This window comes from Amycolatopsis ultiminotia, assembly GCF_039536925.1.
Classification (GTDB): Bacteria; Actinomycetota; Actinomycetes; order Mycobacteriales; family Pseudonocardiaceae; genus Amycolatopsis; species Amycolatopsis ultiminotia.
Map to the genome: position 1 here is coordinate 341,907 of NZ_BAAAZN010000004.1, position 112,143 is coordinate 454,049.

Below are 112,143 nucleotides of genomic sequence, written 5' to 3' on the forward strand. Positions count from 1 at the left end.
ACCCCGCGCTGGCTCGGCGGATCGCCGACGCCGCCGACCGCGTGCTGGCGACCGAACTGGAGCCGCCCGTGCGTGCCCGGCTGCTGGCGACGGTCGCGTTGGAGCTGCGCAGCGCCGGTGGCCCGCGCGCCCGTGCCGCCGCCGTCGAAGCCGAGCAGCTGGCCCGGTCGGTGGACGATCCGGCGTTGCTCGCGTTGGCGTTGAACGCGTTGTGGACGCAGTCGTGCACCCGCGCCGGGCTGGCCCCCGCACGCGCGCGGATCGGTACCGAACTGGTCGCACTGGCCGGCCGGCACCGGCTGGTGACTTTCGAGGTGCTCGGCCACCTGATTCTGGTGCAGGCGCACTCGGCGCTGGCGGATTTCACCGCGGCCGAGGCGCATGCGTCCGCGGCCGACCGCCTCGGCGAGGAGTACGACATTCCGCTGGTCGCGGTGTTCACCGAGTGGTACCGCGCGGTGCGCCTCGCGGTGACCGGCCCGCTCGCCGCGGCAGCGGCCGCCTACCGGGCGGCTGCGGCCCGGCTGACGGGCACCGGAATGTCCGGATTGGACCGTGGAATCCTGCCACTGGCACAGCACTGCCTGTATCTGCAACACGGCCGGGTGTCTACTGTGGATGTTTCGGGTTGGCGCACCGAACAACCGGATCTGCTGCTGGAACTGCGTGCCTGCCTGGCTGTGCCGGGCGCCCGCACGACTGCCGAACGACGCCGTCTCTACGCCACGCTCACCCCGGCGGCCGCCGAACTGGCCGGCGCGGGCTCCGGTCTCGTCACACTGGGACCGGTCGCGCACTACCTCGGCGACCTGGCGGCAGCGCTGGATCTTCCGGCCGCCGCGCACTACCGCCAAGCCGCCGAAGTCGCCCGCCGGGCCGGAGCTCCGCACTGGGTGGCTGCGGCGGAGGAAGCCGCCCGGAACTCCGCCGCGTGACCCCCGGGCCGTTCGCGGACGTGGTTACAGGTAGGGCTTGGTGAGCATTTCGAATGCGTGCCCGGCGGGATCCTTGAAGTAGACCCCGCGTCCGCCGTGCCCGGTGTTCGTCTCGCCGGGGCGGGTCATCTGCGGGTCGGCCCAGTGCTCGATGCCGTCCGCGCGGAGCCGGGCGCAGGCACGGTCGAACAGCCCGTCGTCGACCAGGAACGCGTAGTGCTGCATCTGGATTTCCACCGGCGGTTCGGCGAACTGCACCAACACGCCGTCGGAAAGCTGGACGTTGGTGAACGGTCCCCAGGACGGTGCTTCCGGCAGTTCGAAGAGGGTGCGGAAGAACCGGGCCGATTCGGCGCGGTTCTTGGCGGCGATGATGGTGTGGTTGAACGTGACGGTCATCCGGCTGTGCTCGCTTTCGTTTCGGGATACGTGGCTGACGGTGCGGAACTCATCCGCTGCCGGGGAGGGCCACGCGCCCACGATGCGATCAGCTCGGCACCGGGTCGCCTTCCCGTGCATGGCTGCCAGCCGTCCCGGTGATCACGGCGGGAGCGTATGCCTCGCGTACGCCAGCCCGCAACGCAGTAAGCACCGGAAACGGCGCGGTCGGTTTCCGCCGGTCACCCGGCCGCGAACCGGTCCGAAGCTCGACCGCCGCAGCTGCTCCGCCGGCACCGACTCCGCCAGCATCCGGCAGCAGGTCGGCAGGTTCTCCGGGAATTCGACCGGCTTTCCCCGCGAACGGTGCACGTGCCAGCTGCGCAGAGCCAGGTCCGAGACCGGGAAGGCGAGCGCGCGGTGCAACAGGTCCAGCGCCCTCGGTGGCCGTCGTGGCGAGCTGCGCAGTCGCGGGGTCCATGGCCCGCGTCGTCGCTTCGGTGCTCGGCTGTCGCCGGTGATCCGCTCGCCCGTGGCGTGCGGAAACGCTGCGGTACTCGGGCTAAGCCGGGTGTCCCGCGCCGGCGTAGTCGTCGCCGGGGGTGTGGAAGGTGTGGATCTGGATGGCCTGTCCCTCGGTCGGTGCGTTGATCATCAGGCCGTTGCCTAGGTAAAGCCCCACGTGGTGGATGCGGGTGCCGGGGTTGCCGTAGAACACCAGATCGCCCAGCTGCGGTTCCTTGCCCGGTGGTACCGCGGGCATCGAGCGGAACTGGCTGTCCGCGGTACGGGGCAGGGCGACTCCCGCGCTGTCGTAAGAAGCCTTGGTGAGGCCGGAGCAGTCGAAGCCCGCGGCCCCGGCGTCCGGGCCGTTGCCGCCCCACACGTAGGGCAGCCCCAGCTGTCCCAATGCGAACCGGGTGGCGTGGACTGCCGGGGTGCCGGACTTGGCCGGGTCCAGCGACAACGTGGCGTACAGCTGCGCGTAGCCCAGGACCTGCTGCCGGAACAGCTCGAGACCGTTGCCGCTGTGGTAGCCGGCCATCGCCTTCCACCAGCCGTTGCCCGCGGTGAGGTCGACGTCGCCGGCGCACAGTGCGCGGCCGGCGGCGACCGCGGCCGACGCCGGGTCGGTCAGCGCGGGCTTGGCGATGCCGGTGATCTTCGAGCCGTACTTCTTCCACTGCGCCGTGCTGAGCCCCATCAGCGTGCCGTCGCGGCGGCCGTGGTCCGCGCCGGCCTCGCCGACCCCGGCCAGCGTGACCCAGGACAGGTGACAACCGGGGTCCTCGGTCCGCAACGCCAGTTCGCCGTTCGCGTAGCCGATCAACGCCGGTGCGGGAATGTCGAGTGGCCCGGCGAGCGAGTCCGCCCACTGCTGCAACGGCGACACCCCGCCACCGCCGGAGGCGCCCTGCGCCGGTTCCCGTGCGCGCAGCGGGGCGCTCGCCTCGAGGACGGACGGCCCCTTCGCCACCGGTTCGTCGGCGGCGGCCGCGGCCGGTGCCGGAGTGGCCGGCTCGCCCCGGTCGGCAACGATCCAGCCTGCGGTGACCAACCCGGCCACCAGCGGCAGCGCCACCAGGCCACGGTGCAGTGCGCCGCGGGCCCAGGAGGGCTTGGGCTGGGCAGTGGGGACGGCATCCGGCGGGGTCACGCCGTCCAATCTAGAAGAGCGCACCTGTGCTCAACGAGCGAGACGCTTGCACGTTAGGGGGACTCTCATATTGTGGGCGGATGGCTGAACTGGACGCGGCACGGCTGCGCGATGGGCTCACCGGCCGATACGCCAGGGTGGACGTGGTCGAAACGACCGGCTCCACCAATGCGGACCTGCGGGAAGCCGTCGAAAACGGTGCCGGGGACCGGACCGTGCTGCTCGCCGAGCAGCAGACCGCCGGGGTGGGCCGCCGGGCCAGGACGTGGAGCTCGCCGAAGGGCGCCGGGCTGTATCTGAGCGTTGTCCTTCGCCCGTCCGGCGTGGCGTTCTCCGCGCTCGGCTCGCTGTCGGTGGTCGCCGGGCTCGCGGTGCACGCGGTCGCTGTCGAAGCAGGTGTGGACGCGGTACTGAAGTGGCCCAACGACATGCTCGCCGGGCCGGAACGGGCGAAATGCGCCGGTATCCTCGCCGAGGCGGTCGGCGGGGACGCCGCCGCGGTGGTGCTCGGCATCGGGCTCAACGTGCTGCCGCTCGGTACGGACGTGCCCGCCGGACCGGGCGGACTGCCCGCGACGTCACTGGCCGAACAGGGTGCGACGACGACCGATCGCACCGAGCTCGCGCTCGCCCTGCTCACCCGCTTCGACGAGCTGGAACGGCGCTGGCGCCGGGTGTCCGGCGACCTCACCGCGGCCGGTCTGCTCGACGACTACCGGGCACACTGCGCAACGCTCGGACAGCAGGTGCGAGTGCAGCTGCCCGACGGGACCGCGCTCACCGGCCGGGCCGCCGATCTCGACGCGGCAGGTCAGCTGCAGGTCGACGGGCCGGACGGGCGCAGGCACACCGTGTTCGCAGGCGACGTGGTGCACGTGCGCCCGGCGTGAGACCCGAACCGGTGTCCGCGGGCTCACCCGGTCCGCTCGCCGGTACGGTGGATCCACCAGCACCGGCACACACCAGGGGAGCATCCGCCGTGGCCTATCCGGATGATTTGCTCAGCCAGAACGAGCACGTGGTGGTGCACAGCCACCCGCACTTCAAGATGCTGATCTTCCCGTTCGTCGGGTTCCTGATCACGGTCGCCGCGGCGATCTGGCTGCTCCTCGTGGCCGGCGACGCGCCGGGGCCGTGGAACAACGTGGCGATGATCGCCATCGGGGTGGTGGCGATCGTGCTCGTGGTGTGGCTGTTCCTCGCACCGCTGGTCCGCTGGCGCACCACGCACTTCATCGTGACCACCGACCGGCTGATCGCCCGCGAAGGAGTGCTGAAGCGCACCGGGATCGACATCCCGCTGTCACGGATCAACAGTGTGCAGTTCGAGCACGGCCTGCTGGACCGGGTCTTCGGCTGCGGCACGCTGATCATCGAGTCCGCCTCCGACGAGCCGCTGCGCTTCGACGACATCCCGCACGTGGAGCGCGTGCACACGGTGATCTACCGAGAGGTCAACGACAACCCGTACGACGACTACGGAACCGAGCCCGGCGAGGACTACCGCCCCGGGCCGACCGAGCCACTGCAGCCGCAGCGGCGTGCCCCGCGCGGAAGGCGGCGCTGACATGGGTGCCAGGGAAAACGGACTGCCCGAGCGGGTGCCGGTGGACGGACTGCCGCCGCGCGTCACGATCTGGGAGGTCGGACCGCGCGACGGACTGCAGAACGAGAGTTCGGTCGTGCCGGTGGAGGTCAAACTCGAATTCCTCGACCGGCTCGCCGGTGCCGGGCTGAGCACGCTGGAGGCGACCAGTTTCGTGCACCCGAAGTGGGTGCCGCAGCTGGCCGACGCCGAACAGCTGCTCGCCGGGCTCGACCGGCGGGAAGGCGTGCGGTACCCGGTGCTCGTGCCGAACGCGCGCGGACTCGACCGGGCGCTCGCCGCCGGGGTCGGGCACATCGCGATCTTCGCCAGCGCAACCGAGACCTTCGCACAGCGCAATCTCAATTCGACGCTCGACGACCAGTTCGCCATGTTCGAGCCGGTGGTCACCAGGGCAAGGGCGGAGGGCCTGGAGGTGCGCGGCTACCTGTCGATGTGCTTCGGTGACCCCTGGGAAGGCGTGGTGCCCGCCGAACAGGTGGTGCGCGCAGGCAAGCGGCTGCTCGACTTCGGCTGTTCGCAGCTCTCGCTCGGTGACACCATCGGCGTGGCGACCACCGGGCAGGTGACGCGGCTGATCGAGACGTTCGTGCAGTCCGATGTGGACGTCTCCGCACTGGCCGTGCACTTCCACGACACCTACGGCCAGGCGCTGGCCAACACCGAGGCGGCACTGCGCGCCGGGGTATCCACTGTGGACTCCTCGGCCGGCGGGCTCGGTGGCTGCCCGTACGCCGAATCGGCCACCGGCAACCTGGCGACCGAGGACCTCGTGTGGCTGCTGGAAGGGCTCGGTGTGGAGCACGGCGTCGATCTCGGCGCGCTGGTCGAGACCAGCGTGTGGATGGCAGGGCAGCTGGGCAGGCCGTCCCCCTCGCGGGTCGTGAACGCACTGGCCGGGTAGGTGCCCGAGTTCGTCCCGCTCGAGGCGGGCACCTGGCCGCTGTTCGAACGGCTCTTCGGTCCCGGCGGCGTGCAGGGCGGCTGCTGGTGCGCCTTCTTCCGGCTCACCGGACCGGAGTTCAGGGCAGCCGGAAGCACCGGCCGCAAGGACCACCTGCGAGCCGCGGCGGAAGCCGGGAAACCGTTGGGGCTGCTGGCACTCGTCGACGGGCAGCCGATGGGCTGGGTGGCCGTCTCGCCCCGCCCGGACAACCCGCGGCTCGCGCGGTCCCGGCTGCTCGCCTCGGACGCGCCGGGTGTGGTGTGGGCGATCACCTGCTTCTACGTCGACCGCCGGGGACGGCGCCGTGGGCTGGCCGGGGAGCTGCTGCGAGCCGCGGTCGGGTACGCCACCGAACACGGTGCCGAGGTGGTCGAGGGTTACCCCGTGGTCAACGGGAACCGGCCACCCGCGGACCTGTACCACGGCACTGTCGCCATGTTCACCGACGCGGGTTTCACCATGGTGGAGCAGCGCGGGCCGGCCCGCGCGTTGGTACGGCGCGAGTTGGTGTCCGCCCGATAAAGTGGGATCTCCCGCCGGGCCGGAACCGCGCGGCGGGATGGACGTCTTACCGGAGCCGGCGCGATCGAGAAGAGGGTGCCCGTGTCCGATCAGCTCGAACCGGCCGACACCGACGTGGCCACCGGGCCCGTGCGGGTGCCCGCGCAGTACGGCGGGCTCCTCGAACGCGGCTTCGACGACGTGCCGACGCCGCCGTCGGGTACCGGCGTGCTGCGCAGCCCGGCCCGCGGGCACCGGCCGCCGGTGGGCGCACCGCGAACCGATCGGGAGAGCGTGCTGGCGCTGTTCCTGGTTCACATGTTCCCGCTGGGGCACCTGCCGGTGGCCGCGGATCGCCCCGAACGCCAGCTGCCACCGCCGGCGAAGCCCGGTGCCGGAGGCGTGCGCTGTCCGCCATCCGACCACCCGGAGTCCGCGCTGCTCGAGGACACCGCGGTGCTCGGCTACGTCGAGCAGGGATTCCGTCGTTCGCCCACGCCGCCGGCAGATCCGGAGCCGCCGGAGGCGATCGTCGAGGACTACCGGCCACCCGAAGGCGCGGAGTGGGAGCAGCGGTTCGTCGCGGGTGCCGAATACGTGTGGCCGTCCGCGCAGCAGTTCCCGGAAGGCGGGACCGGCGAGCCGGAAGCGGTGGTGCTGGGCGAAGGCACGCTGCTCGACCGCTTCGGTGGCGAGCACGGCCGGGTCTTCGCCCCGGACGGCACGCCGTTCGCGCAGCGGTCGCTGCCCCCTGCCGCGCTGCGGTCCGGCTACCGGCGCTACCGCGTGCTGAAACCGGTGCCGATGTGGCGCTCGAACGTCGCGGAGTGGTTCGGTCAGCCGGGCGGCGGCCTGCGCTACCGGGCCGTGCTGGCCGCGGACGAACTGGTCACCCTCGGATTCCTGGCCGACATCACGCAGGAGGCGCGATGAACACGCAGTCGATTCAGCGGTGGCTGGACGTGATCGGCGTGCCCGGGGAGGTCGTCTCGGTCGGTGCCGAGGCGGACAACACCTGGTGCCTGATGCCGGCCACGGACGGCGCGGGCTGGGAGGTGTTCTGGCGGGAGCAGGGCAACCGCTACGACTGGGCCGCGTTCACCTCCGAACAGGTCGCCTGCCACTACCTGTTCGGCAGGTTGACCTGGTCGCAGGTGGCCCGTGGTGCGGTGGGCGTACTGCCCGGGACTCACTGACGCCGCAGTACCGCCAGCGCCTCGTCGTGCACGAGGCCGTTGGTCGACAGTGCCGAACCGCCTTGGTAGGTCGGCGCCCCGGACAGGTCGGTGAACCGCCCGCCCGCCTCGGTCACGATGACCTGGGCGGCGGCGACGTCCCACGGGTTCACCACGCACTCCGCGGCCACGTCCAGTGCGCCCTCGGCGACCAGGCAGTGGTGCCAGAAGTCGCCGAACGCGCGGGTTTCCCAGCACGCCTCGGTGAGCGCCAGATACTTCTCGCGCGAGTGGTACTCGGGCCAGGTGTTCAAGTCCGTCGTGGACAGATACGCATCCGACAGCGCGGAGACCCGGGACACCGACAGCTTCCGTTCGCCGGAGCCGTCTCGCAGGTACGCGCCGCCGCCGTGCGCGGCCCACCAGCGCCTGCCCAGCAGCGGCGCGCTGACCAGGCCGACCACCGGGGTGCCGTCCTCGACGAGCGCGATCAGCGTGGCCCACACCGGCACCCCGCGCAGGAAGTTCTTCGTCCCGTCGATCGGGTCGAGCACCCAGGCCCGGCCGCGGGCGTGCACGGTGCCGCCGCGTTCCTCGCCGAGTACCGCGTCGTCCGGCCGCTCGGCGGCGAGGATCGCGCGGATCGCGTCCTCCACCGCGGTGTCCGCGTCGGTCACCGGCGTGCGGTCCGGCTTCGCCGAGACCGCGAGGTCGAGCGCGCGGAACCGGGCGGTGGTGAGGGCGTCGGCGGCGTCAGCCAGCCGGGTGGCGAGAGTCAGGTCATCGTCGTAGCCGGGCACGGTCACGATGGTTTCACGCCGGTTCACCGTAAGGTTGGCCAGGTGAGCATGGTCCTACTTGCCGAAGACGATCCGGCCATCGCCGAGCCGCTGTCGCGCGCACTGCACCGCGAGGGGTACGAGATCGAGGTCGTCACCGACGGTCCGGCGGTACTGGCCGCGACCGGGGAGCACCGGGTCGACCTGCTCGTGCTCGATCTCGGGCTGCCCGGTATGGACGGGCTCGAGGTGTGCCGCAGGCTGCGTGCGAGCGGCACCGAACTGCCGGTGCTGATGCTGACCGCCCGCACCGACGAGGTGGACTTCGTGGTCGGTCTCGACGCAGGGGCCGACGACTACGTGGCCAAGCCGTTCCGGCTGGCCGAACTGCTCGCCCGCATCCGCGCGCTGCTGCGCCGCCGGGTGCCGGAGGTGCTGGAGGCAGGCGGCGTCCGGATGGACCTCGGTGCCCGGCTGGTCACCGTCGAGCAGCAGGAGGTGCAACTGGCGAACAAGGAGTTCGAGCTGCTGCGCGTGCTGATGAGCCGGGCCGGGCAGGTGGTCAGCAGGGACGAGATCCTCTCCGAGGTCTGGAACGACCTGGAGTCGAAGACATCCAAGACGCTCGACATGCACATGTCGTGGCTGCGTCGCAAGCTTTCGGTCGCCGCGGACGAGGCGGGCGGCGCACGGGTGGGAAAGCCGGCGCATTCCGACGCCGAGCGGCGCATCGCGACCGTGCGTGGCGTCGGCTTCCGGTTCAACGTCGAGTAGCCGCCGATGAGCATGCGCCGCCGGATCCTGCTGGCGATTCTGCTCGCCGTGCTGGTCACGGCGGCTGTGCTGGGCATCCCGCTCGGCGTCACGGCGTGGCGGCTGGTGGAGAACCTGAACCGGGAGAGCCTGGCCGAGCGCGCGCGCAACATCGCCGCGACGGTCGACACCCAGGTCGCGAACGGCCAGGAAGTGGACATCGACCAGTTCCGCGTCGGGGTTCCCCGCGGTGGGCTGCTCACCATCCGGGGCGACGGGATGGCCGAAAAGCACCTCGGCCTGAACCCCGGCCCGGAACCGGTCGTCGAATCGGCGCCGACGGCAAGGCGTGGCACGGTGGTGCTGGCCATCCCGAGTGGTCCGGTCCGCACCAGGCAGACGCAGGTGACGTTGCTGGTGGTGCTGCTGGTGGTGCTGTCGGTCGGTACCGGCACGGTGGTCGCCACGGTCACCGCCCGGCGGCTGGCCAAACCACTGCGGCACGTCGCGGATCGCGCGTCCCGGCTGGGCGGCGGCGACTTCCGGCCGGACCCGAGCCGGTACCGGGTGGCCGAGCTGGACATGGTCGCCGAGGCGCTGGACACGTCCGGTTCCGCGCTGGCCCAGCTGGTGCAGCGGGAACGGCAGCTCGTGGGGGACGTCTCGCACCAGCTGCGCAGCAGGCTCACCGCATTACAGCTGCGGCTGGAGCCGTTGACCCTGCACGGCGACCCGGACGTGGCCGAGGAGTCCCGCGCGGCACAGGAACAGGCGGACCGGCTCGCGCAGGCGCTCGAGGAGCTGCTGGCGGCCGCCCGCGCCGCGCGCGAGGTCGACGCCGAGCCGGTGGACCTGCCGAGCACGCTGCCCGCGGTCTCCGAGGAGTGGCGGCAGCTGCTGCGTGCCGAGGGCCGGAACCTGCGGATGAAGATCGCGGACGGCCTGATGGTCCGCGCGACCCCGGCGCGGCTGCGTGAGGTGATCGGGGTGCTGCTGGACAACGCACTGCGGCACGGCGCGGGCACGGTCACCCTGGCCGCGCGCCGCGGCGAGGCGGAGGGGAGCGTGGTGATCGAGATCGCGGACACCGGCTCCGGCGTGCCGGACGAGATCGCCCCGCACATCTTCGAACGCGGCTTCTCCGGTGGCGGCTCCACCGGCGTGGGACTGGCGCTGGCCCGTGCACTGGTCGAGGCGGACGGCGGGCGGCTGGAGCTGTCGAACAAGCGGCCGGCGATCTTCAGCCTGTTCCTGAAGGTGCCGCGGCCGGACGACGTGGGCGAGGTGCGCTGGCCGGCGCAGCCGGTGCCGCGCTGAGCGTCAGCGGGGCAGCCGGGTGACCTGCTCGCGGCGGCGTTCGCCCAGCTCGTCCGGGAACACCCACTTCTTGAAGGCCCAGAAGCGGAAGAACATGGCCAGCAGCATGCCGATGATCGAGCCGCTGGCGAAGTCCGAGATCTCCTGCACGAACCGCGATACGTGCGGTACCTCCAGGTGCAGCGCGTAGCGCGAGAGGTACAGCGGGATCAGGTTCACCACCACCGCGACTCCGCTGACGACGAAGAACAGGGCGGCCTCGTGGGTCCGCTCGCGGCCGCCGCGGGTGCGGAACGACCACTCCCGGTTCAGCACGTACGACACGATCGCGGCGACGATGATCGCGATCGCCTTGGCGGTGGTCGGCTTCGACTCCAGGACGCTCAGCTTCAGCAGGTACCAGACACCGTTGTCGACCACGAAGGTCGTGCCACCGACGATCGCGAACTTCAGCAGCTCCCGGTGTTTGATGAGCACCGCGCGCAACGGCTCGGGCGTGCGGGCGAGCACGGATTCGACCACGGTCACCCGTCCAGTCTAGAGAACCCGAGGCCACTCCCGGTCTCAGGCGGCCTTGCTGCCGGGTTCGCCCGGATCGGCAGGCGGCTCGACGGCCCGCAGCCGGGCACCCTCGGTGGGGAACACCCACCGCTTGAACGCCCACCAGCGAAACAGCGTGCCGAGCAGGGTGCCCAGCACCATCCCGCTCACGAAATCGGCCACCTCCTGTCCGACCAGGCTCACGTACGGCACCTGCAGGTCGAGCACGTAGCGCGAGATCCACTGCGGCAGCGCGTTGAGTCCCAGCGCGACGCCGCTGATCAGGAAGAACAGGGCGGCCTCATGGGAGCGTTCGTGGCCGCCGCGGGTGCGGAACGCCCATTCGCGGTTGGCGACGTAGGAGAAGATCGTGGCGACCAGCACGCCGACGATCAACGCGGTGACCGGGTTCGCGCGCAGCACGGTGAACTTCAGCCCGTAGGTGATCGCCGTGGTGATGGCGAAACTGCTCCCGCCGACCACAGCGAATCGAAGCAGCTCACGGTGCCTGTTCAGGAATTCGCGCACCGCTCGGACGCTACTCCGTGAACCAGCCGAAGAACCCTCGGGGCTCGAGCGACGACGGCCGCTCGCCGGGTATGCCGGACTTGCCGGTACCGGGATTCGGCGGTGCGCTCGTGGTGGTCGCAGACGGGGTGCCCGGCGTGCTGTCCGGTGCATCCGTCGGCAGCGACGACGACGTGTCCGGGCTGCTCGGCCGGGGATGGTGCCGCGTCGGTGTGGACGTGGCCGTGCCCGGATCCGACGACGGGGACGACGTGCCGGTCGACGTCGGGCCGGTGGGGTAGGGCACCTCGCAGATGCCCATCCAGCAGCCGAACCGCACCTGCTCGCTCTTGGTCGCGCTGCCGAGCTTCGCGGTCACCGTCACCGGTGCGTCGTGTGCCGGACGGCCCTTGACCCGCACCCAGAGGTTGGCCTGCTGTGCGGGGGCGAGTGCCTTGTGCGTGGTGCAGGTGGCGCCGGCACCGCCGGGCGTGCATTCGAACCCGCTGAGGCTCCACGACTGGTACAGCGCGTGGTCGAAGGTCACCGTGACCGGCTTCGTGCTCTCGCCGGTGTTGCGCACCCGCACGTAGATGAGCGGGTTGCGGGTCCACGGGAACGACGAGAGCCGGTCCGCATCGGCCTGCAGCAGCAGCTCGTCGGCCGGGGTCTGCACCCGGACCGGAACGTTGACCTGCACCTCGACCGAGACGCCCGCGGAAACCGAACCGGTCACCGTGCCTGCCTGCGCGTCTTCGGCGGCTTGCAACCGGAAGGTGAGCACCGCGGACTGGCCGGGTTGCAGGCCGGAACCGGTCTTGCAGGTCACCGTGCCGGTGCCGCCGGGGCAACTGACGGCGACCGGACCCGACTGCGTCGCGGCTTCGGTGGAGAACGCACGGGCCGCGCCACCGCCACCACCCGCAGGCACCGCGGAGACGCCGGGCGGCAGGTTCAGCGAAGCCTGCACCGGCTCGGACACACTGCCGCCGTCGTTGCGCACGGTGATCGGCAGGTTCACCGGCTCGCCGCCGGGCTTCAGCTCGACCCCGCTCGGCGGCGAGGTGGCGGACAGCTTCGGCGGTGCCGACGACGGCGGGGCCGCCGGTGGCTGAGCGGGAGGGGCGGCCGGTGGTGCCGCGGGCGGAGCCACCGGAGGCGCCGGCGGTTGCGCGGGCGGCGGGGCCGGTGGTGCCGCGGGCGGTGGCGCCGGCTTCGGTTTGGGGGCCGGCGCCGGCGCCGCGGGAGGCGGTGCCTGCTGCGCGGTGGGAATGGTCTGCTGTCCGCCGCTGGACGCCAGCGCAACGGCGACCGCGGCCACCATTGCGGCACCGGAAGCGGCCACGCCGGCGAACTGCCTCGGCCCGGTCGCGGCGGCTGCCGCGCCCGCCTTCGCGCCACCTGCCGCAGCGGCACCGGCACCGGCGGCCGCGGCTCCCGCGGTGGCCGCGCTCGCCTTGGCCGCACCGATCGTGGCCAGGTACCCGAGTGCGGCGCCACCGAGGACGATCGGGGCGATGATCGCGCGCAGGCTGCCGTTGACGTCGGCCAGTTCGGCGGCCAGCGCGCGGCATCCGTCACATTCGTCGAGGTGGTACTCCACCTGGGCGCGTTCGCGTTTGGACAGTCCGTCCCTCGTCCACGCACCGAGCCGGTCCGCGGTCGCCCGGCACCGCTCGGCGCCGGTTTCCTGCAGGTGGACCTGCAGGTACGCCTGCCGCAATCCCTCACGGGCGCGGTAGGCGAGCGCGGAAACGCCGTTGGCGGTCAGCCCGAGCAGTGGCGCGACCTCCGCCGGGCTCTGCTGTTCGATCTCGGTGTGCCAGAGCACCGCCTGCCAGCGTTCCGGCAACCGCGCAAACGCTTTCGCGGCCATGGTCCGCTCGAGACCGGCCACCGCGGTGTCGGAGAACTGCACGGTGAGCGCCTCGCCCGCGGTCCCGCCGACGTCGCTCATGTCCTCGTTGAGGTCGACCCGGCGATCGCGGCGGGTCTTGTCGTATGCGGTGTGCCGCAGGGCGGTGAGCAGGTACGCGCGGAAGGCGGTGTCCGGTCCCTTTCCGCCGCGCAGGGTGTCCAGCACCTTGGAAAACGCTTCGGACACCAGGTCGTCGGCCTCGGAGCTGGACCGTGCCAGCTGCCGGGCGAGGTTGTGCGCGGCGCTGCTGTGCCGCTCGTAGAGCGGGCCGTAGGATGCGATCTTCCCCGCGCGCACCTCAGCGATCAGCTCGGCGTCGCTCTTACCGGAGAGATCGGCGGGAACGGTGGACACAGGGCTCCTTCGGCTGCGGACGCGACCGCCTTCCGGCCGCGTGCACTCAGTACAACGCGTAACAAGTGTGACGGATGCGTTGAGACGCGTCACGCCGTGGTCGACCGGTTGACACCGTCGGCGCAACAAGTTCACCCGCGTTCGGAGGTGGAGCGTGAAAAAGATCGGGGAACGTGCGTCACGCGGGCAGATCCGTCACGTCCCCTCACCGGATGGGGACAAGATCGACGGGACCGGAAGGGGCTGGGGGTTCGGTGGACGTACCGGCGACCGGGGCTTGGTCCGGTTCCGCGGACGAGCAGGCGCACGCCCGCTTCGACCGGAACCGGCACCTGCGGGCATTGCGGGCCCGCTGGCGCACCGCCAGTCTGGCGGCAGGCTGGCGCTTTCCGAGTGACTGGGCACTGCCCGAGGTCGACGCCGTGTGCGCGGCCGTCGTGCGGCACGGTTCGGAAGACGCGGAGACGGCGCTGGCCGGTCTGGGCCGGGCGCGTGCCGCTTCCGGGGCGGGGTTGTCCGAGACGCTGTCGGACCTGGCCGCCCTGCACGCGGTACTCGCCGAACCGGACGCGGTGGACGGATTCGTGTCCCCGGACGTGGACGCCACCCCGGCCCGGTTGCTGCGGGTGACCGCACTGGCGTGGGCCGACGTCGCCACGGACCAGCTCGTGCACACCGAGGTCACCGATCCGCTCACCGGACTGCCCTCGGCCGCCTACCTGCGTACCCGGCTCGGCGAGGTCTACCGCGGCGAACTCGGCGACGCGCACGTGCTGCTGACCGTCTCGGTGGATCTGGCATCGGTGTCCGGCTGGCCCCGGCTGACCGCGATGATCCTGGTCGCCGACGCCGTCCGCGCGGTTTTCGACACCGGCGAGAGCTTCGCGACGCTGGGCCCGTCGATGGTCGTGGTACTGGCCAGACGAGACGAACGGCTGGCGTCGCGCGGTGTTGCCCTGCGCCGATCGCTCAACGAACGGCTTTCGGTGGACGCCCAGCTACGCGACGTCGCCCGGCCCCTGGTGTCGGCCGTCCGGCTGCCCGCGACCCACGACCACGCCTGTGCCCTGCTCTCGGACCTCGCCCGCAGTTAGCGCAGAACGGCGACGGTTGTCGTGGCGCGGGAATCCGGGCGGTGCTTGGGCACTGGCCCGGCAGGGTGCGCCGGCGGCGCGCTCGGTCACCCTTCCGGACCTGCGCCGGGACGGCCATGATTTCCTGGTTGGGTGACCAGGACCGTCTCCTCCGCCGGGCACGGCGAAGCTTCCGCGGCCGCCGCCGGGCAGCCGCGCCTGGCCCTGCGCCGCTCACTCGCCCGGCTTTCCGTGCGCCCGCGGTCGATCCTGATCCTCTCGCTGGTCCCGCTGATCGCGATCGGATTCGGCATCTGGGCCTGGGCGCACAACTGGAACCTCGGTGTCGACAGCGCGGTCTACCGCGCCGGTGCGCTCACCCTGCTGCACGGCGACAACCTCTACGACGCCAACACGCTGGCCCCCGAACCGGGCTGGGCGCTGCTGCCCTTCACCTACCCGCCGACCGCGGCGCTGCTGTTCGTGCCGCTCGCCGTCGTGCCGACGCAGGTGGCGTGGGGCTTCCTCACCGCGGTGTCACTGGGTGCGCTCGCGCTGTCGGTGCGGATCGCGATCGGCGCACTGCCCCGGCCGGACGCGGACGGTCCGCGCTGGTGGGCCTCGCCCGCCCGTTCGACGATCCTGTTCTTCCTGGTCTTCCTCGCTCTCGAACCGGTGTGGCGGACGATCTTCCTCGGCCAGATCAACCTGATCCTGATGGCCATGGTCCTGCTGGACATGCTCGTCATCGGCGCGCGCGGCAGCCGGTGGGGCGGGGTGCTGGTCGGCGTCGCAGCGGCGATCAAGCTGACCCCGATCGTGTTCCTCGGGCACCTGTTCATCACCGGACGGCGCAAGGACGCGATCCGCGGGCTGGTGACGTTCGTCGGTATGCAGGCGCTGATGTTCCTGGTCAACCCACACGACGCGTGGCGGTACTGGACCTCGACGCTGCCCGACACCGGTCGCATCGGCCCGGTGCACTGGGCAGGCAACCAGTCGCTGAACGCGCTGATGAACCGCGCCACCGACCTCGCGCCGTGGGCGTCGAAGGCGGCGATGGGCATCGGGGTGCTGCTGTTGATCCCGGCGCTGTGGCTGGTACTGCGCTTCCACCGGCGCGGGCAGGCACTGGCGGCACTGCTGGTCACGGCGTTCTGGATCCTGCTGATCTCGCCGATTTCCTGGACGCACCACTGGGTGTGGGTGGCGCCGCTGGTCGTGCTGCTGGTGTCGCGGCTGCCGAAAACCACCCCGGCCACGGCGTGGAAACGCTGGCTCGGCACCTTCCTCGTGGCGTTCGTGTTCGTCAGCTGCGTACTGCTGATCCTGCCCAACGGGCGCAATGTGGAGCTGCACTGGAAGGTGTGGCAGAACGTGCTCGGGGACGCCTACATCCTGATGCCGGTAGTGCTCGCCGCCGCGCTGATCCTGCGGTGGTGGCTGCAGCGACGGGCCCGCGCGCTCCGGGAGGCCGCGGACGATGCGGGCGGGCCGTCGACGCTCGTGAAGTAGCCGTGCCTCAGCCCGGCGCGCCGCCGTACCAGTTCCCGAGACTGGTACGGACGTGGCCGAAGAGCAGGTCGGCCTGGTCGAAGTCGGCAGGCAGGGCCGCTCGCGCGGCGGTGAGCACCTCGTCGAATCGCAGCGGCCGCTCGACCGTCCTCGCGAGCGGATGCCGTTCGCGCAGCTGCTTCATCAGCTCGGCCAGGTAGAGCACGGCCGCGTTGGCGTCGCTGCGCCAGAGCCAGGCCAGCAGGTCACCGAAGCCGTCCGGCATCCGCACCGGTCGTTCGGCGGTGAGCAGCCCGGTGGCCACCCCGGGAAGGCTGGCCTCCCGGAGCGCGAGAAAGACGGGACGAGGCAGTGCGACTGGGTCCATCCCGCCATCCTGCCCGGGGCCGACCCGCAGAGCGGGCAGCCGCCGGGCGGGTGTCGCGGGCCCGAGGTGCAGGTCGCCGCTGGTCCGGGCACTGCGGCCCAGTAACCTGGACGGCGTTATGGACAAACGTACTGGTCTCCCTGTCGTGGGCATGGTCGGTGGTGGGCAGCTCGCGCGCATGACGCACCAGGCGGCGATCTCGCTCGGGCAGTCGCTCAAGGTGCTCGCCGCCGACGAGGCGGAGGCGGCGCCGCTCGTCGCGAGTGACGTCGTGCTCGGGCACCACACCGACCTCGACGCGCTGATGGACTTCGCGCGGCAGGTCGACGTGGTCACCTTCGACCACGAGCACGTGCCCGGCGAGCACCTGCTCAGCCTCGTCACCGAGGGCTTCGTGGTGCGGCCGGCGCCGACCGCGCTCGGGTTCGCGCAGAACAAGCTCGTGATGCGGGAGATGATGGCCGGCCTCGGGGTGCCGGGGCCCGCGTTCGCCGAAGTGTCCACAGTGGACGACGTGGTGGCGTTCGGCGACGAGCACGGCTGGCCGGTCGTGCTCAAGGCCTCGCGCGGCGGGTACGACGGGCGCGGCGTCTGGATGCTCGACACCGCGCGCCACGCCCGCGAGACCGTTCCGGAGCTGCTGGCCGCCGGCACCGAGCTGCTGGTCGAGGAGAAGGTGACGATGCGGCGCGAGCTGTCCGCGCTCGTCGCACGTTCGCCGTTCGGTCAGGGGGCTGCCTATCCGGTGGTCGAAACCGTGCAGTCCGGCGGCATCAACACCGAGGTACTCGCGCCGGCGCCGGGGCTGTCCGAAGCCCTCGTGCACGAGGCGCAGGATCTGGCGTTGCGGATCGCGTCGACGCTCGACGTCACCGGGCTGCTGGCGGTCGAGCTGTTCGAGACCGGCACCGGCCTGCTCGTCAACGAGCTGGCCATGCGCCCGCACAACTCCGGGCACTGGACCATGGACGGCTCCCGGACATCGCAGTTCGAACAGCACCTGCGTGGCGTGCTCGACTACCCGCTCGGCCGCACCGACCTGGTCGCCCCCGCGTGCGTGATGGCGAACGTGCTCGGTGCCGACGTCACCCCGCAGATGGGCCCGGACGAGCGCATCCACCATCTGTTCGCCCGGTTCCCCGAGGTGAAGGTCCACCTCTACGGCAAACAGGAACGCCCCGGCCGCAAGCTCGGGCACGTGAACTTCACCGGCGAGCGGATGGACGACCTGCGCAACCGCGCGCTGCTGTCCGCGCACTGGCTGTCGCACGCGGTCTGGCTCGACGGCCACGAGATCCACTGAAGGGAACACACATGGCGCCGCAGGTGGGCGTGATCATGGGCAGCGATTCCGACTGGCCGGTGCTGGAGGCGGCGGGCCAGGCGCTGGCCGAGTTCGGCGTGGAGTACGAGGTCGGCGTCTACTCGGCACATCGCACGCCGCAGCGGATGCTCGACTACGCGAAGGACGCGGCCGAACGCGGGCTGCGCGTGATCATCGCCGGCGCGGGCGGTGCCGCGCACCTGCCCGGCATGGTCGCCTCGGCCACCGTGTTGCCGGTGATCGGGGTGCCGGTGCCGCTCAAGTACCTCGACGGCCTCGACTCGCTGTTGTCGATTGTCCAGATGCCGGCCGGAATCCCGGTGGCCACGGTGTCCGTCGGCGGCGCCCGCAACGCCGGGCTGCTCGCCGTCCGCATCCTGGCCGCGGCCGAGCAGGACCTGCAGGCGAAGGTGGCCCGGTTCCAGGCCGATCTCGAACAGCTGGTGCTCGACAAGGACGCGAAACTGCGGGAGAAGGCGGGCAAGTAGCCGCCGGTCTCACGCCGCGGGCAGGCCGACCCGGATCCGCAACCCACCTTCGTTGCGCGGCTCTGCGATGACCGAACCGTCGTGTGCCTCGGAAATCGCCCGCACGACCGACAGCCCGAGCCCGTTGCCCGGCGGTGGATCCGCACGGTCGAGGCATGAGCGGCGGAACGGTTCGAACAGCTGATCCACCTCGGTGTCGCCGATCCGCGGTCCGCCGTTGGCGATTTCCAGCGAACTGACTGCTTCCGAAGCGTCGGTGTGCACGGCAACCCAGCCTTGTGGTTCGTTGTGCACAAAAGCGTTTTCGACGAGGTTGCGCACCAGCTGTTCGAGCAGCACCGCGTCACCGCGGACTTTCGCGGTGGCCAGCTGTGTCCGCAGCTTGATCCGGTCGCCGGACTGCTCCCGTAGCACGTCCTCGACGAGCCGGGCCAGGTCGACGACGTCGTTGCGGCACACGGTTTCCGCGTTCTGCGCCAGTGCGAGCAGTCCGGCCAGCACCCGTTCCTGCCGGTCGAGGCCGGCCAGGAGTTCGGTGCCGAGCGCGACCGTCCCCGGTGCGGCGGACGGCCGGGCGATGGCGACCTCGGTGATCACGCGCTGCGACGCGACCGGGGTTTTCAGCTCGTGTGCCGCGTTCGCGATGAACCGGCGCTGGCCTGCGAACGATCGTTCCAGTCTGGTCAGCATGTGGTCGAAGGCGTCGGCGAGTTCCTTGATCTCGTCACCGGGCCCGTCCATCCGGATGCGGGTGTTCAGCTCCTCGTCGGCCGCTCGTCGCGCGGCCGCGGTGATGGACCGGACCGGCCGCAGCGCGCGCCGCGCGGTGAACCAGCCGAGCACGGCGGCCGTCGCCATCACGACGAGCAACGCGATGATCCCGGTCCGCAGCAGCGAGGAGTACGTGACCACCCCGATGCTGGCGATTTCCCGCGGCGGCGGGACCGTGCGGACGGGTGCACCCGGCGGGCCGGGCAGTGCGGTCACCGCGTCCGACAGGGTCACCGGCTGCACGAGCAGCAGGATCAGGCCTAGCATGCCCGCCCCTGCGACGGCCGCGAGCAGCAGATACGCCAGCGTCAGCCGGGCGCGCAGCGACCGGCGCTTCACGGGATCCGGTATCCCACACCGGACACCGTCTCGATCGCGGCCGGTGTGCCGAGTTTGCGCCGCAGGGAGGACATGGTGACTCGCACCGTGTTGCTGAACGGATTCACGTTTTCGTCCCATGCGGTTTCCAGCAGATGTTCCGCGGAAACGACGGTACCGTCGGCGCGCAGCAGTTCTTCCAGTACGGTGAATTCCTTTTTGGTCAGCGTGACCGGGCGATCGCTACGGACGACCAGGTGCCGTGCCGGGTCCAGTGCGATGCCCGCCCGTTCGAGCACCGGCGGTACCGCGGGCCTGCTGCGCCGTCCGAGCGAGCGCACCCTGGCGAGGAGTTCGGAGAAGGCGAACGGCTTCGGCAGGTAGTCGTCCGCGCCGAGTTCGAGGCCGGCGACCCGGTCCACGACCCCGGACGCCGCGGTCAGCAACAGGATCCGGGTGGCCGGTTGTGCGGAGACCAGCGTCCGGCAGACCTCGTCGCCGTGCACTTGCGGCAGCCCGCGGTCGAGCACCACGACGTCGTAGGCGGTGTAGCCGCACCGCTCGAGCGCGACGGCACCGTCGTAGACGACGTCGACGGCGAGCCCGTTGTCCCGCAGCCCCTCGCCGATCGCGTTCGCCATCGGCTTTTCGTCCTCGGCCACCAGTACGCGCATCTTTCCTCGATAGCACGGGCGGCATACCCCAGCAAGGAAAACGGGTAATCGCGGGCAGCACATCGGAACGGTACCGCCCTAAGGGAAAGGTAAAACGGTCGTTGATCCTGGCCAGACGGCATGGCGCGCATGCTGGGCCGCATTCCGGAGGACGTTCGGAATGCAGCTACCCCTGGGAGATACCGGATGAAGAAAACTCGGATGGTCCGCAGTATCGTGCTGGCCGGTTTTGTGGCGGCCGGGATTGCCGCGGCCGCGCCGGCCGCGCTCGCCGCGGAGGATGCCCCGGCCCTGCCCACGCCGTCGTGCACCGGGACCGCGCCTGAGCACGGCACCATCCCGACGCTCCCCACCCGGCCCGGCAAGGGCGTACCCGCGGACGCACCGACCGCACCGGTGCAGCCAGGCGTGCCCTCGGACGGCCCGAGCGTGCCGGTGCAGCCGGGCGTCCCGGCGGATGCCCCTGGTGTACCGGGAGTGCCGGGCGGGACCTGTGTGCCGACCAATGCGCCGGGTGTCGCTCCGGTTCCGTCCGGTGCGTCGGCCGGGCAGCCGTTCGGTGCCACCGTTCGCCGTTGACCGGGTGCCGCCGGGTGGCCTTCCGGCTGCCCGGCGGCGCTGCCTCAGGTGAGTTCCGGCAGCTGCTTGCGCAACTCCCGTTTCAGTACCTTCCCTGCCGCCGAGACCGGGATCTCGTCCACGAAATGCAGCTCCCGCAAGCGTTTGTACGGCAGGACCTGGTCGTTCACCGTGGCGATGAGCTGCTCGGCCGGTACGGTCACGCCGGGACGCCGCACCACGAACGCCACCGGCAGTTCGCCGACCTCGGCACTCGGCCTGCCGACCACGGCCGCGCCGAGCACCTCGGGCAATCCGGTCAGCAGCTCCTCCAGCTCCCGGGGGAACACGTTGTACCCCTTGTACAGCAACATGTCCTTCTTGCGATCCACAATGGACAAGTAGCCGTCGTCGTCGAGCACCCCGATGTCGCCGGTGTGCAGCCAGCCGTGCACCAGTGCGGCGGCGTTCTCCTCCGGGCGGTTCCGGTAGCCACGCATCAGCTGCGGCCCGCGCAGGCACACCTCGCCTTCCTGCCCCGGCGGCAGGGGCTCCTCGCTGCCTTCGGCGACGAGTTTCACCTCGGTGTCGAACAGCGGCAGGCCGACCGAGCCCACCTTGCGGACGCCGGACCGGTACGGCGGTGCGATCACCGCACCCATGGTCATCTCGGTGAGCCCGTAGCCCTCGACGATCACCACGTCCGGAAACCGCTCCTGCAATGCGCGGATCATCTCGTGGCTCATCGGCGCCGCACCCGAACCGATGCTCTGCACCGACGAGAGGTCGGCGGTGTGGAACGACGGTGTGGCCAGCAGCGCCGCGAACAACGCGGGCGCGCCGCCGAGGGAGGTCACGCGCAGGCGCTCGGCGTCCGCGACGTAGGCCACCGGGTCGAACCGCGAATGCAGCACGACGGTGCTCCCGCCCAGCAACGGGGCGTTCAGCCCGGCGATCACGCCCATCGCGTGGAACCACGGCGTCAGGTTGATCGCCACGCCGGTGCCGTGCCGCGACGGCCATTCCGCCACGCTGCCGATCTGGTCCACCATGACGTCGCCGTTGCGGTCTAGCGCCGGTACCGAACCGGTTTGCCAGCAGCTGTTCTGCACGGTGTTGGCCACGACGTTGTAGTGCGTGAGCTCCACCCCCTTCGAACGGCCGGTCGTGCCGCCGGTGTAGGAGAGGTGGGCGAGATCGCGGTGCACGTCGAGCTCGACGTCCGGCCGGGTCGAGGGCCGGCCGTCGGAGAACTCGCCGAATTCGACGCTGTCGTCGCCGAGGTCGCCTTCCGGGGAGACGACGATCCGCAGCCGCGCCGGGATCCGGTCGGCGATCGCCGCGATGGTGCCCGCGACCGGGCCGTAGGTGACCACGGCGGTGGCCGCGCAGTCGGTGAGCTGGAAGGCGGCCTCGTCCGGCGGGAGCAGCGGATTGGTCGGGCTGAAGGTGGCCCCGGCCAGCAGGATGCCGTGGTAGGCGACCGGGTAGGCAAGGCAGTTGGGCAGGTGCACGGCAACCACATCGCCCCTGCCGATACCGCGGGCGCGCAGTGCGTTCGCGAACCGGCAGGCGGCGGCGTACGTTTCGGCGAAGGTGAGGCTCTCGTCGCCGAGCGCGAATGCGGTGCGGTCGCGGTAGCGGGTGGCGGCGCCGGCGAGGATGGACCCCACCGGAACTTCGGGATAGTCGAGTGAACTGGGCAATCCGGGCGGCGGCGTCGACGCGGTGATGGCCATCACCCGACCTTACGAACGGTGCGGGCAACGACACAAGCACGACCGCGGACGTCTGCGGTGAACGAGCGCTAACATCGATGGAACTCTCCACCATCGCTGCAGAAGAGGTGACCGAACGTGGCCGAGGGCCTGTACCAGCTGGCCGAGGAGCACGAGGAACTGCGGGCCGCGGTCCGGGCTCTCGCCGAGAAGGAGATCGCGCCGTACGCGGCGGAGGTCGACGAGCAGGAGCGGTACCCGGTCGAGGCGTACCAGGCGCTGGTCAAGTCCGGGTTCAACGCGGTGCACATCGGCGAGGAATACGACGGTCAGGGTGCCGACGCGGTCAGCGCCTGCATCGTGATCGAGGAGGTCGCGCGGGTCGACGCGTCGGCTTCGCTCATCCCGGCGGTGAACAAGCTGGGCACGCAGCCGATCATCCTGTCCGCGTCGGAGGACCTGAAGAAGCAGGTGCTGCCCTCGATCGCTGCCGGGGATGCTGCGGCGTCGTACGCGCTGTCAGAGCGCGAGGCCGGTTCGGACACCGCATCGATGCGTGCCCGCGCCCGCCTCGACGGCGATCACTGGGTGCTCAACGGCACCAAGTGCTGGATCACCAACGCGGGTGAGTCGTCGTGGTACACGGTGATGGCGGTGACCGACCCGAACGCGGAGAAGAAGGCCAACGGCATCTCGGCGTTCGTCGTGCACAAGGACGATCCGGGTTTCTCGGTGGGCCCGAAGGAACGCAAACTGGGCATCAAGGGCTCGCCGACGCGCGAGATCTACTTCGAGGACTGCACCATCCCCGCCGACCGGATCATCGGCGAACCGGGCACCGGCCTGAAGACCGCGCTGCGCACGCTGGACCACACCCGCCCGACGATCGGGGCGCAGGCGCTGGGTATCGCGCAGGGGGCACTGGACGCGGCCGTGGCCTACGTGAAGGACCGCAAGCAGTTCGGGCAGTCGATCGGCCAGTTCCAGGGCGTCCAGTTCATGCTGGCCGACATGGGCACCCAGATCGAGGCAGCCCGGCACCTGGTCTACGCCTCCGCGGCCGCCTCCGAACGAGGCGACAAGCGAGCAGGCTTCATGGCGTCGGCCGCGAAGACGTACGCCTCGGACGTGGCGATGTCAGTGACCACAGACGCGGTACAACTCTTCGGCGGCGCCGGTTACACCCGCGACTTCCCAGTGGAACGCATGATGCGCGACGCGAAGATCACGCAGATCTACGAGGGCACGAACCAGATCCAGAAACTCGTGATGGCAAGGGCACTGCTCAAGGGCTGACCTTTCGCGGTCGGGCCGCGGCCCGTGCAGCAGCTACTGCACGGGCGCGACGAAGGCTTCCACTGCGCGCCCGTCCCACCACTGCAGCTGCCCGGTTTGCGGCTTCAGGGGCTCGAGCTCGGGCCTGGACGATCGCGGGCTGCTTGCACCGCGGGAAGCGCCGACACCCGGTGTCCGGCGCGCTCAGTCTGCGGTGGAGAGCAGTAGCCGGATCACCTGGATTGCCTCGTCCAGTTGTGGTGGGCCGCCGAGGAGCTGGGAGTACATGAACGAGTCGGCGATCCGGATGACTGCCTGGGCGATCGCGGCGGTCGGGGCGGTGAAGTGCAGTCCGTTCGTTTCCAGTAGTTCGGTGAACAACCGGGTGGCGCCGGCCTCCACCGGGCCGGGGGCCATCACCACGCGGACGAACAACACCGGGTCACGCGCCACCAGGCTGCGCAGTGGTTCGGCCTCGACCACGGTGCGCATGAACCGTTCGACCACCGCGAGCACGTTCGCCATACCCGGTTCCGCAGGCTCGGCCGTCAAGGCGCGGTAACCGCGTTCGGCGCTTGCGGCCAACACCAAGCCCAGCAGTTGCTCGTGGTTGCCGACCCGCCGGTACAGCGTCGCGCGGCTGAGCCCGAGCGACGCGGCCAGCGCCGACATGTCGATCGGCTCGCCGTGCAGGTAGGCGGCGGTCGCGGCGCGTACGACGGTGTCGGTGCTGACAGGGCCGGTCATCCGGGCGATTCTGGCCGAAGCCGGCTTGCCAAACCACCGGGGGTCGTGAGACAAATCTCCCAGCTGTCTCAGCGCGGAGGTTCAGGCATGGCAATGGTGACGACGGCCGGTGGGCAGCGGGTGCATTACGTGGACCACGGTGGCGACGGGCCTGCTGTCCTGCTGCTGCACAGCTTCCTGATGGACACCGAGATGTGGGCCCCGCAGGTCGCCGCTTTCGGGGACGCCTACCGGCTGATCGCCATCGACGAACGCGGTCACGGCACGACCCTGGCGGACGCGCCGTTCGACTTCTGGGACGTGGCACGGGACGCGCTCGCCGTGCTCGATCATCTCGACCTCGCCGAGGCGGCGGTGGTCGGCACCAGCCAAGGCGGGTTCATCGCGTTGCGGATGGCCTTGCTCGCACCGGAGCGGATCACCTCGCTCGCGGTGATGGGCACCTCGGGCGAAGCGGAGGACGAGCAGGTCGCCGCCGCGTATCGGCAGCTGGCGCAGGTGTGGGACACGCAGGGGCCGGACACGGTGCTTGGCGGCGTCGCGAAGATCTGCCTCGGCGACGCGGACGCCTCGGATTGGACGCCGAAGTGGCGGCAGATAGCCGGTGCACGGCTGCAGTGGATCATGAACGCCCTCGTCGACCGGGACGGCGTCCTCGATCGCCTCGGTGACATCGCCGCACCCGCCCTCGTCCTGCACGGCACGGCGGATCTGGCCTACCGCGTCGCCAAAGCCGAGGCGCTCGCCGCGGCGCTGCCCAAGGCCGAACCGCTGGTGACCATCGAGGGTGGCGCGCATTTCCTCAGTCTCACCGAAGCCGACGCGGTGAACCCGCACCTGCGGCGTTTCCTCGACGCGCACGCGGACGGAAAATAACCGTTTCCTCTCCGGGGTTGCCGCGTTAAGTGGTCATCAGGTTCACAGAGAGGTGAAACGGATGGGCATGCGCGCGTTCGGGCGGCGGATGGTGGTGGCGGTGGCGGCCGCCGTGGTCTTGAGTGCCACGACCCTGAGTACCGCGTCGGCGGCGGAGAAGGAGCCGACCGGCCCGCTCCAGCCGAACATCGTCGCGGCGGCGATCTACTCGGTGGGGCAGCCGACGATCGCACCGCCGGGGGCCAACGACTGGAACTGCAAGCCTTCCGAGGAACACCCCGATCCGGTGCTGCTGTCCAACGGCACCACGGCCAACGCCTACGAGAACTGGGCGAACCTGTCGCAGCTGCTCGCCGACGAGGGGTACTGCGTGTTCGCAGGCAACTTCGGTGGCTCGCCGGGCAGCTTCCTGCAGACTGTCGGCCCGGTCGCCGGTACCGCGGGACAGCTGGCCACCTTCGGCGACAAGGTCCTGCAGGCCACCGGTGCGTCGAAGCTCGACGTGGTCGGCCACTCACAGGGCGGGATGAACCCGCGGTACTGGATCAAGAACCTCGGCGGTGCGTCGAAGATCGGCAAGCTGATCGGGCTCTCCCCGTCGAACTACGGCACCAACCTGTTCGGGCTGCTGAGCGCGATCCAGGCCATCCCGCCTGCGCGCGACCTGGTCGGCGCCGCATGCGCGTCCTGCAACGAGCAGTCCGTCGGCTCCGACTTCCTCACCGAGCTCAACGCAGGTGGAGACACCGTGCCCGGCGTGGACTACACGGTGATCCAGACGAAGTACGACGACGTGGTCACCCCCTACACCAACGCCTATCTCAAGCCGGCCTCGAACGTGAAGAACATCCTGCTGCAGGACGTGTGCGCGCAGGACTTCACCGATCACCTCGGCATCCCGTACGACCCGATCGCCGAGCAGGAGGTGCTCAACGCACTCGACCCGGAGCACGCGGTCACCCCGAAGTGCGTGTTCGTGCCCCCGGTGGTCGGCTGAACCGCTAGCACAGAGCGCGGAATCGCAGGGACGAAATGCGCCGTGCAGGGTGGTTTTCGGGTGGGGCGAGGTAAGAACGCGAACATTTTTCGGCCCGGAAGGCCATTCCGGTTGTGCAATCGAAGTGCGGATGTCACAGTCGTCGGCATGTTCTGGCCAGTTCCCGATACCTGGACGCCGCGTGACGACGCTGAGCTCGTCGCGGGCTGGCGGCTGTGGCTCGAACTGAGTGATCGCGTGTGGCCGACCGCGGCCTGGAACGGCACGCCTGCGGACGCCGTCCAGCCGTTGCGGGATCTGCTGGATGCGTGCGAGGACATCGAGACCGGCTGCCGGGCCGCCGGTGAGCCCTCGGACGAGTTCGGGCACCTGATCCAGCCGCTGGTGCTGTCCGCGAGCGCGGTGATCGGCCTGTGGTGGGACGATCACGCTCCGCTGGACCCCGACCGCGCCCGGGTGCTGCACGAGGACTTGCAGCGGTTCGCCACGCTCGCCGAACGGGTGCTCACCGTGCTGTCGGTGCACGGCGGCTGGGCGGAATTCGACGCGGTCCGCCGCCGTCCGGCCTGACGCTGCCGGAAGCCGAGTACGAAAGTTCCCGCGCCCTGGTGCCGGTTCGAGCGTGGGCCTTTTCCGCGGCCGGTTCCGCCTGCGGTTCTCCGGTGTCTGTCGGTTTCCTGTCGATCACTCGCCGAAGCCGCCGGCGTGCTGTCCGGTGCCCTACCGTCGAACAGGTCAGTTGAGATTTCACCTATCAGGAGCTCTGACCGTTATGTTCGCTCGAGTCAAGGACGTCGCGCTGCTGCTCGGCCGGATCGGTGTGGCAGTCGTGTTCTTCGCCCACGGTCTGCAGAAGTGGGACAGCGGGGTCGGGGCCACCGCGGGGATGTTCGACAAGATCGGTATCCCGCTGCCGACCGTCGCCGCGATTTTCGTGATCGTGCTCGAAGTGATCGGCTCGATCGCTTTCGTCGCCGGTTTCCTGCTGCCGCTGATCGCGCTGGCCTACGCGGTCGACATGGCGGGTGCGTTGATCAGCGTGCACGCAGCCAACGGCCTCACCGGCGACGGTGGCTACGAACTCGTGCTGGTGCTCGGCCTCACCGCGCTGGCACTCGGCTTCAACGGGGGCAGGCTCTCCCTGGACCACGTGCTGTTCTGGCGGCGCCGGGAGGCGCGGCCGGAATCCGCGCGAGAGCTGGAAACGGCCTGACCACGATGCCCGTCACGGGAGGTCGGCGGTGGTCCGCTCGGCCTCCCGGCGGGCAGCCAGCTTTGCCGGATCCGCGTTGGTCACCTGCACCAGGTGCGCGCCCGCGGCGAGCGGCACGAGCAGGCCGTCCAGCACCCCGCCGGGCACCGTCCAGTCCACCGTGGACAGTACGCGATCGGCGGCGGTGAGTCCGAGTTTTCCTGCCTGCTCCCGTGCTTGCGCCAACACTTCGTCCACAGTGGAGGATTCGAGTGCGGGGGTGTCGGCTGCGATCGGCTGCAGTGGGGTGAACTGGTCCCCGGCGAGCCGTGCTTCGCTCAGGTAGTCCAGCGCACCGCCGGACGGGGGACCGGCCAGGCCGCGGCCCATCGGATCGAGCGAGACGATCGCGACAGCCGGGGCCGCCACCTGCTCCTGCGGGCCGGTGAACACCACCCGCGCGTCGTCCGGTTCCGCGACCACGTGCGCCCCGCACCACCAGGCGCCGAGCAGCACCCCGGCGGTTTGCCAGTGCGCGGGCAGCCGCACCGCCACGCGGTCACCCGGCTCCACGTCGAACTCGTCCACCAGCCAGTTCGCCGTCTTCGCGGCCCAGTTCACGGTGGTCGCCACGGACAGCTCGACCCGGCTGCCGACCTTGTCGTCGTAGTGGGTGACCAGCGGTTTCGCCGGGGAGTTCAGAAGCGGGCGCAGCAGCTGCTCGGTCAGGCTCATGCGCCTCAGGCTAGCCGTGCGCTCAGTCGACGCACGGCACGCCCGGCACCCCGGACTCCGATTGCGCCGCCGGTGCCCCGGCTGCCGCCCCGCCGCCGGACGCCGGGGGTGCGGCCAGCCCCGCGACGAACTTCCGCACCGCCGCCGGGTCGATCTCCACGATGCTCTGGCCGTCCTGGCTGTGCCCGTTCGCGGTGATCACCGGGATCGTGGTGAAGTCGAGGTCGCCGGAGGCAACGCCCTTGATCTGCTGTGCGAAATCGAGCACGTCCAGGCCGTCGTCGAGCACGACCGACCGGTGCATGGCGTCCATCAGGTTGTTCAGGGTGCCCGAATCGGACAGCGTGCCCGCGGAGAGCACCTGGTGCAGCGCCGAGGAGAGGAACGCCTGCTGACGCACGATCCGGTCCAGGTCGCCGTGCGGGAGGTTCTTGCGCTGACGCACGAACGACAGCGCCTCGCCACCGGAAACGGTCTGCGTGCCGCGGGCGAAGTCCGCGCCGGAATCCTTGTCCACGGTCGCGTGGTTCAGGCACACCTGCACGCCCCCGAGTGCCTCGGTGAGCAGATAGAAGCCGAGGAGGTTGACCTCCGCATAGTGGTCGACGCGGACCTGGGTGAGGTCCTGGACGGTCTGCACGAGCACCCGCCGTCCGGCGCTGTCGGAATCACGGGACAGCTTCGCCTGGTCGCGTTCGCCCTGCGCGCGTTCGGCCCGTTCCTCGCGCACCTTCTCCACGCCGTACGCCGAGTTGATCTTCGCCTGCCCGCGCCCCGGAACGTCGACCCAGGTGTCGCGGGGGATCGAGATCCCGGACGGTTTGCCGCCGTTCTTCGGAAATCGCAGCAGGATGATCGTGTCGGTGTTGACCCCGGCTTTCTCTTCGGTGCGCAGTGCTTTCAGCACGCTCAGCGGCAGCGGATTGCCCTGTGCGTCGGTCCGCGCGTCACTGCCGACGAGCAGGATGTCGGTGGCCCCGTCGTCCGCGGGCGGCGCCGGCGGCTCCCCGGCCCGTGGGACGAGCACGTCGGTGGTGGGGACGTCGCGCTGGAGCCGATCCTTGGTGACGTAGGCGTATCCGGTCGCGCCGAGGGCCAGCACGGACACCAGCCCGACCGCGATCCGCCGAGTCACCCGTCCGGCCCGCCCCGGCCGTGGCCCGCGGGCTTGCGGCGGCGGGGGAGGAGCCGGCTTGGACGGCTGCGGAAGCTGGACCCGCGGATAAGGCGAGGGCTTCCACCCGGCCGCAGTGGTGGCCGCGGTGGTTGTGGCCGCGGTGGTTGTGGCGCCGGTGGTGGTTTCCGCGCCGGTGGTTTCAGTGCCGTTGGTGGTTTCGGGACCGGTGGTTGTGCCGGTCCCCGCAGCGGCAGGCTCGGCCGGGTCGCGGTCGTCGGCCGGGTCTGCCGGGTCTCCGGTACCGGCTGGGCCGGTGGTGTTCTTGGTATCGGCTGTGCCCGCTGTGTCCGCTGTGCCCGCTGTGCCCGCTGTGCCCGCGGAGCCGGCGTCGGCTGCTCCGTCGGCCGGGCTGGTGGCGCGGTCGGTCTCGTCCGGTGCGGCGTGGCGTGGGCCGCGGGGTTGTTCGACACTCGGCGTGGAATCGTTCGGTTCGTCCGGGCCCAGGCTGCCGGAGGCGGGGGCGTCCGGGGTTTCCGGGCGCCCCTCAGCCGGGCCGGGCTCGTCCGGCCGGTCCGGTTTGTCCTGGTCTTCGTCCACCCCGTGTACCTCCCCGTTGCCAGCCCGCGGCAAGCCGCCTGCCGCCGTGCTGGGACATCCGACTCTAGTTGACGCAGGGCACTTCGCCCGCCGTGATGGGCGGCGTGGCGGGAGTGCCGGGGGCCGAGGAGGAGGAGGACGGCGTGGTGTGTGGTGCGGATGTGGCGGGCGTGCTGGTGGGCTGTCCCTGGCCGGAGAGGCCGCCGCGGGCGTCCTTGCCCAGCAGCACCCGCACGTGGCCGGATGCCACGTCGGCGTCCGGTTCGGCCTGCGGATCGCCGCCGAGGGCCTGCCGGACCAGCTCCACCGCGGCGTCGTCGGACGGGTGGTAGCGCAGCACGGTGCTGGAGCGAGTCGACAGCTCGGTGTCGTCGGTGAGGTGGAAGCCCTTGCCCTGCAACAGACTCCGGGTGGTCGTCGCGGCGTCCGTGCCGGAGCCGTCGAACAGTTCGACGGTCACCGCGTCGGCGCCGGGCAGGGTGGCACTCGCCGGGGGCGGGGCGCCGTCCGAGGTCAGCCGTCCGACCTCGGCCTGCACCTGCGACTGGTCGACCCGCAGCACGTCCGCGCCGCCGATCACCGCGTTGCCCTCGGTCGGGATGGTGTGGAACTCGACGTTGCCGACGGTCAGGCCGCGCATCTGATCGGCGAACTCGGCCAGGTCCCAGCCCGAGGACAGCACCACGGACTTCTTCACCGAGTCGATCAGCCGCGCGAGCGTGACCGGATTCGCCAGCACTTCGGGGGAGAGCACCTTGTTCGCCAGCCCGGACAGGAACGCCTGCTGTCGCGCGATCCGGTCCAGATCACCGTTCGGCAGCCCGTACCGCTGCCGGACGAAGGCCAGCGCCTGCACGCCCTGCACGGTCTGCTGCCCACCGGCAAGGTGCACCCCGGACTTCTTTTCCTGCACCGGCGCCTTCAGGCACACCTGCACGCCGCCGATGGCCTTGGTGACCTCGTAGAAGCTGGCCAGGTTCACCTCGGCGTACCGGTCGATCATGCCCGGTTTGCCGAGGAACTTCTCCAGTGTGGCGACGAGGTTCTTGCGCCCGGCGAGCTTGGCCTGCTCGTCGACGTCCTTGAGGTCGGTGTTGCCTGCGGCCTGCAGGGTCTTCGACGTGTCGTTGTAGGCGTACACGTACGCGCTGTTGAGCTTGTGCTTGCCGAACCCGCCGGTGATTTCCACGTACGTGTCGCGCGGGAAGGAGATGGCGGTCGCGTGCTTCCCGTTCTGCGGGATGTGCACGAGGATCATCGTGTCGGTCTGCCGTTCGCCGTCCGCGACGCCGGCGTGCAGCATGTCCAGCACCTCGCGCGGCAGTGGGTTGCCCTGCGCGTCGGTCCGGCTGTCCTGGCCGACCAGCAGGATGTCCACCGCACCGTCGAGCGGCTTCGCTCGCTGCTGCTGTCCGCCGAAGACCTCGGTGGTGGTGAAGCCCGCCTGCGGATCGCCGATGAACTGCCAGGCGTACCAGGTCAGGCCGAGGACGATGACCGACAGGATGGAGAGCGCGACCTTGCCGCTGCGGCGTACCACGACGAGCGCGCCGCGACCGCGGTGCGCCGGAAGCGGCGCGCCAGGCCACTCGGCCACGTGTTCCTCCCCCAGACGCGCCCCCGCGCACCTGTGTGCCTACCGGAGACTCTACCGACCCTCCGGTGCAGCACCCGTAGTCTGGTGGCCGGATTGCCCGGTCGGGCACGAGACGGTGGCAGGAAGGGTGGAAACGGATGCGGGTCCTGGTCACGGGCGGTGCCGGCTTCATCGGATCGCACTACGTCCGGCAGGTGCTTTCGGGTGCCTACCCGGCACTTGGTGACGCCGAGGTCGTGGTGCTCGACAAGCTCACCTACGCGGGCAACGAGGCCAACCTCGCACCGGTTGCGGACAGCCCGCGGTTGCGGTTCGTACGTGGGGACATCTGCGACGCCACGCTGGTGTCCGAGCTGATCGCGGGCATCGACCTGGTGGTGCACTTCGCCGCCGAGTCCCATGTGGATCGTTCGATCCTCGGTTCGGCCGATTTCGTGCTCACCAACGTGCTCGGCACGCAGACGCTGCTGCAGGCCGCGCTGGAGGCCGAGGTCGGCAAGTTCGTGCACGTGTCCACCGACGAGGTCTACGGGTCCATTGCGGACGGTTCGTGGTCGGAGGACCACGTACTGGAGCCGAATTCGCCGTACTCTGCGTCGAAGGCGTCGTCCGATCTGATTGCCCGGTCCTATTCGCGCACGCACGGGTTGCCGGTGTGCCTCACCCGGTGCTCGAACAACTACGGGCCGTACCAGTTCCCGGAGAAGGTGATCCCGCTTTTCGTCACCAACCTGCTCGACGGGCAGAAGGTGCCGCTCTACGGGGACGGTCTCAACGTGCGCGACTGGCTGCACGTCGACGACCACTGCCACGGCATCCAGCTGGTCGCGGACGGCGGAAGGCCGGGCGAGATCTACAACATCGGCGGCGGTACCGAGCTGACCAACCGGGAGCTGACCGGCCGCCTGCTGGACGCGGCCGGGGTCGGCTGGGAGATGGTCGAACCGGTCGCCGACCGCAAGGGCCACGACCGGCGGTACTCCGTCGACATCACCAAGATCAGCACGGAGCTGGGTTACGCTCCGCGGGTGTCCTTCGAGGACGGTCTGGCGGGTACCGTGCGCTGGTACGCGGACAACCGGGCGTGGTGGGAGCCGTTGAAGGGCCGCGCCGCGCTCGGCACGTCCTGACCGACCTCGCAGCAACAGCTTGGCAGCAACAAGGAGGTGCGCCGGTGCGGCTGGCCCTGCTCGTGCCCGGCGGTTCCGGCCAGCTCGGCCGTGACCTGGTGGATTCCGTCTCGTCCGGGACGGAGGTGGTCGCGCCGTCGTCGGCGGAGCTGGATCTGACCGCGACCGGCGACGTGGTGGCGGCGGTCGGCTCGCTGGCCGCCCGCGCGGCCGAGGCCGGGGCGTTCCCGGTGGTGCTGAACGCAGCGGCGTACACCGCGGTCGACGCCGCGGAGACCGACGAGGCACGGGCGTTCGCGGTGAACGTGGACGGGCCACGGGTGCTGGCCGCCGCGTGCTCGTCGCACCGGGTGCCGCTGATCCAGGTGTCCACCGACTACGTGTTCCCCGGCGACGCGAGCCGGCCGTATGAAGTGGACGACGAACTGGGCCCGCGCAGCGCCTACGGCCGGACGAAAGCGGCCGGCGAGGACGCGGTACTCGGCTCCGGTGCGTCGTCCTGGGTGGTCCGGACCAGCTGGGTGTACGGCCGGACCGGGAGCAACTTCGTGAAGACCATGGTGCGGCTGGAATCCGAACGCGAGAAGTTGTCCGTTGTGGACGATCAGATCGGTTCGCCGACGTGGTCGGCCGATCTGGCCGCCGGACTGCTCGAACTGGCCACGACGATCGCACAGGACCGCGCACCCGCCGCGAAAGTGCTGCACTGCACCGGCGCGGGCGAGGTTTCGTGGTTCGGATTCGCCCGCGCGATCTTCGAGGAGCTCGGCGCCGACCCGGAGCGCATCGGCCCGTGCACGACCGAGGAGTACCCCCGTCCGGCCCCCCGGCCGGCCTACTCGGTGCTGTCGAACGCATCGTGGAGCGCCGCCGGCCTGACCCCGCTGCGCGGCTGGCGAGAGGCACTGCATCAGTACTTCGCGGGCTAGGTGTGCTGTTCGGGCTCGTCGGTGATGTGGTGGCACGGCTGTGATGATGTTGAGGTGGTGGGGGCCTCGGGTTTCGGTGTGGATCACCACAATCTGCACCGAACCGGGTGGTCCTCACACACGACTGCCGCACCCCCCGGACGGATCCAAGGCCGCCACCGCAGCGGCTCGGGCAATCGGAACAAGTCGGGTTCCGCGCCATCCTTCGAGAGTGTCCACATCCGGCCAACCGACCGGCTACCGCTGTACCGCCTGCCGGTAAGCCGAGACCGTCCGCAATGCGCAGTTGCGCCAGGTGAATCCGGCCGCGTGGGCGCGGCGGGCGGTGGAGGTGGCGGTCGCGTGCGGGTCGATCACCGCGGTGCGCAGGGCGGTGGCCAGGCCGTCCACGTCGTCGTAGGGGACCAGCGTCGCGCAGTCTCCTGCGACCTCGCGCAGTGCCGGGATGTCCGTGCAGACCACCGGGACGTCCGAGGCCATTGCCTCCAGTACCGGCAGGCCGAAGCCCTCGTCACGGGAGGGCAGGACCAGTGCCGCCGCGCCCGCAACCACCGTGCGGAGGTCCACATCGGACAGATAGCCGGTCTGGCCGGAGCGGGGCAGCCGGGGGAACGGGCCGGGGCCCGCGAACACCAGCGGTGGCAGGTCCGGGGCCGCGGCGTGGGCTTTGGCCAGCCAGTCGAGGCCCTTGCGTGGGCCGGCCGCGCCCGCGAACAGCAGGTACTTTTCCGGCAGCCGCAATTTCGCGCGTACGCCGTCCTCCGGCGGGCGGGCGGTGAACCAGGCCGGGTTCACCCCCAGCGGCGTGACCATGATCCGTTCCCGGTCCACGTCCAGCTTCTCCGCGACCGCGTCGGCGACCGCGGCGGTGGGCGTGCAGATCACGCTCGCCCGGCGGGCGCCCCGGCGCACCAGTGCGGGCAGCGTCCGGTCGGACGGGTTGAGCTCCTCCGGGGCGTCGAGGAAAGCGAGGTCGTGGATGGTCAGCACGCCCGCGGCCCGGATTCGCCCCGGCAGCACGAAATTCGTGCCGTGCACGACGTCGGTGGGGCCGGCGAACAGCTCCACCGGCGGCAATTCCGAGCGCAGCCAGGTTCCGCGCAGCAGCCGGGCGGACACCGGCATTCCGCGGGCCTGCACTCCGTGCGGTAACACCTTGCGCAGCTTTCGCCAGCCACGCAACGTGAACGCGACCGCCCGAAGGTCCACTTCGGACATCGAGGTGAGTTCTTCGCTCAGTGCAGCGGTGTACCGGCCGATACCCGTGCGGGAGCCGAGCAGCGGTGTGCCGTCCAGCAGAACCCGCAACGGACGATCAGCCACGGCGCAACCGTCCCCGTGCGAGCTTCACGACCCGTCCGGTGGCCCGCTTCGCCAGCTCTCCCGGACCACCTGCGGCAAGGTATTCCCGCACCAGCGCCAGATCCCGGCGGACCAGCTCGGCGCCGCGCACCGGGGCCGACGTGGTGAGGTCGCCGGTTCCCGGCAGCCGGTCCGCCGCCGGGCGCGGATCGCGGCAGAACTCCACCAGCGGCTTCAGCGCCTCCGGCCAGGCGAAGCGCTGCGCGACCGTCTGGATCCGTTCGACGCAGCCTGCCGCGAACTCCTCGTCGTACAGCGTCTTCTCCAGCGCGGCAGCCAGCGCCTCGGCATCCTCGGCCGGCACCACGACACCGAGCTTCTCCGCGCGCACCAGATCGGCGAACGAGTCACCGTCGGTGGTCACGATCGGCAGGCCTGCCCACAGGTAGTCGAGCACCCTGGTGCGGAACGCGAAGGTGGTCTCCACGTGCTCGTAGTGCGTGGTCACGCCGCAATCGGAGTCGAGCAGCCAGTTCTGCCGGTCCGAGTAGGGCACCCACTGTTCGTTGAAGAACACGTGCTTGTCGGTGAGGCCGAGCGAATCGGCGAGCCGCACCGTGCGCGCGCCGATGTCCATCTCGGCGACCTCGGGATTCGGGTGCTTCATGCCGAGGAACACCAGCCGTGCGTCGTCCCGGCGCTGGCGCAGCAGGTCGAACGCGCGGATCAGGGTGAGCGGGTCGAACCAGCTGTACACCCCGCCCGCCCACAGCACCACGTGGTCGGTTTCGCCGAGCCCGAGCGCGGAACGCAGGCCGGGTCCGGTCCGCACGGGCGCCTGCGGCGACAACCCGAACGGCACCACCGCAAGCAGCGACTGCGTGGTCGGGTCCGCGTCGTAGAGCCGCGGCGAAAGCCTGCCGAGTGCGGCGAGGTGGCCGAGCCAGAAGTGCCGCTGCCGTTCCGAGGCGCAAAGGAAGAAGTCGGCGCGTTCCAGCTGCGCGTCGAGCACCCTGGTGACCCCCTCGAGGTCGAGCGTGCGCCGGTCGTCGGGTGCGTCCTTGCCCTGTTCCAGCAGCTCCAGGTGCATCGGGTCGTACACGTCGGCGACCACGATCTTGTTCTCGTGCTGCTTCTTCAGCGACGGTGCCAGCTCGAGCACGTGCCCCTGCAGGATCACCACGTCCGCCCATTCGATCGGGCCGTCGAGGTCGCGGTGCTTGCCGGAGCTGATCCGGAATGCGGCGGGCGGCGGCGCGACCAGCGGGTTGGTGGTCATCAGGTGCACTTCGTGCTCGGCGGCGAGCGTCGAGGCGATGTTCCACGCCCGGATCGCCGGACCGGCCATCCGCTCGGTGATCGAATCGCCGGTCAGCACGAGGATCTTGCGCCGCCTGCCGAACACCGCCTCGATGCCGAACGCCTCGACCAGGATCTCGTGCCCCCGCAGGTATCCCGGCAGCGGGTAGGCCGGTTCGAGCGCCTTGCGCAGCAACGGCAGCAGATCGGCATCGGTGCGCACCCGCGCGGCCTGTTCGGCGGCCCGCGACCCGGCCAGCGAGGGCAGCATCTCCACGAACCGGTCCACGGCCAGCACCCCGGCGAGCGTGCTGCGCGGGACCGCGACCGCGGACGTGTCGACCGGGCCGACCCCCTTCGCCAGATCCAGCTGGTCGGGGTCGATGTCGCCGCGGGCGGTGGCGCGGCGCACGGCCAGCGCGAGTGCGGCGGGCAACGCGCGGGCCAGCGACTCGTCGGAGAGGTTCTTGTACAGCGCGGCCAGCGCGTTGCGTTCGAGGAGGAACGTCTCACGGCCGGTGTCCGGCGCGTCGACGGCGGCCATGGTGGCGTGGTGGCGGTGGTAGGTGAGCGATTCCGGGACGTACCGCACGCGCCAGCCGCGCAGGTTCAACCGCCAGCCGAGGTCCACGTCCTCGTAGAACATGAAGAACCGCTCGTCGAAGCCGCCCAGCTCGGCGAACACCGAGGCACGCACGAACATCGCCGAGCCGGTGCCGAAGAGCACGTCCTTGGCCATCCCGTGCTCGGCCTCGGGCACGTCCGCGAGCGGGCTGCCTGCGTGCCGCTTGTACCCCATGCCGAACCAGGTGAGCCCGGCGTCGACGAAGTCGGTACCGGTGCCGTCCCAGTCGAGCACCTTGCTCGCCACCGCGGCCACGGTGGGCTGCGCGCGCAGTTCGGCGACCGCCGCGGAGACCCACCCGGGCGCCGGACGGGCGTCGTTGTTGAGGAAGCCGAGGACGGTGCCGTTCGCGTGCTGCGCACCGAGGTTGCAGCCGCCGGCGAAACCGGTGTTGACCGGCGACTCGACCAGCGTGATGTCCGGCGCCGCAGCCCGGATGCGCGCCACGTCGTCCCCGCCGGAGGCGTTGTCGACGCAGATCAGCTCGACGTTCTCGTAGTCGAGATCGGCAGTGAGCGCCCGCAGGCAGGTGATGGTGTCGTCGGCGCCGCGGTAGTTCACCACGATCACCGAGACGAGCGGTTGCGGGTCCCCCACTGCCAAGACGAGCTCCCTGTCCATCGGATTTCCGCCCAGCTTAAAGGCCGGCCCACGCCTCCCAGATCGCGCCTCGGCCCAGTGCCGCGATCCGGCTCACGCGACGGCGTTCGCGCAGCGTGCCGGGCAGCCGGACGACAAGTTCGCCCAGCACTCGCCAGCGCAGCGCGGGCGCGAAGTTCGCCGCGGCCGGCCGGTGGCGGCGCAGCGGCAGCAGCACGGTCAGCGCGGCGAACTTCACCAGCTCGCGGACGGCTACCGCGGACGGCGCGCAGCGCAGCAGCATGAGCAGCCGGTTGCGCTCGTTCCAGCGGTGAAACAGCGGGGAGCCCGGCCGGGTGCTGGCGCCGTGCAGATGCCGCACCCGGGCTTCGGCGGACACCACGTGCCAGCCCGCGAGCCGCAGCCGCCACGCCGTGTCGGTGTCCTCGTAGTAGCAGAAGAAACCCGCCGGGACGCCGCCGACCGCGCGCACGGCGTCGGTGCGCAGCAACGCCGCGCCACCGCAGAAGCCGAACACCTCGTCGCTGGGCTCGGTGAGGTCGGCACCGTGTCCGTCGGCGGTCAGCCGGACGCCGGTGGACTGTGTGCCGCCGTCGGCCAGCTCCAGCCGCGAGGTCACGGCGGCGGCGAGCGGCTGGCTGTCCAGTGCGTCTTCCAGTTCGGCGAGCCAGCCGGGTTCCGGTTCCGCGTCGTCGTTGAGCCAGGCGATGCGGGGAGTGCCAACCTGTTCGAGTGCCCTGGCCATCGCGCCGGCGTACCCGGTGTTGCGCCGCAGCCGCAGCACCTGCGGCCTGCTCGGGTGCGCGGCCAGCAGCGCGCCGGTGCCGTCGTCCGACGCGTTGTCCACCACGAGCGTCCGATGTGGACGGGTCTGTGCGGCGAGAGCGTCGAGGCAGGCCGTGACGTGACCTGCCCCACGCCAGGTCACCACGACGACGGTGGTGCCGGATTCCGCGCTGGTCACCTGGAGGACAATAGCGTCGTGCCCGAACTGGTCGTACTCGCCGAGCAGCTGCTTGCTCCCGTTCCGGGTGGCACCGGTCGGTACACGGCGCAACTGTTGTCCGCGCTGGCGGCCACCGCGCCACCGGGCTGGACGGTCTCCAGCGTCGTCGCGCGGCATGCGGACGTCTCCGCCGCGCGGGTGGAGGGCGTCGAAGGACCGCGCACGCTGCCGTTGCCACCGCGGGCGGCGATCGCGATGTGGCAGTTCGGCGTGCCTTGGTGGCCGGGCGGTGACGCGGTGCACGCTCCGACGCCGTTCGCGCCACCGCGGCCGCCTGCGGGGCGGACACTCACCGTGACCGTGCACGACACCGTGCCGTGGACGCATCCGGAGACGCTGACCGCACGCGGCGTGAGCTGGCACCGGTCGATGATCGCGCGGGCCGCCCGCCGTGCGTCCGGGCTGATCGTGCCGACCCGCGCGGTGGCCGACGAACTGGCCGTGCTGGTGGACGTGACGGTGCCGGTGCGAGTGGTGCCGCACGGCGTGACCGTGCCCGAGGGCTCGGCGGAGCTGGACCTGCCGCCACGGTACGTGCTGGCAGTCGGCACGATCGAACCACGCAAGGGCATGGACGTGCTGGTGGACGCCGTGGCGCGACTGGACGGTTCGGCTGGGTCGGATGGTGTGGCCGGGGCAGGCGGCTCGGCTGGGTCGGGCGGTTCGGCTGGGCTGGGTGGTGTGGCTGGGTCGGGCGGTTCGGCTGGGTCGACCGGGGCGGATGGTTCGGCTGGGTCGGGTGGTTCGGCTGAGCCGGGTGGTGTGACGAGGCCGGGTCTGGACGGGGTGGCGCTGGTGATCGCAGGCCAGTCCGGCTGGGGCGCGATCGACCCGAAGCGGCTGGCCGCCGACCGCGGCCTGCGTGACGTGCGGGTGCTGGGCAAGGTCACCGACGCCGAACTGGCCACCGCGATACGCGGCGCGAGCGTGCTGGCCGTACCGAGCCTCGCAGAGGGTTTCGGCCTGCCGCTGCTGGAGGCGATGGCGATGGGAATTCCCGTGGTGCACACCGACGTCCCGGCACTGACCGAGGTCGCCGCCGGCGCCGGAATCGTCGTACCGAGGGGCGACGTCGCAGCACTGGCCAACGCACTACGCGAGGTCCTGACCACCCCGTCCCGAGCCGCGGAACTGTCCCGCCTAGGCAGGGAACGCGCCCGAACCTTCACCTGGCGAGCCGCAGCGGAAGCAGTGTGGGCAGCCCACCGACGCCCCTCCTGACAAACCGAGCGACCCGGTTGAGGAAGCAGTTCGGTTGGCCTGAACGGCCCGGCCACCCGAGCGGTTCGGCCACCTGAACGGCCCGGCCACCTGAACGGCCCGGCCGCCTGAATGGCCCGGCCGCCTGAATGGCCCGGCCACCCGAGCGGTTCGGCCAGCTGAGCGGCCCGGCCAGCTGAGCGGCCCGGCCAGCTGAGCGGCCCGGCCACCCGAGCGGCCCGGCCGCCTGAATGGCCCGGCCACCCGAGCGGCCCGGCCACCCGAGCGGCCCGGCCACTCGAGCGGCCAAGCCACTCGAACGGTTCGAGTGGCCCGATCGGCCCGAGTGTTTCGAATGGCCCGTCGGCCCGATCGGCTCCGTCGGCCCGAAGGGCTCGAGCAGCCCCGACCGGCCCGGTCAGCGCGGTCGGCCCGAGTGTCTCGAACGGCCCCATAAGCCCGATCGACCCGAATGTCCCGAACGGCCCGGTCGCCTCGGCGGGACCGGGCCAGTGATGACTGCGGTGCGTGCGAGCGGCCCGCTGGCAGCGATTTCTGGCGGGGTGAATTCTTGTACGCGGAGCGTGCGGCCCGCTCGTGCCGGCCAGCCGCGGTTCGAGTGGCCCGCTCGTGCCAGCAGTGGCGGGTCGAGTGGCCCGCTCGGACCGAACTGCAGGTTGGCCTGAATTGCTCCAACGGCCCGGTCGCCCCGATTGCCCCGGTTGCCCGGTGGGATCGGGTCAGAGGCGGCTACGTGCGTACGAGCGGCCCGGTCGCAGCGATTCGTGGCGGGTGAAAGTCCCGCTCGTGCCGGAATGGCGGGGCAAGTGGGCCGGTCGTAGCTGCAGTGTGAGCGGGCCGACGATCACAGTCCTGGCGGGACAACCGGCCCTTTGGCAACCGTTGTGGCGGGACAATCGGCCCGTTCGTAACTGTTTGTGGTGGGGCGAGTGGCCCGGTGGCGACGGTCGTGGTGGGGCGAGCGGCTCGGTGGCGACCGTTGTGGTGGGGCGAGCGGTCCGGTGGCGACCGTTGTGGTGGGGCGAGTGGCCCGGTGGCGACCGTTGTGGTGGGGCGAGTGGCCCGGTGGCGACCGTTGTGGTGGGGCGAGTGGCCCGGTGGCGACCGTTGTGGCGGGGCGAGCGGTCCGGTGGCGACGGTCGTGGTGGGGCGAGCGGTCCGTTGGTGGCGGTGGGGTGAGCGGGCCGGTTGTGGCGGCAGTCGAGGCGGTCCGGAGGTCGCGGGACGACCGGGCCGGTCGTCCCGCTGCGGTGGGGGAGTGATGGGGGCTGTCGTGGTGGGTTGGTTCCGGTGGGGTGGCTGGATCGGGTGGTGGTTGCGGGTGGGTGGTTGCGGTGTGTGCGTGAGCGGGCCGGTGGTGCGGGGGCGGGCGACGGCTGTGCGGGGATGAATGGGGCGGCGGGGTGGGGTGTTCGGGCAGGTGGTGGCGTCTTGGTGGGCGTTGTGCGGGGGTGGCGCCGGTCAGTTTGTCGGTTCCCCACCTGTGCGTTGCGTGATCGCCGTACGCTGCACTCGTGACCGGTGATCCCCGTGTGCTGATCGACGCGACTGCGGTGCCGGCGGACCGGGGTGGCGTCGGCCGTTACGTGGACTCGCTGGTCGGGGCGCTCGACCAGGACGGAGCTCGGCTCACCGTGGTGTGCCAGCCGCGGGATCTGCTGCTGTACAACCAGCTTGCGCCCGGTTCGCGGGTGGTGCCCGCCTCACCCGCGACCTCGACCCGCACCGCGCGGCTGACCTGGGAACAGGCGACCCTGCCGCGGCTCGTACGGCGGCTCGCCGCGGACGTCGTGCACTCGCCGCACTACACGATGCCGCTGGCCAGCAGCGCCGCTTCGGTGGTCACGTTGCACGACGCGACGTTCTTCACCGACGCCGTGCTGCATTCCTCGGTCAAGGCCCGGTTCTTCCGCGCCTGGACGGCGACCGCGCTGCGGCGGGCGACGCTGTGCGTGGTGCCGAGCCACGCGACGGCCGCCGAGCTGGCCCGGGTCAGCCCGGTCCGCCGGGCGGAGTTGGACATCATCTACCACGGCGTGGACTCCGACCGGTTCCACCCGCCCTCGCCAGGGGAGATCGCCGCCGCGCGGGCGGCCGTCGGGTTGGGGCGGACGCCGTACATCGCGTTCCTCGGCGCGCTCGAGCCACGCAAGAACGTGCCCGCGCTGATCCGCGGGTACGCCCGCGCGGTCGCCGGGCAGCGGGACGCGCCCGCGCTGGTACTGGCAGGCCAGCCCGGCTGGGACACCCAGGTGGAACGGGCGCTGGACGCGGTACCGCACCGGCTGCGCGTGATCCGCGCCGGTTACCTCCCGTTCGACACGCTCGCCGGGTTCCTGGGCGGGGCGGAACTGGTCGCGTACCCGAGCCTCGGCGAGGGTTTCGGACTGCCGGTCCTGGAGGCGATGGCGTGCGGTGCGGCAGTGCTGACCACCCGTCGGCTGTCGCTGCCCGAAGTGGGCGGTGACGCGGTCGCCTACTGCGGGGTCGGCGCCGGCGACGTGGCCGCGGCGCTCACCGAGCTGCTGGCCGATTCGACCCGTCGGGCGCTGCTGGCTTCGGCTGCTCAGCAGCGGGCGAAGGACTTTTCCTGGTCCACCACGGCGGAGCGGCATCGAGAGGCGTACGGGAAGGCGTGGCACCGGCATCTGCGGGCGCGCTGAGTTCCGCACGCCGGGGCCTGCGCAGCACCAGAAACGTCACCACGACCAAGGCGACCGCGATCGCGTAAGCGGTCACGAGCAGGCCGACGCGACCGGCGAAGTTCCCGCCCAGCGGCGGCAGGATCAGCGCGAACAACGCGGAGAGCGCGATCAGCCCGTTCCGCGCCCGCCCGGCGGGCAGCGTCGCGGCGAGCGGGAGCACCGCCCACAGCAGGTACCACGGCTGCACCGCCGGCCCGAACACGACGAGCAGACCCAGCATCAGCCCGAGCGCCCGCACCTCGTCGACGCGACCGGTCCACTGCCTGCGCAGCACCAGCACGATTCCGGCCGCGCTCAGCAGGTAGCCGATGATCTTGCCGACGCCGATCATCGCCTGGGTCAGATGCGCACCGAACAGCGAGCCGATTCCCCCGATCAGGAAGCCGAACCAGTTCGTCGGCGCCATCCAGCTGTTCACCTCTCCGGAGGTGCCCAGCGCCGACACCCAGCCGAAGCCGAGCCCGCTCAGCACCGAGACGAGGACGGACACCACCGCGAACAACGCGACCATTCCGGTACCGGCGAGCAGGAAGTCGCCGAGCCTGCCACCACGACGGCGGGCGAGTGCGGTGCCGACCGCGGCCAGTGCGACCAGCGCGGGCAGCTTCAGCTCGGCGCCGAGTGCGATCAGCACACTGCCGAGGACGAACGGCCACCACCGGATCCGCTCGCCCAGCGCGTCGAACGCGACGGCGGTGCCCGCGAGCATGAGGCCAAGCATCAGCGAATCGTTGTGCGCGCCTGCCACGAGATGCCAGAGCACCAACGGGTTCAGCACCCCGAGCCACAGCGCGATACGCGGCGAAGCCCCGGCACGCACGGCCAGCCGCGGAACCGCCCAGGCGATCAACAGCAGGCCGAGGACCTCGACCAGCCGGTGCAGCGCCACCCCGGCCACCGGGTTTTCCGCCGACGCCTGTGCGATCACCCGTTCCACCACGCCGAACAACGGGCCGTACGGCGACGGGGTGTTCTGCCAGTAACCGCTGACCCGCCCCACGACCGCGGAGGCTGCGCCGAGCCCGTCCACCGGCCCGACGACGTTCGGGTCCAGTCCTCGTGCGGCAAGTTCCCCTTGCGCCAGGTAACTGAAGACGTCCCCGCTGAACAGCGGCGGCACGATCAGCAGCGGCACACCCCACAGCACGGCCGTCCACCTCAGCCACGCCGTGCCCGGCAGTGCCCGCCCGACCGCGAGCAGCGCCCAGCACAGCACCAGCAGCCCGACGCCCCCGACGCCGGCGGCGAGCGCAGGCACGGCCGCCCCCGGTGCCGACGGTCCGGCCAGCACCGCCACGGTCAGCAGGACGACGCCGGCGAACCCGGTCCAGCGAAGCGCATTCGGTGCCGGAAGGCCGAACCGTCCTTTTCGGTCGGACGAGCGCCGCGAAAACCATTGCCGCATCGTCGAAGGCTAAGGGGCTGAACAGGGGCTTCGCGCACCGGATCGGACATCGTGGCCATTCGGGCGAGGTCGGCGGTAAGAACGGTCATTCGGCCGAGGCCCGAGCCAACGGCAGCGAGTGCGCACCGGCTGATCACCCTTGGTGACCGTTGCGAGCGGCCGTGGTCGCGGTCGGTGAGCGGGGGACAATGGCCCGGTGACTGAGCAGCGCGCGTACGGCGACCGGATCGGGATCGTGACGGTGACCTACTTCGCCGGGGACACGCTGGGGAAGTTCCTCGACACCCTGGAGAAGGCCACCGAACGGGAAGTGCACGTCGTGGTCGCGGACAACGCCTCCACCGACGGTGCGCCGGAGAAGGCCGCGGAGCGCGAGAACGTCACGCTGGTCAGCCTCGGCGAGAACGCCGGTTACGGCACCGCGGCCAACCGCGGCGTCGCGGCGCTCGACGACAGCTACGGCTGGGTCGTGGTGGTCAACCCCGACCTCGAATGGGAGCCCGGCGCGCTCGACGCGCTGCTGGAGGTCGCCGGACGGTGGCCGCGCGGGGCAGCGTTCGGGCCGCTCATCCACGACCTCGACGGCACGGTCTACCCGTCCGCGCGGCTGCTGCCCTCGTTCGGGCGCGGGATCGGGCACGCGGTGTTCGGAAAGGTGTGGCCGGGCAATCCGTGGACCCGCGAGTACCGCCAGGACGCCGCCACTCCTGCCGAACGCACGTCCGGCTGGCTTTCCGGCTCCTGCCAGCTGTTCCGGCGCGAGGCGTTCGATTCCGTCGGCGGCTTCGACCCTCGCTACTTCATGTACTTCGAGGACGTCGACCTCGGTGACCGGCTGGCCAAGGCAGGCTGGCTGAACGTTTACGCGCCCTCCGCCGGCGTGATGCACATCGGCGGGCACTCCACCGCGCAGGCCTCGGCGAAGATGCTGCGTGCGCACCACGCGAGCGCCTACCGCTACCTCGCCGACCGGCACCAGGGGCTGCGCTGGAAGCCGGTACTGGCCGCGGTGAAGCTGGGACTTGCCTTGCGCGTCAAGCTCGAGACGCGCAAGGGCTGACTTCCGCGGGCGCAGGATTCCGGCCCATCCGCTACAACAGCTGATCCTGGGAGCGTGGCGTCGTGGCCGGGCGAAGCCACCGGGGCAGCGAAGAGCCGCTGGCGCGCGCCAGCTGTTGCCGCCTTCCAGTAACCGCACGTAGTTTGCGGTTTCCCCCAGTCGCGTGGTTGGCGAGCCGGTGCACCGTCCACTCCGGGCACGGAGTGCCGGCCAAGCCACTGCTCGGATCGCAGCCGCCGTTCGAACTCGCCGCCGGAACGGCGGTGTCGATCAATGCCGCCGTCGAAGGACCTCGGCATGCCCTTCAGCGTGCCCGCGCCCGGTACTCGCGGATTCCGGACGGCGTGCAGCGCGAGCGGTCAGCGGACTCGGCGCTGTGGGGGCCGGCTGTTACAGCCCGTCGAGCCGGCGGGCCAGGTTGGATTGCCCGCTGTTCTGCTGAACCGTGGGCACCAGCCCGGTCATCTCCTCCTCGGCGGGCTCCTTGAGCGGGCTCGCCACCGGCTGCGCCTTCGGCCGCGGCACCAGCGGGGTGGCCGCGGCCTGCGGGCCGGGCACCTCCAGCGGCGTGGTCGGCGTGGGGCGGGCGAGCGGATGCTCCTCCGGCTGGGTCGGCGCGTGGCTCTCCAGCGGGTGGTCGTCGTTCTCCTCGATCAACGACGCAGGCAGCTGCGTGGTCGTGTCGGGGTCCTGCCCGTCCAGCTCGGAGACCACGGATCTGGCGATCTGCTGGGTGTTGGAGGCGTCCATCGGCGACGTCATGTTGTCCGGCGTCACCACGAAGGCGCCGCGCGAACGAGCACGTGCGAGCAGCGCGTCCGCGCGATCGCGGGGGTCCATTCCCCTCGGCCTCCCGACTGGCCCGGGGCCCCTCTGGGAAAGGCCCGCCTGTTTCCTGCCTAGGGTAGGCCCTCCCAGCCCGCGCCGCCCACGTTTCCCGCAGGCCTGTCGTCCAGCGGTGCGTGATACAAAGGAGAATTCTGTGACGTCCGAGATCGAGGTCGACGCCGTCGTGCTGGTCGGGGGGCGGGGTACGCGGCTGCGCCCGCTCACGCTGTCGGCGCCGAAGCCGATGCTGCCGACGGCGGGGACCCCTTATCTGAGCCACCTGTTCTCCCGCATCCGCGCGGCCGGGATCAGGCACGTCGTGCTCGGCACCTCCTACCGTGCGGAGGTGTTCGAGGAGTACTTCGGCGACGGATCCGCGCACGGGCTGGAGCTGGAATACGTCGTGGAAGAGGAACCGCTGGACACCGGCGGGGCCATCCGCAACGTCCACGACCGGCTGCGCGCGGAGCACGCCATCGTGTTCAACGGCGACATCCTCTCCGGCGCCGATCTGCGTGCGCAGATCAGCGTGCACGTCGAGTCCGGTGCGGACGTCACGCTGCACCTGCAGCGGGTGCCCGACCCCAGCCGCTTCGGTTCGGTGCCGACCGACCGGGACGGACGCGTCACCGCGTTCCTGGAGAAGACGCCGGACCCGCCGACCGACCAGATCAACGCCGGCTGCTACGTCTTCCGCCGCTCGGTCGTGGAGACCATCCCGGCCGGACGGCGGGTGTCGGTGGAACGCGAGACCTTCCCCGGCCTCCTCGCCGACGGTGCGCACCTGCATGGTTTTGTCGACTCTTCGTACTGGCTCGACGTCGGCACGCCGGAGGCGTTCGTGCGGGGCAGTGCCGACCTGGTGCGCGGTATCGCGCCCACCGCGGCGCTGGCCGGTCCGGTAGGCGATTCCCTGGTGCTGGACGGCGCTTCGGTCGATGCCGCGGCGATGCTGTCGGAGGGCACGACGGTGGGTGCGAACGCGGTGGTCGAAGCAGGGGCGACGGTCGCGGGATCGGTCGTGTTCGACGATGCAGTGGTCGGGGCTGGCTCCGTTGTGGAACGTTCGGTGCTGGGCCGCGGCGCACGGGTCGGGGCAGGCGCGGTGCTGCGTGGTGTGGTGCTCGGTGACGACGCGAACGTGGGCGCCGGCTGTGAGCTGCTGGACGGTGCCCGGGTCTGGCCAGGGGTGACCCTGCCGGACGGCGGGATCCGGTTCTCGAGCGACGCATGATGCAGTGGTGTCCGCCGTTCCCGCTGGACCTGGCCGCGGTGCTGGGTCCGCTCAGCCGTGGCCGGGGTTCGCTGAACTTCCGTGCGCACCGCGGCGTGTGGTGGCTGGCGGCCAACACCCCCGGCGGGCCGGGCACGCTGGCATTGCTGCGCCGTGCTGACGGAGTGGTCGAGGCCGAGGCATGGGGTGACGGCGCGGAGTTCCTGCTCGACGGTGTGCCCGCGCTGCTCGGCGCGGACGACGACGACACCGGGTTCGTCGCGCACCACGACGTGGTCGCCAGTGCCCGGCACGATTCACCCGGCCTGCGGCTGAGCTCGACCGGGCGGGTGTGGGACGCGCTGTTGCTGGCCGTACTGGAACAGAAGGTGACGGGCAAGGAAGCGATCCGGTCGTGGGCGCAGCTGTGCCGGTGGTTCGGCACGCCCGCACCCGGTCCCGGCCCGGACTTCCTGCGGGTACCGCCGGATCCGATCGCGGTACGGTCCATTGTGGACTGGAACTGGCACCGGATCGGGGTGGATCTCAAGCGGCGGGAGGCACTGGTGGCGGCGGCCAGAGTGGCCCCGCGGCTGGAAGAGGCGGCCCGGATCGGTGGCCGCGAGGGGCGCGCGCTGCTGCGCACCGTACGCGGTGTCGGCGTGTGGACCGCGGCGGAAGTGGCCCAGCGCGCATGGGGCGATCCGGACGCGGTCAGCTTCGGCGACTACAACATCCCGTCGATGGTCGGCCACAACCTGCTCGGCCACCGGATCGACGACGAGCAGATGGCGGAGCTGCTCGCACCGTACGCACCGCATCGCCAGCGCGTCGTGCGCTACCTGGAGACCGCCGGCTCCCGTGCGCCACGCTTCGGACCACGCATCGAACTGCGCGACTACCGCGCGATGTGAACTACCGCTGCGGCGGATAAGGCTGCTGCGGCGGGAAATAACGTCACCGGTAGCAGAATGCCGTTCAACAGTCCCCTGTCAGCAGCCAGGGGCTTACTGCACCTGCCGCAGCGCCGCCTCCGCGATGGACAGTCCCTCGTCTGCCGACAGGCCCAGCTGTCGTATTGCCGAGGCGTACGTGGCGGCCGCTGTGCGGGCTTTCGTGCGGACTTCGTCGCCTGCTGCTCCGACGAAGGTGCCGGCTCGGCCGCGGGTTTCCAGCAGTCCGGCTTCTTCCAGTTCGCGGTATGCGCGGGCCACCGTGTTGGGCGCGATGCCCAGATCGGCGGCCATGGCGCGCACTGTGGGCAGCTTCGCGCCGACTGCCAGCGTGCCGTCGTTGATCTGCGTGGCCAGCGAGGACCGCACTTGCTCGTACGGCGGGACCGGCGACGTGCTGTCGTAACTGACGCTCACCGGCTCACCTTAACGACGAAACCGCCACCTGCAGCAGTTCGGTCAGGTCCTCGGTCCCCTCGGGCAGCGCGTCGAGCGGCCACCAGCGCAGGTCGTCGGACTCGTCGCTACGCACGGGTTGTGCACCTGGCGGCGCCTGCACCACGTACCGCACGTCGAAGTGCCGCGTCGGCACGCCCAGTGAACACGTGACCGGGTGGACGTCCAGGTGCACCGGCGTCTCGCTGATGGTCAGCCCGGTCATGCCGGACTCCTCGGTCGCCTCCCGCAGTGCGGCATCGACCAGCGACCCGTCCGACGGCTCACAGTGCCCGCCCAGCTGGAGCCACCGGCCCACTCGCGGGTGCAGGGTCAGCAGCACCTGCGCACCGGTCGAGTCCAGCAGCACGGCGGACGCGGTGAGGTGCCCGGCCTCGCAGGCGCGTTGACAGGTGTCCGAACGAGACGCGAGGAAGCCGAGGAACGCTTGCCGCAACGCCTCTTGCGAAGGCGTCGAAGGCGTCCACTCCGAGAGCGTGGAGACGGCTGAGGCATGCAGCGTCACAGCTCGACCAGTCCTTCGCCGGGCGAGAGCGGTCCGCGTGCAGGCGGCGGGCCGCCTGCCGGATGCCCGATGGCGACGGACCCCAGCGGTTCCCACCGTTCGTCCAGGCCCAGCGTGGACCGCACGAGATCGGCGGCGAAGATGGTGGACCCGATCCAGCACGAGCCGAGGTCTTCCGCGGCCAGCGCGACCAGCAGGCCCTGCACCGCGGCACCCGCGGCGACGGTGAACATGGTGTGCTCGTGGCCGTTGCGCCGCTCGTCGCGGTAGGTGTGTGCGCCTTCCGGCACCAGGAACGGGATCACCAGCTCCGGCGCGCGGTACAGGATGTCCCCGCGGGACAGCCGTTTCGCGATCTGCTCGGAGGTGAACTCGTCGCCGCTCAGGTCGGCCTGCCACGCCTCGCGCATCGCGTCGAGCAGCTTGCGGCGCAACCCGTGGTCACGCAGCCAGAGGAAACGCACCGGATGCGTGTGGTGTGGCGCGGGTGCAGTGAGCGCCGAGGCGACCGCGCGACGCAGTGCTTCCGGGTCCACCGGCTGGTCGCTGAACTGCCGCACCGAACGCCGGTGCGGTACGGCCTCGCGGCGGCCCTGCGCGACGGACTCGTTGGTACCCAGCCGGAACAGGTCTTCGTCGGCAGGCCGGATCAGGTCACGCGCGGTGGAGCCGTCGTCGGTGAGCGTGAGCCCGCGCACCACGGCCACCGGCAGCCCGCCGAGCTTGCCCTTCACCAGGTCCGCGGCGGCGGCCAGTTCGTCGGCCACCGCGATCTCGGTGACCGCGAGTTCGTTGCCCTGCACGTCGATCTGCCCGGCGTACCCGTGCAGCACGCGCAGACCGGACGCACCGATCGCGGCGTCGGTCTGGCCGACCCGCCAGGCCCGGCCCATGGTGTCCGTGACGACCACCGCGACCTCGACCCCCAGCCGTTCCCGCAGGCCACGCCGCAGTGCCAGCGCCGAAGCGTCCGGATCGGCGGGCAGCAACGCCACCTCGTCGCCCTGCACGTTCGACGCGTCGATACCTGCTGCGGCCTGCACGATGCCCAGCCGGTTCTCGGTGATCAGCGTGCGCGCGACCCTGGCCACCACCCGCACCGATTCCTGCTCGACCAGCTCGCGCCTCGCGGCGTCGCGGGCCTCGGGATCGCTGGGCACGCGCACGAGCCGTCCCTCGGCCTTCGACAGGATCTTGCTCGTCACCACGAGCACGTCGCCCGAACGCAGCCACGGCGCGGCGGCCGCGATCGCGCCGGTCAGATCGGCGCCGGGGCGGAACTCCGGCAACCCGGTGACCGGCAGGATCTCGACCTTCGCCGACGCGTGGTCGGCGCGGCCGGGCCGGATGGGATCAGTCAACGGAAACTCCCGCCACCTCGAATGCTTCGCGGACCATCGCCGCGGTCGCGTCCACATCGGACATCAGCAGTGGCACCGCGCGCACCTGCACCCCCGGCACCGTCACGTCGTGGTCCTCCGGCGCCACGAGCCAGCCGTCCAGCACACCCCCGTCGGAGCGGGCGCCGTAGTGCCTTCCCACTGCCTCTGCCGACGTCTCCACCCCGATCGCGGTGAGGCAGGCGTCGGCCATGCCGCGCAACGCTTTCCCGCCGATGATCGGCGAGATCCCGACCACCTTCGCGGTCGACTTCCGCAACGCTTCGCGTACTCCGGGCACGCCGAGTGTGGTGCCCACCGAGACCACCGGGTTCGACGGCGCGAACAGCACCAGGTCGGCCTCGGCCAGCGCCTCCAGCACGCCGGGGCCGGGCTTGGCCTCGTCCGCCCCGACCGAGACGATCGAATGCGCGGGCCGGTCCGCCTGGTAGCGCACCCACCACTCCTGGAAGTGGATCGCCTTGTGCTGTTCCGGCTGGTCCGGATCGTCGATCACCACGTGCGTCTCGACCCGGTCGTCGGTCATCGGCAGCAGCCGCACGCCCGGCTGCCAACGGTCGCAGAGTGCTTCGGTGACCGCCGAGAGCGGATAGCCCGCGCGCAGCATCCGGGACCGGATCAGGTGCGTCGCGATGTCCTTGTCGCCGAGCCCGAACCAGGTCGGCTCGGCACCGTAGGCGGCGAGCTCGTCCTTGACCACCCAGGTCTCGCCCGCGTGGCCCCAGCCGCGTACGGAGTCGATGCCGCCGCCGAGGGTGTACATGCAGGTGTCGAGGTCGGGGCAGATGCGCAGGCCGTGCATCCACACGTCGTCGCCGGTGTTGACCAGCGCGGTGACCTCGTGCGGGGAATCCCCGGCGCCGATCGCGGGCAGTCCGAGTGCGGTCTTGACGCCGAGCAGGAAGCGGGCGCCGCCCACCCCGCCGACCAGTACGACGATCTTCACGACTGCGGATCCTCGCACGTCCGCGGTCCCGGGCCCCAGTACCGGTACCTGTGGTGCTCCGTACAGCCGAGTGCGGAATACAGCGCGAGCGCTCCGGTGTTGTCCAGGGCCACCTGCAGCACCCACTGCTGCGCGCCGTTCGCGCGGCCCCATGCGGCGAGTGCGTACAGCACGCTGGTCGCCAGGCCACGGCGCCGGAACTCCGGCCGCACGGCGAGCCGGGCGACGTGCAGCCAGCCGTCCACGACCGCCCCGCGCACGGCACCCGCGGTGACGCCGTCCGCGGTCACCACCCCGTAGCCGACCTTCCCGGTGGCCATCACGTGCCGTTCGGCGACGCTCGGTTCCGGCTTGCCCACGGTCAGCTCCCACCACTGCGGGGTGGGCTCGTCGAGGACGTCGGCCTCCGGCGCCGGACGTGACGGCAGCGGTCCGGTCAGCACGCTCACCCGGTGTCCCGCGGCGTGCTCGACCTGCTCGCGCCAGCCCGCGGCCGCCACCGCGCGTTCCTGCTCGCTGCCTTCCACGACCTGGACCGCAGGAGGGATCGCGCGGGCGTGGGCGAAGTCACATACGGCGGCGAGCGCCGTCGGCGCGTCCCGCCCGGCATCGCCGACCGCGAGTGCGCTGTTCGCACGGCCGGTGAAGCCCTCCGCCCAGCGCAGCCGCCACTGTCCGAGCGGCTCCTCGACGACCGGGGGCCATGCCCTTGAACAGACCACTTCGAGCTTTTCCACGTCGTTCACGGTTAGATTGTGACTGAGACGGGTGCCCATTCCGCAGGGAGAACCGATGAGCTACGTGCGCAAGGACGACCGGCACAACGAGGACCTGGTCGACGAGATCGCCGACGGCTTCCGGCGGACGCTGGAGGAGAAACGCGAGGACGGCAAGTCCACCGGCCCGGGTTTCACCATCACCGGGGACGCCCGCAACGCTCCGCAGCCGCGTCGGCGGGACCGCTGAGCGGCCCCGATTTCCCGTACCAGGGGCAGGAATAAGGGTCGCCTAACCGGCACCGGTGGTGCGGTGAGCGCGTAATGTCCGCACCAGAGATGGCCAAGCAGGAGAAAAGCAGGAGTACGCAGTGACCTACGTGATCGCCGAGCCCTGCGTCGACGTGCTCGACAAGGCGTGTATCGACGAGTGCCCCGTGGACTGCATCTACGAGGGCGAGCGGATGTTGTACATCCACCCCGACGAGTGCGTCGACTGTGGTGCCTGCGAGCCGGTCTGCCCGGTCGAGGCCATCTACTACGAGGACGACGTGCCGGACAACTGGTCCGACTACACCAAGGCCAACGTCGACTTCTTCGACGAGCTGGGCTCGCCGGGCGGCGCGTCCAAGGTGGGCAAGACCGCACACGACCCCGGTTTCATCAAGGCGCTGCCCCCGCAGGGCGAATGACCCGGCTGCCCGACTTCCCCTGGGATTCGCTCGCCGAGGTCAAGGCCCGCGCGCAGGCGCACCCGGGTGGCATCGTCGACCTGTCCATCGGCACGCCGGTGGATCCGGTGCCGGCGAGCATCCGCGACGCGCTCGCGCTGGTTTCGGACATCCCAGGTTACCCGGCCACGCACGGCACCCCGGCGCTGCGCTCGGCGGCGGTCGAGGCGCTCGGCCGCCGGTACGGGATCACCGGTATCGAACCGGACGCGGTGCTGCCGACCATCGGGTCGAAGGAGGCCGTGGCCTGGCTGCCGCGGCTGCTCGGCTTCGGACCGGGTGACGCGGTGGTGATCCCGGAGCTGGCGTACCCGACGTACGAGGTGGGTGCGCTGCTCGCGGGGGCCGAGCCGGTGCGTGCCGACGGGCTGACCCAGCTCGGACCGCGCCGTCCGGCGATGATCTGGCTCAACTCCCCGTCGAACCCGACCGGTCGCGTACTGGGCGTCGAGCACCTGCGCAAGGTGGTCGAATGGGCCCGCGAGCGCGGCACGATCGTGGTGTCCGACGAGTGCTATCTCTCGCTCGGCTGGGAGGCCGAACCGCTGTCGGTGCTGCACCCGTCCGTCCACGGTGGACGGACCGACGGCCTGCTCGCGCTGCACTCGCTGTCGAAGTCGGCCAACCTGGCCAGCTACCGCGCCGGATTCGTGACCGGCGATCCCAAGCTGGTCAAGGACCTGCTCGAGGTGCGCAAGCATGCAGGCATGATCGTGCCGCGCCCGGTGCAGGAGGCGATGGTCGCCGCGCTGACCGACGACGAGGCGCTGGCCGCGCAGCGTGAGCGGTACCAGCGGCGCCGTCTGGTGCTGCGCAAGGCGTTGCAGAACCACGGTTTCCAGATCTCGCACTCGGAGGCCGGGCTGTACCTGTGGGTCACCCGCGGTGAACCCGCGCTGCGCACCGTCGACTGGCTGGCCGATCGCGGCATCCTCGTCGCCCCCGGCAGCTTCTACGGCCCGTCCGGTGATTCGCACGTGCGAGTCGCCCTCACCGCGACCGACGAGCGGATCGAAGCGGCTGCGGACCGGCTGGCCGGCTGAGGCCTCAGTAGTCCCGGCCGGTGAAGCCGCGGTAGACGAACCGCGTCAGTGCTTCCACCGCCTCTTCGTCGGTCGGCGGGGTCAAGCCCGTCGGCTGCGGGCTGAGCAGCCACATCTGCGCGAAGCTGTCGATCAGCTGGTACATCATCGCGATGGTCAGCGGGGTGCTCGCCGGTAGCCGGAGCCCGGCGGCCGTGACGTGGTCGAGATGGCCGTTGAGGTCGGCGGCCTGCGCCACGCCGAAGCTCGCGTAGGTGGCGGCGAACTCGTCGTTCACCATCGACGCCTGGCGCAGTGCGAGCATGGTGGCCGCGTTCGCGCGGTAGTACGCCCAGTACTGCTGCACGTGCCAGCGCACCGCCGCCGGATCGCTGAAATCGGACAGGTGGTCCTCGGCGGCGGCGTCCTCGTCGCCCGCCGTGGCCATGTCGGACAGCAGCGCGCTGAGGAGTTCCTCCTTGCTCGCGAAGTGGTTGTAGAACGATCCCGCGGCCCGGCCTGCTTCCGCGGTGATGTCGGTGATCTTCGTGTTCAGGTAGCCCTTGCGGGCGAACACGCGCTTGGCCGCCTCCTTCAGCGCCGTCTCCGTCTCGGCGGCTTTCTCCCTGCGGCTCGTCGCCGTCATCCGGCACCTCCCTTGACAAGAAACGCTAGCAGCGAGCATTCTGAATCCAGATTCACTGAATTATAGTTCACTGGAGGGACGATGAACACCACCACGGTGCTGATCGCGGGTGCCGGGCCGACCGGACTCACGCTGGCGATCGAACTGGCCCGGCGCGACATCCCGGTCCGCCTGGTCGAGAAGGCGGACACGTACTTCGCCGGCTCGCGTGGCGACGGCCTGCAGCCGCGCACGCTGGAGGTTTTCGAGGATCTGGGGGTGCTGGACGCGGTGCTCGCGGCGGGTGCGCCGCCGTTCCCGATGCGGGTGTACCTCGACGGCGAGTTCACCACGGTGCGGTGGATGGCCGAGCGCGTCGAGCCGACGCCTGCCGTGCCTTATCCGAACGGATGGTTCCTCGGCCAGTCGCAGACCGAGGGCATCCTGCGTGATCGGCTCGCCGAACTGGGGGTCCGGGTGGAGCTGAGTACGGCGTTGACCGGGTTCAGCCAGGACGAGGACGGCGTCACCGCGGAGCTGTCGACGGGGGAGACCGTGCGGGCGGCGTACCTGGTGGGTGCCGACGGCGGGAAGAGCGTCGTGCGCAAGAGCCTGGGTATCCCGTTCGAGGGCACCACCGACGAATCGATCCGGATGCTGCTGGGTGACGTGCAGGCCGAGGGCCTCGACCGGACCTCGGGTTACTGGTTCGCGGCCAAGGACGAGCCGATGTCCGGGGTGATGTTCACGCCGCTCGCGGGCACCCCGCACTTCCAGTTCGGCGCCCCGCTCGGCGACGGCGACCTCGACACCGAGACGTCGCTGGCCGTGCTTCAAGCGCACCTCGACCGCGTTTCCGGTGGCGGGATCCGGCTGCACGACCTCGTGTGGTCCACGGTCTGGCGGCCGAACATCCGGCTCGCCGCGTCGTTCCGCCGTGGTCGGGTGTTCCTCGCCGGCGACGCAGCGCATGCGCACCCGCCGACCGGCGGACAGGGGCTCAACACCGGCGTGCAGGACGCGTACAACCTCGGCTGGAAGCTCGCCGACGGTTCACCCGAGCTGCTGGACAGCTACGAGCCGGAACGCCGCACGGTGGCCGCCCGGGTGCTCGGGATTTCCACTGCGCTGCTGGACAAATACGCCGAGGGCGATGAAGAAGCCCATCGCCGCGGGCCGGAGACCCAGCAGCTCGACATCAGCTACCGCGGTGGCCCGCTGTCCCCGTCGGGGGCCGGTGCCCTGCGTGCGGGCGACCGGGCGCCGGACGCCCCGCTGGTGGACGCGAACGGCAAGCAGGTGCGGTTGTTCGAACTGTTCCGCGGTCCGCACGCGACCGAACTGCGCTTCGGCGGCGGACCGCTCGGCGCGGAGCACCCGGCTCATCGAGTGCTGCCCGCCGGATCGACCGCGTCCGGTGCGGACCTGGTCGACGCCGGCGGACATGCGTTTGCCGCGTACCAGGCCGAGCCCGGCCGTCGGGTGGTGATCCGGCCGGACGGCTACGTGTGGTCGATCGGCTGAACCGCGGTTGGCCGGCCGGTTGCCGCCGCCCGGCTTGTCCGGCAAGGGCATTCCGGCCTCGTCGCCGGAACCGCGTGGTGCCGCCGGGGAGCGGACCGGGCCGCTTTCCCGATCCGTGACCAGTCGTCCGGAAACCGTGCGGGCTGTTTCCCGGTCCGCGACCTGCCATCAGGAGGCGGCGCGGGCGGCTTTCCGGATCCGTGACCACAACTCGGGCCAGGCCGCGCGTGCCTCGGCGCGCTTGGTTCGTTGGTGCTCGGCGATGCGGCCCGCGACGAAGCCCACCTCGGCGTCCGTGCCGGCGATGGCGGCGCGCACCTTCTCGGCGGCTACCACGGCGTCTTGGTGATCGCCGAGCACTGTCTGGAACTTGCGGGTGGCCTTGATCAGTTCGGCGAGCTTCGCGGCTTGCTTCTTCTTCGCCGTCGTACGGGCCAATTCCGCGGTGTAGCGCAGTTTCTTGCCGTGGATGCGCAGTGCGTGCAGATCGTCGTCCGGCGGGACGGACGGCAGCGCGCGGACTGCTTCGGCCAGCTTCCGGTACGGCTTCCGGAGGTCCACGGCCAGGCTCGGCTTCGCGGCCGGAGCCTCGTCGATCTCGTGTTCGGGGATCCGGGTGAGCTGGGCGATGCTCTGCAGCAGCGTCGCGTAGCGGGCGTCGTCCATGGTCTGGATGAGCCGTCCGCGGGCGGCATCGCGTTCGTCGGCGAAGACCGACAGCAGCCGGTAGCCTACCGGCTGGTCGTGGATTTCGAACGTGGCAATGACCTCGCGGAGATGGCCGATCAGCACGTCGTAGTCCCGCACCTCGCCGAGTGACTGCCCGAACCGGCCCAGTTCGGCACGGACCTGCTTGCCCGCCGGTCCGAGCAGCCGGCCGGAAGTCTTGAGCACACTGCGCATCCGGCGCAGCGCGACCCGCATCTGGTGCAGATCCTCCGGATCGGTGCCGCTGCGGGTACCCGCCGCACGGGCGAGGAGTTTCCGCAGTTCGTGATCGAGCTTGACGCGAACGTGGGTGGCCGCCGGGGCACGCGGCCCGGCCTTCAACGGTTCGGCGGCGAGCCCGAGCGCGGCCGGGGTGGCCGGTTCCGGAGCGGGGAGGGGCGACGGTGCCGATGCGGGGGTCATCACCTGAATGGTAGGTGAACAAGCGGTGCCTGCAGAGACGGGAAACGGGTGCTTCCCCAGGTGGGAGGCACCCGTTTCGCGCGGCGGCCGAGGCTCAGTTGGCGTGCAGGGCGGCGTTCAGCTCGATGCCGACGCCGGTTCGCGGTACGACCTCGACTGCGCCGGTGGCGGAGTTGCGGCGGAACACCGCGCCCGAGATGCCGGAGAGTTCGCGGGCCTTCACCGTCTTGCCGTCGACCTCGACCTTGGTGCCGGACGTGACGTACAGGCCGGCCTCCACCACCGAGTCGTCACCGAGCGAGAGGCCGATTCCGCCGTTCGCGCCGATCAGGCAGCGCTCGCCGACGGAGATCACCTCGGTGCCGCCGCCGGAGAGGGTGCCCATGATCGACGCGCCGCCACCGATGTCGCTGCCGTCGCCGACGACCACGCCTGCCGAGATGCGGCCTTCGACCATCGACGCACCGAGCGTGCCGGCGTTGTAGTTCACGAAGCCTTCGTGCATGACCGTGGTGCCCGGCGCCAGGTGCGCACCGAGACGGGCGCGGTCCGCGTCGGCGATGCGTACGCCGGCGGGCGTCACGTAGTCGACCATGCGCGGGAACTTGTCCACCCCGTACACGGTCACCGCACCACGCGTACGCAGCCGAAGCCGGGTCTGCTCGAAGCCTTCGACCGGGCACGGTCCGTGGTTGGTCCACACGACGTTGGCCAGCAGGCCGAAAATGCCGTCGAGGCTCTGCCCGTGCGGTCGGACCAGCCGGTGCGAGAGCAGGTGCAGGCGCAGGTACACGTCGTGCGCATCGGCGGGCGCGGTGACAAGGCTGCCGATCGTGACGCGCACCGCCACGACCTCCACACCTCGATCGGTGTCCGGGCCCAGCAGGGTGGCGGCGGCTTCACCGAGCAGGTCCGCGGTCTGCTCCGCGGTGAGCCGTTCGGTGCCGGAAGTACCGGCTTCGACCAGCTTCGGCTGCGGGTACCAGGTGTCCAGCACCGTCCCGTCGGACGCGACGGTGGCCAGGCCGACGCCGACGGCGCCGGTCTTCTCGGGATCAGGCGTTTGCTCGCTCACGCCGGTCACGGTAGCCGAGCCCGCTCCGCTCAGCCCGTGGTGGCCTGCCGGTCCACCTGCTTTTTCACCGCGGTGATCGCGGTCGCGATGTCGGTGAGCGCCTTCGTGCACGCGCCACCGGGGGAGGGCACGGTGGTGCAGCCCGCACCGCGGAACGCGTTCACTGCCTGGTCGAGCGCGGTGGCCTCGGCATCGAGCGGACGGTCGACGGTCTTACCCGCCTGTGCCCGCTGGTGTACCGAGCCCACCGTGCCGCCGGCCTCCGTGACGTACTTCTCACAGCCGCTCGGCAGCTGCGTCTGCGGGCTGCGATAGCACGCGTCGGCGGAGAGCGCATCGAGCTTGATCGGCAGGGCGTCCGGACCGGGAGTGCCGGGATTGGGGCCCGGCGTCGGACCCGCCTCGTGGCTGCAGCCGGTCAGGACGAGGGCGAGGACGCCAAGGGTGACCAGGGAGCTTCGCGTGCGCACGTCCCTCACGGTAGCCCTCGGCCTGCCTCGGTACGGTGCCGGTATGACCTCGCTCGACCTGCGTGCCGACCCGGCCGATCTCACCGCCGCCCTCGTGGACGTGTTCAGCGTTTCCGGACAGGAGGCCGAGCTGGCGGACGCGGTGCAGGCCGCGCTGACCGAACAGGCGCCGCACCTGGAAGTGGTGCGCAACGGTGACGCGGTGCTCGCCCGCACGAACCTCGGCCGTGGCTCGCGGATCGTGCTGGCCGGGCACCTCGACACGGTGCCGGAGAACCGGAACCTGCCCTCGCGGCGCACCGGCTCCGGCGACGAGGAGGTCCTGCACGGCCTGGGTTCGGTGGACATGAAAGGCGGTGACGCGGTTTTCCTGCACCTGGCCGCCACACTGCCGGAACCCAAGCACGACATCACGTTCGTCTTCTACGACAACGAGGAAGTCGATGCCGAGCGCAATGGCCTCGGCCGGATCGAGCGGGAGCTGCCCGAATGGCTCGCCGGTGACCTCGCCATTGTCGGAGAGCCGTCCAACGGCGTGATCGAAGCCGGCTGCCAGGGCACGCTCCGGGTCGAGGTGCGCACGAGCGGGGCCCGTGCGCACACCGCGCGCGCCTGGATGGGCCAGAACGCCATCCACGCGCTCGCCGCGCCGCTGCGCCGGCTGGCCGAATACGCCCCGCGGGTGGTCGACATCGATGGCCTGACTTACCGCGAAGGCCTTCAGGCCACCGCGATTTCCGGCGGGGTGGCCGGGAACGTGGTGCCGGACGCCGCGGTGCTGACGGTGAACCACCGGTTCGCCCCGGATCGCACTTCGGAGCAGGCGGAAGCGCACGTGCGCGAGGTGTTCGACGGTTTCGACGTGTCCCTTGTGGACCTTTCACCGGCCGCGCGGCCAGGGCTGTCCGCGCCGGCCGCGGCGGAACTGGTGGCCGCAGCAGGCGGCAGGGCCGCGGCGAAACTGGGCTGGACGGACGTCGCCCGCTTCGCCGCACTCGGCATGCCCGCGGTCAACTTCGGCCCTGGCGATCCGACCCTCGCACACACCCGCGAGGAACACGTCCGGACCACGGAGATCCGCCAGGTCGAGGGCGTGCTGCGCAAGCTGCTGCGCTAGGAGCTGTCGAGCACGGTGCACCCCAGCCCTTCGTCGGCACCGGCCAGACGCTGGTGGTACGCGGGGAGTGTGCCGGTGCTCAGCGGCCCTGCAGGGATTTCACGTTGTCGCCGAAGCTCCAGCCCTTCGAGCCGTCCCAGTTGAGCGACCAGGTCATCAGGCCTTTGACCCCCGGCACGCTTTGGCAGGCCTGTGCCACGAGGTCCGGCGACAGGTACCCGCCGCCCGCCCCGTCCTGTGCCGGGAGGCCGGGGACCTGTTTGTCCAGCGGGACTTTCACCGTGGTGCCCTGCACGGTCACGCCCTGGTCGAGGCACTTCGTCTGCACGGTGAAGCCCTCCACGGTGCCCGCCTCGTAGCTGTCCCCGGAGCAGCCGTACATGGAACCGTTGTAGTACTGCATGTTCAGCCACCACAGCCGGCCGTTGTCCACGTACTTCTTGATGATCGGCAGGTACGAGCCCCAGATCGAGCCGTAGTCGACCGTGCCGCCGGTGACGTAGGCGGTCTCCGGCGCCATGGTGAGGCCGAAGTTCGACGGCATCTGTGCGAGCACGCCGTCGATGATGCGCACCAGGTTCGCCTGCGACGTGGAGAGTGTGTTGATGTCACCGCTGCCGGACAGGCCGGTTTCGATGTCGATGTCGATCCCGTCGAAGTTGTACTTCTTGAGGATCGCCACGATGGTGCTCACGAACTTGTCCGCGACCGCGCTGGAGGAGAGGTCGATGCCCGCAGTCGCACCGCCGATCGACATCAGGATGGTGGATCCGGCGGCCTTGGCGGCGCACATCTGCTCCGGGGTGGCGACCTTGACCCCGCTGTCCATCCCGTCCTGCCACAGCACCGTGCCGTCCGAGCCGATCACCGGGAAGGCCGCGTTGAGTACGGTGTAGCCGTGCTGGGCGATCCGGGCGTCGTCGATCGGCACCCAGCCCAGACCGGGGTGCACACCGTTCGCCTCGCCGTCCCAGTTCTCCCAGTAGCCCTGCAGGACCGGACCGGACGGCCGGGACTGCACCGCGCAGGTGTCCGCCTGCGGGGCGGCGCCGGCAGGCGCGATCCCGGTGAGTGGCAGGGCGAGCAGGGCGGCCACCAGCGAGGCGGACCACCACGGGCCCGGCGATTTCCGAGACTTCCGAGCTTTCCGACCGAACATGGCGGCTCCCCGTCTGCGAACGGCGTTCCCCGGTGTTGCGCTGGACGGTAGGCCGCGGCGGTGGCATTGCCTACCTACGTTCGGGTGGTCTAGACAAATTGAAGGGGCCGTCGCGGACCGTGCCGCGACGGCCCCGGGTGGCCGTGGAGTGCTGTGCTGATCAGCCGCAGCCGGGTTCGCCGCTGACCTCGGGCACGCTGATCGCGTTCCACGCCGCCTTCACGGTGTCGTACTCGGTGCAGCTGTCCGGGTAGAGCGCGGTCGCCGCCTCCAGCGTGGCCTTGCGGGCTGCGCTGTGGTCCCAGGAGGACGTCTTGTTCAGCAGGGCGTTGTAGAAGATCTTGCCCGCCTTCTCGATGCCGATGCCGGTCACCTTGCTCTCGTCACAGGTCGGGCTGGCCGGCTTGCCTTCCGGTGCGGAGCCCTCGGCCAGCAAGTAGAACCAGTGGTTCTGCGGTCCGGCCGCGGCGTGCACCTCGGTGCTCGGGATGTCGGCGGAGTAGCAGTTCGGGTCGCCGACCTTCGACGGGTCGTACATGTACCGGATCGGGCCGTCGCCGACCAGGTTCACGCCCTCGCCGACTTCGTAGTCCGGGGTGTCCTTCGGGTTGTTCGCGTACGCCTCGGTCAGCGCGCCGAAGATGTCCCCGGTCGACTCGTTGAGCCCGCCGTTCTCGTTGCCGGTTCCGGCGCCGCCCGGGGTGTTCTGGAAGACTCCGTGGCCGAATTCATGGGCCACCACGTCCATCGAGCTCGCCTGGCGCTGGTTGTCCGACGAATGGCCGAAGTGCGTGGAGTGGCCGTCCCAGTAGGCGTTGGCGTCGTCGAGACCGACCGATGCCGGGAAGCCCTTGCCGTTGCCGTCGATGCCGTCGCGGCCGAGCCAGTCCTTCAGCATCTTCCACTCGCTTTGCACGCTGTAGAGCGCGTCGACGCAGGCGGTCTCCAGGCTGGTGCCGGAACCGTCGCCCCATTTGTCGTCGGGGCCGCTGAAGACCTCGCCGTTTTCCTCGCCGCAACTGATGCCGTCGCGGCCGGGGTCGGTCATCGAGTACGTGCCGCCGTCGCTGGTGGTGTCGATGTCGACGTCGCCGACGTAGTAGCTGTTCCCGGTGCCGGCAACGGTTTTCGCCGACGAGGGTTGCGCCGCGGAACCGGTCGGGGCGTCCGCCTTCACGTCGTCGCGCTGGGTCAGCACGGTGCCGTCGGCAGCGTCCACGAACACGTGCAGATTGCTCGGTGTGCTCGCGGTGCGACCGGCGACCACCACCTCGTAGGCCAGCTTCGGCTCGGCGCCGGCGAGCACGACCAGTGCCGGCTTGGCCACACTGTCCACAGTGGGCAGTTGGCTGCGGGCGACGGCTGCCGCTCGGTCCTCGTCGACGGTCGGCTTGGTGCCAACGGTGATTGCCGCGGTGTCGGCGGCCGTGGTGCTCCGGACCTGACCGGTGCCGTCGCTGGCGACCACCGCATCCCCGCCGACCACGCGCAGGCCGTGGTAGCTGCGCTGGTAGGCGTTGTAGTAGAGCCCGCCGTCGCCTGCGGTGGTGCCGATCCGCCGGAACGCCTCGTCCGCGCCCTTCTTCAGCGCGGCCAGGCCGGTGGCGGCCACGTGGTCGGCGGCCGCGGTGGCGACGGCCAGCGGATCGGCCGGGGGCGGGGCGGGTGCCGCGATCGCAGGGCTCACCGGCAGGGCGAGCAGGGACAAGGCCAGACCGGCAGCAGCAAGACCGGTGGTGAGCCCGGATTTGGACGTCATCGAAGTCCTTTCGGGTGCACGAAATGGGGACGGGAGTGTGCTGCGCGGGGTGATCAAGTCCGCGGACACTGTGAGTAAAGGGAGGGTCACCTTGCCGGTCAATGCTCCGAACGGCTCAACGCGACCGCCCGCGCAGCTGGCCGGAACCCGGAAAACCCATGCGTATCAGCGAATTTCTCCGCGATGCCCGGATCGGCCGACTTTCGTAGGGAATCGACCGGAACCGGCCGTTCGTAGGGGAACCGGTGGTCCGGACCGAGCTTCACTTCCGAGTCACCGACTGGTCACGCTGTGGTGCCGACGCGCGCCGCCCGGTGCTCACCCCTGCCCGTAGGATTGGCTGGTGAGCGAACAGTCTGAGTTTCCCGACGGTCAGTACCCGGAGCGTCCGGTGGAGCGGCACAAGGGCCCGGTGGTGCTCCGGCGCGACCGGCGTGAGCAGGGCAGCACCACCGACCAGCGGCTGCTCGACTCGCGTGGGCCGAGCGACTGGGTGCACACCGACCCGTGGCGCGTGCTGCGCATCCAGGCCGAGTTCGTGGAGGGGTTCGGCGCGCTGGCGGAGGTGCCCCGCGCGGTCACCGTGTTCGGGTCCGCGCGCACGAAGCGGGACAATCCGGAGTACGAACTGGGCCGCAACCTGGGCGGTGCGCTCGCCGCGGCCGGGTTCGCGGTGATGACCGGCGGCGGTCCGGGCGCGATGGAGGCGGTCAACCGCGGTGCGGCCGAGGCGGGCGGCTTCTCCGTCGGGCTCGGCATCGAGCTGCCGTTCGAACAGGGCCTGAACCCGTGGGTCGACCTCGGCGTGAACTTCCGCTACTTCTTCGCCCGCAAGACCATGTTCGTCAAGTATTCGCAGGCCTTCATCTGCCTTCCCGGCGGGTTCGGCACGCTGGACGAGCTGTTCGAGGCGCTCACCCTGGTGCAGACGAAGAAGGTCACGAAGTTCCCGGTGGTGCTCTTCGGTACCGAGTACTGGGGCGGGCTCTACGACTGGATCGCCAAATCGCTGCTGGAGGGCGGCAAGATCGGCGAGAAGGACCTCGAACTGCTGCACCTCACCGACGACATCGACGACGCGGTGCGTGTGGTGGAAGACTCCTACCAGGCATGGGAGGACTCGCACTGATGCGGATCTGCGTGTTCTGCGGCTCGTCCACCGGGTTCTCCCCGGAATACGCCGAAGCCGCGGCGGGAGTGGGCAAACTGCTGGCACAGCGCGGCATCGGCCTGGTGTACGGCGGCGCGAGTGTGGGCACCATGGGCGTGGTGGCCGACGCGGCGCTCGCCGCGGGCGGCGAAGTGCTCGGCGTGATCCCGGAAGTGCTCTCGACAGTGGAGATCGCGCACGGCGGCCTCACCGAGTTGCACGTGGTCCCCGACATGCACCAGCGCAAGGCGAAGATGGCCGCGCTGTCCGATGCGTTCCTCGCGCTGCCGGGCGGCGCGGGCACGCTGGAGGAGCTGTTCGAGGTGTGGACGTGGGCGCAGCTCGGCCTGCACACGAAACCGATCGGGCTGCTCGACGTCGGCGGGTACTACGCGCAGCTGGTCGCGTTCGCCGACCACATGGTTCGCGAAGGCTTTCTGCGCGAGGACACCCGAGGCCTGCTGACCGTGGAGTCCGACGCGGCGAAACTGGTGGACGCACTGGCCGCGCAGTGATCAGCGCTGCACCTTGAACCTCAGGTGCAGCACGCCTTCGCCCGGCACGACCACGTGCGGGCCGGCCAGCAGGTGCTGCCCCTCGACACTGCCGAAGTAGCGCTTGCCCGAGCCGAAGACCACGGGCACCACGTCCATCGCCACTTCGTCGACGAGCCCGGCCGCGAAGACCTGGCCGCCCACTTCGCCGGCGTTCACCGCGACGGTGCGTTCCCCGGCGAGCTCCCGGGCCCGGTCGAGCGCAGCGGCCACGCCGTCGACGAAGTGGTACGACGCCTCCGGGTGCCAGCCCGCGGGTCGGGGCCGGTGCGACACCACGACCACATGGTCCCCGGCCGGCGGCTGTCCCTCCCAGCCGTTGACCAGGTCGAACAACCTCCGGCCCAGGACGATCGCGCCGATCGATTCCCACATCTGCCGGACGTACCCTGCCGACGCACCGGACACCCGGAAGTCGTTTCCGGTGCCGGAATGGTCGTAGTGCGGATCCTCGCGGGGCGGGGTGATCGGGGTGTCCCCGGCGAAATACCACTCGTGGAGCGGTCCGACGTCGTCGTTCGCATCGGCGATGAAGCCGTCCACCGACACCACGCTGTGCAGGATGACCGGGCCCACGGTTGCTCCTCGGGTCAGGCGGACTTCTCGTCCGGCCGCTTGTGGTAAGTGTCCACGTATTCCTGGCCGGACAGTTCGAGGATCGCGTACATGATTTCGTCGGTGACCGAGCGGCGGATCACCGGTGCGGAATCCTGGCCCTCGTAACGGGAGAAGTCCAGCGGGGTGCCGAAGCGGACCTGGATCTTGGCGGGCCGGGGGATCCGGGCGCCGTTCGGCTGCAGGCCCTCGGTGCCGGACAGGGCGACCGGGACCACCTTGGCGCCGGTGGACAGGGCGAGTGCGGCCACGCCGGTGTGGCCGCGGTGCAGCCTGCCGTCGAGGGAACGGGTGCCCTCCGGGTAGATCGCGAACACACCACCGCCCTGCAGCACCTTGCGGCCCGCCTCCAGTGCGGCGAGCCCCGCCTGTGCGTTGCCGCGTTCGACCGGGACGTAGCCGAGCGCGTCGAGTGACTTCGCGATGAACCGGCCCTTGATGCCCTTGCCGGTGAAGTACTCCGCCTTGCCGAGGAAACGCACCTTTCGCGGGGTGCTGAAGGTGATCACACCGGTGTCCAGCGCCGCCCGGTGGTTGGCCGCGAGCAGGACCGGCCCGTGTTCCGGCACGTTCTCCACCCCGACGACCCGCGGCCGGTAGAGCGCACGGACGAGCGGGCCGAGCACGAAGCGGACGAGCAGGGACAGCAAGGATTCTCCCTCCGATGGACCGGGCACCGCCTCCAGCATGGCACGATCGGTGCCATGAGCTGGTTCGAACGTCGCACCTGGCAGGAGCCGGGGTGGTGCACCGCGGACATCCTGGCGGCCAAGCGCGGCCGCACGGTGTCGGTGGTGCTGCCGGCGTTGAACGAGGAGCAGACCGTCGCCGCGGTCGTCGGGTCGGTGCGCCCGCTGCTCGGCGGGGTGGTCGACGAACTGGTGGTCGTCGACTCCGGCTCCACCGACCGGACGGCTGCCGCCGCGGCCGCCGCGGGAGCACGGGTGGTGCAGCGCGAGGATGTGCTGCCGGAGCTGGCGCCACGGCCGGGCAAGGGCGAGGTGCTGTGGCGTTCGCTTGCCGCGACCACCGGGGACCTGCTGGTGTTCCTCGACTCCGACCTCGTCGACCCGGATCCGGCGTTCGTGCCGTCGCTGCTCGGGCCGCTGCTCACCGAATCCGGCGTGCACCTGGTCAAAGGCTTCTATCGCCGCCCGCTGCGGCTGGAGAGCACCGGCGGCGGCCGGGTGACCGAACTGCTGGCCCGCCCGGTGCTGTCCGCGTTGCGCCCGTCGCTGGACGGGCTGGTGCAGCCACTCGGTGGCGAATACGCAGGCACCAGGGAGTTCCTCGAAACCGTGCCGTTCGCCGGCGGGTACGGCGTGGAGATCGGCCTGCTGCTCGACGCCGAGGCCCGGTACGGGCTGGACGGGCTCGCGCAGGTCAACCTCGGCGTGCGCAAGCACCGCAACCGGTCGCTGCTGCAGCTGGGGGTGATGGCCAGGCAGATCCTCGGTACCGCGCTGGCCCGGTCCGGGGTGCCGTCCGCGGAAGCGGCCCGGTTCACGCAGTTCGTGCAGGTTTCCGGCGAGTGGCTGCCGGATGTGACCGAAGTACCGGTACTCGACCGCCCGCCGATGCGGGACGTGCTCGCCGCCCGGCCCCGCACCTGAGCCATACCCGAACCGTTCTGGAGCGTCGCTCACGGCGAGCCCGCCGGCCGGCGGCGTTCGACCAGCAGGGAATTCTTTGGCTGCTGCGGTCATGGCGGCCCGGTCGTCGAAGAATCCTGCGCGGTTCGCGGGGCGCTGGGCTTGCCGGAGCCGTCGACGGCGGTGTTGGGTACTCGGCCCGTGCTGCGCTCCCGGTACTCCCCTCCGATTGCCGACCGTGACGTCCGGTTGCGGACGGGCCGGTCGACTCACCGTTGCCTGCACTGCACGACGCCCGCCGCTGCGGTGTGTCACGATCGTGCGGTGACGACCGCGCTGATCTACCTCGTAGTCGTGCTGCTGGTGGCTGCCGTCGTGTTCCTGTTGGCCGCGGTGGTGTTCGGGCGGGGGGAGGAACTCGCTCCGCTGCCGCCCGGCAGCTCGCCCACCCGGCTGCCCGCCGAGGACATCACTGGGGACGACCTGCGCAAGGTGCGCTTCCAGCTGGTGCTGCGTGGGTACAAGATGTCCGAAGTGGACTGGGTACTGCGCAGGCTCGGCAGCGAAGTGGACGAACTGCGCGCACAGGTGGCCCGGCTGGAGGCGGCGCGGTCCGAAGGCGCGCACCGGGGGCCTGCGGGTGAGTGACCTGGTCCTGTCGGTCGACGTCGCGGCGCCGGCGGGCACCACCTGGCTTGCGCTCACCGACTGGGCCCGGCAGGGCGAGTGGATGCTCGGCACGTCGGTGCGGGTGGCCGACGGCAACGGGCGCAGCGTGGGTTCCAAGCTCGCGGCGTTCACCGGGATCGCCGGTGTCGGCTTCACCGACACGATGGAGATCACCGTGTGGGAGCCGCCGGTGCGGTGCACTGTGCGCCACCTCGGCCGGCTCGTGCGCGGTACCGGTACGTTCCAGATCGTGGCGAAGGACGCGGCTCGCTGCACGTTCGTATGGGCGGAGCACCTGGCGTTGCCGTTCGGGGTGCTCGGCCGGGCCGGCTGGCCGGTGGTGCGTCCGGCTTTCGCGCTCGGCGTGCGACAGTCGCTGCGGCAGTTCGCCCGGTTCGCGGAGAACTATTCGATGGGGGACCACTGATGACCGGCCTGCTCGGCGAAGACGGAGTGGCGCGCTGCCCGTGGGGCAACTCCGCGCCGGACTACGCGGCCTACCACGACGAGGAGTGGGGCGTCCCGCTGCACGGCGAGCCGGAGCTGTACGAGCGGTTGTGTCTCGAGTCGTTCCAGTCCGGTCTGTCCTGGATCACCATCCTGCGCAAACGCGAGAACTTCCGGAAGGCGTTCCGCGGATTCGCCCCGGCGAAGGTGGCCCGCTTCGGCGAGACCGACGTGGCGCGGCTGATGCAGGACGCGTCGATCGTGCGCAACCGGGCGAAGATCGAGGCGGCGATCACCAACGCCCGCGCCATCGCCGAGCTGGACCGTCCGCTGGACGAACTGCTGTGGTCGTTCGCGCCGAAGAAGCACCGGCGCCCGCGCACGATCTCCGACGTGCCCGCGGTGACCGACGAGTCGAAGGCGATGGCGAAGGACCTGAAGAAGCGCGGCTTCGCCTTCCTCGGCCCGACCACCTGCTACGCGCTCATGCAGGCGACCGGCATGGTCGACGACCACGTGCGGGGCTGCTTCCGGGCCCCGTGAGCGCCCGGGGTGTCCAGGCGCTCACGAGGGCGGCTCACTTGCCCTGGAAGTTCGGCTTGCGCTTGCCGACGAAGGCTTCCACCGCTTCGGCGTGGTCGGCGGTTCCGCCAAGCGCGGTCTGCGCGGCGTCCTCCGCGTCGAGCGCTCCGTCCAGAGAGGACTGCGCGGCGACGTTCAGCACATGCTTGATCTTCGAGTACGCCACAGTCGGGCCCGCGGCCAGCTTCGCGGCCAGCGTCTGGACGTAGGCGGTCAGCTCCTCGTCCGGAACGACGTCGCCGACGATCCCGATGCGCAGCGCCTCCGCGGCGTCCACCTTGCGTCCCAGCAGCATCAGCTCGGCCGCGCGGCCGTAGCCGATCAGCCGCTGCAACGTCCACGAGGCACCCGAATCCGGCCCGAGACCGACGTTCGCGAACGCCATCAGGAACGACGACGACTCGGCGGCCACCCGCAGGTCGCACGCGTAGGCCAGCGCCGCACCCGCCCCGGCCGCGGTGCCGTTGACGGCCGCGATCACCGGCTTCGCCATCCCGGTGATCTCCCGGATCATCGGGTTGTAGTGCTCGCTGACCGTGTGCAGCGGGGCCGGGTCCTTCGCCTGCAGCAGGCCCACGTGCTCCTTCAAGTCCTGCCCCGCGCAGAACGCCTTGCCTGTGCCGGTGAGCACGACCGCACGCACGTCCGCGTCTTCGGCGGCCGCGCGCAGTGCGGCGAGCAGCTGCTCCTTGAGTTCGACCGTCAGCGAGTTGTACGCCTCCGGCCGGTTCAGGGTCAGCGTGCGCACGCCGTCGGCGTCTTCGGTCAGCAGTGCGTCGGATGTGGTCACTGGTGCTCCTCTGCGGGCGGTAACTCGGTCTGCCGCCGAGTCTTCCACCCTCGCCGGGCGGCATACCAGCACCGATGGCAGGCGCAAATGATCGGTCCGCGTTCGCGCCCGCCCGCTGATGAGGGACAATGGGGTCCTGGACCCGGCTGGCATGGGAGTGCGCGACCCGGGCGCGCCGGTTGAGACGGAGGGAGCACGCTATGGCGGCCATGAAGCCCCGGACCGGAGATGGTCCCCTCGAAGTGACCAAGGAGGGGCGGGGCCTCGTGATGCGGGTGCCACTGGAGGGTGGCGGCCGGTTGGTCGTCGAACTCTCCGCTGAGGAAGCGAAGGACCTCGGTGTTGCGTTGCAGGAGGTCACTGGCTGAATCCGGCTGCACTCCCCGTCCACCTCTCGCACCCCGGTCTCCCCTTGGAGGCCGGGGTCGCGGTTCATCGGTACCCGAAGGTAGCTCGCTGTGCGTAACTCACTACCACCCGTCCCCACGAAACTGCCCGAGATCGAGGTCGTCGCCGTGGCACGCCGCGGGATCCCGCGAGCGGTGCTGGCTGCCACTCCCGCCGAGGGGGAAGAAGCGGCATACGGCACTAGCGGGCGCACCGGTGACGTACGCGAGCTCTCGAACGACAGTGACCGCGACGCGCCGCGTTGGGTCGCGGGCATCGGGGACGCGGCGCCGAAGGACTTTCGCCGTGCTGGTGCGGCGTTGGCACGGTCCTTGCGCGACGCAGCAGCGGAGAGTCCGATCCGGACAGTGCAGGTGTCGCTGCCCGAGGAGGTCACCGTCGCGCAGGTCGGTGAGCTGGCGACCGGGCTGTCGCTCGGCGGGTACCGCTTCGCCGTGACCACGAGTGAGCCCAAGCCATCGGTGCCGGCCGTGCGGCTGATCGCAGGGGACGACAGCGCGGCGTACGCAGAGGCGGTGTCGCGGGCGCGCACACTCGCCGCGGCCGCAGCGCTGACCCGTGATCTTGCGAACACCCCGTCGAACGTGAAGAACCCGGCGTGGCTGGCGAACACCGCCGCGAAGGTGCTCGGTGCTGCGGTGCAGGTGACCGTGCGCGACGAGAAGTGGCTGGCGGAGAAGGGGTTCGGCGGTGTGCTGGCGGTCGGCGGCGGGTCCGCTTCCGCGCCTCGGCTGATCGAGCTCGAGTACCGCCCGCGTGGCGCGGCGAAGCATCTGCTGCTCGTGGGCAAGGGCATCACGTTCGACACCGGCGGCCTGTCCTTGAAGCCGAACGACGGCATGCACCTGATGCGCACCGACATGGCCGGCGGCGCGGCCGTGCTCGCCGCGGTCCGCGCGATCGCTGCGCTCGCCTTGCCGGTGCGGGTGACCGCCCTGGTCCCGGCGGCGGAGAACCACGTGTCCGGCGGTTCGTACCGGCCGGGCGACATCGTGGCGCACTACGGCGGCCGCACCACCGAGGTCGGCAACACCGACGCGGAAGGCCGGATGGTGATGGCCGATGCGCTGGCCTACGGCATCGAACGCTTCCGGCCGGACCTGGTGGTCGACGTGGCCACCCTGACCGGTGCGATGAAGGTCGCGCTCGGCCTGCGTACCGGCGGTGTCTTCGCGACCGAAGACGCGCTTGCCGAACGCGTCGTCGAGGCCGGCGCACGGGCAGGCGAGGCGTGGTGGCGGATGCCGCTGGTGGAGGACTACGCGAGCGGCGTCGAAGGTTCGCTCGGGGACGTCCGCCAGGCTCCGGGCGGTCCCGGCGGCATCATGGCCGCACTGTTCCTGCGTGAGTTCACTGCGGATCTGCCGTGGGCGCATCTGGACATCGCGGGTCCGGCTCGGGCGGACAAGACCTACGACGACGTGGTTCCCGGTGCGTCCGGGTTTGCGGCGCGGACTCTGGTGGAGCTGGCTGCTTCGTATGCCGGTTGATCTTTCGCGGGTAGGCCGTCACGACGTGGTCGCGGAAGCTGCGCACGGCGGGCGGTAGCGGTTCGCCGGCGCGCCAGGCCAATCCGATGGTGCGGCTGACCGGCGGGGTGAGTGCGACTTCGGCCACCCCCGCCGGGGCCCCCGGCTCGAACAACGGCAGCAAGGCCACGCCCAGCCCGGCCGCGACCAGCCCGCGGACGGTGTCCGACTCCTGGCCCTCGAAGGCGACCTTCGGCGCGAAACCGGCGGCCGCGCACAGATCGTCGGTGATGCGGCGGAGTCCGTATCCCGGTTCGAGCAGCACGAACGGTTCGTCCGCCAGCTCTGCCACCTGCACGCCACGACGACCGGCAAGCCGGTGGCCGGCCGGCACCGAAAGCAGGATCGGCTGTTCGTCGAGCACCGTCGACTCCAGCTGCGGTCCTTCCGGGACCGGGGCGAGCAGCGCCAGGTCCAGCTCGCCCGCGGTGAGCCTGTCCAGCATGTCCTGGCGGGAACCCTGGACGAGGGTGAACCGGGCGCCGGGGACCCGCTCGCGGTAGTCGCGCAGCAGCTCCGGCACCAGCGCCCGGCCGAGCAGATGCAGGAAGCCGAGCACGACACGTCCGCTGGACGGCTCGATCTCTTCGCGGGCCAGCCGGGCGCCGCCCTCGACCGCGGTCAGTGCCCGTTCGGCGGCCTCGGCGAGCAGTTCGGCCGCACGGGTCAGCCGCACGCCCCTGCCGTCCGGCACGGTCAGCGGGGCGCCGAGCGAACGGCCCAGCGCGGCCAGCCGCCTGCTGATCGTGGGCTGCGGCACACCCAGCAGCTCGGCTGTGCGGGTGACATTCCCGGTATCCCGCAGGGTCGCGAGCAGCAGCAGATGCGGGGCGAGCTGCGAAGTCAGGTCCTCCCGCTGCTTCTCATGCACCATCGTATGGATTATCCCCGACGTTCGTATTGGACGCATTGATTAGCGAGGCTTACTTTCGCCATCGTGCGCTCTCCCGTCAGCCCGGCCCGCCGTGTCAAGGTCGCCGTGGCCGCTGCCGGATTCACCTCGTTCGCCCTGCTCTACGCTCCGCAGCCAGTGCTGCCGCAGCTCGCCCAGCAGTACCATCTCGACCCCGGCGGTGCTTCGCTCGCGGTGAGCGTGGCGACCGGCGCGCTCGCGATCGGCGTACTGCCCATCGCGGCACTGTCCGAAGTGGTCGGACGACGGCCGGTGATCCTCGCGTCGGTGGTGGTTTCCACCGTGCTCGGCCTGCTGTTGCCGCTCATGCCGGACTACTCGCTGCTGCTCGTGCTGCGGGCGATCCAGGGCGTCGCGATCGCCGGGTTCCCCGGGGTGGCCACCGCGTACCTGGTCGAACGGCTCGGCAAGACCGGCGTCGCCGCCGCGGTCGGGGCGATGATCGCGGGCAACTCCATCGGCGGTATGACCGGACGGCTGGCCACCGGCTTCACTGCAGGTCCGCTCGGCTGGCGTGGCGCGTTGTACGTGGTCGCCGGGATCTCGCTGGTCTGCGCCGTGGTGACGGTGGTCTCGCTGCCGCCGTCCACCCGTCAGCCGGGGGAGGAGCGGCAACGGGTGCGCGCCGTCGCGGCCGGTCTGCTCGCGGCGGTCAGCCGTCCGGTGCTGCTCGCGCAGTACGCGGTCGCGTTGCTGGGAATGGGTTCGTTCGTCGCGCTCTACAACGCTGCGGGCTTCCGGCTGACCGGCGCTCCGCTGAATCTCACGCCCGCCATTGCGTCCCTCGTGTTCCTCGCGTACGCACTCGGGTCGGTCTCCTCGGCCACCGCGGGCAGGCTCGCTGCCAGGGTCGGCCGGCGTCGCGCGCTCTTCGGCGCGCTGCTGGCGATGGCGATCGGCGGGGCGCTGACGATCCCCGATTCACTGCCGTTGATCGTGGTCGGTTTCGTGGTGCTGACTGCCGCGTTCTTCGCCGCGCACGCAATCGCGAACAGCTGGGCCGCCGCCGATGCTCCGGAGAACGCACGCGGCCAGGTCGGCGGCCTCTACACACTGATGTACTACCTCGGCAGCAGCATCGGCGGTGCGGTCGGCAGCGTCGTGTACGGCCAGGCGGGCTGGGGCTGGCTGATCGGCGCCGTGGTGATCTGGCTGGCACTGGCCGCGGTGGCGGTCGGGGCAGGCGCGACCGCACGTGCCGGACGCCGGGTCCCGGTCCATTCCTGAGCGCCGGGCCGGGCTTGCGGTGCTAAACCGCCGGGGCGGCCGGGTACTGGGGCCGTGGTTCTGAAGCGCCGGGGCGACCGGGTACTGGGCCCGTGGTTCTGAAGCGCCGGGCGACCGACGGTTTCGGCGCGTCGACTCGGCCCGCGGTGCTGAAACGGCGGCGGACGGCTGGTCGCGGCCGCGCCGGGGTCAGCCCGCGGCCGCGACCAGCAGTCCGCCGCCCACCGGCAGCAGCGCGGGGACCAGCCGTTCGTCCTCGCGGATGGCCCGTGCCACCTCGCGCAGGGCGAGCGTTTCCGGATCCCGCCGTGCCGGGTCGGCCACCCGGCCGCCGGCCAGCACGTTGTGGAACGCGATGATCCCGCCGCGGCGCAGCAGTGCCACGCCCTGGTCGTAGTAGCTGGGGAACTCGATCCGTGCGGCGTCGACGAACACCAGATCGTAGCCACCGGGGGTGAGCCGGGGGAGCACGTCGAGCGCACGGCCGACGATCAGCCGCATCCGCCCCGGCGGGTACCCGGCCTCGACGAACGTCCTGCGGGCAGCGCGCTGGTGCTCCGGTTCGACGTCGATCGAGGTCAGCACGCCGTCCGCGGCCATCCCGCGCAGCAGGTACAGGCCGCTCACACCGGAACCGGTGCCGACCTCCACCACCGCACGCGCGCCGAGCGTCGCGGCGAGGAACCGCAGCGTGGCACCCGCGCCGGGCGCCAGCGGGGCACAGCCGAGCTCGGCCGCACGTTCCCGCGCCGCGGCCAGTACGTCGTCGTCGGGCAGATACCCGTCGACGTACTCGGCGCCGACCGGATCAGCCTCCGACGCCGCATGCGTCCCGGAACTCACGCGCGAAGGTTAGCGCTGGTTGTCGACAAAACCGCGAAGGCTCCCTGGTAAGCCCTTCGAAAGAACTTCTCAGGCTGCTCTCAGTCGCGTCTCACTAGAACCACAAGAAGACCGGACAGACTGGTTCTCGACCGCGCGGGAACACCGCGTGCCCGATCGACGTTGGCGAAAGCAGAAGAGGAGTTACGCAGATGGAGGTGCCTGCTCCCCCGATGCAGAACGCCGACTTGCCGGAGGCTCAGCCGGTGACCGTTGACGAACGCGAGGCCGCCTGGACGCCGCCGTCGTGGGACGAGGTCGTGCGTGAGCACGCCGACCGCGTCTACCGGCTGGCCTACCGACTCACCGGCAACGCGCACGACGCCGAGGACCTCACGCAGGAGACGTTCATCCGGGTCTTCCGCTCGCTCGCGTCCTACAAGCCGGGCACTTTCGAGGGCTGGCTGCACCGGATCACCACGAACCTGTTCCTCGACATGGCCCGCCGCCGTCAGCGCGTGCGGATGGAGGGGCTGCCCGAGGACACCGACCGGATCGTCGGCGACGACCCGAGCCCGGAGCAGCACTACAGCGACACCCACCTCGACCCGGACCTGCAGGCCGCGCTCGACGAGCTGCCGCCGGAGTTCCGTGCCGCCGTCGTGCTGTGCGACGTCGAAGGCCTGTCGTACGAGGAGATCGGCGCCACGCTGGGGGTCAAGCTCGGCACCGTGCGCAGCCGGATCCACCGTGGCCGTTCCGCACTGCGGGCGTCTCTCGAGCGCCGTCGCGCGCAACGGGACGAATCTGCGAAGGTGTCGGTATGACCGTCTGGGGTCTCCGCGAATCTCATCTGCTGCCCGACGTGGTGGTCGCCTTCGTCGACGGGGAACTGTCGGCCGGCGCGCGCGAGCGGGCCGCAGCGCACCTCGCGTGCTGTCCCGGCTGTGTGGCCGAGGTGAGCGCACAGCGGCAGGCCGGCGCGGCCGTGAAGGGTGCGGGCGCGCCAACGATGTCAGCCGGCTTCCTCGCCAGTCTCCGCTCCATCCCGGAGCACACCGATCTGCCCGGCTCACCGGACAACCTCGCGGTGACCCAGGACGGCCAGCTCGTTGCCATCCAGCGGCCGGACCGGGTCGCCGGATTGCGGGACACTGGAGTGCTCGGCGGCGCCTCGCCACTGGGCCGGACCGCGCCGCTGGGGCAGTCGGCGAACGTCCTCGGCGGCGGCCGCTTCACCCTCAGCCGCAAGCGAGCGGCGCAGGGCGCGGGAGTAGTCGTCTCGGGACTGGTGCTGAGCGCGCTGGCCCTGGTCGGCACGGCCGCGGACAGCGGCGACGGCAGCACCGACCCCGCCCCGTCCCCCCAGCCGAACGCGAACCTGCTCCCAGCCCAGATGGGCGTACCCCGGTCCGGGCAGGCACCGACAGCGTCGCCACCCCCGTCGAGCTCGACCCCCACGGTGCGCCCAGTGGACGACCGAGTGCAGCCGATCCCGGCCCGCTGAGCCCGCGGACCGGTGGGTGTGGCGCCGTCGGCCGAGACTGGTCTCGCCCGTTTCCAGGTCGCCGAGCATGCCGGCCGACCGCTGAACCCGGTATCCACGTGTTGGCCCTGCGCGCGGATCACCGGCTCGGGTTGCCGCGGTCGGGTCTGAGCCCGGATCGCCGGCGCGGGTAGCTGCGCGTTGCCGAGCCCGGCTCCAGGACGGAGAGTCGCCGAAGCCGAAGCCGAAGCCGAAGCCGAAGCCGAAGCCGAAGCCGAAGCCGAAGCCGAAGCCGAAGCCGAAGCCGAAGCCGAAGCCGAAGCCGAAGCCGAAGCCGAAGCCGAAGCCCACAGCCGCTGACCGGGGCGGTTCGGGGCCGCCGTCGTGGCCCCCGGGGTCGGGTCCGGCTACCGCTGTCCGGGACCGGCTGCTGGGCCGGTGGGGCAGGCAACAGCCACTTCACCGTCCGGTGGGCACACTCGGGTACCGACGCTTGGGTATCGTCGACGCCCAGCCACTGATCGCAGCCCCCGGGGAATGATGACCGACCAGTCGAACGCGAATCCTGCCCAGTCCGGCGCCGCAGGGGCGGACCGGCTGGCGCCGCGGCCGCTCGAGCGGCCAGCGGTCGATCCCGCGCAGACCGCGGTCTTCGGACGGCCCCGTGGGGTCGAGGGGGCGTTCGACAAGCTCTACACCCCGCCGCCGAACGGCAACGGCACCAGCGGGCTCGAGCTGGCCCCGCCGACGCCCGAATCGCTGGCCGAGGCGTTCCGCCGGCCGCCGGGGGCCGAGGACGTCGTGTTGCAGCGGCCGTTGGAGGCCACCGGGGAATCGCCCGCTGCCGAGGAACCGCTGTGGACCGGCCGGCACGATCCGTGGCGCGACCCGGCCTCCGGTGCGGTGCTCGCCGGTCCAGCGGTACCGGCGGAGGACGCCGAGGCCGATTCCGCGGACCGTCCCGGCGGGGCGCTGCTGAGCGTGCCCGAGGTGCTCTTCGGGCGAAGGGTGAAGCCGCGGGCGCTCGCGTTGCTCGGCGTGGTCGCGCTGCTCGTCGGCGCGATCGGCGGGCTGGCCGCGTGGTGGATCGCCGACACCGGGTCCGAACTCACCGGCAGCGCCACCATTTCCGAGGCCGAAGCCGCCAAGGAACGTCCGCCCGGCTCGCTCGCGGACATCGCACGGCGCGTGTCGCCCGCCGTGGTGTCGCTCGAGGTGATGAAGCCGGGCGGGGACTCCGGTGAACAGGGCTCCGGTGTGGTCATCGACCCGCAGGGCTACATCCTCACCAACGAGCACGTGGTCTCCACCGCGGTCGCCGACTCCGGCGTGAAGATCACCGCGATCTTCAACGACGGCACCCGCACCGAGGCGAAGGTCGTCGGTGCGGACCAGAAGACCGACCTCGCGGTGGTGAAGGTCACCGTGACCAACCCGGCGGTGATGCAGATCGGCAAATCGTCCGATCTGCAGGTCGGGGATTCGGTGATCGCCGTCGGCTCGCCGCTCGCCCTGCAGAACTCGATCACCTCCGGGATCATCAGCGCGCTCGAGCGGCCGGTCACCACCAGCGGTGAAAACGGTGCACCCCCGGTCACCTACTCGGCCATCCAGACCGACGCGGCGATCAACCACGGCAACTCGGGCGGCGCACTGGTGGATTCGACCGGCGCGCTCGTCGGCATCAACTCCGCGATCCGGTCCTCCAGCGCGGACGGCGGCAGCATCGGCATCGGCTTCGCCATCCCGAGCGACTACGCGCTGAAGATCGCGAAGGAGCTCATCCGCAGCGGCAAGGTCACGCACGCGGACATCGGGATCAACGCGGCCAGCGTGGCGGGCTCGTCGAGCATGGGCGCGCAGGTGCAGAACGTCGCGCCCGGCGGCCCGGCTGCCGGGGCCGGGATCAAGGAGGGCGACGTGATCACGAAGGTCGGTGACCGGATGGTGCGCGACTCCGCCGAACTGACCGTCGCAGTGCGCGACCACAACCCCGGCGAGGTGGTCCCGGTGCAGCTGGCCCGCGACGGTGCCCTGCTCGTCGTGGACGTGACCCTCGGATCCGACTGAGCCAACCGGAACGGCTGGGGCCACCGGAGCGACTGCGCCAACCGGAGCGGCTGGGGCGGGCCGACCGGAGCGACTGGGGCCACCGGAACCGCCGAGGCCACCGGAACCGCCGAGGCCACCGGAACCGCCGAGGCCACCGGAACCGCCGAGGCCACCGGAACCGCCGAGGCCACCGGAACTTCGTCTGCCGGACGACCATCGGGCCTGCCGGAACCCGGGCGGGCCCGAGTAGTCTGAGCGGGGCAGCACCGAGCGGAGGTTCACGGGTGTTCGACAGTATCGGCTGGGGCGAGATTCTCGTCCTCATCGTCGCCGGTCTCTTCATCCTCGGCCCGGAACGGCTGCCGGAGGCGGCGTCCTGGATGGCCAAGAGCGTCCGCAAGGTTCGCGAGTTCGCCACCGGCGCCCGCGAGCAGCTGCGCGAGGAGATGGGTCCGGAGTTCGACCAGCTGCGCAAGCCGCTGGAGGACCTGCGCGGCCTGCGCAACTTCGATCCGAAACGGGTCGTCACCCAGCACCTGTTCGACGGTGACGCGGATCCACTCGGCCTGAGCTCGATCAACGGGACCACCCCGGCGAACGGCTCGAACGGGACCAACGGTTCCAACGGGACCAAGCCGCACAGCACCGTCGCGCAGCCGGAGCCGTTGAAGCCCGGCGAGCGCCCGCCGGTCGACCCGGACGCGACCTGACACCCCCGCGGACCGAGACACAACCGGCCGCGCCAGCGGGACCGGATGCGGTCGGGCACTCCGGCGGGACTCGGACACGATCGGATCCGCCGATCCGCCGGACCCGGCACGAGGCACCGGCGGCGTCGGCGGGTCGTGCGACCTGACACACCGGCGGGTCGGGATGCGACCGGACGCTGCCGTCCGGGGTGCTGCGGCGGGCCTGACCAGGCTGGGTAGCCTCGGGGGCACAAGCTCACCGACCCTGGAGGTTCCTGACATGTCCCGTCGTGCGGCTGCGCTGGCCGGAACGATCGCGGCGGCCGCTCTCGCGGTTGCCGGGTGCAATGCCGACGACGAGCCGACCACCAAGGCGCCCGCTCCCTTCACCTCGGTACCCGCGCCCGCCGCGCCCTCGTCCGCACCTGCGTCGAGTGCACCGGCGAACGGCAGTGCCTCCGGGGAGCAGGCGAACGTCAAGCGTGGCGCGGAGGCAGGCGAGCCCGGCGTGGACGTGCTGGTCACTGTCGACTACCGCGGTGGCAAGGTGACCCCGCCCGCCGGAGTGGTGGACGTGCAGGTCGGTGAGCACGTCAAGATCACCGTGCGTTCCGATACGGCGCAGAACATCGACGTGCAGGGCCAGCCGGACGAATCCGCCGACGTGGCCCCGGACGAGCCGGAGGACGTCGACTGGACGGTGGCCAAACCGGGCGACACCCGCGTCACGCTGCGCGAGTCGGGTGCACTCCTGACGACCCTGCACGCCTCCTGACGAGACCGGTCAGCGGCCGGCGGGGCTGACGTTCAGCATCATCCCCGCCAGGCCGCGGGCGCGGACGGAGAGCTGTTTCGCCGCGTCCCTGAGCACCTGTGACGCCGGTGCATCCGGTTCGGACAGCACCAGCGGGGTGCCCTCGTCGCCCTGTTCACGCAACCGCGGGTCGAGCGGCACCTGGCCGAGCAGCGGCACGTTCGAGCCGACCGACTTCGACAGCGAATCGGCCACGGTCTGTCCGCCGCCCGCGCCGAACACCTCGATCCGCTCGCCTTCGGGTGTTTCGAGCCACGACATGTTCTCGATCACGCCGGCCACCCGCTGCCGGGTCTGCATTGCGATCGCGCCCGCGCGCTCGGCCACCTCGGCCGCCGCCTGCTGCGGGGTGGTGACGACCAGGATCTCCGCGTTCGGGATCAGCTGCGCCACCGAGATCGCGATGTCGCCGGTGCCCGGCGGCAGGTCGAGCAGCAGGATGTCGAGGTCTCCCCAGAACACGTCGGCCAGGAACTGCTGCAACGCGCGGTGCAGCATCGGGCCGCGCCACACCACCGGCGCATTGCCCGGGGTGAACATGCCGATCGAGATCACCTTCACGCCGTGCGCCTGCGGCGGCATGATCATCTTCTCGACCTTGGTCGGCTTCTCCCGCGCGCCCAGCATGCGCGGGATCGAGTGGCCGTAGATGTCCGCGTCCACCACACCGACGGACAGACCGCGCTCGGCCATCGCGACGGCCAGGTTCACCGTGACCGACGATTTGCCGACGCCGCCCTTGCCCGAGGCCACGCAGTACACCCGGGTCATCGAACCCGGCTGCGCGAACGGGATCACCGGTTCCTCCGCGTTGCCCCGCAGCGATTTGCGCAGTTCGGTGCGCTGCTCGTCGCTCATCACGTCCAGCTCCACCCGGACGCCGGCCACGCCGGACACCTTCTCCACGGCCTTGGTGGTGTCCTCGGTCAGCGTCGCCTTGAGCGGACAGCCAGCCACCGTGAGGTAGATGCCGACGGTGACCACCCCGTCGTCGCCGACCACCACGTCCTTGACCATGCCGAGGTCGGTGATCGGCTTTTTGATCTCCGGGTCGTACACGTCCTTCAGCGCGCTGCGGACGTCGTCGACGCTGGGGAGTTGCTGTGTACCAGTCACGCAACCCATCGTACGTACCGGTAGGACGCGGACGTTTCACACCTGCTTCGGCTTGCGCGGTTTCGCCTCCACGGCGAGGTCCTCACGCAGCCGGTCCAGCTCACTGCGGAGGTAGTCGCGGGTGGCGACCTCGCCGACCGCCAGCCGCAGCGCCGCCAGCTCCCGCGCCAGGTACTCGGTGTCGGCCTTGGTCTGCGCGGCCCTGGTGCGGTCCTCCTCGAGCGAAACGCGGTCCCGGTCGTCCTGCCGGTTCTGCGCGAGCAGGATCAGCGGTGCGGCGTACGCGGCCTGGGTGGAGAAGGCCAGGTTGAGCAGGATGAACGGGTACGGGTCCCAGCGCAGTGACACCGCGGCCAGGTTGGCCGCGATCCAGACGATCACGATCAGCGTCTGCCAGAACAGGTACTTGCCGGTGCCGAGGAACCGGGCGACTCGTTCGGTGAACCTGCCGAAGGTGTCCGGGTCGATGTTCAGCCGCAGGCGGGCCTGGCTGCGCGGCTGGTCGAGCCTGCGCCCCGAGGAGAGTTCAGGCACGGTCGGCCTCCTGGATTTCGGGGTGGTCGGTGACGTCGTGCAGCCCGGTTTCGCGCCAGTCGTCCGGCAGCAGGTGGTCGAGGACGTCGTCCACGGTGACCGCGCCGAGCAGATGGTCCTCGGCATCCACCACCGGGCCGCAGGCGAGGTTGTACGCGGCGAAGTAGCGGGCGACCTCGGGCAGCGGTGCCTCCGGACGCAGTGCGGCGAGGTCGGTGTCCACCGCGGACGCGACGAGTTCGGCAGGCGGTTCGCGCAGCAGCCGCTGGAAGTGCACCACGCCGACGAACCGGCCGGTGGGCGTCGCGCTCGGCGGACGGCACACGAACACCATGCTGGCCAGCGCGGCGGGCAGCTCCGCGTTGCGGATGTGGGCCAGTGCCTCGGCGATGGTGGAGTCCGGGGTGAGCACCACCGGCTCCGGGGTCATCAACCCGCCCGCGGTGTCCGACGAGTACGCCAGCAACCGCTTGACCGGTGCCGATTCCTCCGGCTCCATCAGTTCCAGCAGCCGGTTCTGCTCGGCGGGGGCGAGTTCGGCCAGCAGGTCGGCGGCGTCGTCCGGGTTCATCGCCTCGAGCACGTCCGCGGCACGTTCCTCCGGCAGATAGCCGAGCAGCTCCTTCTGGTCGTCCTCCGGCAGTTCCTCGATCATGTCCGCGAGCCGTTCGTCGTCCATCGCGTCGGCCACCTCGTGGCGGCGCTTGAGCGGCAGGTCGCGCACGGTGGCCGCGACGTCCACCGCCCGCATGGTGTCGAACAGCATCAGCAGCTGCCCGGCGCCTTGCGGCTGCGCGGAAAGGTCGGTCAGGCCCAGCCCGGCCACCTCGTGCCACGGCAGCACCTGCATCGCGCTGCGGCGACGGCCGAGCACCAGCCGGGTGGACCGTTCGCGCACGGCGAGCTTCGCCAGCACCCAGTCCCTGGTGCGGGTGGGTTCCATTGCGGCGTCGACGATGGTGACCCTGGTCCCGCTTTCGGACAGCTGCGCATGCGCGTCGAGCAGCTGTCCGCACACCAGGACCTCGTTGGGGCGCTGGGTGAAATGCCGCATGTTCACCGAACCGGTGGCAAGTGTGACGGCGTTCGGTTCGATCGAGGTGACCCGCAGCATCGGCACGAACACCCGGCGCCGGGTGGCCAGCTCGACCACCAGTCCGAGCACCCGCGGGGGCTGCTGGTCCAGTCGTAGGCCGGCGACCACGTCGCGGACCTTGCCGATCGACTCGCCGTCGGGACCGAACACCGGCAGACCCGCCAGCTGAGCTGCGAAAACCCGGTTTGTACCCGCCATGACGCCGACACTATCGGCTGGCGCGCGGCAGCGCTCGGGACGCTTGCCCGGTCAGCAGCGCATCGCCCGGCAGGTCGGCGCGGCCGGCTGCGCCGGGGTCAGGACCGCATCGCCCAGCGGGTCAGCGCGGGCAGTTGCGCTGCAGACGGGTCCTCGTCGCCGAGGTCGCCGGTGCTGCGCGGGCCGGCCGCGAACCACAACCGGTTCTGCACCGCGCGCACCAGCGTCCAGGCGCGCGCCCGGTCTGCGTCGAGTCCGCTCGCGGCGAGTTTGTCGTCCAATGAGGACTCGGAGAACCTGTTCCACAGCAGGGAAAACGCACCGTACTCCAGATCGCCGGCAATCGGCTTCGGGTCGATCACCAGCCACGGTTGCCGTTGTCCGGCCAGCACGTTCTCGTAGTGCAGGTCCTCGTTGGCCAGCGCGGTCCCGGATTCCGGGCCGAGGTCGCGACACACCTCGAGTGCCGCGTCCAGTTCGCGGCGGGGCAGGGGCCGGTCCAGTTCGTGCCACGACCGGGGCAGCTCCGACCGCAGCCGTTCCGCTGCACCGGCCACGGAGCGGGTCAGCGCCCCGGGTGCGGGCACCGCGAGCCGCCGGGCCAGCTCGCTCAGCACCGCTACCGCGGGCAGCAGCGGTTCGGCGTGCAGCGTGCGGGAATCGTCCAATCGTTCCAGCAGCAGCACCCCGTCCGCGGGTGCGGATTCCAGCAGCAGCACCGCACCTTGACCGGCCCATGTGGACAGTGCGAGCGGCTCGTCGCGGGATTCCTCGTGCGGCCAGCCGAGTTTGAGCACCACGCGTCGGCCGTCGGCGCGGCGCGCCGGCTGCACGACGGCGACGAACCCGTAGCGGGCGGTGTCCTCGAACCGCAGGTCCCATTCGCGGGCGTAGCGCTCGGCGAGCCTGGGCAATCCGGCCAGCCACGGCCCGGCACCGGGGCCGAGCACCCGGGGTGCGCGGGCGGCGAAGGCGGGCGGGATCCGTAGTGGGGGCACGTTTTCATCCTGCTCGTGCGGACAACCCGTTTCCCCGGTTGCGGTGCGCGCGTACAGTGGGACGACAGGGGTTCCGCGAACCCGGGAGCTGTCATGATCGTGGAGATTGTCAGCGCGGTGATCGTCGCGGGCGGGCTCTGGCTCGCGTCCGCGGTACGCGTGGTGAAGCAGTTCGAACAAGGCCTGGTGTTCCGGTTCGGCCGGGTACGCCCGCAGGTGCGCGGGCCGGGCCTCACCCTGCTGGTGCCGATCGTCGACCGGTTGCAGAAGGTGAACATGCAGGTCGTCACCATGCCGGTACCCGGGCAGGACGGCATCACCAGGGACAACGTCACGGTGCGGGTGGACGCGGTGGTGTACTTCAAGGTGGTCGATCCGGTGGTCGCCGCGGTGAACGTGCAGGACTACACCGCCGCGATCGGCCAGGTCGCGCAGACCTCGCTGCGGTCGATCATCGGCAAGAGCGACCTCGACGACCTGCTCTCGAACCGGGAACGGCTCAACGAGGGTCTGGAGCTGATGATCGACAGCCCGGCGCTGGACTGGGGCATCCACATCGACCGGGTGGAGATCAAGGACGTCGCACTGCCCGAATCGATGAAGCGGTCGATGTCCCGGCAGGCCGAGGCCGAACGCGAACGCCGGGCCAGGGTGATCTCCGCCGATGGTGAGCTGCAGGCCTCCCACAAGCTGGCCCAGGCCGCGGCGGCGATGGAGTCGACGCCGGCCGCGTTGCAGCTGCGCCTGCTGGAGACGGTGGTTCAGGTGTCCGCGGAGAAGAATTCGACGCTGGTACTGCCGTTCCCGGTGGAACTGCTGCGTTTCCTCGACGCGAGCACCCCGTCGCCGGAGGAGAAGGCCACTCCGCCCGCCGCCGATCCGCCGCGTCCGCGAGCGGAGAGCGACCCGCTGCCGACGGCAGGCCCGGTGTCGCAGGATGGCCCGCCGGCGAAGGACGAACTGCTGCCGGAGAGCGGCCCGGTGCCGGCGGATGCCCTGCTGCCGGACGGTGATCGGCTGCCGGACGAGCCGGATCAGTTCTCCAGGTAGCCGGTCATGCCCAGGATCGAGATCGTCACGACGAACCCGACGAAGAGCGCCACGAAAACGTAACCGATCACGATCGCGGCGAGCGCCATGCCTCGTCCACCCGCTTGGCCGTGCGTGGCCTTGCTCAGTGCGACGTGGCCCATGATGATGCCGGGGACGGTGAGCACGCAGGTCAGGATCCCGAGCAGCGAACACACCAGCGCGCCGACGGCGAGCCCGTTGTTCTGCTCCTGCGGCGAGCCGTACGGCGGGTAGGGCTGCCCGTACGGCTGCGGGTAGCCGGGGTACTGCGGGGCGGGTGCCCCGTACGCACCGGGATAGCCGGGCGGGACAGCCTGCGGTGCCGGTTGCCCGTACGGCGGATTCTGCCCGGCACCGGCGCTGCCGTAAGTGGTCATGCCGCTCGGATCGACGCCCGGAACCTGGTACCCGGTCGGGTTGCTGCCCGGTGCGGCGAAACCCGGTTCCGGCGTGGCGGGCTGCGGCGTGGCGGGCTGCGCACCAGCCGGTGTGCTCCAACCGGGCGGCGGCACCGGAACACCACCGGGCTCCGAAGTGGACGGCCCGCCGGCGGCGGATCCGGCGGTGGCGGCAGGATCGGCGGCCACAGTCGGCTCGGAGGACGTCGGCCCGGTGGTGACGGTTTGCTCGGAGGACGTCGCCCCGGTGGTCACCGTCGGTTCGGGGGACGACTGCCCGGGTCCGGTCGCCGATGGTTCGGCCGTCGGGGAATCGAACGGAGCCGGTTCCGCGGTGGCCGGCGGGTCGAAGCCGGTCGGTTCGGCGGTCGCCGGTGGTTCCTCGCGGTCGGGAGTGCTCATCGGGGCTTCCTCGGGTGCTGGTGGACGGGCCTCAGCCGAAGGCCCCGGACTTGAAGAGCGCGTGCAGGACCAATGGAATCATGATCCCCCACACGACGAGCGCCGCGTAACCGACGACGAACCCGGCGACCGCCACCGCACCGGCGGGTGCACGGCCGCGGCGGGCCCGTGCGTGCGCGATGTGTCCCATCACGATCCCGGCGATGGCGACCGGCGCGCACACCACGAACCCGGCGATCGAGCACACCAGCGACGCGATCGCGAGCCCCGGTCCAGGCGGCGGGCCCTGCGGCGGATACGGCTGGTGCTCGAACGAAGGGTGCTGGAACCCGTCGCTGCCCTCGCTCATCGTGGTCTCCCGGGTCGGCGGGGAGGGTGGAACCGCACCCTAACCGGCGAAATGACGGCAGAGGGTGAGCACCCTCATAGGCGCTTGCCGCGGCCCGCCGTCATACTCCCTGGTAACCCAGCGCCGGGAGCCGGCGTCTTCGCCGAAGGGAGTCCGAGAATGGCCCGTCTCGCGCAGACTGCCGGTCTCACCGACGTGCAGCAGGAGATCCTCAGCACGGTCCGATCCTTCGTGGACAAGGAGATCATCCCGCACGCACAGGCGCTCGAGCACGCCGACGAGTACCCGGCCGACATCGTCGAGGGCATGAAGGAGATGGGCCTGTTCGGGCTCACCATCCCGGAGGAGTACGGCGGGCTCGGCGAATCGCTGCTCACCTACGCACTGGTGGTGGAGGAGATCGCGCGCGGATGGATGAGCGTGTCCGGGGTGATCAACACGCACTTCATCGTGGCGCACATGATTTCCCGGCACGCCACCGAGGAACAGAAGCAGCACCTGCTGCCGCGCATGGCCACCGGCGAGGTCCGTGGCAGCTTCTCCATGTCGGAACCGGACCTCGGCTCGGACGTGGCGGCGATCAAGACCCGCGCCCGCCGCGACGGCGACGACTACGTCATCGACGGCGCCAAGATGTGGCTGACCAACGGCGGCTCGTCGAACCTGATCGCGCTGCTGGTCAAGACCGACGAGGGCGCGGAGAAAGCACATCAGAACCTCACCACGTTCCTGGTGGAAAAGCCCGAGGGCTTCGGTGAGGTGCGGCCCGGCCTGACCATCCCCGGCAAGATCGAGAAGATGGGTTACAAGGGGGTGGACACCACCGAGGCGGTGTTCGACGGCTTCCGCATCGGCGCGGACAAGGTCCTCGGCGGGACATCCGGCAAGGGGTTCTCGCACATGATGGACGGGGTCGAGGTCGGCCGCGTGAACGTCGCGGCCCGCGCGTGCGGGATCGCGATCCGCGCGTTCGAGCTGGCGGTGGCCTACGCCCAGCAGCGCAGCACGTTCGGCAAGCCGATCGCGCAGCACCAGGCGATCGCGTTCAAGCTCGCCGAGATGGCCACCAAGGTCGAGGCCGCACACCTGATGATGGTCAACGCGGCCCGGCTCAAGGACTCCGGCGCCCGCAACGACGTCGAGGCCGGGATGGCGAAACTGATCGCCAGTGAGTACTGCGCCGAGGTCACCCAGGAGTCGTTCCGCATCCACGGTGGCTACGGCTACTCGAAGGAATACGAGATCGAACGGCTCATGCGCGAGGCGCCGTTCCTGCTCATCGGCGAGGGCACCAGCGAAATCCAGAAAACCATCATCAGCCGCGGGCTGCTGCGGGACTACAAAGCACAGTCCTGAACCACCTGAACCACCCTGACCCGCAGCAGGACGCTCGCCCGATACGCGGTTCGCACGGTTCGCCGGTTCTTGACAAGATGGAGCCTCCGGACGGCACGAGTGCGCAGGTGATGATGGTGAGCAGTCCCTTTGGTGGTCAGCGCCCGGCCGGGCTGCCGCGGCTCCCGACGCCGCCGACCGGATGGCCGATCGGCTCGTACGGCACCTACCGCGAGGCGCAGCAGGCGGTGGACTACCTGGCCGAGCAGTCCTTCGAGGTCAGCGACGTGACCATCGTGGGGGTCGACCTGATGCTGGTGGAACGCGTGCTCGGCAGGTTGTCCTGGGGCCGGGTGCTCGGCGCGGGCGCGATGTCCGGCGCCTGGTTCGGCCTGTTCGCCGGACTGCTGCTCGGGCTGTTCGCGAATCAGGGCTTCGCATTGCAGGTGCTCACCGGGCTCGTGCTCGGCATCCTGTTCGGATTGCTGTTCTCCGCGATCGGATACCGGATGTCCCGCGGCCGCCGCGACTTCTCCTCGGCGAGCCAGCTCGTCGCAGGCCGCTACGACGTGCTCTGCCAGCCGCGGACCGCGGAACAGGGCCGGGAACTGCTCGCCAAGCTGGCCCTGCGGCCGCCGCCGTCCCCGGCGTGAACTCCTCGCTCCCCCGCCGCACCGGCGGGGGAGCCGTCGCGCCGGTGATCCGAACCGTTTTCGAATTTCGCCGCGGTAGGCCGATGGCGAGTCCGCCGATTCCGCGTTCCCTTCCGCCATTCCGGCGTTTCCCTCGGCACAGGGCTGAATCGTTACCGACACTGCTTGCGGGGGGTGATCCACCGGCATAGGTTGTCCGACACCGGTCGGTCGGCAGCGTCCAGCTGCCTGGGGGCGCCGCGGGGGTGCGGCGTGCACGCGGCCTGAGGAGGCTTCAATGGTGAAGAAATACCCGGGTGGCACGCGGCCCGCCACGGCGGGCCGGTCACCCGCCAGGGTGGCGGCACTGCTCGCTGCCGGGCTGGTGAGTACCGGACTGATCGCCGGCTGCGGATCGAGTTCCGGGTTGACCGTCAACGTCTACTACGCACCGGAAGACCATTTCCAGACCGTCGTCGACAACTGCAACAAAGCGGCGGCGGGCAGGTACCGGATCGTCTACAACAAGCTCCAGCGCGGTTCCGACGACCAGCGGATCCAGATGGCCCGCCGGCTCGCCGCCGGCGACACCTCGATGGACGTGCTCGGTCTCGACGTCACCTGGGTGCCGGAGTTCGCCGAGGCGGGCTGGGCGCAGGAGTGGACGGGCCGGAACAAGGCCGCCGCGTCCGACGGGGTGCTCAAGAGCCCGCTGGAAACCGCGACCTACCAGGGAAAGCTCTACGCGGCACCGAAGAACACGAACATCCAGCTGCTCTGGTACGACGACCGGATCACCCCGCGGCCACCGAAGACGTGGGACGAGATGATCCGGATGTCGCAGCAGCTCAAGGCCGAGGGCAAGCCGTACTCCGTCGTCTTCACCGGTGCGCAGTACGAGGGACTGGTGGTCGTCTACAACACCCTCGTCGAATCGTTCGGCGGCCACATCCTCTCCGACGACGGCAAGTCCGTGGTGATGGACGCCGGTGCGGTGCAGGCGCTGCAGGTGCTCAAGCAGGTCGCCTCGTCCGGGATCACCGATCCGTCGCTGACCAACCAGAAAGAGGACGACGTCCGGCAGACCTTCCAGCGCGGGGACGCCGCGTTCGAGCTCAACTGGCCGTTCGTCTACGCCTCCTACGCCGAGGAGAACCCGCAGGACCTGTCGCACTTCAAGTGGGCGGTGTACCCGGAGGCGAAGCCGGGGACACCGGCCCGGACCACCGTCGGCGGTTACGACCTCGCGGTGAGCACCTACTCGCAGCACAAACCACAGGCCTTCGAAGCGGCGTTGTGCTTGCGCAGCGCGGAAAACCAGAAGTACTCCGCGATCAACGATGGTGTACCGCCGACCATCGAATCGGTCTACCACAACGACGTCCCGGTCGATCCGGCCAAGCCCGCCTCGGCGGACAACCCGAACATGGCCGTGAAGTACCCGATGCGGGACACCATTCTGGACGCGCTCAAGACCGCCGCGCTGCGCCCGCTTTCCCCGGCGTACCAGAACGCGTCCACGGTGATGTCGAAGGTCCTCTCGCCGCCGTCGGACATCGATCCGCAGGCGACCGCGGACAAGCTGCGAGAACAGCTCGATGATGCGCTCCAGTCGAAGGGAGTGATCCCGTGACCGTCAAGGATCCCGCAGCCACACACGAAGCGGCGCACCGCAAGGGCAAACCCGCGCTGTCCGAAGGGAAGAAGGCCGAACGGCGGCTGGGGTTGCTGCTGTGTGCCCCGGCGTTCATCGTGATGATCGCGGTGACCGGGTACCCGATCGTCTACTCGATCTGGCTCTCCCTGCAGCGCTACGACCTGCGCTTTCCCGCGCAGCACGAGTTCATCGGATTCGCCAACTACGCCGCGGTGCTGACGAATTCCTACTGGTGGACCGCATTCGGCACCACGATGCTGCTCACCGTGGTGTCCGTGGTGATCGAGTTCGTGCTCGGCATGGCGCTCGCACTGATCATGCACCGCACGCTGGTCGGCCGCGGGCTGGTGCGCACCGTCGCACTGATCCCGTACGGCATCGTCACGGTCGTGGCGGCGTTCTCGTGGTACTTCGCGTGGACGCCGAAAACCGGCTACCTCGCCAACCTGCTGGCCTCGGACGCCGCGCCGTTGACCGACCAGTGGCCGTCGCTGTTCATCATCATCCTCGCCGAGGTGTGGAAGACCACGCCGTTCATGGCGCTGCTGCTGATGGCGGGCCTGGCGCTGGTGCCGGACGATCTGCTCAAGGCCGCGTCGATGGACGGTGCGACCGCGTGGCAGCGGTTCACCAAGGTGATGCTGCCGGTGATGAAGCCCGCGATCCTGGTCGCGTTGCTCTTCCGCACGCTCGACGCGTTCCGCATCTTCGACAACATCTACGTGCTGACCAACGGTGCGCAGGACACCGGATCGGTGTCCATGCAGACCTACGACAACCTGGTCAAGGGCCTCAACCTCGGCATCGGCTCCACCATGGCGGTGCTGATCTTCATCACGGTCGCGATCATCGCGTTCCTCTTCATCAAGGTGTTCGGCACCGCCGCACCCGGCTCGGACAACGGGGGGAAGCGCTGATGGTCATGGGTGCCGCGGTCACGACCGGCCGCAAGATCCGCTGGGGCCTGCTGGACATCCTCGTCGTGGTGTTCGCGATCGTCCCGGTGCTGTGGGTGGTGTCGCTGTCGTTCAAGACCAAGGACACGCTCACCGACGGCAGTTTCATCCCGCAGGAATGGACGCTCAAGAACTACGCGGACATCTTCGAGACCACCGAGTTCATCCGCGCGCTGGTGAACTCGATCGGCATCGCGGTGATCTCCACGGTGATCGCGGTGGTGCTCGGCACGATGGCCGCCTACGCCATCGCCAGGCTGGAGTTCCCCGGTAAGCAGCTGCTGGTCGGGTTGTCCCTGCTGATCGCGATGTTCCCGCAGGTTTCGCTGGTGACCCCGCTGTTCAACATCGAACGCGGGCTCGGCCTTTTCGACACCTGGCCGGGGCTGATCCTGCCTTACATCACGTTCGCGCTGCCGCTGTCCATTTACACGCTGTCCGCGTTCTTCCGGGAAATCCCGTGGGAGCTGGAAAAGGCGGCGAAGATGGACGGTGCGACGCCGTCGCAGGCGTTCCGGAAGGTGATCGCGCCGCTGGCCGCGCCGGGCGTGTTCACCACCGCGATCCTGGTGTTCATCTTCTGCTGGAACGACTTCCTGTTCGCCATCTCGCTGACCTCCACCGACGCGTCACGCACGGTGCCGGCCGCGTTGTCGTTCTTCACCGGGTCCTCGCAGTTCGAGGATCCGACCGGGCAGGTGAGTGCGGCCGCGGTCGTGATCACCGTGCCGATCATCCTGTTCGTGTTGTTCTTCCAGCGTCGCATCGTGGCGGGGCTGACGTCCGGTGCGGTGAAGGGCTGAACCATGGCTGAAATCGTTCTCGACAAGGTTTCCAAGCGCTACCCCGACGGTGCGCTCGCAGTGTCCGAAGTGGACATCACTATCGCCGACGGCGAGTTCATCATCCTGGTCGGCCCGTCCGGCTGCGGGAAATCGACCACGCTGAACATGGTCGCGGGACTGGAGGACATCTCCGCGGGGGAACTGCGCATCGACGGCAGGCGGGTCAACGAGAAGGCGCCGAAGGACCGGGACATCGCGATGGTGTTCCAGTCCTACGCGCTGTACCCGCACATGAGCGTGCGGGAGAACATGGCCTTCCCGCTGCGGCTGGCCAAAGTGGACGAAGCAACGGTGCGGTCCAAGGTGGAGGAGGCGGCACAGATCCTCGACCTGACCCAGCACCTCGACCGCAAACCGGCCAACCTCTCCGGCGGGCAGCGGCAGCGGGTGGCCATGGGCAGGGCGATCGTGCGCAACCCCAAGGCGTTCCTGATGGACGAGCCACTGTCCAATCTGGACGCAAAACTGCGCGGGCAGATGCGCACCTCGGTGTCGAAGATCCAGAAACAGCTCGGCACCACCACGCTGTACGTCACGCACGACCAGACCGAGGCGATGACCCTCGGCGATCGGGTGGTGGTGCTGCGGGGCGGCCACGTGCAGCAGATCGGCTCGCCGCAGTTTCTCTACGAAAACCCGGCGAACCTCTTCGTGGCCGGGTTCATCGGCTCGCCGTCGATGAACTTCGTGCCTGCCACGCTGGAAAACGGCGAACTGCGCAGTGCGCTGGGCCGGACGCCGCTGCCGGACCGGCTCCGCCGCACGGTCGAGGCGGCGGATGCTCCCCGTGAGGTGATCATGGGCGTGCGCCCGGAGCACTTCGAGGACGCGTCGCTGGTCGACGCCGATCGTGCCGGCTCCACCTTCACCGCGCACGTCGACGTACTGGAGTCGATGGGCTCGGAGAAGTTCGCGCACTTCACCGTGGACGGCGAGGTCGCGACCTCGGCGGAACTGGCGGAACTGGCCGCGGACAGCGGTTCGGCAGACGTACCCGGTGCGGAATCGCTGATCGTGGCCCGGCTTTCCGCCGAATCGGCGGTCACCGAGAACAGCGATCTGCAGATGTGGTTCGACGTGGAGAAGACCAAGCTCTTCGATCCCGCCGACGGGAAGAACCTCACCTATACCGAGTGAAATTCCGCCGGGTCACGGGATCTTCGCGAACACCGGCGCGGCGGCGGTGCGGACGGTGGCACAGGCCGCATCGCCGCCCTCGCCGGTGGTGTCGACCACGCTGACCGTGGCCTGTTCGGCGCGTCCGGCGGTGGCGGGGGAGGGCTGGACGACGCGGGCACGGCAGAACGCGCCGTCGGTGGTGATCCTGGCCGTCCGGCCGCCGAGGGTCTCCGACGGGCCGGTCGGCGCCTGCTTCACCACCGCGAAGTCCACACTCACCTTGCCGCGGATGCACGAGTGCCCGGCCAGTCCAGGGGAGGCTTTGGTGCCTGCGCCGCTCGCCGCGTCGAGGTCGTGGGTTTCCAGCAGTGCACAGGAATCGACGCGTCCCCAGGAACGGTCGGGGAACTGCACGTGCCGCGCCCGGCCGCCGCCGAGTGCGGCCAGCGCCCCGCCGACCACGGCGTCCGCGCCGGTACAGCGGGCCTCCGGTTCGCCGCCGGTGACGGAGACCGGAAGCCGGATGCCGTCGGCGAACGTGATCACGCGAACACAGGCCTGGTCCGGGGCGAACCCGCTCTGCTGCACGGCCACGCCGTCCGGCACCCGGCCCGGGTAGTTATACGGTCGCACGTTCGGATCGCGGTCGGCGGCCAGCGGGCCGACCGTCACCGCCACCTGGTGGCCGGCCTGCACGAGATCGACCCGGCAATCGGTGAACGACGAGTCCGGTGCGGCCGCAGTGGCATCCGGCAGCCGCGCCGGGTCGAGAAGGCTGCAGTAGTCGATCGAGGCGAAGTCGCCGAGCGCGGCCGCTGCCGTGAGCGGTTCGGGCGCGCTGGGTGGCGCGGGGGCTGCGGTCGGCGAGGCGGAACAGGCTGCGGCCAGCAGCACCGCGGCACCGATGGCGACGGCTCCGAAGGGGTTACGCACGGGGTGCAGTATCGTCATCCGCGGCACAAAAGCCAGCCCTGATCGGCAAATCCCACACTTCGCTGCGTCATCACCGCTGGTCACCGGGGAAAACCCGGAGCGGGACCGGGGTTTGCCGCGCTGTCCCCTAGGGGCCCGGATACACCCGCGGAGCGATGCGCGGGCCACGGCGCCCGTGGTCCCATGAAGGCATCAACCGATGGAGGGGAAGACGATGACCGCAGCTGCCACCACCCAGCGACTGAGCCGGCCGCGAGGGGACCGCATGATCGGCGGCGTGTGCGCCGGGCTGGCCCGCCGTTTCGGCATCAAGACAGGCACCATGCGGTTGCTCGCAGTGCTGTCCTGCCTGCTGCCCGGCCCGCAGTTCGTCGCCTACCTGATCCTGTGGGCGATCATACCCAGCGAATGACCGCCGGACAGCCGCCGACGCTTGCCTCGGATCGCTGTCGCCCGGCCGCTGACCTCACGCCGGATCGCTGCCCCCGACCCGGGATCGCTGACGTCGCCGGGGTCTCTGGCACTGACCCGGGATCGCTGACGTCGCCCGGGGCCATTGCAGCCGGCCCGGGATCGTCGGTGCCCGGACCGCTGATGCTGCCTCCGGCCGCCGACGCGCCGCCCGAAGACCGCCGATGCCAACTCGGATCGCCGACGCCGCCCGGGGTCGCTGAGATACCGGGCCGTTGCCGCCGCCCCGGACCGCTGCCGCCGCCACGGATCGGTTCGGGGCGGTTCAGCCGTGTTGGCGGGGCTGGCGCCAGGTGCACATCGCCTGGTCGATCACGTCCATGGCGAGTTCGGGGCACGGCAGTTCGCTCGCCCGGCCGGGCTCGGCCCGTAGGCCGTCGATCAGCAGGGCAAGGCACCGCCGCCACAGGTGCGGGGCCACCTGCCCGGTGTACTCGGCCACCGAGCCGGTCATCTGGTGCAGCAGCGGCAGGTCGGCAGGCACCACGTCCGAACGCAGCTGCCCGGCGGCCTGTGCCCGTTCGACCAGCTGTGTGATCGCCGGCACCATCCGGGCCTTCGCCTCGGCCACGTGCTCGTGCCCGAACGCCGTGGACAGCATGATCTCGCGCAGCCCCCGGTCGTGGGAGTGCATTTCCACGGTCTGCCACACGAATCCGACGAACGCTTCCCACGGGTCGGACACCTGCAGTGCCTGCTTGGCGAGGTCGGCGATGTCCTCGAGCCGCTCCGTGAACATGGCTTCGACCAGGTGTTCCTTATTGGGGAACCGACGGTAGACGGTGCCGACGCCGAGGCCGGCGTGGTGGGCGACGTCGTCCAGCGTGGCGTCGAGCCCGCGGCGGCCGAACACTTCTCGTGCGGATTCGAGGATGCGCCTGCGGTTGCGTTCGGCGTCACGCCGCAACGGCCGCGCCGTTGCGGCCGGAGCAGTGTTCTGTGTCATGTCGTCCAGGTTACCAAAATAAGTCGAGGCATCTCCTCCGGTTCTTGTGTACGGTGGGCGCAGTAAGGGGAGGACTCCACTCCACATATCTGTGCAATCACTCTGCGTGAGGACCAACCACATGACCGAGCCCACGGCCACGCTCGATCGTCCGGGGGAGGACGATCCGGCTGCCGCCGCGAACCCGCATCACTCCAGGAGATGGCTGATCCTGGTGGTGATCGGCCTGGCCCAGCTGATGGTCGTGCTCGACGCGACCGTCGTGAACATCGCGCTGCCTTCCGCGCAGGTCGACCTCGGCTTCTCCAATGACGCCCGGCAATGGGTCGTCACCGCGTACGCGCTCGCGTTCGGCAGCCTGCTGCTGCTCGGCGGACGGCTCGCGGACCTGTTCGGCCGCAAGACCGCGCTCCTCGTCGGCCTCGCCGGTTTCGCCGCGGTGTCCGCGATCGGCGGCGCCGCGAGCAGTATCGAGATGCTGCTGATCGCCCGTGCCGCGCAGGGTGTCTTCGGCGCACTGCTCGCACCGGCCGCGCTTTCCTTGCTCACCACCACCTTTACCGATCCGAAGGAGCGCGGCCGCGCGTTCGGGGTGTTCGGCGCGATCGGCGGTGGCGGTGCCGCGATCGGTCTGCTGCTCGGCGGTGTGCTCACCGAGTACCTCGACTGGCGCTGGTGCATGTTCGTGAACATCTTCTTCGCGGGTATCGCGTTCGTCGGTGGCGTGCTGTTGCTGCGCCGCCAGGAATCCGAAGGCCCACGGCCGAAACTCGACCTGCCCGGCACGATCACCGCGTCCGCCGGTCTGTTCGCACTCGTCTACGGCTTCTCCAATGCCGAGCACAATTCGTGGAGCTCGGCATCGGTGTGGGGCTTCCTCGTCGTCGGACTGCTGCTGCTGGCCACGTTCGTCGCGCTGCAACAGCGGGTGCGGCATCCGTTGCTGCCGCTGCGGGTGTTGCTCGACCGCGATCGCGGCGGTTCGTACGTGGCGATGTTCCTGCTCGCCATCGGCATGTTCGCGATCTTCCTGTTCCTCACGTTCTACGTGCAGCAGAACCTGCAGTTCACACCGATCCAAAGTGGATTCGGCTTCCTGCCGATGGTTGCCACGCTGATGTTGTCCGCGACCACCGCGACGAGCGTGCTGCTGCCGCGGTTCGGGCCCAAACCGCTCGTGCCGACCGGCATGGTGATCGCCGCGGTCGGCATGTTCTGGCTCAGCGGGATCGATCTGGACAGCACCTACGCCGGTGGCGTGCTCGGCCCGCTCATGGTGATGGGCTTGGGGATCGGCCTGTCGATGGCTCCTGCGATGAGTGTCGCGACGCTCGGGGTGGCGACGCACGACGCAGGCGTCGCCTCGGCCACGGTGAACACCATGCAGCAGGTCGGCGGTTCGATCGGTACCGCGCTGCTGAGCACGCTCGCGAGCAACGCGGCGGCGTCCTTTGTGGTCGGTCGTGCGCCGACGCCGCAGCTCGCGGCAGAGGCCGCGGTGCACAGCTACACCACCGCGTTCACCTGGGCCGGGGTGATCTTCGCGGCAGGGGCGGTGGTCACCGGGCTGTTGCTGCGGCCGGGGGTGCCTGCCCAGCAGTCGACGACGACCACGGTGCACATGTAATCGCCGGACCGGGGGTTGAACCGGCCTCCTCTCGTGTGCGGCACGGGAGGAGGCCGGTTCTCTTTGCCCGGCCCGTGCGGCGGAACTGCCGGGTCACCGCCGGTGCGTGCGCAGTGCCGCCAGCACGTCGTCGTCCCAGCGGTGGGTGCGGATCAGGCGGTAACGTTCGCCTGCCACCCACAGGTAAGCCTCGGCTTCGGTGCGTTCGCCGACCAGATCGGCCTGCCGCAGCATCGCGACCACCGGGGTGAACTCCTCGTCGAACCAGCGCTGCGCGAGCGTGGCCCGGTCGGTGAACCGGTTCTCGTCCTGCATCAGCCGGAAACCCCACGCCTCCACGTGTTCGCCGAGCAGCGCGTAGTCCCACGGATCGGACACGATCACCGAAGCCCTGGCGTGCCCGGTCAGCGGCACCCGCTCGAGGAACAGCCGCCGGTAGTCCTTCACGATCAGGTCGCCGCGGTAGCGGATGCCGCTCGGATCCAGTTTGGTCCGCACGACCGTGACGAAGGCCGCTATTGTGGACAGTCCCTGCGCGTGCGCGACGGAGGCACGGTGGTGGCCGTCGACGATGAAGTGCAGTTCGCCGATCCGGTACACCTCGATCGGCGGGATCTCCTCGCCGCGGCGGGCGGCAAGCGCCAGCCGCTCCCAGCGTTGCCGGACCCGTCCGGAGGTGGGCCGGAACCGCCGGTCGAAATCCCGGCTGCGGTCCACTGTGCCCACGATCGAGTCCAACGTGATCACCCGGGTGCCGAGCCGGGATTCGCCCGCGTAGCCCAGCGCGTTCACCACCTCGTGGAACGGCAGCATGATGTTGACGTCGTCGGGTTCCCTGCGCAGCCAGGTGGACAGCCGGGACAGCACCTGCCGCCTGCGGGCCCGCAGAAAGTCGGTTTCGGCATCGGCACGGGGAAAACCGGTAGGTCTGGTCATCGCGGGAACTCCTCGGCAGGCGCCCCGCCGGCACCCTCCACGGAGTGGCTGCGCCGCGTCATCTCGATGATCTGGTGGCCGACCACGTTCCGGACGCGGGTGTGGCCGAGCACGCGGTCGGGCACCGGTTCGCCGTGCGGGTGGATGTGGCCGTGCAGCAGCCACTGCGGCCGCAGCGTCTCGATCGTGCGATGCAGGCAGGCGAAACCACGATGCGGTGGATCATCGCGGTCGCCGAGGTGCCGCGGTGGCGAATGGGTGAGCAGCACGTCGACCTCCCGCCCGTCGCGCCGGCGGCGCCACCGCGCGCGGCGTTCCAGCCGCCGGGCCCGCCGGGACTGCTGACGCGGTGTCCACTGGTTCGGGCCGTCGTTGTACCGGACCGAGCCGCCGAGCCCGGCGAACCGCAATCCGGCGACGTCGACCACCCGGCCGTCCGCGTCGACCCCGCCTGCCGGGCCAGGCCATTCGGCCGGGAAACCGTCCTTCATGGACAGTCCGCCGTAGCGGGTGTAGCCGCTCAGGTCCGGATCGTGGTTGCCGGGCACGAACACGCACGGCACGTCGAGCGCGGTGGCGAGGAACTCGAGGTAGTCGTACGGCAGATCGCCCGCGCCGATGACGAGGTCGACCTCGAGCGCGCGGACCGCCGAGGTCCACAACCGCTCGTCGACCTCGTCGGCCACCACCAGCGCTTTCGGCATACGCCCAGGGTACGACCCCGCGGCGTCACTTCAGGCCGTGCGCGAACCCGGGGTTGGCCGCGATCACGGCGACGATGCCGACGATCCAGGCGAGGCAGAGCGTCACCGCCCAGAACTTGAGGTTGGTCAGCAGACGAGACATCGGGGTACTCCTGTCCGGTTACCGGGGAACGAAACGGGGCCGCGAGGGGCGGTTACAACCAGCCGTTCTTCCGGAATATTCGGTACAGCAGCAAGCAGATCCCGAGGATCACGGTGACCACGATCGGATAGCCGAACTGCCAGTGCAGCTCGGGCATGTAGTCGAAGTTCATGCCGTAGATGCCCGCGATCATGGTGGGCACCGTGATGATCGCCGCCCATGCGGTGATCTTGCGCATGTCGGTGTTCTGCTGCAGCGAGATCTTCGCGACCGTGGCGTCGACGAGGGTGCTCAGCAGTTCGTCGAAGGCCGCCACCCGCTCGGACACCGTGACGAGGTGGTCGGCGACGTCGCGGAAGTACGAGCGGACCTCGTCCGGCACCAGCCGGGTGTAGCCCTCGGCGAGCCGGGAGATCGGGGTGGCCAGCGGCATCACCGCGCGGCGCAGCTCGAGCACTTCCCGCTTCATCAGGTAGATCTGCTCGGCGCTCACCGACGAACGCGGCGCGAACACCTGCGCCTCGATCTCGTCGATGTCCGCCTCGATCCGGCTGGTGACCTCGAGGTAGTGGTCGACCACGTGGTCGGCGATCGCGTGCACGACCGCCGCCGCGCCGAGGTCGAGGCGTTCCGGATCGTCGTCGAGGTCCCGGCGCAACCGGGCGAGACCGGAGTGGTTGCCGTGCCGGACGGTGATCACGAAATCGCGGCCGAGGAACACCATCAGCTCACCGGTCTCCACGATCTCGTTGGCCGTGGTCGGCGACTGGTGCTCGACGTAACGCACGGTCTTCAGCACCAGGAACAGCGTGTCGTCGTAGCGTTCGAGCTTCGGCCGCTGGTGCGCCTCCAGCGCGTCCTCGACTGCCAGCTCGTGCAGCCCGAAGGTTTCCGCGATGCCCTGGATCTGCTCGGAGTCCGGTTCGTGCAATCCGATCCAGACGAATCCAGTGTGCTGCTTACGGACCTCGTTGATCGCCTCGGTGTGCGTCCAGCGCCCTGGCAGCCGCTTGCCCTCGACGTAGACCGCGCAGTCGACCACGTAGGCCGACAGCGGCACCGGGATCGGCCGGTCGAGCGCAGCCTTGGCACGGTTGCCGCCGCGGCCGCGAAGGCCGCCGAGCGAGGGAATGGCAGGCATGATTTCTCCTGGGCTGACGTCGTGGAACGCGAAGACGACGGCCAGGCGGACTGCGGCGTCCGTCCGGCGGCACCGCGGTTCCCGGAACGCCTACCAGGAGGAGAGAAGACCGGCGGGCGAGGCGGGAACGCGGGGACTACTAGGGAGCGGACTATCACCACTACTCATGGCCGGTTCCTCACCTCCTTCCGGTCGGGGCACCCCGAGAGGCGCACAGTGGCGGGGGTCGCGTTGACCCACGATCACCGATGGTCGAGGGTACTCCTCACCACGCAGGCATGTCGCACCTGGCTCGTCAGGTGTTACCGGGACAGGAGGCGGACGAGTGCAATTCGGCCGATACTACGAGGAGTTCGAGGTCGGTGCGGTGTACAAGCACTGGCCCGGCAAGACGGTCACCGAATACGACGACCACCTCTTCTGCCTGCTGACCATGAACCACCACCCGCTGCACCTCGACGCGCACTACGCGGGCGAGACCACCGACTTCGGCAAGAACGTGGTGGTCGGCAACTACATCTACTCGCTGTTGCTGGGCATGTCGGTGCCGGACGTGTCGGGGAAAGCCATCGCGAACCTTGAAGTGGAGTCGCTGAAGCACGTGAAGCCGACGTTCCACGGCGACACCATCTACGGTGAGACCGAGGTGCTGGACAAGACCCCGTCGAAGTCCAAGGACGACCGTGGGGTGGTGTACGTGGAGACCCGTGGGTACAAACAGGACGGCACGATCGTGTGCACGTTCCGGCGCAAGGTGATGGTGCCGAAGCAGTCCTACGGACAGGCTCGCGGCGGGGAGCAGCCGGGCCGTCCGACGCCGCACGAGTGACCGGCCCGCAGCGGAAAGAGGAGCACGGGTGGCCATCGCCCTGGAGAAGATCAAGCAGGTCCTGCGGACGTTCGCCGAAGTGGAGGCACGCGGCGTATCCCCGCTGTATGACCACCTGGCCACGCACGCGGCCGAGGACGACGACGTTGCGGGCCTGCTCACCGAGGCCCGCGGCGGAGAGGCCCGCGGCACGCTGCTGCTGGCCGTGGCACACCGGCTGATCCAGGCGGATCCGATCCACCCGCTGTCGCGGTACTACCCGTCGGTGGGTGGTTTCGACGGCGTCGACGGGGAGACCTGGCCGCTGTTCCGGTCGTTCCTGCTGGACCGCGCGGACCGGGCCAGGGACTTGATCGCGACGAGGTACACACAGACGAACGAGGTCCGCCGGGCCGCACTGGTGTACCCCGCGGTGGCCGCGGCGGCGAAGGAAGCGGGCGGCAAGATCGGCCTGCTGGAGGTCGGCTGCAGCGCGGGCCTGTTGCTGGGCCTCGACCGGTTCGCCTACCGCTACCAGTGCGACGGCGGCGAACAGCTCGTGGCAGGCCCGGCTAAGGCGTCGGTCGGCCTGCACTGTGCACTGGATCTGGCTGCCGGTGGCGTGCTGCCGAAGCTGCCGAAGAAGGTGGCCGTCGCGGCCAGGGCCGGCCTGGACCGGGCCCCGGTGGACCTCTCGGACGAGGACGAACTGGCCTGGCTGGAGGCGTGCGTCTGGGCGGATCAGGTGGACCGGATCCGGATGTTGCGCACCGCCGCGTCGGAGCAGCGCAAACACGCCCCACCGCTGATCACCGGCGACGCGGTCGACGACCTGGCCACGACGGCCGCGACGCTGCCGGCGGAGCTGCCACTGGTCGTGCTGACCAGCCACGCACTGGCCTACCTCGGCGACCGTCGCGCGGATTTCGTCGCCGCGCTGGGCCGGCTGGCCGAGGAACGCCCGGTGTGGTGGGTGAGCCAGGAGTTCTACCGAGCGGGACTGGAACTGGTCCTGCCCGGCAGACACGACCTGGCCGAGGCCCCCGCCGACACCCCGGGACAGGCACTCCAGGCAGTGCTGGGTCTGACCACGTGGCAGCAGGGCAAGCCGTCAGCCCGCGCACTGGCCCGCACCACCCCACACGGCCAGCGGATGACCTGGCTGCCAGCCTGACCCCACCACCCCGAACCAAGCGGCCGACCGCACCGCCCCGTCGGCTGGGTGGGCTGAACCCGCTACTCCGGTGGTTGGACGGGCTGAATCCGCTGTTCCGGTGGTTGGGCTGAGGGCCTGCCCCGGCGGTTGTGCGGCTGAGCGCCTGTTCCGGCGGTGGGCGGGCCGAAACTCGCCATTCCGGCGGCTGGGCGTGAACCCGCGACCCCGGCGGTTCGGCGAGCTGAACCCGCTGTTCCGGCGGTCGGGCTGAGGGCCTGCCCTCGCGGAGTTGTGCGTGTCGAACCCGCTACTTCGGCGGTTGGATGGCTGCGGGCTCCGACGGCTGGGCGGGCTGGCGGTCCGGCCTCGGTGTCCGAGGCTGGGCGGTTTGGCGCCCGGAGTGACCTGGCGACTGCGTGGCTGGGCGGTTCGGCAGCGTGGCGGCTTAGCGCCTGGGCGCCCGGTGACTCGGTGAGCGGGTGGCGCGATGGCCGGTGCCAGAGTTGGGGTGGTTGACCTGGGCGCGGTCGGCTGGGTGCGTCGGTCGACCGGGTGCCGGTGATTGACTCTGCTCTGGGCGGCTGGGCGGCTGGGCGGCTGGGCGGCTGGGCGGCTGGGCGGCTGGGCGGCTGGGCGGCTGGGCGGCTGGGCGGCTGGGCGGCTGGGCGGCTGGGCGGCTGGGCGGCTGGGCGTGCGCCGGGTGATCGGCCCTGCCTCTCGCGACCGGCCCTGCCTCTCGCGACCGGCCCTGCCTCTCGCGACCGGCCCTGCCTCTCGCGACCGGCCCTGCCTCTCGCGACCGGCCCTGCCTCTCGCGACCGGCCCTGCCAGTCGCGACCGGCCCTGCCAGTCGCGACCGGCCCTGGCTCTCGCGACCGGCCCTGCCAGTCGTGAGTGGCCCCGTCCGTCGTGACTGGCCCTGTCCTGCGAGGCTGGCCTTGTCTGCGTGGCTGGCCTTGCCCCGGGGGAGGCTCTCGTGCGTGGAGCGTGTGGCTGGCCTTGCCCGGTCGGGGCGGGCGTGGGCCGCGTGGTCGGTCGCTCTCCCGGCTGCTGGTCGGGTCCTCGGGTTCCCGGCGGACTGTCGGCTTCCGGACGTCCGGCCGGGTCGGGCGGTCGGTGCGGCGTCCTGGTGCTCGCCGCCGGGGGTGCCGGCCGCGCAGCTGAGCTGCGTCGGCTGTCGGGTCCGCCGAGCCCGGTCCCGACCCCGATCGCGATCCCGAACCAGCACCCGAACCCGACCCCGATCCCGAACCAGCACCCGAACCCGACCCCGAACCCGGCTGTCGAGGGTCGCAGCCGATCGCGAACCTGGGGCGTCGGAGGGGTGACCCCGAAGCCGGGTCGGCGGGGTCGCGGGTGTTACGGGGGTGTCCGGCACACTCTGTCACCTGTGTCACATTCACCCCATCAGTCACACTCGGGTCCGCCTCGTACCGGGCTCGCCGGGGCGGAGTCGTATGCGCATGTGGTGATAGCGAATACCGCCTCCCCGCATTTTCCGTGCTCACTCGGCCGATTAGCGCAATCCTCCGTGTGGCCGCGCGGCTTGCGATTCACGAATGCAACCGACCCCTATCCGGAAATGGTGCCGGGTGCTCAGCTTCGGGGTAAGGCACCCCAGTCACGCAGTGTCACGAACAGGTGGTCTGTCAGGTGGCCCGCGGCGTCCCATGCGACCAGTTCGGTCGAGTCGACCCAGCGGGCGTCGGCGGCGTCGTCGCCTGCGGTGAGCGTGCCGGACAGAATGGTGCATTCGTAGTCGTGGATGTCGTAGTGGCCACGGACGACGGTGCCGGTCAATGTGTGCGGAGTCACGTCAAGGCCGGTCTCTTCACGCAGCTCCCGGACCACCGCTTCGCTGTCCGTTTCACCCGGTTCCACCCGGCCGCCGGGGAGTGACCACAGGCCCTTGCCGGGGTCGTGTCCGCGCTGGATGAGCAACAGTCTGCCCAGGTCGTCGAACACAATGCCGCCGACGCAGCGTTCGCGGGGTGTCACGACCGTGACGGTACCCACCCCGCAAACCCGAAGGAACCTGTACACGGAGAGTAGCCGTACGGTACACTTCGAGCGCCTTGCTGACCCATGCGCGGGACATTGCTCCCGCGCGCGTGGTCCGGTGCGGTACAACGTAGAAAGTCAGTTTTCGGGTGCCACGTAAGAGACGGGATTGATCGCTGTGAACGCGAAGAAGCTTGCGGGTCTCGTGGGTATCGCGTTGGTGCTGTTCTTCGTGATCGCCCAGCCGGGCCAGGCCGCGGGACTCGTCGGCAACGTCGTCGACTTCCTCCGCAGTTCGGCCGAATCGGTGATCACGTTCGTCAGCAACGTGTTCAGCTGACGCCGGGGATACCCTGGACCCATGTTCGCGCCACGCGACCCCGACGAGTACCTCCTCGACACCGAACGGCGGGTCATCCGGATCCGCCGGCACTGGTCCGTGCTGTTGTGGGACACCTTCGAAGCGGCGGCACTGCTGGCCGTCTGTGTCCTCGTCTCGTATCTGCTCCCACCGTCGATGTGGGTCGTGCAGAACATCCTGTGGTACGTCGCGCTGGTGGTCGTGCTGCGGTTCGCCTACGTGGTCGTCGAGTGGTGGGTCGAGCGGCTGGTCGTCACCGACAAACGGTTCGTGATGACCACCGGTGTCTTCACCACCAAGGTGCTGATGATGCCGATCAGCAAGGTCACCGACCTGACTTACCAGCGTTCGGCCTGGGGCCGGATGCTCGGCTACGGCACGATGGTCGTCGAGTCCGCGGGGCAGATCCAGGCGCTCAACCGCATCGACTACCTGCCGCGGCCGGAGGAGTTCTACGACACGATCTCCGAGCTCGTGTTCGGCGACAAGCAGAAGCAGGCCGAGCGGTTCTCGATGATCAAGGCGCAGCGCGCGGCACGCGGCAAGAAGCTGGTCGGCTGACCCGTCTTCCCAGGTACCGGGGGCAGTGCGGGCAGGCGCATCGTCGAGAATGGGTCTGATGCGCATCGATCTGCACGCCCATTCCACGGCCTCCGACGGTACCGACAGCCCGGCCGAGCTCGTCGAGGCCGCGGCGCGCGCCGGTCTTGACGTCGTCGCGATCACCGACCACGACACGACCGCGGGCTGGCCGCTCGCGGCCGACGCGCTACCTGCCGGTCTCACCCTCGTCCCGGGCGCGGAGCTGTCCACGATGTCGGTCGACCCGGACACCGGCCGCCAGATCAGCGTGCACCTGCTGGCCTACCTGTTCGATCCGACCGCACCCGCGCTCGTGGCCGAGCAGACCCGGCTGCGCGCCGAACGGCGCACCCGGCTGCGCGCGATGGCCGACCGGATGGCCGCGGACGGCCTGCCGGTGGACGCCGACGAGATCATGGGCCTGCTGCCTGCCGATTCCCCGGCCGGGCGGCCGCACCTGGCGCAGGCGCTCGTGCGCGCCGGCCTCGTCGGCTCGGTCGACGAGGCGTTCGCGGACTACCTGAGCAGCCGTCGCGGGTACTACGTGGCGCGCCGCGACACCCCGGTCACCGACGCCATCGACATGATCACGGCGGCCGGCGGGGTCACCGTGATCGCGCATCCGTTCGCCTACAGCCGGGGCGCCACGATCAGCGAGGACGTCCTGCGCGACCTGGCGCGCCACGGGCTCACCGGCGTCGAGACCGACCATCCGAACCACGATCCGGCCACCAGGGTGCGCACCCGTGCGCTGGCAGCCGAGCTCGGTCTCGTCCGCACCGGTTCGAGCGACTACCACGGCACGAACAAGACGATCGCGCTCGGCCAGGAGACGACCGAACCGGACCAGTTCGAGGAGCTGCTCGGGCGGGCGAGCGGATTCCAGATCGTGAAGGGCTGAGATGGCGATCTCGGACCTGTTCGACGCGAAGCTCTTCATGAGCGCCACCATCACGTTGGTGGTCATCATGGACCCGCCCGGCACGGTGCCGGTGTTCCTGAGCCTCGTCGGACGCAAGCCGATGGCCGTGCGGGTGAAGGCGGCGCGGCAGGCGGTGCTGGTGTCGCTGCTGGTCATCACCCTGTTCGCGGTGGCGGGGCAGGCGATTCTCGCCTATCTCGGCATCGGCATCCCCGCGTTGCAGGGTGCGGGCGGGCTGCTCCTGCTGCTCATCGCACTGCAGCTGCTCACCGGTAAGGAAGGCGGCGAACCGGAGGCGACCGAGGACGTCAACGTCGCGTTGGTCCCGCTCGGTACGCCGCTGCTCGCCGGTCCCGGCGCGATCGCGGCGACCATCGTGTTCGTCCGCCAGGCCGACGGTCACCTCGGCGCCTACATCGCGCTCGGTCTCGCGATCGTGGCCGTGCACTTCGTGCTCTACACGTGCATGCGGTTCTCCGGCGTGGTGATCCGGCTGATCAAGGAAAGCGGCATCACGTTGCTGGCCAAGATCGCCGGTCTGCTGCTGGCCGCGATCGCCGTGGAACTCGTGGCGAACTCGGTCAAGGGCTTCATCTCCGGCGCCGGTTAGACCGGGCCCGATCCGCGCCGCCCCGCTCCGGAAAGTGTCGGTGGTGGTGCGTAGCGTGGAACGCGGACCGAACGGGGGTGGCGTGAAGGAACAGCTGGGATTCGACTTCGGGGTCGAACAGCCGCAGCGGCTCACCAAGGTGTCGCCTGCGCGGCTGAGCACGTTCGACGACTGTCCGCGCCGGTACCGGTTGACCTACGTCGACCGGCCGCCGCCGCAGCGCACCGGGCCGTGGGCGCACAGCACCCTCGGCGCGGTGGTGCACAACGCCTTGCGCGCGCTCTTCGATCTGCCGGTGGCCAAGCGCACGCCGCAACGGGCGATGGCGCTCGTCGGCGAGCACTGGAAGGACGCCGGATTCGCCGACGACGAACAGGCCGCGCGGTACCGGGCTCGGGCAAAGGGATGGGTCGCGGAGTACGTCGAGGACCAGGACGTGAGCGACGATCCGGTGGGTCTCGAGCGGTGGGTGTCCGCACCGGTCAGCACGTCCGGCGCCCTGCCCTCGATGATCATCGAGGGCAGGGCCGACCGGATCGACCAGCGTGCGGGTGAACTCGTGGTGGTGGACTACAAAACCGGACGGCGGGCGCCCGACGAGCACGAGGCGCGGGCGTCGCAGGCGCTGGCGATGTACGCGGTCGCGTCGGCCCGCACGTTGCGGATGCCGTGCACCAAAGTCGAGCTGCACCACCTGCCCAGCGGCACGGTCGCGGCGGCCGAGCACACCCCGGAAACCCTGCGGCGGCACCTGGAACGCGCCGAGCAGACCGCCACGGATCTGCGGCTCGCGACGGATACCCTGGAGGCAGGCGGCGACGGCGATGCGCTGTTCCCCGCCCGTCCCGAGCGCCGCTGCTCCTGGTGCGACTTCCGCCCGAGCTGCGCCGTGGGCAGGCAGGTCGGCCCGGCCACACAGCCTTGGGACCTGCTCGCGCCCTAGCCACCCGCGACGATTGGACCCGAACACCGTGGCGTCACCCGACACCGAGGCACTGGCAGCCGTCCCCGCCCCCGCCGACCCGCCGGCGGTGGAAACACAACCGGAACCGGCCGAGGCCCCGCAGACGGATGCAGCCGGCCGGACGGCTGACGCCGGTTCGGTTGGCGACGCTGGCTGGGCTGATGCGGCTGGCGGAATTGGTGCTGGTTCGGTTGGTGAGGTTGGCCGGGTCGGCGACACCGGCCGGGCCGACGCGGCTGGCCGAGTTGGTGCCGGTTCGGCAGATGAGGTTGGTCGGGTTGGTGCGGCTGGCCGGGTTGGTCGCGTTGGCGAGGCTCGCGTGGTCGATGGTGCCGGGCGGATTGGCGAGCCTGGTTCGGTTGGTGACGTTGACTGGGCCGATGCGGCTGGCCGGGTTGGTGCCGGTTCGGTTGGAGCGGCTGACCGGGTCGGTGAGATTGGTCCGGCTGGTGGTGAGGCTGGCTCGGCAGGCGTGGTTGGCCGGGGTGGTGAGGCTGAGCCTGGCCGGGGTGGTGCGGCTGGCTGGGATGGTGGTGCTGGTTCGGCCGGTGAGGCTGGCCGGGTCGGTGAGGCTGAGCCTGGCCGGGGTGGTGCGGCTGGCTGGGATGATGGTGCTGGTTCGGCCGGTGAGGCCGGCCGGGGTGGCGAGGGTGTTCTGGCGGGTGCGGCTGGCGGGGTCGGTTCGGCAGGTGGAGCTCGCCGGGTGGATGGAGCCGGGCGGCCCGGTTCGGTGGGGGTGGCTCGGTCTCAGCGGGTCGGGGCTGGTGGGGTTCGGAAACCGGGCGGGCGGTGGTGGCGGGGGTTTACCGGGTCGGTTGCTGCGGGGCTGGCTGTGCTGGCGGTCGGGGTGCTGGGTGTCGGGGTGGCCTGCGTCGTCACCGGTGTGCCGGGGCCCGGGGTTTCGATGCTGGTGGGGCATCCGGTCGCGGCTGTGGTGGCGTTGCTGCTGCAGCGGGTCGCGGATCGGCGGTACGGGCGGGTTGCCGGGCTTGCCGGGTGCGGTGTGCTGGTGGTCGCGATCGTTGCGCTGACTGTGTTCTGGTGGGCCTGAGGCCGAACGTGGCACCGGTCGCGGGGGAGAAGCCGCGGGGCTGAGCGTGCTCAGCGCAGTGCCGCGACCACCGGTCCGCGTTGTTCCAGCAGGACCGGGCCGAGCGCGGTGAGCCGGACCGGGCCGGAGTAACCGCCGCGGTCGACGCCGACCGTGCGGAGGGTGCTGCCGTCGGTTTCGTTGAGCACGGCCAGTCCACCGTGGATCGGGACCACCAGCTGTCCGGCGAAGGTGATGCCAGGGCCGACAGTGCCGTCGAGGGTCCACCGGGGTGCCAGGTCGTCGCGGGACAGCGCGACCGTCTTCGTCCCGGTGAACCAGTAGACGGCGTCCGAGGTGCGGGTGACCTGCTCGGTGCCGCCGGTTGGGTCACCGGCGAGATCGCTCGCCGGGAGGTCCAGTGGGTAGGCGGTTTTCTGCGCGCCGTCCGCGCCGAAGATGACGAGCAGTTTCTGTTCCGGCAGCAGTACCGCGGTCAGATCGCCGGACATCGCCACCACACGGGCGTGCGAGCCTGCCAGCACTGTGCTGAACAGGACCGGCGGCTCGTCCTCGTGTTCGCCGGTCGCCCGGTAGACGGTGAGCCGGTCGTGCGGATCGTCCGGGCACCGCTCGATTACGCCGATCTTCTCCGCGGCCGCGGCGACCGTTCCGTAGGTGCAGCCGGGGCGGGGCTGTTTGTTGGTGTACTGGGGAAACGGGACCTGGCCGTACTCCATGCTCTTCACGAGGTCGTCGCGCCAGGTGTCGAGCAGGTGTTTGCCGGTGGTGGTGACGTGTGTGCCGTCGCTGACCAGCCGGGTGCCGAGTTCGGCGTCGCCGTTGCGCTGCGCGGTGATCTGGCCGGTCGCCGGGTTGAGCTGGGTGACCTCGCTGCAGCCCTCGGATTTGTGGTAGACCGCGTTGACCCGGCCCCATGCAGTGTCCACAGTGCACAGTGGGAGGTTGTTTCGCGTGTAGTGCCAGCGAATCTGCCCGGTGAGCGGATCGCGTCCGGCCACTTCGCCGTTGTCCGCGGTGGTCACCGTGTCGTCCTGGCCGATCGGCACCGGGGTGGCCGAACTGGGTGCCTGCCACAGCTGTGTCATGGCGCCGGGCACCGCATCCGGCGGCTCCGGCAGCGCGGCCGGCGTGTCCGCCAGTGCGCGACTGGTGTGCAGGTTGTCGCTCTTGACCGCCACGAGCACCGACAAGGCCACCACGAGAACCCCGATGACGGCCACGACCGCCCAGTCCCGCCGCCGATTCCACGGCGACCGCCGAGCTGTCCGCGGCGGTCCAGCGGCCCGGGAGGACGGGGGGAGGTCTTCGGACCCGTAGGCAGCCGACGCGACGACCCGGGATCCGGCCGGGGTGCCGGAGTCCGCCGACCCCACCGCGTCACCGGCAGCCGACGATTCCACTGCAGCGGGCAGATCGTTCGGGCTCGATGACCCGGTGTCGTCTGGCCCAGCGGACCGCGCCGGGCCACCGACTGGTGTCGCGGTCCCGGTGCCGTCCGACTCAGCAGCCGAACCACGCAGCCCAGTCAGGCTTGCCGCATCTTGCGGAACCCGCGGCCCGGTCGGAACCTGCGGTGCCACGGGGCCGCCGGTCTGGTCTGTGGGGTCCTGCGGTTTGGCCGGGACCTGTGGTGCCGCGGGGTTGCCGACCTGGTCTGCAGCGGCCTGCGGCTCGGTCGGAACCTGCGGTGCAGCCGGGTCCTCGGTCGGAACCTGCGGTGCAGCCGGGTCTTCGGTCTGACTTACGGGCTCCTGCGGTCCAGTCGGGACCCGTGGCCCAGCAGGAACGCGCGGCTCAGCCGAATCCTGCCGCTCAGCCGGACCCTGCGGGACCGGTGGCTCGCCCGGATCTTGCCGCTCAGCCGGACCCTGCGGGACCGGTGGCTCGCCCGGACCCGGTGGTTCGCCGGAAAGCTGTGGCTCGCCCGGGGAGCCGGGTTGGACGGGCCTGCCCGGCTCGCCAGGGGTGTCCGGTGCAGGCGGTAGGTCCGGGTTGTGCGGGGTGTCCGCTGCGGTCGATCCGGGCTCGGCCGGTGCCTGGTGGTCGGCGCCGTCCCCGTGGTCGTTCACCGTGCCTGACTCCCCGCGTGCGTTGCTCAGTCTGCCGACGCAGGTGTATCAGATGTCGCCGACGGGCGGCGGCGACGGCGGCGGCGCGCGGGGCGTTCGGCGGCGGTTTCGCCGGCCTCGCTCGACGTGGCCGAACCTGCCGAACCCGCCGAACCTGCCGGGCCGGTCGAGTCCGAGCCGGACCGGGTGCGGCGGCGGCTGCGGGACGGGCGGTCCTCGCCGGTGGGCTCGGAGTTCGGCTCGGTCGACGTCGCCTCGGTGGTGGTCGCGCCGGTGCGGGCGCCCCTGGTGCGCTTGCGCGGGGTGCGGTTGCGCTTGCGCGGCGCGTCGTCCGTGGTCTCGGCCGCGGCCCCACGGCGGGGACGGCGCTTGCCGCCGAGGTCTTCTTCCACCTCGGCGGACAGGCCGGCACGGGTCCGCTTCGACAGCGGCAGCCTGCCCTTCGTGCCCTCCGGGATGCCCAGGTCGCTGTACAGGTGCGGCGAGGACGAGTACGTCTCCACCGGCTCCGGCATGTCCAGGCCGAGGGTGTCGGAGATCAGCTTCCAGCGCGGTTCCTCGTCCCAGTCGACGAGGGTGATCGCGACGCCGGTGCGCCCGGCCCGGCCGGTCCGGCCGATCCGGTGCACGTAGGTCTTCTCGTCCTCCGGGCACTGGTAGTTGATCACGTGCGTGACGTCGTCGATGTCGATGCCGCGGGCCGCCACGTCGGTGGCCACCAGCACGTCGACCTTGCCGGAACGGAACGCCCGCAGCGCCTGCTCGCGCGCGCCCTGTCCGAGGTCACCGTGCACGGCCGCGGCCGCGAAACCGCGCTCCACCATGTCGTCCGCGATCTTCTGCGCGGTGCGCTTGGTGCGGCTGAAGATCATCGTGAGCCCGCGGCCGTCGGCCTGCAGCGCCCGCGCGATCAGCTCCGGCTTGTCCATCGAGTGCGCCCGGTAGACGAACTGGGTGGTGCGCTCGTGGATCGCGCTCGCGTCGTTCTCCTCGGCGCGGATGTGCGTCGGCTGGTTCAGGAACGTGCGGGCCAGGGTGATGATCGGGCCCGGCATCGTGGCGGAGAACAGCATGGTCTGCCGCTCGTCCGGCACCATCCGCAGGATCCGCTCGATGTCGGGAAGGAAGCCGAGGTCGAGCATCTCGTCCGCCTCGTCGAGCACCAGCCCGCGGACCTTGCCGAGCACGAGGTGCTGCTGTTCGGCCAGGTCGAGCAGCCGGCCGGGGGTGCCGATCACGACGTCGACGCCCTTGCGCAGCGCCTCGATCTGCGGCTCGTAGGGCCGCCCGCCGTAGATCGCCAGCGTCCGGATGCCGAGGTGCTTGCCCGCGCCCTTGAGGTCGTTCGCCACCTGGATGCACAGCTCGCGGGTCGGCACGACGACGAGCACCTGCGGGGTGCCGTCGCCGGGCACCTGCACCCGGTGCAGCAGCGGGACGCCGAAGCCGAGCGTCTTGCCCATGCCGGTGCGGGCCTGTCCGATGAGGTCGTCGCCCGCCATGGCCAGTGGCAGGGTGAGCGCCTGGATGGCGAAGGTGCGCTCGATGCCTGCCTCGGCCAGCGCCCGCACGATCTCCGGCTTGATGCCGAAATCGGCGAACGCGGGTGCCTCGGGGGTCACCGGCGCGCCTGCCTGCAGCGGATGCGACGTGTCGAGGGCCGCCGGGCCCTTCTCACTGTGCTCCAGCTCGACGGCGGGGGTGGTCAGTTCGGTTGTGGACTGTTCTGCGGTCAGGGTGATCGCCTCTCTCGTGACCAGCGCGCACTGCCGGTTGTCACTCGACACTCGACCGGGGGCCTGGTCCGCACCGGCGCACCCTGGCCTTCGCGAAGACCGTGGCCTCGGCAATGGAGGCCGGTGGCGGCGGAACCGCCCGCCCAGGAATGCCGCTGAGAGGCGTGCACGCACACTTGTGACGAACCCCGGGCGCTCTCGTGGCGCCGGTCGTCCGCCGGGTTCCCCGCCGCACCGATCGATTTCCGATCCGGAGCGGGGAAGCTCTGGTTATCCGTCCGCAGTGTAGCTGTTCAGGAGTTTTTCCACAGTACTGGGCGGGCGGAGGTGGCGTGGGATCGGTCTCTCCCCGGCGTCGGCCAGGGATTCGGCGATACCCTCGTCGCCGTGACCGAGCTCCCCGCGCACCCCGAGATCAGCGAAGGCATCGTCGACCTGCTCGGCGTGATCGCCTACCTCGAACTGTCCGCCTTCGACCGGATGGCCGAGGACGCCCGCAGCGCGCCGACGCTGTCCGGCCGTGCCGCGCTGGCCTCGATGGCCGCGGCCGAAATCGGGCACTACGACCTGCTGTCGGCGCACCTGTCCGCGCACGGGGTGGCGGTGGAGGAGGCGATGCACCCGTTCGTCGCGCAGGTGGACGCGTGGCACGCCTCCACCCCGCCGAAGTCCTGGCTGGAGTCGCTGGTCAAGGCCTACGTCGGCGACGGGCTGGCGGCCGACCTGTACCGCGAGATCGCCAGCTGGCTGGACCCGGAGACGAAGGAACTGGTGCTCACCGTGCTCGCGGACACCGGGCATTCCGCGTTCGCCGAACGCGAAGTCGCGGCCGGTATCAAGGCCGCTCCCAAGACCAGGGACAAGCTCGCGCTGTGGGGCAGGCGGCTGCTCGGCGAGGCACTCACCCAGGCCCAGTACGTGGTGGCCGAGCGCGACGGACTGGCCGAGCTGATCGTCAACGGCACCGGTGACCTGTCGGGAATCGGCGCGCTGTTTCGCCGGTTGCAACAAGGGCACACCAAGCGGATGCAGGCGCTCGGGCTCGGCTGACGCGCGTGTCACCGGGTCAACCCCTGGTCGCGCGCCACCGCGCGGCAGTGCTTCGGCTAGCCTTGCCAGGCGTAATCACAACGAATTTCCAGCGGAGGTCCCACGTGGAGGTCAAGATCGGCATCAAGGACACACCACGCGAGCTGGTGGTGTCCAGTGGCCAGACTCCCGAAGAGGTGGAGAAGCTGGTCGCCGAAGCGTGGGCGGCCGGGGACAAGCTCTTCCGCCTCGACGACGACAAGGGCCGCAAGTACCTCGTCCCGGTCGACCGGATCGCTTACGTCGAGATCGCGCCGTCCGACGTGCGCAAGGTCGGGTTCGGCGTCGGCGACTGAGCCACGCCCGAGAAAGGCCGCCCCACGACGAGTGGGGCGGCCTTTTTGCGTCCGGGGTTCAGGCGGTGGCCGCCTCGACCTCTTCCAGCGTCTTCGGCACGGTGAACGGCGGGGTCGAGGTGCCGGTGATCCGGTACCGGCCCCACGGATCCGGATCGGACACCTCGCCTGCGGCGCTCTGCGCACCCACCTTGACCTCGCAGGCCTTCTTGCGTCCGCCCACCAGTTCGGCGAGTGCGGCGTCCACGGCGATCCGGCCGTACCAGTGGTAGTAGCCGTCGATCGGCTGGAAATGCCCGCGCAGCTCGAGTTCCACCGGCAGTGCCACGTCGT

Annotated in this window: 113 protein-coding genes and 2 pseudogenes (2 of these 115 running past the window's edge); 65 read left to right on the forward strand and 50 right to left on the reverse strand. The window is 70.6% G+C overall.

The window, feature by feature from the left end; translation table 11 throughout:
• Positions 1-935: the final stretch of an ATP-binding protein gene (locus ABD793_RS12005; protein ID WP_344858768.1), read on the forward strand. It extends 2,008 nt beyond the left edge of the window; only the last 935 of its 2,943 coding nucleotides appear in the window; the start codon falls outside the window, past its left edge; it ends in the stop codon at positions 933-935.
• A gap of 24 nt (positions 936-959) precedes the next feature.
• Here the strand turns inward: ABD793_RS12005 and ABD793_RS12010 are convergent, their stop codons facing one another.
• Together ABD793_RS12010 and ABD793_RS12015 are read right to left on the reverse strand one after the other, a co-directional pair.
• A complete protein-coding gene (locus tag ABD793_RS12010) occupies positions 960-1,334 on the reverse strand; it encodes a VOC family protein (RefSeq protein WP_344858770.1) in 375 nt (124 codons plus the stop codon).
• A gap of 541 nt (positions 1,335-1,875) precedes the next feature.
• A complete protein-coding gene (locus ABD793_RS12015; RefSeq protein WP_344858772.1) occupies positions 1,876-2,970 on the reverse strand; it encodes a C40 family peptidase in 1,095 nt (364 codons plus the stop codon).
• 80 nt (positions 2,971-3,050) lie between these two features.
• Here ABD793_RS12015 and ABD793_RS12020 point away from each other — a divergent pair, with 80 nt between their 5' ends.
• The 6 genes from ABD793_RS12020 (at position 3,051) to ABD793_RS12045 (ending at position 7,219) form a co-directional block, all read left to right on the forward strand.
• Entirely contained in the window at positions 3,051-3,860 is an 810-nt protein-coding gene (locus ABD793_RS12020; RefSeq protein WP_344858774.1) for a biotin--[acetyl-CoA-carboxylase] ligase, read from the forward strand.
• 89 nt (positions 3,861-3,949) lie between these two features.
• Positions 3,950-4,537, forward strand: a complete 588-nt coding sequence (locus tag ABD793_RS12025; protein ID WP_344858777.1) for a PH domain-containing protein — start codon at positions 3,950-3,952, stop codon at positions 4,535-4,537.
• A gap of 1 nt (position 4,538) precedes the next feature.
• The gene (locus ABD793_RS12030) at positions 4,539-5,480 is read left to right on the forward strand and encodes a hydroxymethylglutaryl-CoA lyase (RefSeq protein ID WP_344858779.1); all 942 of its coding nucleotides are present in this window, start codon (positions 4,539-4,541) and stop codon (positions 5,478-5,480) included.
• Positions 5,481-6,044, forward strand: a complete 564-nt coding sequence (locus tag ABD793_RS12035; RefSeq protein ID WP_344858781.1) for a GNAT family N-acetyltransferase — start codon at positions 5,481-5,483, stop codon at positions 6,042-6,044.
• A gap of 81 nt (positions 6,045-6,125) precedes the next feature.
• A complete protein-coding gene (locus tag ABD793_RS12040) occupies positions 6,126-6,956 on the forward strand; it encodes a TNT domain-containing protein (RefSeq protein WP_344858783.1) in 831 nt (276 codons plus the stop codon).
• Positions 6,953-7,219, forward strand: a complete 267-nt coding sequence (locus ABD793_RS12045; RefSeq protein WP_344858785.1) for a hypothetical protein — start codon at positions 6,953-6,955, stop codon at positions 7,217-7,219. The genes ABD793_RS12040 and ABD793_RS12045 overlap by 4 nt, the downstream gene beginning before the upstream one ends.
• Here ABD793_RS12045 and hisN read toward each other — a convergent pair.
• Complete coding sequence (gene hisN, locus ABD793_RS12050; protein ID WP_344859216.1) at positions 7,213-8,004, reverse strand: histidinol-phosphatase; 792 nt, start codon at positions 8,002-8,004, stop codon at positions 7,213-7,215. The two genes, ABD793_RS12045 and hisN, sit on opposite strands and share 7 nt — an antisense overlap.
• A 42-nt stretch (positions 8,005-8,046) precedes the next feature.
• Between hisN and ABD793_RS12055 the strand changes: the two genes are divergently transcribed.
• Both ABD793_RS12055 and ABD793_RS12060 read left to right on the forward strand, forming a co-directional pair.
• The gene (locus tag ABD793_RS12055; RefSeq protein WP_344859218.1) at positions 8,047-8,751 is read left to right on the forward strand and encodes a response regulator transcription factor; all 705 of its coding nucleotides are present in this window, start codon (positions 8,047-8,049) and stop codon (positions 8,749-8,751) included.
• A gap of 12 nt (positions 8,752-8,763) precedes the next feature.
• Positions 8,764-10,047: an ATP-binding protein gene (locus tag ABD793_RS12060; protein WP_344859220.1), complete on the forward strand. Its 1,284-nt coding sequence runs from the start codon at positions 8,764-8,766 to the stop codon at positions 10,045-10,047.
• A 3-nt stretch (positions 10,048-10,050) separates the two neighbouring features.
• Here ABD793_RS12060 and ABD793_RS12065 read toward each other — a convergent pair whose 3' ends face one another.
• The 3 genes from ABD793_RS12065 to ABD793_RS12075 are packed head-to-tail and all read right to left on the reverse strand — an operon-like array spanning position 10,051 to position 13,366.
• A complete protein-coding gene (locus ABD793_RS12065; protein WP_344858787.1) occupies positions 10,051-10,575 on the reverse strand; it encodes a GtrA family protein in 525 nt (174 codons plus the stop codon).
• A 36-nt stretch (positions 10,576-10,611) separates the two neighbouring features.
• Positions 10,612-11,115, reverse strand: a complete 504-nt coding sequence (locus ABD793_RS12070; RefSeq protein WP_344858789.1) for a GtrA family protein — start codon at positions 11,113-11,115, stop codon at positions 10,612-10,614.
• Between the two features lie 10 nt (positions 11,116-11,125).
• Positions 11,126-13,366, reverse strand: coding sequence for a sigma-70 family RNA polymerase sigma factor (locus ABD793_RS12075; protein WP_344858792.1), 2,241 nt, complete (start codon positions 13,364-13,366; stop codon positions 11,126-11,128).
• Between the two features lie 254 nt (positions 13,367-13,620).
• Between ABD793_RS12075 and ABD793_RS12080 the strand changes: the two genes are divergently transcribed.
• Positions 13,621-14,460: a GGDEF domain-containing protein gene (locus tag ABD793_RS12080; RefSeq protein ID WP_344858794.1), complete on the forward strand. Its 840-nt coding sequence runs from the start codon at positions 13,621-13,623 to the stop codon at positions 14,458-14,460.
• Between the two features lie 132 nt (positions 14,461-14,592).
• Positions 14,593-15,954 (forward strand): glycosyltransferase 87 family protein, encoded by a 1,362-nt coding sequence (locus tag ABD793_RS12085; RefSeq protein WP_344858796.1) that lies wholly within the window; start codon positions 14,593-14,595, stop codon positions 15,952-15,954.
• 7 nt (positions 15,955-15,961) lie between these two features.
• On the opposite strand, the gene ABD793_RS12090 is transcribed toward ABD793_RS12085, so the two are convergent.
• Positions 15,962-16,321, reverse strand: a complete 360-nt coding sequence (locus ABD793_RS12090) for a hypothetical protein (RefSeq protein WP_344858798.1) — start codon at positions 16,319-16,321, stop codon at positions 15,962-15,964.
• Positions 16,322-16,439: 118 nt separating this feature from the next.
• On the opposite strand from ABD793_RS12090, the gene ABD793_RS12095 reads away from it, so the two are divergent.
• On the forward strand, positions 16,440-17,624 hold the full coding sequence (locus tag ABD793_RS12095; RefSeq protein ID WP_344858800.1) for a 5-(carboxyamino)imidazole ribonucleotide synthase: 1,185 nt from the start codon (positions 16,440-16,442) through the stop codon (positions 17,622-17,624).
• Positions 17,625-17,635: 11 nt separating this feature from the next.
• Positions 17,636-18,133 carry a 5-(carboxyamino)imidazole ribonucleotide mutase gene (purE, locus tag ABD793_RS12100; RefSeq protein WP_344858802.1) on the forward strand — a complete coding sequence of 166 codons (498 nt, stop codon included), beginning with the start codon at positions 17,636-17,638 and terminating at the stop codon, positions 18,131-18,133.
• A gap of 9 nt (positions 18,134-18,142) precedes the next feature.
• On the opposite strand, the gene ABD793_RS12105 is transcribed toward purE, so the two are convergent.
• The gene (locus ABD793_RS12105) at positions 18,143-19,243 is read right to left on the reverse strand and encodes a sensor histidine kinase (protein WP_344858804.1); all 1,101 of its coding nucleotides are present in this window, start codon (positions 19,241-19,243) and stop codon (positions 18,143-18,145) included.
• Positions 19,240-19,896 carry a response regulator transcription factor gene (locus ABD793_RS12110; RefSeq protein ID WP_344858806.1) on the reverse strand — a complete coding sequence of 219 codons (657 nt, stop codon included), beginning with the start codon at positions 19,894-19,896 and terminating at the stop codon, positions 19,240-19,242. Before ABD793_RS12110 ends, ABD793_RS12105 begins: the two co-directional genes overlap by 4 nt.
• 186 nt (positions 19,897-20,082) lie before the next feature.
• Here ABD793_RS12110 and ABD793_RS12115 point away from each other — a divergent pair, with 186 nt between their 5' ends.
• The gene (locus ABD793_RS12115) at positions 20,083-20,475 is read left to right on the forward strand and encodes a hypothetical protein (RefSeq protein WP_344858808.1); all 393 of its coding nucleotides are present in this window, start codon (positions 20,083-20,085) and stop codon (positions 20,473-20,475) included.
• A 44-nt stretch (positions 20,476-20,519) separates the two neighbouring features.
• Here ABD793_RS12115 and ABD793_RS12120 read toward each other — a convergent pair whose 3' ends face one another.
• A complete protein-coding gene (locus tag ABD793_RS12120) occupies positions 20,520-22,193 on the reverse strand; it encodes a class I adenylate-forming enzyme family protein (RefSeq protein ID WP_344858810.1) in 1,674 nt (557 codons plus the stop codon).
• 117 nt (positions 22,194-22,310) lie between these two features.
• On the opposite strand from ABD793_RS12120, the gene ABD793_RS12125 reads away from it, so the two are divergent.
• Complete coding sequence (locus ABD793_RS12125) at positions 22,311-23,468, forward strand: acyl-CoA dehydrogenase family protein (RefSeq protein WP_344858812.1); 1,158 nt, start codon at positions 22,311-22,313, stop codon at positions 23,466-23,468.
• A 183-nt stretch (positions 23,469-23,651) separates the two neighbouring features.
• On the opposite strand, the gene ABD793_RS12130 is transcribed toward ABD793_RS12125, so the two are convergent.
• Complete coding sequence (locus ABD793_RS12130) at positions 23,652-24,194, reverse strand: QsdR family transcriptional regulator (protein WP_344858814.1); 543 nt, start codon at positions 24,192-24,194, stop codon at positions 23,652-23,654.
• Between the two features lie 87 nt (positions 24,195-24,281).
• Here ABD793_RS12130 and ABD793_RS12135 point away from each other — a divergent pair, with 87 nt between their 5' ends.
• The 4 genes from ABD793_RS12135 to ABD793_RS12150 all read left to right on the forward strand — a co-directional run bounded on the left by ABD793_RS12135 (position 24,282) and on the right by ABD793_RS12150 (position 27,280).
• Positions 24,282-25,070 carry an alpha/beta fold hydrolase gene (locus tag ABD793_RS12135; protein ID WP_344858816.1) on the forward strand — a complete coding sequence of 263 codons (789 nt, stop codon included), beginning with the start codon at positions 24,282-24,284 and terminating at the stop codon, positions 25,068-25,070.
• 61 nt (positions 25,071-25,131) lie between these two features.
• A complete protein-coding gene (locus ABD793_RS12140) occupies positions 25,132-26,067 on the forward strand; it encodes an esterase/lipase family protein (RefSeq protein ID WP_344858818.1) in 936 nt (311 codons plus the stop codon).
• A gap of 147 nt (positions 26,068-26,214) precedes the next feature.
• Positions 26,215-26,637 (forward strand): hypothetical protein, encoded by a 423-nt coding sequence (locus ABD793_RS12145; protein ID WP_344858820.1) that lies wholly within the window; start codon positions 26,215-26,217, stop codon positions 26,635-26,637.
• 202 nt (positions 26,638-26,839) lie between these two features.
• Positions 26,840-27,280: a DoxX family protein gene (locus tag ABD793_RS12150; protein ID WP_344858822.1), complete on the forward strand. Its 441-nt coding sequence runs from the start codon at positions 26,840-26,842 to the stop codon at positions 27,278-27,280.
• Positions 27,281-27,292: 12 nt separating this feature from the next.
• On the opposite strand, the gene ABD793_RS12155 is transcribed toward ABD793_RS12150, so the two are convergent.
• The 3 genes from ABD793_RS12155 to ABD793_RS12165 all read right to left on the reverse strand — a co-directional run bounded on the left by ABD793_RS12155 (position 27,293) and on the right by ABD793_RS12165 (position 31,305).
• Positions 27,293-27,994: a TIGR03089 family protein gene (locus ABD793_RS12155; RefSeq protein ID WP_344858824.1), complete on the reverse strand. Its 702-nt coding sequence runs from the start codon at positions 27,992-27,994 to the stop codon at positions 27,293-27,295.
• A gap of 22 nt (positions 27,995-28,016) precedes the next feature.
• Entirely contained in the window at positions 28,017-29,708 is a 1,692-nt protein-coding gene (locus ABD793_RS12160; protein ID WP_425548686.1) for an LCP family protein, read from the reverse strand.
• A 64-nt stretch (positions 29,709-29,772) separates the two neighbouring features.
• Positions 29,773-31,305 (reverse strand): LCP family protein, encoded by a 1,533-nt coding sequence (locus tag ABD793_RS12165; RefSeq protein WP_344858826.1) that lies wholly within the window; start codon positions 31,303-31,305, stop codon positions 29,773-29,775.
• 137 nt (positions 31,306-31,442) lie between these two features.
• On the opposite strand from ABD793_RS12165, the gene rfbB reads away from it, so the two are divergent.
• Positions 31,443-32,435 (forward strand): dTDP-glucose 4,6-dehydratase, encoded by a 993-nt coding sequence (gene rfbB / locus ABD793_RS12170; protein WP_344858828.1) that lies wholly within the window; start codon positions 31,443-31,445, stop codon positions 32,433-32,435.
• Between the two features lie 44 nt (positions 32,436-32,479).
• A complete protein-coding gene (rfbD, locus tag ABD793_RS12175; protein WP_344858830.1) occupies positions 32,480-33,364 on the forward strand; it encodes a dTDP-4-dehydrorhamnose reductase in 885 nt (294 codons plus the stop codon).
• Positions 33,365-33,601: 237 nt separating this feature from the next.
• On the opposite strand, the gene ABD793_RS12180 is transcribed toward rfbD, so the two are convergent.
• Genes ABD793_RS12180 through ABD793_RS12190 form a run of 3 tightly spaced genes read right to left on the reverse strand, consistent with a single transcriptional unit; the run spans position 33,602 to position 38,154 of the window.
• The gene (locus ABD793_RS12180) at positions 33,602-34,687 is read right to left on the reverse strand and encodes a glycosyltransferase family 4 protein (protein ID WP_344858832.1); all 1,086 of its coding nucleotides are present in this window, start codon (positions 34,685-34,687) and stop codon (positions 33,602-33,604) included.
• A complete protein-coding gene (locus ABD793_RS12185; RefSeq protein ID WP_344858834.1) occupies positions 34,680-37,193 on the reverse strand; it encodes a glycosyltransferase in 2,514 nt (837 codons plus the stop codon). The genes ABD793_RS12180 and ABD793_RS12185 overlap by 8 nt, the downstream gene beginning before the upstream one ends.
• Positions 37,194-37,227: 34 nt before the next feature.
• The gene (locus ABD793_RS12190) at positions 37,228-38,154 is read right to left on the reverse strand and encodes a glycosyltransferase family 2 protein (RefSeq protein WP_344858836.1); all 927 of its coding nucleotides are present in this window, start codon (positions 38,152-38,154) and stop codon (positions 37,228-37,230) included.
• Positions 38,155-38,172: 18 nt separating this feature from the next.
• Here ABD793_RS12190 and ABD793_RS12195 point away from each other — a divergent pair, with 18 nt between their 5' ends.
• Both ABD793_RS12195 and ABD793_RS12200 read left to right on the forward strand, forming a co-directional pair.
• On the forward strand, positions 38,173-39,417 hold the full coding sequence (locus tag ABD793_RS12195; protein ID WP_344858838.1) for a glycosyltransferase family 4 protein: 1,245 nt from the start codon (positions 38,173-38,175) through the stop codon (positions 39,415-39,417).
• A 1,532-nt stretch (positions 39,418-40,949) separates the two neighbouring features.
• Positions 40,950-42,080, forward strand: a complete 1,131-nt coding sequence (locus ABD793_RS12200; RefSeq protein WP_344859223.1) for a glycosyltransferase family 4 protein — start codon at positions 40,950-40,952, stop codon at positions 42,078-42,080.
• 19 nt (positions 42,081-42,099) lie between these two features.
• Here ABD793_RS12200 and mptB read toward each other — a convergent pair.
• Positions 42,100-43,527 (reverse strand): annotated as a pseudogene (gene mptB / locus ABD793_RS12205) (polyprenol phosphomannose-dependent alpha 1,6 mannosyltransferase MptB); the annotation flags it as partial.
• 196 nt (positions 43,528-43,723) lie between these two features.
• Between mptB and ABD793_RS12210 the strand changes: the two are divergent.
• Positions 43,724-44,587 carry a glycosyltransferase family 2 protein gene (locus tag ABD793_RS12210; protein ID WP_344858840.1) on the forward strand — a complete coding sequence of 288 codons (864 nt, stop codon included), beginning with the start codon at positions 43,724-43,726 and terminating at the stop codon, positions 44,585-44,587.
• Between the two features lie 390 nt (positions 44,588-44,977).
• On the opposite strand, the gene ABD793_RS12215 is transcribed toward ABD793_RS12210, so the two are convergent.
• Positions 44,978-45,427, reverse strand: coding sequence for a hypothetical protein (locus ABD793_RS12215; protein WP_344858842.1), 450 nt, complete (start codon positions 45,425-45,427; stop codon positions 44,978-44,980).
• Between the two features lie 142 nt (positions 45,428-45,569).
• Between ABD793_RS12215 and manB the strand changes: the two genes are divergently transcribed.
• Positions 45,570-46,649, forward strand: coding sequence for a mannose-1-phosphate guanylyltransferase (manB, locus tag ABD793_RS12220; protein ID WP_344858844.1), 1,080 nt, complete (start codon positions 45,570-45,572; stop codon positions 46,647-46,649).
• Positions 46,649-47,542 carry a DNA-3-methyladenine glycosylase family protein gene (locus ABD793_RS12225; protein ID WP_344859227.1) on the forward strand — a complete coding sequence of 298 codons (894 nt, stop codon included), beginning with the start codon at positions 46,649-46,651 and terminating at the stop codon, positions 47,540-47,542. The genes manB and ABD793_RS12225 overlap by 1 nt, the downstream gene beginning before the upstream one ends.
• A 93-nt stretch (positions 47,543-47,635) precedes the next feature.
• Here ABD793_RS12225 and ABD793_RS12230 read toward each other — a convergent pair whose 3' ends face one another.
• The 5 genes from ABD793_RS12230 to ABD793_RS12250 are packed head-to-tail and all read right to left on the reverse strand — an operon-like array spanning position 47,636 to position 51,634.
• A complete protein-coding gene (locus tag ABD793_RS12230) occupies positions 47,636-47,998 on the reverse strand; it encodes a GntR family transcriptional regulator (RefSeq protein ID WP_344858846.1) in 363 nt (120 codons plus the stop codon).
• Positions 47,999-48,002: 4 nt separating this feature from the next.
• A complete protein-coding gene (locus ABD793_RS12235; protein ID WP_344858849.1) occupies positions 48,003-48,542 on the reverse strand; it encodes an NUDIX hydrolase in 540 nt (179 codons plus the stop codon).
• Positions 48,539-49,960: a coenzyme F420-0:L-glutamate ligase gene (locus tag ABD793_RS12240; RefSeq protein WP_344858851.1), complete on the reverse strand. Its 1,422-nt coding sequence runs from the start codon at positions 49,958-49,960 to the stop codon at positions 48,539-48,541. Before ABD793_RS12240 ends, ABD793_RS12235 begins: the two co-directional genes overlap by 4 nt.
• Positions 49,896-50,888: a 2-phospho-L-lactate transferase gene (gene cofD / locus ABD793_RS12245; protein WP_344858853.1), complete on the reverse strand. Its 993-nt coding sequence runs from the start codon at positions 50,886-50,888 to the stop codon at positions 49,896-49,898. Before cofD ends, ABD793_RS12240 begins: the two co-directional genes overlap by 65 nt.
• Positions 50,885-51,634: a GNAT family N-acetyltransferase gene (locus ABD793_RS12250; protein ID WP_344858855.1), complete on the reverse strand. Its 750-nt coding sequence runs from the start codon at positions 51,632-51,634 to the stop codon at positions 50,885-50,887. Before ABD793_RS12250 ends, cofD begins: the two co-directional genes overlap by 4 nt.
• Positions 51,635-51,680: 46 nt before the next feature.
• On the opposite strand from ABD793_RS12250, the gene ABD793_RS12255 reads away from it, so the two are divergent.
• From ABD793_RS12255 to dapC, 3 genes are all read left to right on the forward strand, one after another.
• On the forward strand, positions 51,681-51,854 hold the full coding sequence (locus tag ABD793_RS12255; RefSeq protein WP_344858857.1) for a hypothetical protein: 174 nt from the start codon (positions 51,681-51,683) through the stop codon (positions 51,852-51,854).
• A 121-nt stretch (positions 51,855-51,975) separates the two neighbouring features.
• Positions 51,976-52,296 carry a ferredoxin gene (fdxA, locus tag ABD793_RS12260; protein ID WP_086680320.1) on the forward strand — a complete coding sequence of 107 codons (321 nt, stop codon included), beginning with the start codon at positions 51,976-51,978 and terminating at the stop codon, positions 52,294-52,296.
• Entirely contained in the window at positions 52,293-53,378 is a 1,086-nt protein-coding gene (gene dapC, locus ABD793_RS12265) for a succinyldiaminopimelate transaminase (RefSeq protein ID WP_344858864.1), read from the forward strand. Before fdxA ends, dapC begins: the two co-directional genes overlap by 4 nt.
• Positions 53,379-53,382: 4 nt before the next feature.
• Here the strand turns inward: dapC and ABD793_RS12270 are convergent, their stop codons facing one another.
• Complete coding sequence (locus tag ABD793_RS12270) at positions 53,383-54,003, reverse strand: TetR/AcrR family transcriptional regulator (protein ID WP_344858866.1); 621 nt, start codon at positions 54,001-54,003, stop codon at positions 53,383-53,385.
• 81 nt (positions 54,004-54,084) lie between these two features.
• Here ABD793_RS12270 and ABD793_RS12275 point away from each other — a divergent pair, with 81 nt between their 5' ends.
• Entirely contained in the window at positions 54,085-55,506 is a 1,422-nt protein-coding gene (locus ABD793_RS12275; protein ID WP_344858868.1) for an FAD-dependent monooxygenase, read from the forward strand.
• A 168-nt stretch (positions 55,507-55,674) separates the two neighbouring features.
• Here the strand turns inward: ABD793_RS12275 and ABD793_RS12280 are convergent, their stop codons facing one another.
• The 3 genes from ABD793_RS12280 to ABD793_RS12290 all read right to left on the reverse strand — a co-directional run bounded on the left by ABD793_RS12280 (position 55,675) and on the right by ABD793_RS12290 (position 58,182).
• Positions 55,675-56,637, reverse strand: a complete 963-nt coding sequence (locus ABD793_RS12280) for a CHAD domain-containing protein (protein WP_344858870.1) — start codon at positions 56,635-56,637, stop codon at positions 55,675-55,677.
• A 94-nt stretch (positions 56,638-56,731) separates the two neighbouring features.
• Entirely contained in the window at positions 56,732-57,712 is a 981-nt protein-coding gene (dapD, locus tag ABD793_RS12285) for a 2,3,4,5-tetrahydropyridine-2,6-dicarboxylate N-succinyltransferase (protein WP_344858872.1), read from the reverse strand.
• 29 nt (positions 57,713-57,741) lie between these two features.
• Positions 57,742-58,182 carry a hypothetical protein gene (locus ABD793_RS12290; RefSeq protein ID WP_344858874.1) on the reverse strand — a complete coding sequence of 147 codons (441 nt, stop codon included), beginning with the start codon at positions 58,180-58,182 and terminating at the stop codon, positions 57,742-57,744.
• A 43-nt stretch (positions 58,183-58,225) separates the two neighbouring features.
• Between ABD793_RS12290 and dapE the strand changes: the two genes are divergently transcribed.
• Positions 58,226-59,299, forward strand: coding sequence for a succinyl-diaminopimelate desuccinylase (dapE, locus tag ABD793_RS12295; RefSeq protein WP_344858877.1), 1,074 nt, complete (start codon positions 58,226-58,228; stop codon positions 59,297-59,299).
• 79 nt (positions 59,300-59,378) lie between these two features.
• Here dapE and ABD793_RS12300 read toward each other — a convergent pair whose 3' ends face one another.
• Positions 59,379-60,458 carry a chitinase gene (locus tag ABD793_RS12300; protein ID WP_425548687.1) on the reverse strand — a complete coding sequence of 360 codons (1,080 nt, stop codon included), beginning with the start codon at positions 60,456-60,458 and terminating at the stop codon, positions 59,379-59,381.
• A 160-nt stretch (positions 60,459-60,618) separates the two neighbouring features.
• A complete protein-coding gene (locus tag ABD793_RS12305) occupies positions 60,619-62,217 on the reverse strand; it encodes a M4 family metallopeptidase (protein ID WP_344858879.1) in 1,599 nt (532 codons plus the stop codon).
• Positions 62,218-62,560: 343 nt separating this feature from the next.
• Between ABD793_RS12305 and ABD793_RS12310 the strand changes: the two genes are divergently transcribed.
• Together ABD793_RS12310 and ABD793_RS12315 are read left to right on the forward strand one after the other, a co-directional pair.
• A complete protein-coding gene (locus ABD793_RS12310) occupies positions 62,561-63,346 on the forward strand; it encodes an LOG family protein (RefSeq protein WP_344858881.1) in 786 nt (261 codons plus the stop codon).
• The gene (locus ABD793_RS12315) at positions 63,328-63,882 is read left to right on the forward strand and encodes an LOG family protein (protein WP_344858883.1); all 555 of its coding nucleotides are present in this window, start codon (positions 63,328-63,330) and stop codon (positions 63,880-63,882) included. Before ABD793_RS12310 ends, ABD793_RS12315 begins: the two co-directional genes overlap by 19 nt.
• On the opposite strand, the gene ABD793_RS12320 is transcribed toward ABD793_RS12315, so the two are convergent.
• Together ABD793_RS12320 and ABD793_RS12325 are read right to left on the reverse strand one after the other, a co-directional pair.
• Complete coding sequence (locus tag ABD793_RS12320; RefSeq protein ID WP_344858885.1) at positions 63,883-64,497, reverse strand: dihydrofolate reductase family protein; 615 nt, start codon at positions 64,495-64,497, stop codon at positions 63,883-63,885.
• A 14-nt stretch (positions 64,498-64,511) separates the two neighbouring features.
• Positions 64,512-65,186: a lysophospholipid acyltransferase family protein gene (locus ABD793_RS12325; RefSeq protein WP_344859232.1), complete on the reverse strand. Its 675-nt coding sequence runs from the start codon at positions 65,184-65,186 to the stop codon at positions 64,512-64,514.
• A gap of 54 nt (positions 65,187-65,240) precedes the next feature.
• Here ABD793_RS12325 and ABD793_RS12330 point away from each other — a divergent pair, with 54 nt between their 5' ends.
• The 4 genes from ABD793_RS12330 (at position 65,241) to ABD793_RS12345 (ending at position 67,787) form a co-directional block, all read left to right on the forward strand.
• Positions 65,241-66,149 (forward strand): glucosyl-3-phosphoglycerate synthase, encoded by a 909-nt coding sequence (locus ABD793_RS12330; RefSeq protein WP_344858887.1) that lies wholly within the window; start codon positions 65,241-65,243, stop codon positions 66,147-66,149.
• Positions 66,150-66,452: 303 nt separating this feature from the next.
• Complete coding sequence (locus tag ABD793_RS12335; protein WP_344858889.1) at positions 66,453-66,776, forward strand: DivIVA domain-containing protein; 324 nt, start codon at positions 66,453-66,455, stop codon at positions 66,774-66,776.
• Positions 66,769-67,224, forward strand: a complete 456-nt coding sequence (locus ABD793_RS12340) for an SRPBCC family protein (protein WP_344858891.1) — start codon at positions 66,769-66,771, stop codon at positions 67,222-67,224. Before ABD793_RS12335 ends, ABD793_RS12340 begins: the two co-directional genes overlap by 8 nt.
• Complete coding sequence (locus ABD793_RS12345; RefSeq protein WP_344858893.1) at positions 67,224-67,787, forward strand: DNA-3-methyladenine glycosylase I; 564 nt, start codon at positions 67,224-67,226, stop codon at positions 67,785-67,787. The genes ABD793_RS12340 and ABD793_RS12345 overlap by 1 nt, the downstream gene beginning before the upstream one ends.
• A gap of 34 nt (positions 67,788-67,821) precedes the next feature.
• Here the strand turns inward: ABD793_RS12345 and ABD793_RS12350 are convergent, their stop codons facing one another.
• The gene (locus ABD793_RS12350; protein WP_344858895.1) at positions 67,822-68,616 is read right to left on the reverse strand and encodes an enoyl-CoA hydratase-related protein; all 795 of its coding nucleotides are present in this window, start codon (positions 68,614-68,616) and stop codon (positions 67,822-67,824) included.
• 200 nt (positions 68,617-68,816) lie between these two features.
• On the opposite strand from ABD793_RS12350, the gene ABD793_RS12355 reads away from it, so the two are divergent.
• The gene (locus ABD793_RS12355) at positions 68,817-68,984 is read left to right on the forward strand and encodes a DUF3117 domain-containing protein (RefSeq protein WP_091294302.1); all 168 of its coding nucleotides are present in this window, start codon (positions 68,817-68,819) and stop codon (positions 68,982-68,984) included.
• 90 nt (positions 68,985-69,074) lie between these two features.
• Positions 69,075-70,514 carry a leucyl aminopeptidase family protein gene (locus ABD793_RS12360; RefSeq protein WP_344858897.1) on the forward strand — a complete coding sequence of 480 codons (1,440 nt, stop codon included), beginning with the start codon at positions 69,075-69,077 and terminating at the stop codon, positions 70,512-70,514.
• 19 nt (positions 70,515-70,533) lie between these two features.
• Here ABD793_RS12360 and ABD793_RS12365 read toward each other — a convergent pair.
• Positions 70,534-71,427, reverse strand: a pseudogene (locus ABD793_RS12365) (LysR family transcriptional regulator); the annotation flags it as partial.
• A gap of 63 nt (positions 71,428-71,490) precedes the next feature.
• On the opposite strand from ABD793_RS12365, the gene ABD793_RS12370 reads away from it, so the two are divergent.
• A complete protein-coding gene (locus ABD793_RS12370) occupies positions 71,491-72,693 on the forward strand; it encodes an MFS transporter (protein WP_344858900.1) in 1,203 nt (400 codons plus the stop codon).
• A 189-nt stretch (positions 72,694-72,882) separates the two neighbouring features.
• Here ABD793_RS12370 and ABD793_RS12375 read toward each other — a convergent pair whose 3' ends face one another.
• Positions 72,883-73,536, reverse strand: a complete 654-nt coding sequence (locus ABD793_RS12375) for an O-methyltransferase (protein ID WP_344858902.1) — start codon at positions 73,534-73,536, stop codon at positions 72,883-72,885.
• Positions 73,537-73,727: 191 nt separating this feature from the next.
• Here ABD793_RS12375 and sigE point away from each other — a divergent pair, with 191 nt between their 5' ends.
• The 6 genes from sigE to ABD793_RS12405 all read left to right on the forward strand — a co-directional run bounded on the left by sigE (position 73,728) and on the right by ABD793_RS12405 (position 78,517).
• Positions 73,728-74,342: an RNA polymerase sigma factor SigE gene (gene sigE, locus ABD793_RS12380; protein ID WP_344858904.1), complete on the forward strand. Its 615-nt coding sequence runs from the start codon at positions 73,728-73,730 to the stop codon at positions 74,340-74,342.
• Complete coding sequence (locus tag ABD793_RS12385) at positions 74,339-75,022, forward strand: anti-sigma factor family protein (RefSeq protein WP_344858906.1); 684 nt, start codon at positions 74,339-74,341, stop codon at positions 75,020-75,022. Before sigE ends, ABD793_RS12385 begins: the two co-directional genes overlap by 4 nt.
• A 180-nt stretch (positions 75,023-75,202) precedes the next feature.
• Positions 75,203-75,361 (forward strand): hypothetical protein, encoded by a 159-nt coding sequence (locus ABD793_RS12390; protein WP_344858908.1) that lies wholly within the window; start codon positions 75,203-75,205, stop codon positions 75,359-75,361.
• Positions 75,362-75,541: 180 nt separating this feature from the next.
• Positions 75,542-77,071: a S1C family serine protease gene (locus tag ABD793_RS12395; protein WP_344858910.1), complete on the forward strand. Its 1,530-nt coding sequence runs from the start codon at positions 75,542-75,544 to the stop codon at positions 77,069-77,071.
• A gap of 266 nt (positions 77,072-77,337) precedes the next feature.
• Positions 77,338-77,763, forward strand: coding sequence for a Sec-independent protein translocase protein TatB (tatB, locus tag ABD793_RS12400; protein ID WP_344858912.1), 426 nt, complete (start codon positions 77,338-77,340; stop codon positions 77,761-77,763).
• A 259-nt stretch (positions 77,764-78,022) separates the two neighbouring features.
• Complete coding sequence (locus tag ABD793_RS12405) at positions 78,023-78,517, forward strand: hypothetical protein (protein WP_344858914.1); 495 nt, start codon at positions 78,023-78,025, stop codon at positions 78,515-78,517.
• 9 nt (positions 78,518-78,526) lie between these two features.
• On the opposite strand, the gene ABD793_RS12410 is transcribed toward ABD793_RS12405, so the two are convergent.
• From ABD793_RS12410 to ABD793_RS12425, 4 genes are all read right to left on the reverse strand, one after another.
• A complete protein-coding gene (locus ABD793_RS12410; RefSeq protein WP_344858916.1) occupies positions 78,527-79,672 on the reverse strand; it encodes an Mrp/NBP35 family ATP-binding protein in 1,146 nt (381 codons plus the stop codon).
• A 36-nt stretch (positions 79,673-79,708) separates the two neighbouring features.
• Positions 79,709-80,206, reverse strand: a complete 498-nt coding sequence (locus tag ABD793_RS12415) for a DUF1003 domain-containing protein (RefSeq protein ID WP_344858918.1) — start codon at positions 80,204-80,206, stop codon at positions 79,709-79,711.
• The gene (locus ABD793_RS12420; protein WP_344858920.1) at positions 80,199-81,500 is read right to left on the reverse strand and encodes a magnesium transporter MgtE N-terminal domain-containing protein; all 1,302 of its coding nucleotides are present in this window, start codon (positions 81,498-81,500) and stop codon (positions 80,199-80,201) included. Before ABD793_RS12420 ends, ABD793_RS12415 begins: the two co-directional genes overlap by 8 nt.
• Positions 81,501-81,598: 98 nt before the next feature.
• Positions 81,599-82,498 (reverse strand): aminoglycoside phosphotransferase family protein, encoded by a 900-nt coding sequence (locus tag ABD793_RS12425; RefSeq protein ID WP_344858922.1) that lies wholly within the window; start codon positions 82,496-82,498, stop codon positions 81,599-81,601.
• Positions 82,499-82,591: 93 nt separating this feature from the next.
• On the opposite strand from ABD793_RS12425, the gene ABD793_RS12430 reads away from it, so the two are divergent.
• On the forward strand, positions 82,592-83,548 hold the full coding sequence (locus tag ABD793_RS12430; RefSeq protein WP_344858924.1) for a slipin family protein: 957 nt from the start codon (positions 82,592-82,594) through the stop codon (positions 83,546-83,548).
• On the opposite strand, the gene ABD793_RS12435 is transcribed toward ABD793_RS12430, so the two are convergent.
• Both ABD793_RS12435 and ABD793_RS12440 read right to left on the reverse strand, forming a co-directional pair.
• The gene (locus tag ABD793_RS12435; RefSeq protein ID WP_344858926.1) at positions 83,533-84,369 is read right to left on the reverse strand and encodes a DUF4190 domain-containing protein; all 837 of its coding nucleotides are present in this window, start codon (positions 84,367-84,369) and stop codon (positions 83,533-83,535) included. The genes ABD793_RS12430 and ABD793_RS12435 overlap by 16 nt on opposite strands.
• Positions 84,370-84,400: 31 nt before the next feature.
• The gene (locus tag ABD793_RS12440; protein ID WP_344858929.1) at positions 84,401-84,718 is read right to left on the reverse strand and encodes a DUF4190 domain-containing protein; all 318 of its coding nucleotides are present in this window, start codon (positions 84,716-84,718) and stop codon (positions 84,401-84,403) included.
• A 159-nt stretch (positions 84,719-84,877) separates the two neighbouring features.
• Here ABD793_RS12440 and ABD793_RS12445 point away from each other — a divergent pair, with 159 nt between their 5' ends.
• The 6 genes from ABD793_RS12445 to ABD793_RS12470 all read left to right on the forward strand — a co-directional run bounded on the left by ABD793_RS12445 (position 84,878) and on the right by ABD793_RS12470 (position 91,280).
• Positions 84,878-86,074, forward strand: a complete 1,197-nt coding sequence (locus tag ABD793_RS12445) for an acyl-CoA dehydrogenase family protein (RefSeq protein ID WP_344858931.1) — start codon at positions 84,878-84,880, stop codon at positions 86,072-86,074.
• Between the two features lie 110 nt (positions 86,075-86,184).
• Positions 86,185-86,706, forward strand: coding sequence for a YflT domain-containing protein (locus ABD793_RS12450; RefSeq protein WP_344859234.1), 522 nt, complete (start codon positions 86,185-86,187; stop codon positions 86,704-86,706).
• Positions 86,707-86,983: 277 nt separating this feature from the next.
• Entirely contained in the window at positions 86,984-88,318 is a 1,335-nt protein-coding gene (locus tag ABD793_RS12455) for an ABC transporter substrate-binding protein (protein WP_344858933.1), read from the forward strand.
• Entirely contained in the window at positions 88,315-89,259 is a 945-nt protein-coding gene (locus ABD793_RS12460) for a carbohydrate ABC transporter permease (RefSeq protein ID WP_344858936.1), read from the forward strand. The genes ABD793_RS12455 and ABD793_RS12460 overlap by 4 nt, the downstream gene beginning before the upstream one ends.
• Positions 89,259-90,101 carry a carbohydrate ABC transporter permease gene (locus ABD793_RS12465; RefSeq protein WP_344858938.1) on the forward strand — a complete coding sequence of 281 codons (843 nt, stop codon included), beginning with the start codon at positions 89,259-89,261 and terminating at the stop codon, positions 90,099-90,101. Before ABD793_RS12460 ends, ABD793_RS12465 begins: the two co-directional genes overlap by 1 nt.
• Positions 90,102-90,104: 3 nt before the next feature.
• Positions 90,105-91,280 carry an ABC transporter ATP-binding protein gene (locus ABD793_RS12470; RefSeq protein ID WP_344858941.1) on the forward strand — a complete coding sequence of 392 codons (1,176 nt, stop codon included), beginning with the start codon at positions 90,105-90,107 and terminating at the stop codon, positions 91,278-91,280.
• 12 nt (positions 91,281-91,292) lie between these two features.
• Here ABD793_RS12470 and ABD793_RS12475 read toward each other — a convergent pair whose 3' ends face one another.
• On the reverse strand, positions 91,293-92,195 hold the full coding sequence (locus ABD793_RS12475; protein WP_344858944.1) for a hypothetical protein: 903 nt from the start codon (positions 92,193-92,195) through the stop codon (positions 91,293-91,295).
• 214 nt (positions 92,196-92,409) lie between these two features.
• Here ABD793_RS12475 and ABD793_RS12480 point away from each other — a divergent pair, with 214 nt between their 5' ends.
• A complete protein-coding gene (locus ABD793_RS12480; protein ID WP_344858946.1) occupies positions 92,410-92,607 on the forward strand; it encodes a PspC domain-containing protein in 198 nt (65 codons plus the stop codon).
• Positions 92,608-92,931: 324 nt separating this feature from the next.
• Here ABD793_RS12480 and ABD793_RS12485 read toward each other — a convergent pair whose 3' ends face one another.
• Positions 92,932-93,612 carry a TetR/AcrR family transcriptional regulator gene (locus ABD793_RS12485; RefSeq protein ID WP_344858947.1) on the reverse strand — a complete coding sequence of 227 codons (681 nt, stop codon included), beginning with the start codon at positions 93,610-93,612 and terminating at the stop codon, positions 92,932-92,934.
• Positions 93,613-93,733: 121 nt separating this feature from the next.
• Between ABD793_RS12485 and ABD793_RS12490 the strand changes: the two genes are divergently transcribed.
• Positions 93,734-95,239: an MFS transporter gene (locus ABD793_RS12490; RefSeq protein ID WP_344858948.1), complete on the forward strand. Its 1,506-nt coding sequence runs from the start codon at positions 93,734-93,736 to the stop codon at positions 95,237-95,239.
• A 93-nt stretch (positions 95,240-95,332) separates the two neighbouring features.
• On the opposite strand, the gene ABD793_RS12495 is transcribed toward ABD793_RS12490, so the two are convergent.
• The 3 genes from ABD793_RS12495 to corA form a co-directional block, all read right to left on the reverse strand.
• Positions 95,333-96,175, reverse strand: coding sequence for a chromosome partitioning protein ParB (locus tag ABD793_RS12495; RefSeq protein ID WP_344858950.1), 843 nt, complete (start codon positions 96,173-96,175; stop codon positions 95,333-95,335).
• Complete coding sequence (locus ABD793_RS12500) at positions 96,172-96,879, reverse strand: metallophosphoesterase family protein (protein WP_344858953.1); 708 nt, start codon at positions 96,877-96,879, stop codon at positions 96,172-96,174. Before ABD793_RS12500 ends, ABD793_RS12495 begins: the two co-directional genes overlap by 4 nt.
• A gap of 194 nt (positions 96,880-97,073) precedes the next feature.
• Positions 97,074-98,162 (reverse strand): magnesium/cobalt transporter CorA, encoded by a 1,089-nt coding sequence (gene corA / locus ABD793_RS12505; RefSeq protein ID WP_344858955.1) that lies wholly within the window; start codon positions 98,160-98,162, stop codon positions 97,074-97,076.
• Between the two features lie 325 nt (positions 98,163-98,487).
• Here corA and ABD793_RS12510 point away from each other — a divergent pair, with 325 nt between their 5' ends.
• Positions 98,488-98,991, forward strand: a complete 504-nt coding sequence (locus ABD793_RS12510; protein ID WP_344858957.1) for a MaoC family dehydratase — start codon at positions 98,488-98,490, stop codon at positions 98,989-98,991.
• Between the two features lie 34 nt (positions 98,992-99,025).
• On the forward strand, positions 99,026-100,144 hold the full coding sequence (locus ABD793_RS12515; protein WP_425548699.1) for a DUF2332 domain-containing protein: 1,119 nt from the start codon (positions 99,026-99,028) through the stop codon (positions 100,142-100,144).
• 1,578 nt (positions 100,145-101,722) lie between these two features.
• On the opposite strand, the gene ABD793_RS12520 is transcribed toward ABD793_RS12515, so the two are convergent.
• On the reverse strand, positions 101,723-102,124 hold the full coding sequence (locus ABD793_RS12520) for an NUDIX hydrolase (protein ID WP_344858961.1): 402 nt from the start codon (positions 102,122-102,124) through the stop codon (positions 101,723-101,725).
• Between the two features lie 181 nt (positions 102,125-102,305).
• On the opposite strand from ABD793_RS12520, the gene ABD793_RS12525 reads away from it, so the two are divergent.
• The 6 genes from ABD793_RS12525 to ABD793_RS12550 all read left to right on the forward strand — a co-directional run bounded on the left by ABD793_RS12525 (position 102,306) and on the right by ABD793_RS12550 (position 106,617).
• Positions 102,306-102,467, forward strand: coding sequence for a hypothetical protein (locus ABD793_RS12525; RefSeq protein ID WP_344858964.1), 162 nt, complete (start codon positions 102,306-102,308; stop codon positions 102,465-102,467).
• 21 nt (positions 102,468-102,488) lie between these two features.
• The gene (locus tag ABD793_RS12530) at positions 102,489-103,049 is read left to right on the forward strand and encodes a PH domain-containing protein (protein WP_344858966.1); all 561 of its coding nucleotides are present in this window, start codon (positions 102,489-102,491) and stop codon (positions 103,047-103,049) included.
• Positions 103,050-103,107: 58 nt separating this feature from the next.
• Positions 103,108-103,971, forward strand: coding sequence for a PHP domain-containing protein (locus ABD793_RS12535; protein WP_425548688.1), 864 nt, complete (start codon positions 103,108-103,110; stop codon positions 103,969-103,971).
• A gap of 1 nt (position 103,972) precedes the next feature.
• Positions 103,973-104,602, forward strand: coding sequence for a MarC family protein (locus ABD793_RS12540; protein WP_344858970.1), 630 nt, complete (start codon positions 103,973-103,975; stop codon positions 104,600-104,602).
• Positions 104,603-104,684: 82 nt separating this feature from the next.
• Entirely contained in the window at positions 104,685-105,545 is an 861-nt protein-coding gene (locus tag ABD793_RS12545) for a RecB family exonuclease (protein WP_344858972.1), read from the forward strand.
• Positions 105,546-106,398: 853 nt separating this feature from the next.
• On the forward strand, positions 106,399-106,617 hold the full coding sequence (locus ABD793_RS12550; RefSeq protein ID WP_344858974.1) for a hypothetical protein: 219 nt from the start codon (positions 106,399-106,401) through the stop codon (positions 106,615-106,617).
• A 50-nt stretch (positions 106,618-106,667) separates the two neighbouring features.
• Here ABD793_RS12550 and ABD793_RS12555 read toward each other — a convergent pair whose 3' ends face one another.
• Positions 106,668-107,993: an Rv3212 family protein gene (locus tag ABD793_RS12555; RefSeq protein WP_425548689.1), complete on the reverse strand. Its 1,326-nt coding sequence runs from the start codon at positions 107,991-107,993 to the stop codon at positions 106,668-106,670.
• Between the two features lie 722 nt (positions 107,994-108,715).
• Positions 108,716-110,311, reverse strand: coding sequence for a DEAD/DEAH box helicase (locus ABD793_RS12560; protein WP_344859236.1), 1,596 nt, complete (start codon positions 110,309-110,311; stop codon positions 108,716-108,718).
• A 501-nt stretch (positions 110,312-110,812) separates the two neighbouring features.
• Between ABD793_RS12560 and ABD793_RS12565 the strand changes: the two genes are divergently transcribed.
• Positions 110,813-111,475, forward strand: a complete 663-nt coding sequence (locus tag ABD793_RS12565) for a ferritin-like fold-containing protein (protein ID WP_344858978.1) — start codon at positions 110,813-110,815, stop codon at positions 111,473-111,475.
• Positions 111,476-111,579: 104 nt separating this feature from the next.
• The gene (locus ABD793_RS12570) at positions 111,580-111,810 is read left to right on the forward strand and encodes a DUF3107 domain-containing protein (RefSeq protein WP_344858980.1); all 231 of its coding nucleotides are present in this window, start codon (positions 111,580-111,582) and stop codon (positions 111,808-111,810) included.
• 58 nt (positions 111,811-111,868) lie between these two features.
• Here ABD793_RS12570 and ABD793_RS12575 read toward each other — a convergent pair whose 3' ends face one another.
• Positions 111,869-112,143 carry the 3' portion of a DUF4873 domain-containing protein gene (locus tag ABD793_RS12575; protein WP_344858982.1) on the reverse strand. Its footprint extends 52 nt past the window's final position, so 275 of the gene's 327 nt are visible here — the last part of the coding sequence; its start codon lies beyond the right edge, outside the window — the gene reads right to left on this strand; it ends in the stop codon at positions 111,869-111,871.

Bases quoted from the DNA above. Each gene is read 5' to 3' on its own strand.
- ABD793_RS12095 (WP_344858800.1), top strand. From the start codon at position 16,440: ATGGACAAACGTACTGGTCTCCCTGTCGTGGGCATGGTCGGTGGTGGG.
- ABD793_RS12540 (WP_344858970.1), top strand. From the start codon at position 103,973: ATGGCGATCTCGGACCTGTTCGACGCGAAGCTCTTCATGAGCGCCACC.
- ABD793_RS12530 (WP_344858966.1), top strand. From the start codon at position 102,489: ATGTTCGCGCCACGCGACCCCGACGAGTACCTCCTCGACACCGAACGG.
- ABD793_RS12385 (WP_344858906.1), top strand. From the start codon at position 74,339: ATGACCGTCTGGGGTCTCCGCGAATCTCATCTGCTGCCCGACGTGGTG.
- ABD793_RS12115 (WP_344858808.1), top strand. From the start codon at position 20,083: ATGAAGAAAACTCGGATGGTCCGCAGTATCGTGCTGGCCGGTTTTGTG.
- ABD793_RS12300 (WP_425548687.1), bottom strand. From the start codon at position 60,458: ATGTTCGGTCGGAAAGCTCGGAAGTCTCGGAAATCGCCGGGCCCGTGG.
- ABD793_RS12280 (WP_344858870.1), bottom strand. From the start codon at position 56,637: ATGACCCCCGCATCGGCACCGTCGCCCCTCCCCGCTCCGGAACCGGCC.
- ABD793_RS12030 (WP_344858779.1), top strand. From the start codon at position 4,539: ATGGGTGCCAGGGAAAACGGACTGCCCGAGCGGGTGCCGGTGGACGGA.
- ABD793_RS12470 (WP_344858941.1), top strand. From the start codon at position 90,105: ATGGCTGAAATCGTTCTCGACAAGGTTTCCAAGCGCTACCCCGACGGT.
- ABD793_RS12305 (WP_344858879.1), bottom strand. From the start codon at position 62,217: ATGACGTCCAAATCCGGGCTCACCACCGGTCTTGCTGCTGCCGGTCTG.
- ABD793_RS12430 (WP_344858924.1), top strand. From the start codon at position 82,592: ATGATCGTGGAGATTGTCAGCGCGGTGATCGTCGCGGGCGGGCTCTGG.
- ABD793_RS12345 (WP_344858893.1), top strand. From the start codon at position 67,224: ATGACCGGCCTGCTCGGCGAAGACGGAGTGGCGCGCTGCCCGTGGGGC.
- ABD793_RS12150 (WP_344858822.1), top strand. From the start codon at position 26,840: ATGTTCGCTCGAGTCAAGGACGTCGCGCTGCTGCTCGGCCGGATCGGT.
- ABD793_RS12435 (WP_344858926.1), bottom strand. From the start codon at position 84,369: ATGAGCACTCCCGACCGCGAGGAACCACCGGCGACCGCCGAACCGACC.
- ABD793_RS12020 (WP_344858774.1), top strand. From the start codon at position 3,051: ATGGCTGAACTGGACGCGGCACGGCTGCGCGATGGGCTCACCGGCCGA.
- ABD793_RS12255 (WP_344858857.1), top strand. From the start codon at position 51,681: ATGAGCTACGTGCGCAAGGACGACCGGCACAACGAGGACCTGGTCGAC.
- ABD793_RS12045 (WP_344858785.1), top strand. From the start codon at position 6,953: ATGAACACGCAGTCGATTCAGCGGTGGCTGGACGTGATCGGCGTGCCC.
- ABD793_RS12355 (WP_091294302.1), top strand. From the start codon at position 68,817: ATGGCGGCCATGAAGCCCCGGACCGGAGATGGTCCCCTCGAAGTGACC.
- sigE (WP_344858904.1), top strand. From the start codon at position 73,728: ATGGAGGTGCCTGCTCCCCCGATGCAGAACGCCGACTTGCCGGAGGCT.
- ABD793_RS12450 (WP_344859234.1), top strand. From the start codon at position 86,185: ATGATGGTGAGCAGTCCCTTTGGTGGTCAGCGCCCGGCCGGGCTGCCG.
- ABD793_RS12145 (WP_344858820.1), top strand. From the start codon at position 26,215: ATGTTCTGGCCAGTTCCCGATACCTGGACGCCGCGTGACGACGCTGAG.
- ABD793_RS12120 (WP_344858810.1), bottom strand. From the start codon at position 22,193: ATGGCCATCACCGCGTCGACGCCGCCGCCCGGATTGCCCAGTTCACTC.
- ABD793_RS12240 (WP_344858851.1), bottom strand. From the start codon at position 49,960: ATGTGGACGCGACCGCGGCGATGGTCCGCGAAGCATTCGAGGTGGCGG.
- ABD793_RS12130 (WP_344858814.1), bottom strand. From the start codon at position 24,194: ATGACCGGCCCTGTCAGCACCGACACCGTCGTACGCGCCGCGACCGCC.
- ABD793_RS12090 (WP_344858798.1), bottom strand. From the start codon at position 16,321: ATGGACCCAGTCGCACTGCCTCGTCCCGTCTTTCTCGCGCTCCGGGAG.
- ABD793_RS12480 (WP_344858946.1), top strand. From the start codon at position 92,410: ATGACCGCAGCTGCCACCACCCAGCGACTGAGCCGGCCGCGAGGGGAC.
- ABD793_RS12465 (WP_344858938.1), top strand. From the start codon at position 89,259: ATGGTCATGGGTGCCGCGGTCACGACCGGCCGCAAGATCCGCTGGGGC.
- ABD793_RS12405 (WP_344858914.1), top strand. From the start codon at position 78,023: ATGTCCCGTCGTGCGGCTGCGCTGGCCGGAACGATCGCGGCGGCCGCT.
- ABD793_RS12495 (WP_344858950.1), bottom strand. From the start codon at position 96,175: ATGACCAGACCTACCGGTTTTCCCCGTGCCGATGCCGAAACCGACTTT.
- ABD793_RS12440 (WP_344858929.1), bottom strand. From the start codon at position 84,718: ATGAGCGAGGGCAGCGACGGGTTCCAGCACCCTTCGTTCGAGCACCAG.
- ABD793_RS12140 (WP_344858818.1), top strand. From the start codon at position 25,132: ATGGGCATGCGCGCGTTCGGGCGGCGGATGGTGGTGGCGGTGGCGGCC.
- ABD793_RS12330 (WP_344858887.1), top strand. From the start codon at position 65,241: ATGAGCTGGTTCGAACGTCGCACCTGGCAGGAGCCGGGGTGGTGCACC.
- ABD793_RS12485 (WP_344858947.1), bottom strand. From the start codon at position 93,612: ATGACACAGAACACTGCTCCGGCCGCAACGGCGCGGCCGTTGCGGCGT.
- ABD793_RS12110 (WP_344858806.1), bottom strand. From the start codon at position 19,896: ATGCGCGTACTGGTGGCCGAGGACGAAAAGCCGATGGCGAACGCGATC.
- ABD793_RS12490 (WP_344858948.1), top strand. From the start codon at position 93,734: ATGACCGAGCCCACGGCCACGCTCGATCGTCCGGGGGAGGACGATCCG.
- ABD793_RS12155 (WP_344858824.1), bottom strand. From the start codon at position 27,994: ATGAGCCTGACCGAGCAGCTGCTGCGCCCGCTTCTGAACTCCCCGGCG.
- ABD793_RS12445 (WP_344858931.1), top strand. From the start codon at position 84,878: ATGGCCCGTCTCGCGCAGACTGCCGGTCTCACCGACGTGCAGCAGGAG.
- dapE (WP_344858877.1), top strand. From the start codon at position 58,226: ATGACCTCGCTCGACCTGCGTGCCGACCCGGCCGATCTCACCGCCGCC.
- ABD793_RS12420 (WP_344858920.1), bottom strand. From the start codon at position 81,500: ATGGCGGGTACAAACCGGGTTTTCGCAGCTCAGCTGGCGGGTCTGCCG.
- ABD793_RS12060 (WP_344859220.1), top strand. From the start codon at position 8,764: ATGCGCCGCCGGATCCTGCTGGCGATTCTGCTCGCCGTGCTGGTCACG.
- ABD793_RS12395 (WP_344858910.1), top strand. From the start codon at position 75,542: ATGACCGACCAGTCGAACGCGAATCCTGCCCAGTCCGGCGCCGCAGGG.
- ABD793_RS12270 (WP_344858866.1), bottom strand. From the start codon at position 54,003: ATGACGGCGACGAGCCGCAGGGAGAAAGCCGCCGAGACGGAGACGGCG.
- ABD793_RS12010 (WP_344858770.1), bottom strand. From the start codon at position 1,334: ATGACCGTCACGTTCAACCACACCATCATCGCCGCCAAGAACCGCGCC.
- ABD793_RS12455 (WP_344858933.1), top strand. From the start codon at position 86,984: ATGGTGAAGAAATACCCGGGTGGCACGCGGCCCGCCACGGCGGGCCGG.
- ABD793_RS12535 (WP_425548688.1), top strand. From the start codon at position 103,108: ATGCGCATCGATCTGCACGCCCATTCCACGGCCTCCGACGGTACCGAC.
- corA (WP_344858955.1), bottom strand. From the start codon at position 98,162: ATGCCTGCCATTCCCTCGCTCGGCGGCCTTCGCGGCCGCGGCGGCAAC.
- ABD793_RS12215 (WP_344858842.1), bottom strand. From the start codon at position 45,427: ATGGACCCCCGCGATCGCGCGGACGCGCTGCTCGCACGTGCTCGTTCG.
- ABD793_RS12315 (WP_344858883.1), top strand. From the start codon at position 63,328: ATGGGAGGACTCGCACTGATGCGGATCTGCGTGTTCTGCGGCTCGTCC.
- rfbB (WP_344858828.1), top strand. From the start codon at position 31,443: ATGCGGGTCCTGGTCACGGGCGGTGCCGGCTTCATCGGATCGCACTAC.
- ABD793_RS12135 (WP_344858816.1), top strand. From the start codon at position 24,282: ATGGCAATGGTGACGACGGCCGGTGGGCAGCGGGTGCATTACGTGGAC.
- ABD793_RS12225 (WP_344859227.1), top strand. From the start codon at position 46,649: ATGCAGTGGTGTCCGCCGTTCCCGCTGGACCTGGCCGCGGTGCTGGGT.
- ABD793_RS12055 (WP_344859218.1), top strand. From the start codon at position 8,047: ATGGTCCTACTTGCCGAAGACGATCCGGCCATCGCCGAGCCGCTGTCG.
- ABD793_RS12500 (WP_344858953.1), bottom strand. From the start codon at position 96,879: ATGCCGAAAGCGCTGGTGGTGGCCGACGAGGTCGACGAGCGGTTGTGG.
- ABD793_RS12275 (WP_344858868.1), top strand. From the start codon at position 54,085: ATGAACACCACCACGGTGCTGATCGCGGGTGCCGGGCCGACCGGACTC.
- dapC (WP_344858864.1), top strand. From the start codon at position 52,293: ATGACCCGGCTGCCCGACTTCCCCTGGGATTCGCTCGCCGAGGTCAAG.
- purE (WP_344858802.1), top strand. From the start codon at position 17,636: ATGGCGCCGCAGGTGGGCGTGATCATGGGCAGCGATTCCGACTGGCCG.